This is a genomic window from Streptomyces sp. NPDC022910 (assembly GCF_055561075.1).
In genome coordinates this window covers 170,823-252,159 of sequence record NZ_JBVHHL010000007.1, presented here as the reverse complement: position 1 = coordinate 252,159, position 81,337 = coordinate 170,823, and the positions used below count along the sequence as shown (strand labels likewise).

Annotated in this window: 73 protein-coding genes, 3 pseudogenes and 1 riboswitch; of the genes and pseudogenes, 41 read left to right on the top strand and 35 right to left on the bottom strand. The window is 70.9% G+C overall.

Annotated features, from left to right (window positions below):
- Nucleotides 1-7 precede the first annotated feature (7 nt).
- Nucleotides 8-1,921 carry a SpoIIE family protein phosphatase gene (locus tag ACZ3TS_RS10140; RefSeq protein WP_467615699.1) on the bottom strand — a complete coding sequence of 638 codons (1,914 nt, stop codon included), beginning with the start codon at nt 1,919-1,921 and terminating at the stop codon, nt 8-10.
- A gap of 1,258 nt (nt 1,922-3,179) precedes the next feature.
- Nucleotides 3,180-3,483, bottom strand: a pseudogene (locus ACZ3TS_RS10135) (FAD-dependent monooxygenase); the annotation flags it as partial.
- Nucleotides 3,484-3,732: 249 nt separating this feature from the next.
- Here ACZ3TS_RS10135 and ACZ3TS_RS10130 point away from each other — a divergent pair.
- From ACZ3TS_RS10130 to ACZ3TS_RS10100, 7 genes are all read left to right on the top strand, one after another.
- Nucleotides 3,733-4,890, top strand: a complete 1,158-nt coding sequence (locus ACZ3TS_RS10130) for a SchA/CurD-like domain-containing protein (protein ID WP_467615697.1) — start codon at nt 3,733-3,735, stop codon at nt 4,888-4,890.
- A 67-nt stretch (nt 4,891-4,957) separates the two neighbouring features.
- Nucleotides 4,958-5,425, top strand: coding sequence for a cupin domain-containing protein (locus ACZ3TS_RS10125; protein ID WP_467615694.1), 468 nt, complete (start codon nt 4,958-4,960; stop codon nt 5,423-5,425).
- The gene (locus ACZ3TS_RS10120) at nt 5,422-6,690 is read left to right on the top strand and encodes a beta-ketoacyl-[acyl-carrier-protein] synthase family protein (protein WP_467615691.1); all 1,269 of its coding nucleotides are present in this window, start codon (nt 5,422-5,424) and stop codon (nt 6,688-6,690) included. The genes ACZ3TS_RS10125 and ACZ3TS_RS10120 overlap by 4 nt, the downstream gene beginning before the upstream one ends.
- Nucleotides 6,687-7,931 (top strand): ketosynthase chain-length factor, encoded by a 1,245-nt coding sequence (locus tag ACZ3TS_RS10115; RefSeq protein ID WP_467615689.1) that lies wholly within the window; start codon nt 6,687-6,689, stop codon nt 7,929-7,931. The genes ACZ3TS_RS10120 and ACZ3TS_RS10115 overlap by 4 nt, the downstream gene beginning before the upstream one ends.
- 89 nt (nt 7,932-8,020) lie before the next feature.
- Complete coding sequence (locus tag ACZ3TS_RS10110; protein WP_467615686.1) at nt 8,021-8,278, top strand: acyl carrier protein; 258 nt, start codon at nt 8,021-8,023, stop codon at nt 8,276-8,278.
- 1 nt (nt 8,279) lies between these two features.
- Nucleotides 8,280-8,759 (top strand): SRPBCC family protein, encoded by a 480-nt coding sequence (locus tag ACZ3TS_RS10105; RefSeq protein ID WP_467615684.1) that lies wholly within the window; start codon nt 8,280-8,282, stop codon nt 8,757-8,759.
- 20 nt (nt 8,760-8,779) lie between these two features.
- Entirely contained in the window at nt 8,780-9,112 is a 333-nt protein-coding gene (locus ACZ3TS_RS10100; protein WP_467615682.1) for a TcmI family type II polyketide cyclase, read from the top strand.
- Between the two features lie 98 nt (nt 9,113-9,210).
- On the opposite strand, the gene ACZ3TS_RS10095 is transcribed toward ACZ3TS_RS10100, so the two are convergent.
- The 3 genes from ACZ3TS_RS10095 to ACZ3TS_RS10085 all read right to left on the bottom strand — a co-directional run bounded on the left by ACZ3TS_RS10095 (nt 9,211) and on the right by ACZ3TS_RS10085 (nt 12,384).
- Complete coding sequence (locus tag ACZ3TS_RS10095; protein ID WP_467615679.1) at nt 9,211-10,263, bottom strand: methyltransferase; 1,053 nt, start codon at nt 10,261-10,263, stop codon at nt 9,211-9,213.
- A 43-nt stretch (nt 10,264-10,306) separates the two neighbouring features.
- On the bottom strand, nt 10,307-11,368 hold the full coding sequence (locus tag ACZ3TS_RS10090; RefSeq protein WP_467615677.1) for a right-handed parallel beta-helix repeat-containing protein: 1,062 nt from the start codon (nt 11,366-11,368) through the stop codon (nt 10,307-10,309).
- Nucleotides 11,369-11,475: 107 nt separating this feature from the next.
- Nucleotides 11,476-12,384 (bottom strand): aminoglycoside phosphotransferase family protein, encoded by a 909-nt coding sequence (locus ACZ3TS_RS10085; RefSeq protein WP_467615675.1) that lies wholly within the window; start codon nt 12,382-12,384, stop codon nt 11,476-11,478.
- 28 nt (nt 12,385-12,412) lie between these two features.
- On the opposite strand from ACZ3TS_RS10085, the gene ACZ3TS_RS10080 reads away from it, so the two are divergent.
- The 4 genes from ACZ3TS_RS10080 (at nt 12,413) to ACZ3TS_RS10065 (ending at nt 17,884) form a co-directional block, all read left to right on the top strand.
- Nucleotides 12,413-13,060: a rhomboid-like protein gene (locus tag ACZ3TS_RS10080; protein ID WP_467615673.1), complete on the top strand. Its 648-nt coding sequence runs from the start codon at nt 12,413-12,415 to the stop codon at nt 13,058-13,060.
- Nucleotides 13,061-13,070: 10 nt separating this feature from the next.
- A complete protein-coding gene (locus tag ACZ3TS_RS10075; protein WP_467615671.1) occupies nt 13,071-14,477 on the top strand; it encodes an NAD(P)/FAD-dependent oxidoreductase in 1,407 nt (468 codons plus the stop codon).
- A gap of 185 nt (nt 14,478-14,662) precedes the next feature.
- Complete coding sequence (locus ACZ3TS_RS10070) at nt 14,663-17,311, top strand: glycosyl hydrolase (protein WP_467615669.1); 2,649 nt, start codon at nt 14,663-14,665, stop codon at nt 17,309-17,311.
- A 96-nt stretch (nt 17,312-17,407) separates the two neighbouring features.
- Complete coding sequence (locus ACZ3TS_RS10065; protein WP_467615666.1) at nt 17,408-17,884, top strand: GNAT family N-acetyltransferase; 477 nt, start codon at nt 17,408-17,410, stop codon at nt 17,882-17,884.
- Nucleotides 17,885-17,940: 56 nt separating this feature from the next.
- Here ACZ3TS_RS10065 and ACZ3TS_RS10060 read toward each other — a convergent pair whose 3' ends face one another.
- Nucleotides 17,941-18,615: a pentapeptide repeat-containing protein gene (locus ACZ3TS_RS10060; protein WP_467615664.1), complete on the bottom strand. Its 675-nt coding sequence runs from the start codon at nt 18,613-18,615 to the stop codon at nt 17,941-17,943.
- A gap of 166 nt (nt 18,616-18,781) precedes the next feature.
- Between ACZ3TS_RS10060 and ACZ3TS_RS10055 the strand changes: the two genes are divergently transcribed.
- A complete protein-coding gene (locus ACZ3TS_RS10055; protein ID WP_467615661.1) occupies nt 18,782-19,942 on the top strand; it encodes an NAD(P)-binding protein in 1,161 nt (386 codons plus the stop codon).
- A 53-nt stretch (nt 19,943-19,995) separates the two neighbouring features.
- A complete protein-coding gene (locus tag ACZ3TS_RS10050; RefSeq protein WP_467615658.1) occupies nt 19,996-20,970 on the top strand; it encodes a zinc-binding dehydrogenase in 975 nt (324 codons plus the stop codon).
- 80 nt (nt 20,971-21,050) lie between these two features.
- Here the strand turns inward: ACZ3TS_RS10050 and ACZ3TS_RS10045 are convergent, their stop codons facing one another.
- Nucleotides 21,051-21,551: a hypothetical protein gene (locus ACZ3TS_RS10045; protein ID WP_467615655.1), complete on the bottom strand. Its 501-nt coding sequence runs from the start codon at nt 21,549-21,551 to the stop codon at nt 21,051-21,053.
- 7 nt (nt 21,552-21,558) lie between these two features.
- On the opposite strand from ACZ3TS_RS10045, the gene ACZ3TS_RS10040 reads away from it, so the two are divergent.
- Nucleotides 21,559-23,016: a M1 family metallopeptidase gene (locus ACZ3TS_RS10040; RefSeq protein ID WP_467615736.1), complete on the top strand. Its 1,458-nt coding sequence runs from the start codon at nt 21,559-21,561 to the stop codon at nt 23,014-23,016.
- Between the two features lie 25 nt (nt 23,017-23,041).
- On the opposite strand, the pseudogene ACZ3TS_RS10035 reads toward ACZ3TS_RS10040, so the two are convergent.
- Nucleotides 23,042-23,551 (bottom strand): annotated as a pseudogene (locus ACZ3TS_RS10035) (GNAT family N-acetyltransferase); the annotation flags it as partial.
- Between the two features lie 134 nt (nt 23,552-23,685).
- Nucleotides 23,686-24,261, bottom strand: a complete 576-nt coding sequence (locus tag ACZ3TS_RS10030) for a TerD family protein (RefSeq protein ID WP_467615653.1) — start codon at nt 24,259-24,261, stop codon at nt 23,686-23,688.
- A 207-nt stretch (nt 24,262-24,468) separates the two neighbouring features.
- Between ACZ3TS_RS10030 and arfB the strand changes: the two genes are divergently transcribed.
- Nucleotides 24,469-24,900 carry an alternative ribosome rescue aminoacyl-tRNA hydrolase ArfB gene (arfB, locus tag ACZ3TS_RS10025; protein WP_467615650.1) on the top strand — a complete coding sequence of 144 codons (432 nt, stop codon included), beginning with the start codon at nt 24,469-24,471 and terminating at the stop codon, nt 24,898-24,900.
- 137 nt (nt 24,901-25,037) lie between these two features.
- Here arfB and ACZ3TS_RS10020 read toward each other — a convergent pair whose 3' ends face one another.
- The gene (locus ACZ3TS_RS10020; RefSeq protein WP_467615647.1) at nt 25,038-25,613 is read right to left on the bottom strand and encodes a flavin reductase family protein; all 576 of its coding nucleotides are present in this window, start codon (nt 25,611-25,613) and stop codon (nt 25,038-25,040) included.
- Between the two features lie 469 nt (nt 25,614-26,082).
- Between ACZ3TS_RS10020 and cdgB the strand changes: the two genes are divergently transcribed.
- Entirely contained in the window at nt 26,083-27,756 is a 1,674-nt protein-coding gene (gene cdgB / locus ACZ3TS_RS10015) for a diguanylate cyclase CdgB (protein WP_467615644.1), read from the top strand.
- A 118-nt stretch (nt 27,757-27,874) separates the two neighbouring features.
- On the top strand, nt 27,875-28,834 hold the full coding sequence (locus ACZ3TS_RS10010; RefSeq protein ID WP_467615642.1) for a CBM35 domain-containing protein: 960 nt from the start codon (nt 27,875-27,877) through the stop codon (nt 28,832-28,834).
- A 16-nt stretch (nt 28,835-28,850) separates the two neighbouring features.
- Here ACZ3TS_RS10010 and ACZ3TS_RS10005 read toward each other — a convergent pair whose 3' ends face one another.
- The 3 genes from ACZ3TS_RS10005 to ACZ3TS_RS09995 form a co-directional block, all read right to left on the bottom strand.
- Nucleotides 28,851-29,780 carry a 1-phosphofructokinase family hexose kinase gene (locus ACZ3TS_RS10005; RefSeq protein ID WP_467615640.1) on the bottom strand — a complete coding sequence of 310 codons (930 nt, stop codon included), beginning with the start codon at nt 29,778-29,780 and terminating at the stop codon, nt 28,851-28,853.
- Nucleotides 29,781-29,938: 158 nt separating this feature from the next.
- A complete protein-coding gene (nagA, locus tag ACZ3TS_RS10000; protein WP_467615638.1) occupies nt 29,939-31,081 on the bottom strand; it encodes an N-acetylglucosamine-6-phosphate deacetylase in 1,143 nt (380 codons plus the stop codon).
- Entirely contained in the window at nt 31,081-32,025 is a 945-nt protein-coding gene (locus ACZ3TS_RS09995; protein WP_467615636.1) for an ROK family protein, read from the bottom strand. Before ACZ3TS_RS09995 ends, nagA begins: the two co-directional genes overlap by 1 nt.
- Before the next feature lie 104 nt (nt 32,026-32,129).
- Here ACZ3TS_RS09995 and ACZ3TS_RS09990 point away from each other — a divergent pair, with 104 nt between their 5' ends.
- The 3 genes from ACZ3TS_RS09990 to otsB all read left to right on the top strand — a co-directional run bounded on the left by ACZ3TS_RS09990 (nt 32,130) and on the right by otsB (nt 34,638).
- Nucleotides 32,130-33,416: an ABC transporter substrate-binding protein gene (locus ACZ3TS_RS09990; protein ID WP_467615734.1), complete on the top strand. Its 1,287-nt coding sequence runs from the start codon at nt 32,130-32,132 to the stop codon at nt 33,414-33,416.
- Between the two features lie 71 nt (nt 33,417-33,487).
- Nucleotides 33,488-33,715 carry a DUF3263 domain-containing protein gene (locus ACZ3TS_RS09985; RefSeq protein ID WP_467615633.1) on the top strand — a complete coding sequence of 76 codons (228 nt, stop codon included), beginning with the start codon at nt 33,488-33,490 and terminating at the stop codon, nt 33,713-33,715.
- A gap of 77 nt (nt 33,716-33,792) precedes the next feature.
- Nucleotides 33,793-34,638, top strand: a complete 846-nt coding sequence (otsB, locus tag ACZ3TS_RS09980; protein WP_467615630.1) for a trehalose-phosphatase — start codon at nt 33,793-33,795, stop codon at nt 34,636-34,638.
- Between the two features lie 94 nt (nt 34,639-34,732).
- Here the strand turns inward: otsB and ACZ3TS_RS09975 are convergent, their stop codons facing one another.
- Both ACZ3TS_RS09975 and ACZ3TS_RS09970 read right to left on the bottom strand, forming a co-directional pair.
- Nucleotides 34,733-36,163, bottom strand: a complete 1,431-nt coding sequence (locus tag ACZ3TS_RS09975) for an alpha,alpha-trehalose-phosphate synthase (UDP-forming) (protein WP_467615628.1) — start codon at nt 36,161-36,163, stop codon at nt 34,733-34,735.
- Between the two features lie 69 nt (nt 36,164-36,232).
- Complete coding sequence (locus ACZ3TS_RS09970; RefSeq protein ID WP_467615625.1) at nt 36,233-37,177, bottom strand: glucosyl-3-phosphoglycerate synthase; 945 nt, start codon at nt 37,175-37,177, stop codon at nt 36,233-36,235.
- Nucleotides 37,178-37,381: 204 nt separating this feature from the next.
- A riboswitch (SAM riboswitch) is annotated at nt 37,382-37,539 on the top strand.
- 18 nt (nt 37,540-37,557) lie between these two features.
- Here ACZ3TS_RS09970 and thrC point away from each other — a divergent pair.
- From thrC to groL, 4 genes are all read left to right on the top strand, one after another.
- The gene (gene thrC, locus ACZ3TS_RS09965; RefSeq protein ID WP_467615622.1) at nt 37,558-38,838 is read left to right on the top strand and encodes a threonine synthase; all 1,281 of its coding nucleotides are present in this window, start codon (nt 37,558-37,560) and stop codon (nt 38,836-38,838) included.
- Between the two features lie 44 nt (nt 38,839-38,882).
- Nucleotides 38,883-39,158: a MoaD/ThiS family protein gene (locus ACZ3TS_RS09960; RefSeq protein WP_467615619.1), complete on the top strand. Its 276-nt coding sequence runs from the start codon at nt 38,883-38,885 to the stop codon at nt 39,156-39,158.
- A 449-nt stretch (nt 39,159-39,607) separates the two neighbouring features.
- Nucleotides 39,608-39,811 carry a cold-shock protein gene (locus ACZ3TS_RS09955; RefSeq protein ID WP_009339379.1) on the top strand — a complete coding sequence of 68 codons (204 nt, stop codon included), beginning with the start codon at nt 39,608-39,610 and terminating at the stop codon, nt 39,809-39,811.
- Nucleotides 39,812-40,252: 441 nt separating this feature from the next.
- On the top strand, nt 40,253-41,875 hold the full coding sequence (groL, locus tag ACZ3TS_RS09950) for a chaperonin GroEL (RefSeq protein ID WP_467615616.1): 1,623 nt from the start codon (nt 40,253-40,255) through the stop codon (nt 41,873-41,875).
- A gap of 107 nt (nt 41,876-41,982) precedes the next feature.
- Here the strand turns inward: groL and ACZ3TS_RS09945 are convergent, their stop codons facing one another.
- Entirely contained in the window at nt 41,983-44,469 is a 2,487-nt protein-coding gene (locus tag ACZ3TS_RS09945) for a phospholipase D-like domain-containing protein (protein WP_467615614.1), read from the bottom strand.
- Between the two features lie 97 nt (nt 44,470-44,566).
- On the opposite strand from ACZ3TS_RS09945, the pseudogene ACZ3TS_RS09940 reads away from it, so the two are divergent.
- Nucleotides 44,567-45,076, top strand: a pseudogene (locus ACZ3TS_RS09940) (MFS transporter); the annotation flags it as partial.
- A gap of 281 nt (nt 45,077-45,357) precedes the next feature.
- On the opposite strand, the gene murQ reads toward ACZ3TS_RS09940, so the two are convergent.
- The gene (murQ, locus tag ACZ3TS_RS09935; RefSeq protein ID WP_467615611.1) at nt 45,358-46,293 is read right to left on the bottom strand and encodes an N-acetylmuramic acid 6-phosphate etherase; all 936 of its coding nucleotides are present in this window, start codon (nt 46,291-46,293) and stop codon (nt 45,358-45,360) included.
- A 52-nt stretch (nt 46,294-46,345) separates the two neighbouring features.
- Nucleotides 46,346-47,284, bottom strand: a complete 939-nt coding sequence (locus tag ACZ3TS_RS09930; RefSeq protein WP_467615608.1) for a MurR/RpiR family transcriptional regulator — start codon at nt 47,282-47,284, stop codon at nt 46,346-46,348.
- 56 nt (nt 47,285-47,340) lie between these two features.
- On the opposite strand from ACZ3TS_RS09930, the gene ACZ3TS_RS09925 reads away from it, so the two are divergent.
- Nucleotides 47,341-47,724, top strand: coding sequence for a hypothetical protein (locus tag ACZ3TS_RS09925; protein WP_467615607.1), 384 nt, complete (start codon nt 47,341-47,343; stop codon nt 47,722-47,724).
- Nucleotides 47,721-48,041, top strand: coding sequence for a DUF4031 domain-containing protein (locus ACZ3TS_RS09920; protein WP_467615605.1), 321 nt, complete (start codon nt 47,721-47,723; stop codon nt 48,039-48,041). Before ACZ3TS_RS09925 ends, ACZ3TS_RS09920 begins: the two co-directional genes overlap by 4 nt.
- Here ACZ3TS_RS09920 and ACZ3TS_RS09915 read toward each other — a convergent pair.
- Both ACZ3TS_RS09915 and ACZ3TS_RS09910 read right to left on the bottom strand, forming a co-directional pair.
- Complete coding sequence (locus ACZ3TS_RS09915; RefSeq protein WP_467615602.1) at nt 47,989-49,056, bottom strand: GNAT family N-acetyltransferase; 1,068 nt, start codon at nt 49,054-49,056, stop codon at nt 47,989-47,991. The genes ACZ3TS_RS09920 and ACZ3TS_RS09915 overlap by 53 nt on opposite strands.
- A gap of 28 nt (nt 49,057-49,084) precedes the next feature.
- Nucleotides 49,085-49,726, bottom strand: a complete 642-nt coding sequence (locus ACZ3TS_RS09910) for an HD domain-containing protein (RefSeq protein ID WP_467615600.1) — start codon at nt 49,724-49,726, stop codon at nt 49,085-49,087.
- A 133-nt stretch (nt 49,727-49,859) separates the two neighbouring features.
- On the opposite strand from ACZ3TS_RS09910, the gene ACZ3TS_RS09905 reads away from it, so the two are divergent.
- Together ACZ3TS_RS09905 and ACZ3TS_RS09900 are read left to right on the top strand one after the other, a co-directional pair.
- Complete coding sequence (locus ACZ3TS_RS09905) at nt 49,860-50,555, top strand: copper homeostasis protein CutC (RefSeq protein ID WP_467615597.1); 696 nt, start codon at nt 49,860-49,862, stop codon at nt 50,553-50,555.
- Between the two features lie 166 nt (nt 50,556-50,721).
- The gene (locus tag ACZ3TS_RS09900; protein ID WP_467615594.1) at nt 50,722-50,925 is read left to right on the top strand and encodes a hypothetical protein; all 204 of its coding nucleotides are present in this window, start codon (nt 50,722-50,724) and stop codon (nt 50,923-50,925) included.
- Here the strand turns inward: ACZ3TS_RS09900 and ACZ3TS_RS09895 are convergent.
- Nucleotides 50,913-52,877 (bottom strand): HelD family protein, encoded by a 1,965-nt coding sequence (locus tag ACZ3TS_RS09895; RefSeq protein ID WP_467615731.1) that lies wholly within the window; start codon nt 52,875-52,877, stop codon nt 50,913-50,915. The genes ACZ3TS_RS09900 and ACZ3TS_RS09895 overlap by 13 nt on opposite strands.
- A 405-nt stretch (nt 52,878-53,282) precedes the next feature.
- Here ACZ3TS_RS09895 and ACZ3TS_RS09890 point away from each other — a divergent pair, with 405 nt between their 5' ends.
- A complete protein-coding gene (locus tag ACZ3TS_RS09890; protein WP_467615592.1) occupies nt 53,283-53,474 on the top strand; it encodes a hypothetical protein in 192 nt (63 codons plus the stop codon).
- 149 nt (nt 53,475-53,623) lie between these two features.
- On the opposite strand, the gene ACZ3TS_RS09885 is transcribed toward ACZ3TS_RS09890, so the two are convergent.
- Nucleotides 53,624-55,267, bottom strand: a complete 1,644-nt coding sequence (locus ACZ3TS_RS09885) for a DNA repair helicase XPB (RefSeq protein WP_467615589.1) — start codon at nt 55,265-55,267, stop codon at nt 53,624-53,626.
- A 239-nt stretch (nt 55,268-55,506) separates the two neighbouring features.
- On the opposite strand from ACZ3TS_RS09885, the gene ACZ3TS_RS09880 reads away from it, so the two are divergent.
- The gene (locus ACZ3TS_RS09880; RefSeq protein ID WP_467615586.1) at nt 55,507-55,929 is read left to right on the top strand and encodes a hypothetical protein; all 423 of its coding nucleotides are present in this window, start codon (nt 55,507-55,509) and stop codon (nt 55,927-55,929) included.
- A gap of 55 nt (nt 55,930-55,984) precedes the next feature.
- Here ACZ3TS_RS09880 and ACZ3TS_RS09875 read toward each other — a convergent pair whose 3' ends face one another.
- A complete protein-coding gene (locus tag ACZ3TS_RS09875) occupies nt 55,985-58,570 on the bottom strand; it encodes a helicase-associated domain-containing protein (protein WP_467615584.1) in 2,586 nt (861 codons plus the stop codon).
- A gap of 192 nt (nt 58,571-58,762) precedes the next feature.
- Here ACZ3TS_RS09875 and ACZ3TS_RS09870 point away from each other — a divergent pair, with 192 nt between their 5' ends.
- Nucleotides 58,763-59,764, top strand: a complete 1,002-nt coding sequence (locus ACZ3TS_RS09870; RefSeq protein WP_467615582.1) for a hypothetical protein — start codon at nt 58,763-58,765, stop codon at nt 59,762-59,764.
- Nucleotides 59,765-59,838: 74 nt separating this feature from the next.
- Nucleotides 59,839-60,456, top strand: coding sequence for an HAD family hydrolase (locus tag ACZ3TS_RS09865; protein WP_467615579.1), 618 nt, complete (start codon nt 59,839-59,841; stop codon nt 60,454-60,456).
- A 19-nt stretch (nt 60,457-60,475) separates the two neighbouring features.
- Here the strand turns inward: ACZ3TS_RS09865 and ACZ3TS_RS09860 are convergent, their stop codons facing one another.
- A complete protein-coding gene (locus ACZ3TS_RS09860) occupies nt 60,476-60,727 on the bottom strand; it encodes a hypothetical protein (RefSeq protein WP_467615576.1) in 252 nt (83 codons plus the stop codon).
- A 175-nt stretch (nt 60,728-60,902) separates the two neighbouring features.
- On the opposite strand from ACZ3TS_RS09860, the gene ACZ3TS_RS09855 reads away from it, so the two are divergent.
- Complete coding sequence (locus tag ACZ3TS_RS09855; protein WP_467615573.1) at nt 60,903-61,286, top strand: cold-shock protein; 384 nt, start codon at nt 60,903-60,905, stop codon at nt 61,284-61,286.
- Nucleotides 61,287-61,292: 6 nt separating this feature from the next.
- Here the strand turns inward: ACZ3TS_RS09855 and ACZ3TS_RS09850 are convergent, their stop codons facing one another.
- From ACZ3TS_RS09850 to ACZ3TS_RS09835, 4 genes are all read right to left on the bottom strand, one after another.
- Nucleotides 61,293-62,147: a 1,4-dihydroxy-6-naphthoate synthase gene (locus ACZ3TS_RS09850; protein WP_467615570.1), complete on the bottom strand. Its 855-nt coding sequence runs from the start codon at nt 62,145-62,147 to the stop codon at nt 61,293-61,295.
- Entirely contained in the window at nt 62,131-62,883 is a 753-nt protein-coding gene (locus tag ACZ3TS_RS09845) for a futalosine hydrolase (protein WP_467615568.1), read from the bottom strand. Before ACZ3TS_RS09845 ends, ACZ3TS_RS09850 begins: the two co-directional genes overlap by 17 nt.
- A complete protein-coding gene (locus ACZ3TS_RS09840; RefSeq protein WP_467615565.1) occupies nt 62,853-63,314 on the bottom strand; it encodes a DUF2771 domain-containing protein in 462 nt (153 codons plus the stop codon). The genes ACZ3TS_RS09845 and ACZ3TS_RS09840 overlap by 31 nt, the downstream gene beginning before the upstream one ends.
- Before the next feature lie 93 nt (nt 63,315-63,407).
- Nucleotides 63,408-64,835, bottom strand: coding sequence for an MFS transporter (locus ACZ3TS_RS09835; RefSeq protein WP_467615562.1), 1,428 nt, complete (start codon nt 64,833-64,835; stop codon nt 63,408-63,410).
- 407 nt (nt 64,836-65,242) lie between these two features.
- Here ACZ3TS_RS09835 and ACZ3TS_RS09830 point away from each other — a divergent pair, with 407 nt between their 5' ends.
- The 3 genes from ACZ3TS_RS09830 (at nt 65,243) to ACZ3TS_RS09820 (ending at nt 70,616) form a co-directional block, all read left to right on the top strand.
- On the top strand, nt 65,243-66,169 hold the full coding sequence (locus ACZ3TS_RS09830) for a DUF3027 domain-containing protein (RefSeq protein WP_467615559.1): 927 nt from the start codon (nt 65,243-65,245) through the stop codon (nt 66,167-66,169).
- A 140-nt stretch (nt 66,170-66,309) separates the two neighbouring features.
- Entirely contained in the window at nt 66,310-69,459 is a 3,150-nt protein-coding gene (locus ACZ3TS_RS09825; RefSeq protein ID WP_467615557.1) for a sacsin N-terminal ATP-binding-like domain-containing protein, read from the top strand.
- A 230-nt stretch (nt 69,460-69,689) separates the two neighbouring features.
- The gene (locus ACZ3TS_RS09820; RefSeq protein WP_467615554.1) at nt 69,690-70,616 is read left to right on the top strand and encodes a hypothetical protein; all 927 of its coding nucleotides are present in this window, start codon (nt 69,690-69,692) and stop codon (nt 70,614-70,616) included.
- 42 nt (nt 70,617-70,658) lie between these two features.
- Here ACZ3TS_RS09820 and ACZ3TS_RS09815 read toward each other — a convergent pair whose 3' ends face one another.
- Complete coding sequence (locus tag ACZ3TS_RS09815) at nt 70,659-73,052, bottom strand: HAD-IC family P-type ATPase (protein ID WP_467615551.1); 2,394 nt, start codon at nt 73,050-73,052, stop codon at nt 70,659-70,661.
- A 141-nt stretch (nt 73,053-73,193) separates the two neighbouring features.
- A complete protein-coding gene (locus tag ACZ3TS_RS09810) occupies nt 73,194-73,445 on the bottom strand; it encodes a DUF2530 domain-containing protein (RefSeq protein WP_467615547.1) in 252 nt (83 codons plus the stop codon).
- 253 nt (nt 73,446-73,698) lie between these two features.
- On the opposite strand from ACZ3TS_RS09810, the gene ACZ3TS_RS09805 reads away from it, so the two are divergent.
- Entirely contained in the window at nt 73,699-75,150 is a 1,452-nt protein-coding gene (locus ACZ3TS_RS09805; protein WP_467615545.1) for an NCS2 family permease, read from the top strand.
- Between the two features lie 38 nt (nt 75,151-75,188).
- Here the strand turns inward: ACZ3TS_RS09805 and ACZ3TS_RS09800 are convergent, their stop codons facing one another.
- The gene (locus ACZ3TS_RS09800; RefSeq protein ID WP_467615542.1) at nt 75,189-75,371 is read right to left on the bottom strand and encodes a ribbon-helix-helix protein, CopG family; all 183 of its coding nucleotides are present in this window, start codon (nt 75,369-75,371) and stop codon (nt 75,189-75,191) included.
- Nucleotides 75,372-75,562: 191 nt separating this feature from the next.
- Here ACZ3TS_RS09800 and ACZ3TS_RS09795 point away from each other — a divergent pair, with 191 nt between their 5' ends.
- Nucleotides 75,563-76,000 (top strand): MarR family winged helix-turn-helix transcriptional regulator, encoded by a 438-nt coding sequence (locus tag ACZ3TS_RS09795; protein ID WP_467615539.1) that lies wholly within the window; start codon nt 75,563-75,565, stop codon nt 75,998-76,000.
- 214 nt (nt 76,001-76,214) lie between these two features.
- The gene (locus ACZ3TS_RS09790; RefSeq protein WP_467615728.1) at nt 76,215-77,492 is read left to right on the top strand and encodes an MFS transporter; all 1,278 of its coding nucleotides are present in this window, start codon (nt 76,215-76,217) and stop codon (nt 77,490-77,492) included.
- 42 nt (nt 77,493-77,534) lie between these two features.
- Here ACZ3TS_RS09790 and ACZ3TS_RS09785 read toward each other — a convergent pair whose 3' ends face one another.
- Complete coding sequence (locus tag ACZ3TS_RS09785; protein WP_467615537.1) at nt 77,535-78,041, bottom strand: GNAT family N-acetyltransferase; 507 nt, start codon at nt 78,039-78,041, stop codon at nt 77,535-77,537.
- Nucleotides 78,042-78,092: 51 nt separating this feature from the next.
- Here ACZ3TS_RS09785 and thpR point away from each other — a divergent pair, with 51 nt between their 5' ends.
- The gene (gene thpR / locus ACZ3TS_RS09780) at nt 78,093-78,665 is read left to right on the top strand and encodes an RNA 2',3'-cyclic phosphodiesterase (protein ID WP_467615534.1); all 573 of its coding nucleotides are present in this window, start codon (nt 78,093-78,095) and stop codon (nt 78,663-78,665) included.
- A 144-nt stretch (nt 78,666-78,809) separates the two neighbouring features.
- Here the strand turns inward: thpR and ACZ3TS_RS09775 are convergent, their stop codons facing one another.
- The 3 genes from ACZ3TS_RS09775 to ACZ3TS_RS09765 form a co-directional block, all read right to left on the bottom strand.
- Nucleotides 78,810-79,802: an aldo/keto reductase gene (locus ACZ3TS_RS09775; RefSeq protein WP_467615531.1), complete on the bottom strand. Its 993-nt coding sequence runs from the start codon at nt 79,800-79,802 to the stop codon at nt 78,810-78,812.
- A gap of 30 nt (nt 79,803-79,832) precedes the next feature.
- Entirely contained in the window at nt 79,833-80,453 is a 621-nt protein-coding gene (locus tag ACZ3TS_RS09770) for a Uma2 family endonuclease (protein WP_467615528.1), read from the bottom strand.
- Nucleotides 80,454-80,551: 98 nt separating this feature from the next.
- Nucleotides 80,552-81,223: a GDSL-type esterase/lipase family protein gene (locus ACZ3TS_RS09765; protein ID WP_467615525.1), complete on the bottom strand. Its 672-nt coding sequence runs from the start codon at nt 81,221-81,223 to the stop codon at nt 80,552-80,554.
- Nucleotides 81,224-81,337 lie beyond the last annotated feature (114 nt).

The window sequence follows — 81,337 nt, the reverse complement described above, 5'->3', positions numbered from 1 at the left end:
CGTCGGCCTACTCGGTGACCTTCAATCGATCACTCGGGAAGGTACGCCCATCGCGCGCCTCCCGAGCCCCGATCCACAGGTCTTGAGCATTGCTCCTGGCGCCGGTGACCCGTCCGTCGTCTGGGTCGATGTGCAGCATGGTGCAGCTGGCGAATCGTGCCGCGTCCATCGTGACGAGCAGGTCGTTGGTGCGCGTCAGCACGGTTGCGGGATCCGGTTCGTGGGCGGCGATCGTGCGCATGGAGGCGCGTACCTGTCCCATGGCTGCGGCGGCGTCCACGTCGTGCCCCTGAACGTCGCCGATCTCCAGGGCGACCGCGCTGTCGGGCAGCACGAAGGCGTCGTACCAGTCTCCGCCGATATCCAGTCCGTCCCGGCTGGGTCGGTAGCGGGCGGCGACCTCCAGGCCGGCGAGGTGGTCGGGCAGCGTGGGGAGCATGGTCTGCTGCAGTGCGGTGGCCAGCTCGACGCGTGCCTGCTGCGACCTGATGCGCCTCAGTGCCTGGCCTGCCAGGTCGGCCAGGGTGCCCATGAGGGTCCGCTTGTCCAAGGACGGCCGGTATCCGCTGCCGTAGGTCACCAGCCATCCCCCGAGTGGCTGATTGCCGGCCTCGCTGAGGGGCATGATGGAGGAGGCGTAGTCGGAGCCGAGTCGGCCGAGCCGCGGATATTGGGCCGCGTGTGGCCAGCGGCGGATGTAATCCTCCCGGTCGGGGATGAAGTGCGGCTTGCCGGTGCGGATCGCTTCGGGCAGCGGGCTCGGATGGTCCAGCGACATGCCGTGTATGTCGTCGACCTCCCACATGGCTATCCCGGCATCGGTGGAGACGCGCAGGCGGCCTTCATCGACGAGCGCGAGCAGGGCGCCGCTGGCGCCGAAGGTTGCGGCGAGCCGGGTCAGGACGACCTGCTGCAGTTCCTGCTCCGTGGCTGCGGTGATCAAGGCGGAGGAGAACTCGGCGATGTCTTTCGCGCGCTGTCGCTCGGCAGCCAGCGCGGCCTGCGCCTTCTCCTTGCGCTTCGCCTGCTTGGTGTCGTCGCGGACCATTCCGAAGATCCGCTCGGGGCCGCCATAGCCCAACTGGATCCGACCGGTCTGAACGGCCAGCTGGTGCCAGCCGTCGTGCCGGGTGAGGTATCGCAACCTCACCCAGGAGGACTGGGCGGAGGTCGAGCGCAGGAGCTGCTGCAAGGCCTCCTGGTCGTCAGGGTGCACTGCCGAGATCACTGTGGAAAGGTACGTGGTGGGATCCGGGAAGGTCGCGGCTAGGGCGGGCGCGCCACCGAGCCACTCGAGCTGGTTCCCCTGGGATGAATACAGCCACAGGCCGAGGTCGGCTGCCGTGATGGCCGTCCGGAACGGGATCATCAGGCTCGCCAGGTCGTTCCGCGCATCCAGTGCGTGCACCCAGACCAACTGCTCGTCACCGGCGGGATCCTTCACTTGCCGCGCCTCGATCAAGCAGGCAACGGGTGCTCCACCTCGCCCGGGGAACTCCAGCACCCGCATCGCGACCGTCGTCGTCCTGGCGGCGTGGACCACGAGACTCTCGGCCGACATCCGCTGGCTTGCGGGCCACAGATCACCGAAGTCACGTCCCAGCCACTCCTCGGCCGGCCTGCCCAGCACCGTGGCCATCGCAGCGTTGAGACCGCTGATGACACCGTCCAGCGTCAAAAGAGCCGTCGGGGCAGCCCCTCGAAGGAGTTCGTCCGAGGCGTCCATCTGTGACTCCCTGGCGAATACCAGAACAACCTCTTCAGGCATCTTCGCGCATTTTGCCATGATATGTCGATAAAGTGGCGTGTCTGACCGGCTGCGTTGAGTGACGATGGCAGGAGGCCGCTGGAAACGGGAGACGGCGGCCCGCGAAGAGGTCTCGACGGAGGTCGGCTGCGGTACAGCAGCGGAGTACAGCAACCCCAGCAACCGTCCCAGCCCGGCAGCATCCCCGTAAGGCCGTAGCGCAACCGGAATGATCCTCAGCGACCGATCTCTGTAGAGCTACGGATCAGATGTTCCCCGTGCCACAACCGTGCCAGATCGGGCGGGGAGTCACGGGGAACTGCGGCGGCTGGCGGGAAGCGTGCCCAGCTTCCGCCGAAGACGCCGACCCGCAGGTCAGCCCCCAACCCGCCCCACCTCGCTCCTAAAGTGGTGGGTTCGCGACCTGGTTGCCGACGTTCGTGATCAGTGTTGAAGTGCCGCTTTGGCGGCCACGATGATCAGACCGAGCACGAGATTGACAGCGCCGGCGGACACCACGGTCGGTCGAGAGGCGCCAGCCCGTAGGACCGCTGCACAGGCCCACAGGACTTGCTGGCCCACAGCGACGCCGAGCGCCAGCCACGCACCGCCCCTGAGACTCAGGCTCAGCAGCGGGCTGATCGCGACAGCGACGGCTGGCAGAATCGCCGCCTGCGCGATCGGCCATTCCCTCGCGCAGACATGCCGGATCTCTCGCCACGTCACAGGCCCGTGCCGCGGGCGGTCGCGAGATCGCCTCGGGGGAGTCGTCGACGACGGTGCGCCGCCCGAGTGACGTGAGGGCGCAGGCCATGGTGGCGAGCATCGGGGTGCCGGCCGCGCCCGCCGAGCTGCGCACCCCGAGGTAGGCGAGCGTTCGGAGCTGGACGAGTTCGGTGATGCCGCGGGCATCGCGCTGCCACCATCGGGTCGCCCCGGTCAGGTTGTGGAGGGCACCGTCCTCAAGCAGTTGCACACAGGGCGTGAAGTCCTCCAGCAAGCGGCGCAGCCGTTCGGCGGCAGGTCGAAGGAGAGGCGGAGGGTGCGGCGGCCGCTCATCATGATCACCCTGCGCTTCCCTGGTTCACCAGACACTTCAGGATGTCTCGGCCGGAGCGCCCGCAGCCGGCGTGCCGACCGTGCGGAAGCAGGCATGGCGTGGGGGCGGCGGACAGCAGCACAGCGGCGCCTCCTTCCTGCCCGTAGCGGTCTTCGCACGTCCCCCGCTGCTTCTCGGTGTAGATCCTGATCAAATATTTGTGCGAATTGAGTGTTCGGAAGGACCCCGGCCCCTCGCGGTGTCCAACTGCCGACGCTGACGCGTGAGCTGGGCACGTCCACCTCGCAGCTGCAATGGGTGGTGGACGCCTACAATTCCCGGCCACGCTCTCCCTGCTCACCGGCGTCTTCACCAGCCGCAAGGAGCGGGCGCTGTCCATCGGCCTGTGGGGCGCGACGGCCGGTGTGGCCACTCGGGGTCCTGTGCGAAGTTCTCCATCCGGTGGAAGTACCTGAGGTCGCCGCCGAGTTCCCGAGCGCGGTGCAGCAAGGACGGGTTCGAGGTCGTTCTGGCTGCACAGGCACCAGGAGGTGGGGTTGAACCTCGCGAGCCCGCCGTCCGGATCGATGTGTCGGAACAGCCATGTGCCCACGTCGTCGGCGAGTGACGGCGTCTGCAGAATGCCGTGGTTGTCCGCCAGGAGCGACGCCGCCGTCTTGACGTCCCTTTCCGGTCCTCGTCGTGGGCAGCTCTCTGGTGGGCCGTCGGCTGCTTCGCGCATCGGTGCCTCCCGGGGCAGAGGTGTGTATGTGGGGCGCGCTGCAGTTTCCATGCCCTCCGCGAGCGGGCCCGCTCGCCCAGTCACCCACGTGGTTCATACGAGTCGCGCACTCCCTGCGACCGGCACACGATCGAGGAACGCTGACGTCGCGTCACCCGCGGCCCGACGTTGACCTCTGCCCCCCGCGAAGGAGAAGTGTGCAGGATGACCACAACGTCTGAACGTCTTTCAGAACCGCTGACGCGACAGGTGTCGAAACGGGTCGCCCAGTCCGTCTTCGACGGCTCCAGGCTCCGCGTCGTGCTGCTCGTGGACGTCTACGAGGGAGCGCAGCAGCAGTTCCTGGAGGCGTACGAACAGCTGTGCAGCCAGGTCGCGTCCGTTCCCGGACATGTCAGTGACCAGCTCTGCCAGTCGATCGAGAATCCGTCCCAGTGGCTGATCACCAGTGAGTGGGAGAGCGCCCCGCCCTTCCTCGACTGGGTGAACAGCGAGGAGCACGTGCAGATGGTGCGACCGCTGCACAGCTGTGTCCGCGACACCCGGTCGCTGCGCTTCCACATCGTGCGCGAGACCGGGGAGGCGGCGCAGCCCGGCTCCGCCGCGCGCCGGCTCCAGGCGGCTCCCCGGATCGGTGACGGCAAGATCCGCCACGCGCTCACCTTCACCGTCAGGCCCGGCAGCGAGCCGGCCGTCGCCAAGATCCTCGCCGGCTACGCCTCGCCCGAGCCGCGCGTCGACGGCGCCACTCGGCTGTGCCGCACCTCGCTGTTCATGCGCGGCAACCGGGTCGTACGGGCGATCGAGGTGGAGGGCGATCTGCTCGCGGCGCTGCGCCATGTCGCCCGGCAGCCCGAGGTGCGGGCCGTCGAGGAGGCCATCAACCCGTATCTGGAGCAGGAGCGGGACCTCAACGACCCCGAGGCCGCCCGGGTCTTCTTCACTCGTGCGGCGCTCCCGGCCGTGCACCATGTGACGGCTGATCAGGAGTGCTCGGAGGCGGAGCGGCAGGCGTTGTACTACCCGGCCCGCCAGGGCCGGGGAATGCAGCTGGCCCGGCTGCTCGCCGAGCAGGACGAGGCGGCGACCGACGATCCGCGCAACCCGGTCTGCGGCAGCACCATCTTCCAGCGCGACGACTTCGTGGTGCGCTTGATCGACGTGCGTGGTGGCCTCGCCGCCGACCCCCTCCTGACCCTCGCTCTCCCGGACCTCGGACGGGCGGCCGAGCTGACCACCCTCCTCGACGGCGCCGCCGGCGGTGCGGACGGCTCCGCGCCGAAGAGCGGCGACCTCGCGCACCTCCTCGCGCTCGCCCGCATGGACCTCATCACCGACCGCCGGTCCTCGCCCGACGCCTGACCGGCACCCGTGGGCCGCGGCGGCCACTTCCCCATGTCGACGCAGCAACACCATCGGAGGAAACGACGTGATCAAACCCCGTCCCAGAATCGTGGATCTCAGCGAGATCGACCCCAACCGCAGACGCGGCGGCGATCTGCGCGCCATGCTCACCCCGGCCACGGTCGGCTCCACCAGCGGCTTCATGGGCGTGGCCATCGTGCAGCCCGGCGACCGCATCGGCGAGCACTACCACCCGTACTCCGAGGAGTTCGTGTACGTCGTCTGCGGGAAGCTGGAGGTCGACCTGGACGGCGCCCCCCACCCGCTGCGACCTGAGCAGGCGCTCATGATCCCCGCCTATATGCGGCACCGCTTCCGCAACGTCGGTGACGACGAGGCCCGCATCGTCTTCCATCTGGCCCCGCTGGCCCCGCGCCCGCAGCTCGGCCACGTGGACACGGAGGAGACCGACGCCCTCGCGGTCGCGGGCGCCGCGGAAGGAGCCGAGGTGGGCGGTGCCCGGTCGGCCGACCGAGGTCAGGTCCGTTCATGACCCGGCGCGTGGCGGTCACCGGCATAGGCATCGTGGCACCGGGCGGCATCGGTGTGCCGGCGTTCTGGGATCTGCTCGCCAACGGCCGTACCGCGACGCGGGGCATCACCTTCTTCGACCCCACCGGCCTCCGCTCGCGGATCGCCGCCGAGTGCGACTTCGACCCGGCGGCCCACGGGCTGGACGCGGAGCAGATAGAACGTGCCGACCGGTACATCCAGTTCGCCCTCGTCGCAGGCCAGGAGGCGGTACGGGACGCCGGCCTCGACCTCGCCCGGGAGAACCCCTGGCGGGTCGGGGTCTCCCTGGGGACCGCGGTCGGCGGAACCACCCGTCTGGAGCACGACTACGTCCTGGTCAGCCATCGCGGGCAGCGCTGGGACGTGGACCACCGGGAGGCGGAGCCCCAGCTGCACCGGGCGTTCTCGCCGAGCACGCTCGCGTCGGCGGTGGCGGAACGATTCGGCGCGTGCGGGCCCGTGCAGACCGTCTCCACGGGCTGCACCTCCGGGCTCGACGCGGTCGGATACGCCTTCCACACCGTCGAGGAGGGCAGGGCCGACGTCTGCATCGCCGGTGCCTCGGACTCCCCGATCTCACCGATCACCATGGCCTGCTTCGACGCGATCAAGGCCACGTCCCCGAACAACGACGACCCCGCGCACGCCTCCCGTCCCTTCGACAACAACCGTGACGGGTTCGTCATGGGCGAGGGCGGCGCGGTGCTCGTCCTGGAGGAGCTCGAACACGCCCGGGCCCGTGGTGCGCGCGTGTACTGCGAGCTCAGCGGCTATGCCACGTTCGGCAACGCCTACCACATGACCGGTCTGACCAGCGAGGGCCTGGAGATGGCCCGGGCGATCGAGGAGGCGCTCGACCACTCCCGCCTCGACGGTTCGGCGATCGACTACGTCAACGCGCACGGCTCGGGCACCCGGCAGAACGACCGGCACGAGACCGCCGCGGTGAAACGGGCCCTGGGCCACCACGCGTACGACACGCCCATGAGCTCCATCAAGTCCATGGTGGGGCACTCCCTCGGGGCGATCGGCGCGATCGAGGTCGTGGCCTGCGTACTGGCCCTGGACCGCCAGGTCGTACCGCCGACCGCGAACTACGAGACACCGGACCCCGAGTGCGACCTGGACTACGTGCCACGTGTCGCCCGCGAGCGGAGGCTGAACAGCGTCCTCTCCGTCGGCAGTGGGTTCGGCGGCTTCCAGTCCGCGGTGATCCTGACCCGGCAGAGGGAGAGGACCCGATGAGCGCAGCCCACGTTCGGCGCGCCGCCGTCACCGGAATTGGCGTCGTCGCGCCCAACGGAACGACCACCGACACCTTCTGGAAGTCGACCAGGGAGGGCATGAGCGTCCTTGACCGGATCACCCGCGAAGGCTGCGAGCACCTGCCTCTGCGGGTGGCCGGCGAGGTTCGCGCCTTCGAGCCGTCGTCGGCGATCGAGGAGCGCTTCCTCGTGCAGACCGACCGGTTCTCGCACTTCGCGATGGCCGCGGCCGATTTCGCGCTGGAGGACGCCCGGATCGGCCGGGACGGCGCCGTCGACTCGCCGTTCTCCCTGGGAGTGGTCACCGCTGCCGGATCCGGCGGCGGTGAGTTCGGCCAGCGGGAGCTGCAGCAGTTGTGGGGAAAGGGAAGCCGATTCGTCGGTCCGTACCAGTCCATCGCCTGGTTCTACGCGGCGAGCACCGGCCAGATCTCCATCCGCCGCGGGTTCAAGGGCCCCTGCTCGGTCGTCGCCGCCGACGAGGCCGGTGGTCTGGACGCCCTCGCGCACGCGGCCCGGGCCGTGGAACGTGGCACCGATGTGATGGTGGCGGGTTCGACGGAGGCGCCGCTGGCCCCCTACTCCATGGTCTGCCAGCTCGGCTACGAGGAGCTCAGCACCGCCGACGAGCCGGCGCGGGCCTACCGTCCGTTCACCGTCGGCGCCTGCGGATTCGTGCCCGCCGAGGGCGGCGCCATGCTCGTCGTGGAGGAGGAGACCTCGGCCCGTGAGCGGGGCGCGCGAGTGCGGGCCCGCCTCGTGGGACACGCGGCGACCTTCACCGGTGCCTCCCGCTGGGAGCTGTCGCGGGAGGGACTCGTCCAGGCGATCCGCGGTGCCCTGGACGACGCGGGCTGTGCCCCCGAGGAGATCGACGTCGTCTTCGCCGACGCCCTCGGCGTACCCGAGGCGGACCGTGCCGAGGCGCTGGCGATCGCCGACGCCCTGGGCGCGCACGGCAGGCGCGTGCCCGTCACGGCGCCAAAGACGGGCATAGGCCGCGGCTACTGCGCGGCGCCCGTGCTGGATACCGCGGCGGCCGTGCTCGCGATGGAGCACGGCCTGATCCCACCCACCCCCAACGTCTTCGACATCTCCCATGACCTCGACCTGGTGACCGTCCGTGCCCGCTCCGCGGAGCTGCGCACGGCGCTGGTCCTCAGCCGGGGACTCATGGGGTCGAACTCGGCGCTCGTGCTGCGGCACGGCGCCGCCGAGTGAGCCGGACCGGCTGTGGCGCCCCGTAGGCGAACGACCGAAAAAGCGACGCCTCGTAACGAGGCCGCCCTGGAGCAAAGGAGAGAGACCGTATGAGTGACCGAATCACCCTGGAAGAACTGGCCGAACTGATGAGGAAGGCCGCCGGGGTCACTGTCGCCCCGCAGGAACTCCAGCAGCGCTACGACTCCGCCTTCGACACCCTCGGCATCGACTCGCTCGGCCTGCTCGGCATCGTGGGCGAACTGGAGAACCGGCACGGCACGCAGATGCCGCCCGACGCGGAGCGCTGCAAGACGCCCCGTCAGTTCCTCGACCTCGTCAACAGCACTCTCATGGCAGGAGCCTGACATGGCCGGACACACAGAGAACGCCGTCACCATCGCCGCCCCGGTCGACCTGGTCTGGGACATGACCAACGACCTGGAGAACTGGCCGCAGCTGTTCAGCGAGTACGCGTCCTGCGAGGTGCTCTCCCGCGAGGGGAACCGGACGACCTTCCGGTTGACCATGCACCCCGACGAGAAGGGCACGGTGTGGAGCTGGGTCTCGGAGCGCGAGACGGACCGTGACACGCTCAGCGTCAAGGCCCGCCGCGTCGAGCCGGGACCCTTTGCGTACATGAACATCCGGTGGCAGTACGAGGAGGTGCCCGAGGGCACCCGGATGGTGTGGACGCAGGACTTCGAGATGAAGCCGGAGGCACCGGTCGACGACGCCTGGATGACCGACAACATCAACCGGAACTCCAAGGTGCAGATGGCCCTGATCCGCGACAAGATCGAGAAGGTCGCCGCCGAACATCGGCCCGCCCCGGCCCTTACCGACTGAACCGGACGGAGAACAGGCTCATGCACCAAGCCCTGATCGTCGCCCGCATGGCCCCGGGATCGGCCCCCGACATCGCCAAGGTGTTCGAGGAGTCCGACCGGGGGGAGCTGCCGCACCTCGTCGGGGTCACCCGGCGCAGCCTCTTCCAGTTCGGCGACGTATACATGCATCTCGTCGAGTCCGAGCGGGAGCCCGGCCCCGCCATCGCCAAGGTGGCCGAGCACCCCGCCTTCCGGGACATCAGCGACCGGTTGTCGGCGTATGTCAGTGCGTACGACCCCGCGACCTGGCGCTCCCCGAAGGACGCGATGGCGCAGCGCTTCTACCTCTGGGAGCGGAGCGCCGCAGTCTGAACCGTCCGTACGGCCACCGGTCGCCGGGCCTGCGTCAGCCGCGGACCCGGCGACCGGTGGTGTCGGGGGAGCGGCGTCGCCGGACCGGCCGCAGTAGTTCATGCGGGGACGGTGCAGTCGAATGCGTGAAGGTAGGGGTTGACCGGGCGGATCGTGTCGATGACGAGGCCCGCGCCGGTCAGCCGGTCGACCATGCTCTTGGTCGTGTGCTTGGCCCCGCCGACGTTGAGCAGCAGCAAGAGGTCCATGGCGGTGCTGAACCTCATCGAGGGGGTGTCGTCGACGAGGTTCTCGATCACCACGACCCTCGCCTTGGGCCCGCCCGCCTCGATGACGTTGCGCAGGGTCCGGGCGGTGCTGTCGTCGTCCCACTCCAGGATGTTCTTGATGATGTACACATCCGCCTGGACCGGGATGGCCTCGCGGCAGTCGCCGGGCACGATGCGGACCCGGTCCGCGAGCGAACCTCCCGCGCGCAGCCGCTGGTCGGCGTTCTCCACCACGCGGGGCAGATCGAGCAGGGTGCCCCGCATCGACGGGTACTTCTCCAGCAGGCTGGCCACGACGTGCCCCTGGCCGCCCCCGATGTCCGCAACCGACGAACTCCCCGACAGGTCGAGCAGCTCGGCGACGTCCCGTGCGGACTGCTTGCTGGAGGTGGTCATGGCCCGGTTGAAGACGTCGGCCGACTCCGGGGCGTCCTCGTTGAGGTAGACGAAGAACTCCTTGCCGTACAGCTCCTGTACGACGTTCCGTCCGGTGCGCACCGCCTCGTCCAGGCGCGGCCACGCCTGCCAGGTCCACGGCTCGGTGCACCACAGCGAGATGTAGCGCAGGCTGTTCGGGTCGTCCTCGCGCAGCAGCCGGGACATGTCGGTGTGCGCGAACGTCCCGTCCTCCTGCTCGGTGAAGACGCCGTAGCAGGACAGGGCTCGCAGCAGCCGTCGCAGCGGCTGGGGCTCGGTCCGCACGGCGGCCGCGAGGTCCTCCACGCGCATCGGTCCGTCACCCAGCGCGTCGGCGACGCCCAGCCGGGCCGCCGCGCGGAGGGCGGCGGCACATGCGGCCCCGAAGACGAGTTCCCTCAGCCGCATGGACGGCGGTGGGGCAGGGGGTGCGGTCGTCGGTGGGTCAGTGGTAGCGGTCGTCATGTGCTGCCTTTCCTCTCTGGTCCGCGGTCGGTGGCCGGCCGGGTCAGCACAGTCCCGCGGGCTTGGAGGCCCGGCAGGAGTTGCCCTGGAAGGTGTTGCCCTTGCCGGTGTCCGCGTTGACGAGGTCCGCCGGGGCGTTGCCCCGCAGGATGTTGCCGGTGACCTGGTTCCTTTCGTTCGGGACGCCCAGCCAGCTCTTGAAGAGCACGATGCCTCCCGAGAAGGGGGATGTGCCGACGTTGTCGCTGATCGCGTTGCGCGCCATCAGGATGTTCTCGGTGCCGCCCGTCAGGACGATCCCGGCGCCCTGGACGACGGGCACCCGGGCGGTCTTCGGGCACAACTTGTTGTTCTTGTGGATGTAGTTGTCGTTCAGGCTCAGGGCCCCCGCCCGCGGTTTGTTCTCGTCACCGATGACGAACACCGCCGCGCAGTTCGCGGTCATGTCGTTGGTCGCGACGGTCAGGTTTCTGAGGCGCTTGATGGTGACACCGGTCCGGTTGCCCTGCAGACGGTTCCGTCCGATCAACGCCCCCTGGGCGTCCGTGGCCCCTGCCTCGGTCGTGAACGTGTTGGCCAGGTACAGTCCCGCGTTCCCGTTGTCCCGGGCGGTGTTGTCGAGGAACGTGCCGCGGGTGGATCGTTCCTGCGCGATGCCCCACTGCCCGTTCTTCTCGGCCGTCACCTGTTGAACGGTCAGCCGGTTGGTCCACGACGACCACAGTCCGTTCTTGGCGAAGCCGGACAGGGTCAGTGCGGCGATGGTGGTGTCCTCGACAGGATGGCCGTCCTTGCCCTCCACGCAGATCCCGCTGCCCGCCTTTGCACAGGCGTTCGAGGATGGCGCGCCCGGTGCGATGACGGTGCTCGGACCCATGCCGCGCAGGGTCAGCCCGGACGTGGTCACACGGACGCTCTCATGGTAGGTGCCAGGAGAGAGGAGAATCGTGTCTCCTGGCTTCGCGGCATCCACCGCCTCCTGGATCGAGTCCCCTGAGGGCACCACGCGGGTCATCGGGCCGGCGGCCGTCGCGGCCGAGCAACTGAGCCCCGTCCCTAGGAGGGCTGTGGTGCACAGGAGGTAGGCGATATGGCGTTTCGTCATATTCTGTACGGTATGACCGGACGAGCCTCCGCAAGCCGGATCGGCCATTCGGCGGCGTGTCCGCAGGGGGCGCGGCGCGTGGCGGGTGCCGCCTCGTCTGCGCGCGGTCAGTTGCGCAGGATGCGTCCGATCTCCAGGCTGTCCGGTGGCAGGGGGCGGCCGTCCTTGAGGGCCCAGAGGGAGTCCTGCAGGACGCGGCCCAGGGTCCAGGCCCGTGCGCGGTTTCGGTCCAGGCCGAGGACCTCGGTCATGGCGTCGAAGCGCCAGACGGTCTCGTCCAGCTCGAAGCGGTTGCGCAGGGCGGGGAAGAGCTCGAAGCCGGGATCGCCCGCCAGCGGCTTCGGGTCGATGGCGAGCCAGGGCTCACGGTCGGCGGCCAGGACGTTGTCGTAGTGCAGGTCCCAGTGCAGGAGGCGGTCGCCGGGCTCGGCGGCCACCTCCCGCACGGCGGCCGCGCAGTCCGCGATCAGCCGGCGGTGGCCGGGTTCGGGAATGCGCTCCAGCGCCCGCGGGACCTGCTCCAGCATGGCCTGCGTGAGGTCGCCCAGCCACCGCAGCCCGTCCGGCGCCCGTACGGACGTCAGCCGGGCCAGCAGCCGGGCGATGACCCGGACGGCCTCGCGGGAGTCGGGGACGTACGCCAGCATGCGAGCCGCGTCGAGGCGTTCCAGCAGCAGGCTGCCCGTGGCGGTGTCGTACTCCAGCAGCCGTACGGCCCCGTCGCCGTCCCACACGCGCAGGGCGAGCGGTTCGCCCGAGCTCTCCTCGTCCAGGAACTGGAGCTTGAGCACGGCCGGCGTGCCTCCCCCAAAGGGGGTACCCCCAGCCCGCACCACCGGCAGGACCAGCGCACACAGGCCGAACATCGAGGGCCCGTCGATCCGCAGCCGCCACCGACGGAGGAGCTCCTCCGTCCGCCGGGGCAGGTCCTCGACGAACGCCAGTCCCGCCTCACCGTTGAATCTCACCTGCGAGGCGACCAGCTCGCCAGGCACGTCGATCACGTCCCTGACCATACTTGCGTATGTGAAGACCGTCATAGGCATGAGACGTGGGCTCCGGGCCGCGGCGGCGTACGTCCGCAGCGCCCCGGGGACCTACCTCTGGCTGCTGGTCCTGTTCGTCACGACCGTCGCCCTGCACCACATGTCGCCGCAGTTCGAGGAGGACTTCCTGCGGCAGCGGTCCACCAACATCAACGAGCTGTCGTCCGACCCCGTGCGTGTCCTGATCACCAGCGCGATGTGGATCGACGGCGGGCGCTGGCTGCCGTACGCCGGGCTCTACACGGTCTTCCACGCACAGGCGGAACGCTGGCTCGGCACCGCGCGCTGGCTGATCGTGTGCGTCGCGGCGCACGTGCTGGCCACCCTGGCCAGCGAGGGCGCCCTGCTGCAGGCGATACGGAACGGGGTGGCCCCGCAGTCGGCCGCCAACACGCTGGACATCGGTGTGAGTTACGCACTGGCCGGGGTGATCGCCGTGCTCACGTACCGGATCGCGGTGCCCTGGCGGCACGCGTATCTGGTGGTCGTCCTGCTCGTGTACGCCATACCTCTCGGCGCCTCGCCCACCTTCACCGATTTCGGGCATTTCATCGCGGTACTGATCGGTCTCGCGTGCTGTCCGCTGGCCCGGGTCGGCGGAAAACCATGGAATCCGAAGGAGACACTGGCCGCCCTCAGGAGTTAACGTCCGGCGCATGAGCAGCGCAGTGAGCAGCGCCGTCAACGGTGGCGTCTCCTTCTGGTACGCCGACGACGGCCTCCCCGCCCAGCGGGAGCCCCTGGACGGGGACGGGTCCGCCGACGTCGTGATCGTCGGCGGCGGCTACACCGGTCTGTGGACCGCGTACTACCTGAAGAAGGCGGCGCCCTTCCTGCGCATCACCGTGCTGGAGCAGAAGTTCTGCGGCTACGGCGCCTCCGGGCGCAACGGAGGCTGGCTCTACAACGGTGTCGCGGGCCGTGACCGGTACGCGAAGTTGCACGGCCACGAGGCCGCCGTACGTCTGCAGAAGGCGATGAACGAGACGGTCGCCGAGGTCGTACGGATCACCCAGGAGGAGGACATCGACGCGGACGTGCACGTCGGCGGTGTCCTGGAGGTGGCCTACACTCCCGCGCAGCTGGCCCGGCTGAAGGCGTTCCATGAGCACGAGCTGTCGTACGGCGAGAAGGACCGCGAGCTGTACAGCGCCGGCGAGACCGCCGAGCGGATCCGGGTCGCGGACGCGGTCGGCTCGACCTGGACGCCGCACGGGGCGCGGCTGCACCCGGTGAAGCTGGTCAAGGGTCTGGCGGCGGCCGTCGAGGCGCTCGGGGTCACGATCCACGAGCGGACGCCGGTCACGGAGATCCGTCCCAAGCACGCGGTGACGCCGTACGGCACGGTCCGGGCGCCCTACATCCTGCGCTGCACGGAGGGCTTCACGGCATCGCTGAAGGGCCAGAAGCGCACCTGGCTGCCCATGAACTCCTCCGTGATCGCGACCGAGCCGCTCACCGACGAGCAGTGGGCGGGGATCGGCTGGGAGGGTCGCGAGACGCTGGGCGACATGGCGCACGCGTACATGTACGCGCAGCGCACCGCCGACGGCCGGATCGCGCTCGGCGGCCGCGGTGTCCCCTACCGCTTCGGTTCCCGTACGGACAACGACGGCCGCACGCAGCCCGCCACCATCGAGGCGCTGTACGACATCCTGATCCGCTTCTTCCCGTCGCTGACCGGCGTGAAGGTGGCCCACGCCTGGTCGGGCGTGCTGGGGGTGCCGCGTGACTGGTGCGCCACGGTGACCCTGGACCGGTCGACGGGCCTCGGCTGGGCGGGCGGTTACGTCGGCTCGGGCGTCGCCACCACGAACCTGGCCGCACGCACGCTCCGCGACCTGGTCCAGCAGGACTCGGGCCAGGCGGGCGCGACCGGGCTGACCTCCCTGCCCTGGGTGAACCACCGGGTGCGCAAGTGGGAGCCGGAGCCGCTGCGGTGGCTGGGTGTGCACGGCATGTACGCCACATACCGCACGGCGGACCTGCGCGAACTGACCAGGCACAGCGCCGAGTCGTCGAAGCTGGCCCAGTTCGCGGACCGGGTGGCGGGGTGGCACTGAAGGGCCCGGCCGTACAAGGGAGTTGTGACAACGAGCCCCTCCCGTCGCCAAGGCGGTTGTTCGTCGACCGGATTTTGCCGCCTCATTGCCATCTGTAGTCCAACACTCAACTGCTTCCTCCCTAAAGCTGTTTGGCAGCTTGTGTCATGCACGTCACGGCTTCCTCAGGGGAGGGCACGTTTTTCATGGCAGGAGAGGGTTTTCGTAAGAGACGGGCATGGGCGGCGGTGTTCGCCGTGTCCGCCGTGCTGGGACTGACGGTGACCCAGGCCCAGGCGGCGCCCGGTACGAGTACAGATCCCTTCGGTGTGCGCGCACTTCGTGAACAGGGCCTTCTGCACCAGCAGAAGGCCCTGTCCGCTTTCGCGGAGACGGAGGACCCGGGCGACGGAGGCGACGAGGACGAGTCGGAGAACATCGCCGAGCAGGCGGACCAGTATGCGGAGGCCCGGACTTCGCCCGGCATCGTGGCGCCGGGAGCGTACGGGGCCGCCTACCACACACTCTCCGATCTGCGGCACACGGGCGGCAGCTGGAGCGACCGGACCCGGCTGCCGTACGACTCGGACGACCCGCGCTACCGGGACGTCAGCTCCAACTCCAGTGGCGGTTCCGGCAAGGTCACCGGACGGGTGACCGGGCTGGCGGCCGACAACCACGGATTTGTGTACGCGGGATCCGCCAACGGTGGCGTCTTCCGGTCCCGCACCGGGGGCGGGCACTGGACGAACATCTCGGACGACCTGCCGGCACTGTCCACGGGTGATCTGCAGCTCGATCCGCGCGGTCGGCTCTGGTACGCGACCGGTGAGGCCAACACCAGCGCGACGTCCTTCCTGGGCACGGGCGTGTACGTGCTCGACGACCCGCGCAAGGGCAGCTTCAGTCCGCGCGACCGGGTCGGCGGCGACGAGCTGGAGTCCACCTCGATCAACGCGCTGCGGTTCGCGGGCGACAAGGTGTGGGCGGCGACCACGGAGGGCGTGTGGAGCCACTCCACGAAGACCCTCACGGGCGCCTGGAAGCTCGAGTTCGCACCCAATCCCGACTATCTGCCGGGCGGTTCGAAGGCGAGCGACCCGTCGGCCGCGTACAAGAACATCACCAGTGACGTCGCCATCGACCCGAAGGACCCGAGCAAGGTCGTGCTCGCGGTCGGCTGGCGCGGCGGCGACACGTACAACGGCTTCTACGCCAAGGGCGCCCGCGGCTGGGAGCGGCTGACCGGGCTCGGTGACCTGCCGAGCGACAGCGACAACGTGGGTAACGTGACCTTCGCGCGCAGCGCGGACGGCTCGCGGTACTACGCCATCGACCAGTCGCCGGCGATGACCAATTCCAACCCGGACAGCGGACTCGCGGGCATCTTCGTCTCCAAGTCCGGTTCCCCGGAGGGGCCGTGGACGAAGATCGCCGACTACACGCAGCTGCGCGACTCCGGTTCGGCGCTCACCGGTGACGGATACCAGCCTGGCATCCAGGCCTGGTACAACCAGTTCCTCACCGTCGATCCGAAGAACCCCGACCATGTGTACGCGGGTCTGGAGGAGGTCTTCGAGACCAAGGACGGCGGCAAGAGCTGGACGGTCCCCGGGCCGTACTGGAACTTCGGCTTCTCCTGCTGGTCGATCGACCCCGCCGAGCAGAGCGGCGACTGCCCGGCCACCACGCACGCCGACCAGCACTCGGTGGCGATCGGCAGCAACGGTGGCAAGCCCTACGTCGTCGTCGGCGACGACGGTGGCGTCTTCCGGCGGCCGGTGGACGGCTCCGCCAACGCCGAGGGCCATGCGACGGACTGGACGTCCCTGAACGACGGCACGATGGACGCGCTCCAGTACTACTCCGTCGGCGTAGGCATCGACCAGGCGGCACGCGGGGTCTCGATCTCCGGCGGGCTCCAGGACAACGGGCAGTCGATCCTGCGCCCCGGGGACCGGGTGATGGGCTCCAACTTCGGCGGTGACGGCGGCGACACGATCGTCGACCCCGCGAACGGGTGCAACGTCGCGGCCGAGTACGTGTACCTGGCGGTGTCGGTCACGCAGAACTGCGCGGTCAACGACGGCAGTTGGATCGACGATCCGGCCAAGGCGACCACGTACTCCGTGGCCCCGGCCGACAACGCGACCGGCGAGGCCCGCTTCATCGCGCCGCTGAACGCCGACATCAAGGATGCGAACACCTGGGTCGCGGGCGGTCGGCACGTGTGGATCAACACCAAGGGGTGGGCGATCCGCAGCGGCAGCGAGTGGTTCGGGGCGTACGACCTCGGTGAGGGTCACACCGCCACCGCCGTCGCCTCCTCCGGCGGCAAGGTGTACGCCGCCTGGTGCGGCCCCTGCAACAACCAGGGCTTCACCCGGGGCATCGCGGTGGGCAACGCGGACGGCACCGGCTGGCACCAGCTGGACCTGCCGGTCGACGGGACGGTCCCCAACCGCTATCTCGCCGGTCTGGCGATCGACCCGGCGGACTCCAGCCATGTGCTGCTCGCCGTCAACGGATTCTCACGGAAGTGGACGGAGGGTCCGGGCGCGGGTGTCGGCCACCTGTTTGAGACCCGGGACGGCGGAGCGACCTGGAAGGACATCTCCGGGAACCTCCCGGACGTGCCGGCCAACTCCGTCGTGCTGCTGAAGAACGGGACCGTGGCGCTCGGCACGGACCTGGGTGTCCTGGTCCGCCCCGCGAGGTCGTCCAGCTGGAAGGTGGCGGGCGACAACCTTCCGACGACGGCGGTCCTCCAGCTCCGCACCGGCCCCGACGGCCGGCTGTACGCGGCGACGCACGGGCGCGGCATCTGGGCGATCGACCCACGTCTGCTGCGCTGACGGGCAGTGATCGGCCCACGACGGCCGCGCTGACCAGCGGCAGAGGAGAGGGGCGGGGCCTGTCGGGCCCCGCCCCGTCTGTGTGAGACTGCGACGGTGATACGCACCGCGACCCCCGCCGACATCCCCGTCATCCACACCCTCGTCCGTGAACTGGCCGAGTACGAGAAGGTGCCCGACGAGGCGCGGGCGACACCGGAACAGCTGCACGCGGCGCTGTTCGGCGCGCGCCCGGCGGCGTTCGCGCATGTCGCGCAGGGGGACGGGGGCGAGGTCGTCGGCTTCGCGCTGTGGTTCCTCAACTTCTCCACCTGGCGGGGCGTGCACGGCATCTACCTGGAGGACCTCTACGTCCGCCCGCAGGCCCGTGGCGCCGGCCATGGCAAGGCCCTCCTGAGGGAGCTGGCCCGGATCTGTGTGGAGCGCGGCTATGAGCGCCTGGAGTGGTCGGTCCTGAACTGGAACCGGCCGTCGATCGACTTCTACGAGGCCCTGGGCGCCCGCCCGCAGGACGAGTGGACGGTGTACCGGCTGACGGACGGGGCGCTGGCGGAGCTGGGGCGACGGGCGTAGGCGCGCCGGGGCCCGGAACGGGCCCCGCCCGAGGCGTCACCCGGTCGTCCCCCGTCTCAGTCGTCCCCCGCCACCCGTAGACCCATCTCCGCCGCCAGCACGGGGGCCAGGTCCAGCAGCTGGGCGTGGCTGATCACCGCGCCGGACAGGCGGTCCACCCCGCGGGTGATGTCCAGCTCGGCCGCGCGGCGCAGGTCCACGTCCACCAGCGTCGCCGCCGTCAGGTCGGCCTGCTTCAGAACGCAGTCCACGAACTCGACCCGCTCCAGCCGGGCGCCCCCGAAGTCCGGCTCGACCAGGACACAGCCTTCGAAGACGACGTCCTTGAGCCGGGCCTTGCGCAGGTTCAGACAGTCGATCTTGCCGCCGCGGACCAGCACCCGCTCCAGCACCGCGCCGTGCAACTGCACCCCACCGAGCCGGGCGTCCACCAGCTCCACGTCGCGCAGGCTCGCCTCGGCGAGGTCCGTGCCCACGCCCCTTATGCCCGTGAGCACGCAGTCCAGCACGCGCGCGTGGTGCAGCTGGGTCTCGTCCAGCGCACAGCCGGTCAGCGCGCAGTCCATGAAGCGGGCGCCCCCGCCGTCCTGCCCGGCGAAGTCCGCCTCCCGGAACTCCAGCCCGTCGTAGTCCCCGTCCGGCACCAACGCGCCGTCCGCGAAAGCCGCCAGCTCCGGCAGCCGCACCTGGGGCCGCCGCGCCGACTTCACCACCCGATTGCTCCGCACCATGCCCCCATGCTGCACCCGGCCACTGACAACAGCCCCGACCTGCGCCTTCTCCTGCGATGTCACATTCCGGGTGCCCTCCGCCGTCTTCATGACGACGCGACTCGCACGTGGCTCTCGCGATCTGGCCCGCGCGACGTGGTTTTCGACAGGAGGGAGAACCCCACCCATGCACCGCATCACCGTCGTCGGCGGCGGATTCGCCGGGCTCACCGCCGCGATCACCGCCGCCGAGGCCGGCGCCAAGGTCACCGTGTACGAGGCCCACCACACGCTCGGTGGGCGCGCGCGGACCGCCGAGGGCCCCTACCGGACCAACGAGGGCCCGCACGCCCTCTACAGCGGCGGCCCCCACTGGACCTGGCTCGGGCAGCGCGACCTGATCGGCCCGCTCGCCCCGGTGCCGCCTCTCGAAGCGGCCCGCCTGCGCCTTCACCACAAGGGTGTTCTGCGCCGCACCCCGCCCTTCGCGATGCTCAAGCTGCTGCGTCGTACGTCCCACCGGGCGCCCGTCGACGTCGACTTCATGACCTGGGCGACCGCGGAGGCGGGTGAGGAGGGCGCCCGCGCCGCCGCGAATCACTCCGCCACAGCCCTGTTCCACCACGACCCCGGTTCCCTGTCCGCCGCCTTCGTCCAGGAACGCCTCCGCCGCGCGGCCAAGCTCCCGCCCGAGGCGCACCACCCGAAGGGCGGCTGGGCGAGCGTCATCGACCGGATGGCCGCCCGTGCCTGGAACCTGGGCGTGCGCATGGAGACCCTGTCCCGTGTCGACACACTGCCCACCGCCACCCCCGTCATCGTCGCCACCTCCCTCGACGCCGCCCGCCGCCTCCTCAAGGACGACACCCTGGTCTGGGACAGCGGCCGCACGGTCCTGATCGACCTGGCCGTGCGCACCCGCCGCGGCGACGCCTGGGCCGTTTCCGACCTCGACGCGCCCGGCTGGATCGAGCGCTTCACCGCCCGGGACCGCTCCCTCGCGCCCGCCGGGCAGCAGTTGATCCAGGGCCAGTTCCCGATCGCCCCGCACGAGTCCCGGGCCGAGGGTGTCGCCCGTGCCGAACACCTCCTCGACCTCGCCTACGACGGCTGGCGCGGACGGGTCGTGTGGCGGCGCGAGGCGGTGGCGCAGGGGCGTACGGGCGCCGTGGACCTGCCGGGCACGAGCTGGCGGGACCGCCCGGCCGTCGATCGCGGCTACGGCGTCTACCTCGTGGGCGACCAGGTCGCGGCACCCGGCGTGCTCTCGGAGGTCTCCTTCAACAGCGCCCTCGCCGCGGTGTCCCTGGCCCTCGGTCGGAGGACCCTTGACCTCAAGCACGCTTGAGGCCGAAGAGTGGGCCTTCCCGCAGCAGCGCAGCAGCGACGAGGAGCCCGCCCATGTACGCGATCCGCCTGTACACCTTCGGTCCGGCCGAGAACCTCACCTACGAGAAGGTCGAAGACCCCGAGCCGGGGCCCGGCCAGGTCCGCATCGCCGTCGCCGCGGCCGGTGTGCACCTCCTGGACACGGCGCTCAGGGAGGGCGCGACGGGCCCGGCGCCCGGTCCGACGCCCCTGCCCACCATCCCCGGCCGTGAGGTCGCCGGCACCGTCGAGTCCCTCGGCGAGGGGGTCGACGCCGGCCTGCTCGGCAAGCGGGTCGTCGCTCATCTCGGTTTCGCGCCGGGAGGCTACGCCGAACTCGCCGTCACGGACGCCGACCGCGTCCACCAGACCCCCGAGAACCTGGACCACGCGCAGGCCGTCGCCATGATCGGCACGGGCCGCACGGCGATGGGGATCGTGCAGTTCGCCGACCTCGGACCCGGCTCCGTGGTCCTGGTGCCGGCTGCCGCCGGCGGCATCGGCACCCTCCTCGTGCAGTACGCCGGGCACGCGGGTGCCACCGTGATCGGGCTCGCGGGCGGGGCGGAGAAGGTCGCGCGGGTGCGGGAGAACGGCGCCGACGTCGCGATCGACTACACGGATCCGGAGTGGGCCTCGCGCCTCGACGGCCACCGGGGCCACGTCACCGTCGTCTTCGACGGCGTCGGCGGCGAGGTGGCGCGCACGGCGGTGGGGCTGCTCGCGCCCGGCGGCAGGCACATCGTCTTCGGTTGGTCCGCCGAGGGCATCCGGGGCGGAGCGCCGTATCTCGTCGAGGGCGTCTCCGAGCAGGTCCTCGGTCCCGTGATGCTGCGCAAGGCGGGCGGTCCCGACCCGGTACGCACCCTGGAGCTGCGCGCCCTCGCCGAGGCCGCGGCAGGCCACCTCGTACCGGCCGTCCAGCGCTTCCCGCTCGCCGAGGCGGCCGCGGCCCACCGGGCGCTTCAGACGCGGGCAACGGTCGGGAAAGTGGTGCTGGTGCCGTGAGAGCCCGGCACTCCGAGAGCACCCCACGCCGCCACGGGGCCCGCCCTCCGAGTGGACGACGGGAGGGTGGCGATCAGGACCTAGCGCACTCTGGGAAAACGGGCCTGAAGCGTCCAGATCGCCGGGTTCTCGCCGAGGTCCTCATGCAGGTCCGTGAGGTCGGCGATCAGATCGTGCAGGAAGTCACGTGACTCGCGGCGCAGTTCGGCGTGGGAGAAGGTCAGCGGCGGCTCGGCCGGCGGCAGCCACTCCGCCTCGATGTCCACCCAGCCGAAGCGGCGCTCGAAGAGCATGCGGTCGGGGGACTCGGTGAAGTCCAGCTCCGCTTGCTGAGGACGGGCGGCGCGGCTGCCGAGCGGGTCGCGGTCGAGCCGCTCGGCGATGTCGCACAGCGCCCACGCGAAGTCGAGCACCGGCACCCATCCCCAGGCTGTGGACAGCTCCCGGTCCGTCTCGGTGTCGGCGAGATAGACGTCACCGCAGAACAGGTCGTGCCGCAGGGCGTGGACGTCCGCGCGGCGGTAGTCGGTCTGCGGGGGGTCGGGGAAGCGGTTGGAGAGGGCGTAGCCGATGTCGAGCACGGGGGCGATGGTGTCACGCCGCGGCCGTCCCCTCCGTTCCGGGCCGCCCCATAGGATCGCGATCGTGTCCCGATCCGTACGCCTTGTCCCGGCCCTGTTCCTGGCCGTCGCGCTCACCGCGTGCGAGGGCGGTGTGCACGGCGCTCCCGGCGGCCTCGGTCTGCGCGACCCGTACTTCCCGAGGATGGGCAACGGCGGGTACGACGTCACGCACTACGCCCTGACCCTCGCCTACGACCCGGGCCGCCGTCAGCTCACCGGCACGGCGGTGATCACGGCACGCGCGACCGGGGACCTCTCCGCGTTCGCGCTGGACCTGAAGGGGCTGGACGTGGCCTCCGTCACGGTCGAGGGCCACGCCGCCCGCTGGAGCCGTGCCGGGCAGGAGCTGACCGTGCGCCCGGCCGACGACCTCGACCAGGGCGAGACGTTCAGCACGACGGTGCGCTACTCGGGCACGCCGGAGACGATCACCGACGCCGACGGTTCGAAGGAGGGCTGGCTGACCACCGCCGACGGTGCGCTGGCGCTCGGTGAGCCCACGGGGTCGATGGCGTGGTTCCCCGGCAACCATCACCCGTCCGACAAGGCGACGTACGACATCGCGGTGACCGTCCCCCAGGGCACCCAGGCGGTCTCCAACGGAGAGTTGGCGAACGAGAGGACGACGAACGGCCGAACCACCTACGCCTGGCACACCGCCCAGCCGATGCCGAGTTATGTCGCCACGGTCGCGATCGGGCGGTACGACATCACCCGCTCCACCCTGAAGAACGGCCTGCCCGCGTACGTCGCCGTAGACCCGACCCAGGAGCAGGCCGCCGCCAGGGTACTGGCGAAGATCCCGGAGATCATGGAGTGGGAGGAGTACAACTTCGGCCCGTACCCCTTCTCCTCCACCGGTGCGATCGTCGACCGGCCGGACGACTCCGGCTACGCCCTGGAGACGCAGGCCCACCCCGTCTTCCCCGGACCCCCCGACACCGGGACCCTCGTCCACGAGCTCGCCCACCAGTGGTTCGGCAACTCCGTCACACCGAGGAGCTGGCGGGACATGTGGCTCAGCGAGAGCTTCGCGACCTACGCGGAGTGGCTGTGGCAGGAGGACCACGGCGGCGACACGGCCCAGCAGGTCTTCGACGCGCTCTACCGGGGCGACTACCACGACGATCCGGCTGACAACGAGGCGATCTGGGCGTTCCCGCCCGCCAAGCCGCCGAGCGCCGCGCGGATCTCCGACAGCCCCGTCTACGAACGCGGCGCGATGGTCCTCCACAGGATCAGGCAGACCGTCGGCGACGACGCCTTCTACGACGTCATCCAGGGCTGGGCGGCCGGCCGTCGTCATGGGAACGCGGACACCGCCGACTTCACGGCGTATGTCGAGAAGAAGGCGCCGGACAAGGACTTCCGCGCGATCTGGCGGGACTGGCTGTACGGGGACGGGAAGCCGGAGCACGCGTAGCCTCGGCGACGGTGACCTTCTACCGCAGCTCCTTGCGCAGCACGGCGCACGGGCGGCCGTGTCGGCGGTCCGGGCGGTGGTCGATCGTCCCGTAGCCGAGGGCCGTCCAGAAGGCGAGGGCTGCGGGGTTGTTCTCCAGCACCGCGAGACGTACGGCGGTGCGGCCCGTGGCGCGGAAACGGTCCTCCACGAGGGACACCAGCTGTCGGCCGTACCCCTGCCGCTGCATGCCCGCGTCCACCATCAGCAGACCGATCCACGGGTCCGGGTCGGCCGGGTCGGGGTGGTGGGCGAGGGTGATCGCGATTCCCGCGAGGCGTCCGCTGCTGCGGGCGAGCAGGACCTCGGCGTCCGGGTTCGCCAACTCGTCGGCCAGCGCTGCCGCCACCTGCTCCGGGCGGATGTCGTCCGGGTCGGGAAAGTCGCCGCTGAGGGCGTTGAAGTCGCGTTGGGAGGCGTAGAGCGCGGTGACTTCGGTGAGCAGCGGGGCCGGGATGTCGCGGTCGGGGGAGAGAGGGAGGGGCTCGAGGATCACGGAGGTCAACGTATCGCGGACGCGGCGTGCGACCTCGGGACAGTACGGGCCCCGAGACCTGGGGGCAGGCGGGAGCCCCCGGGCTCACGGCGCACCGTGGCCCAGGGACTCCCGCACCGGTGTCCTCGGAGACGTCAGACGTTGACGCCGAAGTCCTGGGCGATGCCGACCAGGCCCGAGGCGTAGCCCTGGCCGACCGCGCGGAACTTCCACTCCGCGCCGTTGCGGTACAGCTCGCCGAAGATCATGGCCGTCTCGGTGGCCGCGTCCTCCGACAGGTCGTAGCGGGCGATCTCCTGGCCGCCGGCCTGGTTGACGATACGGATGTACGCGTTGCGCACCTGGCCGAAGTTCTGCGAGCGGGACTCGGCGTCGTAGATGGAGACCGGGAAGACGACCTTCTCGATGTCGGCCGGGAGTGTGGCGAGGTTGACGTTGATCGCCTCGTCGTCGCCGGCCCCCTCACCCGTCCGGTTGTCACCCGTGTGGACGATCGTGTTGTCCGGGGTCTGCTTGTTGTTGAAGAAGACGAAGTGCTGGTCGGAGTAGACCTTGCCCTGGGTGTTGACCGCGATCGCGGAGGCGTCGAGGTCGAAGTCCGTGCCGGTGGTGGTGCGGACGTCCCAGCCGAGGCCCACGGTGACGGCGGTCAGGCCCGGAGCCTCCTTGGTGAGCGAGACGTTGCCACCCTTGGACAGGCTTACAGCCATTGTTGGGAGTCCCTTCCCTCGGTTCGCGTACGCGGTGCGGTACCTGCGGGCTTCGTATGGGCACGAAGCTACAGCTACCGGTACCAACGCCAAGAGGGGTCCCTGTGGTTCCGGATCTCTTTACTTTCTTTACCCGGAATCTTCGGCGGGGCCGGCACCGGTGATATTCGCGTGACGTGGACCGGACAGTCGCGCGACGATGGAGGCATGTCCGGTCCGTACCTCATCCGTGGCTCCGTCTCGCTCCCCGAGGCCGAGCTCATGTGGCGTTTCTCGAGGTCGTCCGGGCCGGGTGGACAGCACGTCAACACGAGCGACACACAGGTCGAGTTGTGTTTCGACCTCGCGGGGACCGAGGCGCTGCCCCCGGTGTGGAAGGAGCGCGCCCTGGAGCGGCTGGCCGGCCGGCTCGTCGACGGAGTCGTCACCGTGCGCGCCTCCGAGCACCGTTCGCAGTGGCGCAACCGCGAGGCCGCCGCCGTACGCCTCGCCTCCCTGCTCGCCGAGGCGACGGCGCCGCCGCCGAAGCCGCGGAAACCGACCCGCATCCCGCGTGGCATCAACGAACGGCGGCTGCGCCAGAAGAAGCAGCGCTCGGAAACCAAGCGGGGGCGGTCGAGGCGGGACTGGAGTCAGTAAGCGCCGCATTCGAATTCGCGACGGAAAAGCCGTCACCGGGAAAGCGAATTCCCTGCCCGCGAGTTCTCCTGATCCGGTGTCCGGGGATCGCAAGGGGGCTCCGCCCGGATCCCGCGGCCCTCGGCCGACGCGGCCCCTCAGCCCAGATGCCGGTAGCGGCCCCGGAAGTACACGAGCGGTCCTCCCTCCGCGCTCGGTACCCGGGCCTTCAGCACCCGGCCGATGACCAGCGTGTGGTCACCGGCCGCCACACGCTGTTCCGTGCGGCACTCCAGGGTCGCCAGGGCGCCTCCGACCAAGAGGGCGCCGGAGGCCTCTCCGCGGATGTACGGGATGTCCTCGAACAGCAGCCGGTCGCTGATGCGGCCCTTCATCGCGAAGCGGCCCGCGATGTGCCGCTGGCTCTCCGACAGCACGGAGACGGCCCACAGGGGCTGCTCGTCGAGCAGGTCGTCCATACGGGAACCCTCACGCAGGCTGACCAGGACCAGGGGTGGGTCCAGGGAGACCGACATGAAGGCCGTCGCGGTCATGCCGACGTCTTCACCGCTCGGCCCCTGGGGGTCCAGCGCGGGCTCGTGCGAGGTCACCAGAACCACGCCCGCGGCCAGCCGGGACATGGCGGCGCGGAACTCGTCGTTGCTCACCCCCTCAGGATGCCCGGCGGCGGGCGGGGCGGCGGGCACGGACGGGGTAGGGGGAGTCTTCAGCACGCCGGGAACGCTAGTCGGCGCCCCCGGGCTCGCACATCGGCCCCGGGCCCGAACCGCGGCCTAGGACCATCGGCGGACGCCGCGTGAGGGCGCCCGGTGGCGTCGGTGGCCTGTGCACCCCGGACGAGCCGGGCGGGGGCCGGTCCGTAAACTCAACGCGCCCTGGCCCACTCTCAGTTGGCAGGTATGATCACAGAATCTGCACAGGTCCCTTAATTGCGGTCGGTAAACGCGCAGGGAGAACGCGGAAACCCCACTCAATTGCTCATGTTTCGCTGTGACTTGAGTCACAGGTGCCGTATTTTGTTGACCCTGTGTACCTAGTGGGCAGCGCGCTGTGATTCAGTGGCGGGGACGCTGCACGACGCTACGCGAGGAGTACGCCGAGTAGCGCACGGAGGAAAACCGGGAGAACCGTAGTACACCGACGCGTCCCTGGAGTCGCTGCGAGACCTCGAGGGGAGGGCGAATGGAGACCGAGTCGGAGCCGTATGTCCGTCTTGCGACCCTGCGGCAGCTGCACCAGGTCATGGCGAACATGAACACCGCCCGCAGCCTGGCGGACACGCTGCAGACGGTCGCCGACGGCATCGTCACCGGCCTCGGCTACGAGTTGGCGGCCGTCAACCTCGTACGCCCGGACGGCGACCTCGTCGTCGCCGCATTCGCCGGGAACTCCGCCGCCGAGTCGCTGATCACGGGCCGCGTCGGCTCCCGCGCCTCCTGGGATCGCCGGCTGAACATGGGGGAGGCCTGGGGCGACCTGCGGTTCATACCGCACACGGAGGGCTGGATCCTCGACGAGGACGACGTGCCGCAGTGGTACACCGACGGCCCCGAGCCCCGCTTCGAGGACGAGTGGCATCCCTCCGACCGCCTCTTCGCGCCCATGTACACGCCGAGCGTCCAGGGCGCCTGCGGTGAACTCATCGGGGTGATCTCCGTCGACAGGCCGCGCAACGGGCGGCGGCCCGGCGCCTGGGGCCGCGAGGCGCTCCAGATGTACGCCTTCCAGGCGGCCATCGCCATCAGCAACGCCCGCCTGAGAGCGAACATGCAGCGGGCCCTGGTCCGCCTGGAGCGGGAGCAGCAGGCCCTGCGCGCCAGCGAGGAGTCCTTCCGGCAGGCCTTCGAGTACGCCCCCTCCGGCATGGCCATCGCCGAGATGGGCGGCGACCAGCACGGGCGGATCCTGCGCACCAACGACGCGCTGTGCCGCCTGCTGGGCCGGCCCGCCTCCGCCATGCGCCGCTACTCGTTCTCGGACCTCGTCCACCCCGAGGACATCGGCACGCTCCTGCGGACCTCCGCCGAGGGCGGACGGGCCGAACTGAGGCTCGGGCGCCGGGACGGCACGTACGTCTGGGTCTCCCTGCGCAACTCCGTCGTCGCCGACGTCGCCGACGGGCCCCGCTTCCTGCTCACCCATGTCGAGGACATCGAGGAGCGCAAGCGCCGCGAGCTGCAGCTCGCCCACCGGGCCTCGCACGACTCGCTCACGGGCCTGCCCAACTCCGCCGAGCTGCGCTCCCGCCTGTCCGCCCGCCTCTGCCAGCGCCCGCAGTCCCTGCCGCCGGGCGCGGCCGGCTCCCTGGACGCCGTGCACGGCGAGTACGGGACGGACCACCCGGCGGTGTTCGACGGCAACGGGCACACCTTCGACTTCCATGCAGGCCCGGGCCCCTACGACGCCTTCGACCACCATGTGCACACCGTCGCCCCCGACACCCACACCGACGACGGCACCAAGGGGCTCGCGGTGCTCTTCTGCGACCTCGACGGCTTCAAGTCGATCAACGACCGCTTCGGGCACAACGCGGGCGACGCGGTCCTCATCGAGGTCGCCGGGCGGCTCAGCCGCGGAGTGCGCGACGGGGACACGGTCGCCCGGCTCGGCGGTGACGAGTTCGTCGTCCTCGCGGACGGGCTCGGCAAGGCCGACGCCCAGGACCTCGCGGTGCGCCTGCGCAACGAGATCATCCAGCCGATCCGGGTCGACGGCCGTGCCATGCGCGTCGGCGCGAGCTTCGGCATCGGCTGGGCGCACTGTGGCATGACGGCGGACGAAGTGTTGAAATCCGCTGACGAACGGATGTACGTAGAGAAACGTTCTCGTCCCAAACAGCATCGGCGGGCCGGATAAACACCAGGTCAGTGCGTGGGTGATGGGAAGAGCATCCGTTTGGGGGCCGCGGACCGGGTAGGCTCGCCATTCAGCCACGTACGCATCTGGACCCGCACCTGCTGAGGAGTACCAAGGGATGACGCCCGGCAACAACGGCGCGAGCACGCCCGAGGACGAGGACCCGTTCGGCTACCTCTACGCCGACGGCCAGGCCAACGGCGCACAGCCGCCCACGGGTGGTTACGGCTACCCGGGCTCCGTCAACAGAGTGCGTGCGGTCGGCGAGCGCCAGTACGGCCAGCCACAGGCCCCGACGGCCGCCTACGGCCAGGTCCCGCAGCAGCAGGCGTACGGCCAGGCCCAGGCCCCCTACGGCCAGCCCAACGCGCACTACGCCGCGCCCGAGACCGTGCCGGGCGGCGCCCCCACGACGCGTCAGGCGGCGCCGGTGGGCGCGGGCGGCGGCGGACGCGGCCGTGGCCCCAACACCAAGGGCCTGCTGATCGGCGCGATCGCGGTGGTCGCCGCGGTGGTGATCGGCATCGGCGTCGCCATGATCGGCGGTGACTCGGGCGACGGCAAGGACGGCGCCCAGGCGGACGCCAGCGCGTCGACCGGGCAGAGCGCGTCCCCGAGTCAGTCCGCCACCCAGCAGTCGTCGGACGACGCCAAGTTGCCGACCATCGACGCGAAGGCGCTGCGCCTGGAGGGCGGCACCACCACCGCGTCCGACGTCAAGGGCGCCAAGGCCGACGGCGGTGTCTACGTCCAGGGCTTCAACAACGTCGGCGCCGCCGTGACCTGGAGCGTGGACGTCCCCTCGACCGGCAAGTACACGCTGTACACCGGCTACGGCGTACCCGGCGTCGACGCCACGGCCACCCTCACGGTCAACGGCACGGCTCAGACCACTCCCATGTCCCTGAAGAACTGGGCGCAGGCGCCCGAGGGAGACTGGGAGAAGGGCTGGACGAAGACGTACAACTACATCCAGCTCAACAAGGGCACCAACACGGTCCGGATCTCCTGTGAGCAGGGGAACCAGTGCAACGCCTACCTCGACCAGTTGTGGCTGGTGAAGGGCTGGCCCAAGTAGCCGGTCCCCGGGGACCTCACGCCGCTGTGGCCTCCCCCGTCACCGCCACCTGGTCCAGCAGTTCCTCGTAGGCGCGGCGGTCGAACTCGCCCGCCGCCGGGGCCAGTACGGTCGCCGCGGAGAGAGCCACCGCCCGGGCCAGGCGGCCGGGCCACGGCAGGTGTTCCACCAGGCCCGACAGCAGGCCCGCGACGGCGGAGTCGCCCGCGCCCGCCGGGTTGCCCCGGAGCCGGCGCGGCGGAGCAGCCCGCCAGCGGCCCTCCGCGTTCACGGCGAGCAGGCCCTCCGCGCCCAGCGAGGCGACCACGGTGTGCGCACCGCGCCGACGGGCGTCCCGGGTGGCCTGCAACGGCTCGTGGGAGCCGGTGAGTTCGGCCAGTTCGTCGGCGTTCGGCTTGACCACGTCCGGGCGGGCGGCCACCCCGCGGCGCAAAGGCTCACCGCCCGTGTCGAGCAGCACGGGCACGCCCGCAGCACGCGCGGTGCGTACCAGTTGGGCGTATGCCCCCACCGGCACGCCCGGCGGCAGACTGCCGCACAGGGCCACCGCGGCGGCCGAGGGCACCAGGTCCCCGTACGCCTCCAGGAAGGCAGACCATTCGGCGGGGGCTATCACCGGGCCCGGCTCGTTGAGTTGGGTGGTGTCGCCGGTCGTCTCGTCGACGACCGCGATCGTGCGCCGGGTCGCGCCCTCGACCGGGACGAGCGCGTCCACCACGCCGGGCGTGCGGCTGAGCGCGTCCTGGACGGAGCGGCCCGTCGCGCCGCCCGTGAAGCCGGTGGCGGTCACCTCGTGGCCGAGCGTGGCCAGCACCCGGGCGACGTTCAGGCCCTTGCCGCCGGGCCGTTCGGCCACCTCGGTCACCCGGTGCGAGGCGTGCGGCCTCAGCGCCCGTACGCGATAGGTGATGTCGAGAGCGGTGTTCAGCGTGACCGTCAGGATCACCTGGGGACCTCCCTCGGAAGTCGTGACGGCGCGGTGCGTGGGCCCGGGGTTCCAGATTGCGCTTGCCGTCGGCGTGTGCGGAGGCTCGATCATGCCAAATGAGTCGGCGGTCGGCCCAGTCCCCGGGGCCGACCGCCGTACGTCAACAAGTGGACGAATCAGCCCAGTTGCGGATCGACCACCCACTCGCCGCGGCGCATCACGCCCTTGAGGGCGAAGTCGGCGTCCAGCAGCACCAGGTCGGCGTCCTTGCCGGGCTCCAGTGAGCCCACCCGGTCGTAGAGGCCAAGCAGCTTCGCCGGGTTGGCCGAGATGGCCGTGACGACGTCCTCCACGGGCAGCCGGTCGACGGTGACCGCCCGCTGGAACGCGCGGTCGAGGGTGAGCGTCGAGCCGGCGATCGAGCCGCCCTCCACCAGGCGCGCGACACCCTCACTGACCTCGACCTCCAGCGGGCCGAGCATGTACCGTCCGTCGCCGATGCCGGCCGCGTCCATGGCGTCCGTGATGAACGCGACCCGCCCCGCGCCCGCGTGATGGAACGCCAGCTGGAGGGAGGCGGGGTGCAGATGCGTGCCGTCGTCGATCAGTTCGACCGTGATCCGCTCGTCCTCCAGGAGCGCGGCGATGGGGCCGGGTGCGCGATGGCCGAGCGGCGGCATCGCGTTGAAGAGGTGGGTCGCGACCGTGGCGCCCGCCGCGATGGCCTCCACCGTCTGCTCGTACGTCGCGTCCGTGTGCCCGATCGCCGCGATCACGCCGTGCTCGGCGAGCAGCCGCACGGAGTCGATGCCGCCGGGCAGTTCGGTGGCGAGGGTGACCATCTTCGCGTGGCCGCGGGCGGCGTCGATCAGCTTGCGGACCTCCGCGGGATCCGGGTCGCGCAGCAGTTCCTCGGAGTGCGCGCCCTTGCGGCACGGCGAGATGAACGGCCCCTCGAAGTGGATGCCGGCGACGTCGCCCTGCTCGGCGAGCTCCGACAGCAGCCCGGCCTGCTGGGCCAGGACGTCCATGTCGTTCGTGACGGTCGAGGCGACGAGGGTGGTGGTGCCGTGCAGCCGGTGGGTGCGGACGGCCGTCAGGGCCTCCTCGGCCGTGCCCGAGAAGGACGCGCCGCCACCGCCGTGGTTGTGGATGTCGACGAAGCCGGGGACCAGCCAGTGGCCGCGCACGTCGACGATCTCCGCGTTCTCGGGCGCGGTGCCGGCGATCCGCGCGCCCTCCACGACGAGACGGCCGTCGTCCACGGTCCCGGTGGGCAGCACCACCTGGGCACCGGCGAGAACCTTGCTAGTGGCCATCAGGTGGTTACCTCCGAACGGTCAGTGGTTTCGAGGAGATCCCAGGCGAGGAGCCCCGCGCCCAGGCATCCGGCGGTGTCCCCCAGCGCCGCGGGGACGATCGACGGCAGTTTCTGGAAGGCGATCCGCCGCCGGACGGCATCCCGCAGCGGTGTGAACAACGTTTCCCCCGCCTCGGCGAGCCCGCCACCGATGATGAGCGTGCGCGGGTCCAGCAGGGTGAGGGCGGTGACCAGGCCGTCGGCGAGCGCGTCCACGGCCTCCTGCCAGATCCGCACGGCGTTCGGATCACCGGACGCGACGGCCTTCGCACAGTCCGCGGCGTCCGCCTCCGGGTCCCCGGACGCCGCGGCCCACGCCCCGCTCACCGCCGCCGCGGACGCGTACCGCTCCAGACAGCCGCGCTGGCCGCACGGACACGGGGTCCCGCCGGGCCGTACGACGACATGGCCGATCTCGCCCGCGAAGCCGTGCGCGCCGGCCTCCACACGACCGCCGATGCCGATGGCGCCGGCGATGCCGGTGCCGAGGGGCACGAACAGGAAGCGGTCCGCTCCCTTGCCCGCCCCGATGCGGCCCTCGGCGAGCCCGCCGGTGCGCACGTCGTGCCCCAGTGCGACGGGCACGCCGCCGAGACGGCTGCTGAGCAGTTCACGGAGGGGTACGTCACGCCAGCCGAGGTTGGCCGAATAGGCGGCGATGCCGCGGTCGGCGTCCACGATGCCGGGGACGGCGACGCCGACGGCGGCCGCCGGTCCGCCGAAGTGCCGCTCACCGTGCGCGCGCAGCTCGACGGCGAACCCGAGGATCGACTCCACCACGGCATCGGGCCCGCGCTCGCGCCCGGTGGCCCGGCGCGACTGGTGCAGCAGCTCGCCCCCGGCCCCTACCAGGGCGGCCTTCATCCCGGTGCCGCCCACATCGAGGGCGATGACATGTCTCACGGAGACAGTGTGGCGCCTGGACCGCAAGAGGTCTAGTCCACTTACGTGGTGTAGACCTTATGTTGATATTCCACATGGCGAGACAGCAGGGTTGGTCAAGAGCAGTGCAGCGGCGCAGGACGCGTGGAACGACGTGGCGGAAGGGTCTGATCGCGGCGGTGTCCGCACTGGGGATGACGGGGGCGCTGGCGGCCTGCGGAGGTTCGGCCGGCTCCGGGGACGTGACGCTGCGGCTGGTGGCCGCGGACTACGGGGACTCGGCCGCGAACAGCTCCAAGAAGTACTGGGACAAGCTGGTCCAGGACTTCGAGGCGGGACACCCCGGGATCAAGGTCGAGGTCAGCGTCTACTCCTGGAACGACGTCGACCGCAAGGTCAAGGAGATGGTGGCCGCGGGCGACGCGCCCGACTTGGCGCAGATCGGGGCGTACGCGGACTACGCGGCGGCGGGGAAGCTGTACCAGGCCGACGAGGTGCTCTCGATCCCCGTCCAGGCGGACTTCGCCTCTGAGCTGAGCGACGCGGGAAAGGTGAACCGCGTCCAGTACGGCATGCCCTTCGCGGCGTCCACGCGGCTCCTCTTCTACAACAAGACGTTGTTCGCCCGCGCGGGGATCACCCCGCCGACGAGCTGGAGCGAGCTCGCGACGGACGCCCAGGCGCTGAAGGCCAAGGGGGTGAAGTTCCCCTACGCGCTGCCCCTGGGACCGGAGGAGGCGCAGGCGGAGACGATGCAGTGGCTGTTGAGCGGCGGTGACGGCTACCTGGACGGCTTCGGCTCCTACAACCTCGATTCGACCCAGAACGTGGCCACATTCAACTGGCTCAAGGACGAGCTGGTGGACAAGGGGCTGACGGGTCCGGTGGCGCCTGCGGAGCTGGACCGGGCCGACGCCTTCTCCGCCTTCACCCGCGGGGAGGTCGGCATGCTGAACGGCCACCCCTCGCTGATGAAGGCGGCCAGGGCGAAGGGCGTGGCCTTCGGCATGGTGCCGATGCCCGGGATCAACGGCCGGGCGAAGTCGACGATGGGCGTGGCGGACTGGATGACGGCGTTCAAGGAGAACGGCCACAAGGACCAGATCCGCAAGTTCCTCGACTATGTGTACGACGAGAAGAACGTGCTCTCGTTCTCGCGCGAGTACGACCTTTTGCCGGTGACGAACTCGGCGCAGGAGGCGATGTCGGCGTCGTCCCGGGACGCGGACCTGGCGCCCTTCCTCAAGGAGCTGCCGACCTCGGAGCTGTACCCGGTCGGCAAGACGTCCTGGGCGGGCGTCAGCGCGAACATCAAGAAGCAGATAGGCAAGGCCGTCGGCTCCAACGGCAGCCCGGCGGCGATCCTGGGCCAGCTGCAGCGGGCGGCGGTCACGGCGGACAACGCGGCATAGCCTGCGGCGGGCCGGCCGGGACTCGAACGCCGGACGCGCTGAATGTCGGTCCCTGCGGCTACCGTTCCCCCATGGACGAGCTCACCCCCGGCGAAAAGGCCATCCTCGCCCTGGAGGGACGCGGTTTCTCCGGGGCGGGGGCCAAGGAGCGTGCCATACGTGAGCAGCTCGGCCTGGCCCCCGTCCGCTACTACCAGCTGCTCAACGCCCTCCTCGACGACCCGAGAGCACTCGCGCACGCCCCGGTCACCGTCAACCGGCTCCGCCGCATCCGCGAGTCCCGCCGCGCCGAGCGCTGAGCGTGCCGCGTGGCGGGGCACACCGGCCCAGCGCCGAGCCATGGGTGCGCCCACCCCGGCGCGGATAGGGTCGTCCCATGGGCAGCCACACGGACTCCTTGCCGACGCCCGCCACCCCGGCCGGGCGTGACGGTCTCGACGCCATCCTCACGCGGCCCCAGCGGGCCGTCCTCGCGTTCGACTTCGACGGGACGCTCGCCCCGATCGTCCCCGACCCCGACCAGGCCCGCGCCCACCCCGACGCGGTCCCCGCCCTCGCGGCCCTCGCCCCGAAGGTCGCCTCCGTCGCGGTCGTCACCGGCCGCCCCGCCGACGTCGCCGTCCGCCACGGCGGTTTCGCCGGCGTACCCGGACTCGAACGCCTCGTGGTCCTCGGCCATTACGGCGCCGAACGCTGGGACGCCCGCACCGGCACCCTGCACGCCCCCGCCCCGCACCCCGGTGTCACCGTCGTGCGGGCCGAGCTCCCCGGGCTCCTCGACCGGATCGGCCCGTGGGAAGGGACGTGGATCGAGGACAAGGGGCGCTCCGTCGCCGTGCACACCCGCCGCGCCGAAGATCCGCAGGCCGCTTTCGACGCCCTCCGGGAGCCCCTCACCGACCTCGCCACCAGCCACGGCCTGATCGTCGAACCGGGCCGCCTGGTCCTGGAGCTGCGCCCGCCGGGCATGGACAAGGGAGTGGCCCTGCTGGAGTACGTGCGCGAGATCGGTGCAGGAGCGGTCATGTACGCCGGCGACGACCTCGGCGACCTCCCTGCCTTCGCCGCCGTCGACAAGCTCCGCTCGGACGGCGTTCCGGGCCTGCTCCTGTGCAGCGGCAGCGAGGAGGTCACGGAACTGGCCGAACGCGCGGACCTGGTGGTCGACGGCCCTGGAGGAGTGGTGGAATTCCTGAGGTCATTGGCGCAGAGGCTCAGTTGAGGCGTCTCCAAAGGAGCGCGGGGCTGTGTCGATATGCGGCTCCGCCGCATGGGCGCGACCAGCCCCCACCGGCCCCCACCCGACAACAACCCGGTCAAACGCCCAACGCGGCCAACTGATCCAGGAACCACCGGGCCGGAGGAAGCGCCGTGGCCTGAGCAGCAAGCCGCTTCGTGCGTTCCGCGCGCTCCCCCGGCCCCATGGACAGCGCCTCGTGCAGCGCCGCAGCCATGCCCACGATGTCGTACGGGTTCACCGCCACCGCGTCCTCGGCCAGCTCCTCGTATGCCCCGGCCTCCCGGGACAGCACCAGCGCGCAGCCCTCGTCGGAGACCACCGGGACCTCCTTGGCGACCAGGTTCATGCCGTCCCGGATGGGATTCACGAGGGCCACGTCCGCCAGCCGGTACGCGGCCAGCGAGCGCGCGAAGTCGTCCTTCACATGCAGCTCCACGGGGGTCCAGCCCGGCGTCCGGTAGCGGGCGTTGATCTCCGCCGCCACCCGCTGAACCTCCGCCGTGTACTCGCGGTAGACGGCCAGGTCCTGGCGGGACGGGTACGCGAAGGCGACGTGGACGACCCGTTCGCGCCACTCCGGACGCGACTCCAGCAGCTCCCGGTACGCGAGCAGTCCCCGCACGATGTTCTTCGACAACTCGGTGCGGTCCACCCGCACGATCGTCTTCCGGGGCCTGCCGTCGGGTGCCGTGCCGATCTGCTGCCGCAGCGTCGCCATGCGCTCGTTCACGTCCGGCTGGTGCGCCCGCTGCCGCAGGAAGTCGGCGTCCGCGCCCAGCCCGTGCACACCGATACGCGTGCCCGAGGGGATGCCGGGGCCCAGGATCGCGTGACAGCAGTCCGTGAACGCGTCCGCCCAGCGCTGGGTGAGGAAGGCCGCCCGGTCCGCGCCCAGGATCCCGCCGAGCACCTGCGCCGCGATGTCGTCGGGCAGCAGACGGAAGTACTCGGGCGGCGCCCAGGGCGTGTGCGAGAAGTGGCCGATCCGCAGGTCGGGCCGCAGCCCGCGGAGCATCCGGGGGGCCAGGGTGAGGTGGTAGTCCTGGATCAGGACCGCCGCGCCGTCACCCGCCTCCTGGGCGAGCGCCTCGGCGAAGGCGCGGTTGTACGTCTCGTACGCCGCCCACTGACGCCGGAACCCCGTGTCGAAGACCGGCTCCAGGGGTGTCTGGTACAGCATGTGGTGGACGAACCACAGCACCGAGTTCGCGATGCCGTTGTACGCGTCCGTGTACACCTGCGGGTCGATGTCGAGCATCCGTACGCGCTGGCCGCCGGTGTCGGCCGGATCCAGCGCACCACCCGTCCGCCGGACGGCCTCGCGGTCGCCGTCGCCGAGCGCGGAGCAGACCCAGACCGCGTCCGCGTCCGGGCCGATGGCGGAAAGGCCCGAGACCAGTCCGCCACCGCCGCGCCTGGCAGTGAGCTGCCCGGTCTCGTCCAGCGCGTACGAGACCGGGCCGCGGTTGGAGGCGACGAGTACGGAAGCCATATGGGTGGAAGCCATGCCACGAAACTTAGCCCGGGCCTGAAACGCTCAAACGTTCCATTCGGCCGTATGCGGAACCGTATACAACTACGCGGCCTTTCGTTCCACGTACTCTTCGATGTCCGCCATCGGCGGCCTCTCCTCGGTGTCCACCGAGTACGTCCGCGGCTCGAAGCGCCCCTCGACCCGGTCGAACTGAGTGAGGGAGGGGCGGATCAGATGGCCGCGGGCCAGGCGGAGCTGTGCGGTGCGGTAGATCGCGGCGGCCATGCGGCCCAGCGCCTGGCCGTCCTGGTGGCGGTGTTTGCGCACGCCCACGTCGACCTGGGCGAGGGCGTCCAGGCCCACCAGGTGGAGGGCGTCGACCAGCATGCCCAGCTCCACCCCGTACCCCACCGGGAACGGGAGCTGTTCCAGCAGGGAGCGGCGGGCCGCGTACTCGCCGCCGAGCGGCTGTACGAAACCGGCCAGCTGAGGCCAGTGCATGTTGAGCAGCGGGCGCGCCATCAGTTCCGTGACGCGTCCGCCCTGGCCCGCCGTACCGCCGAGCGGACGGTCGTACATCGCCTTCACCAGGTCCACGCCGGGGTCGGTGAGCAGCGGGCCCACGATTCCTGAGACGAAGTCCGACGAGAACTCCCTCAGGTCCGCGTCGATGAAGCAGACGATGTCTCCACTGGTGACGAGCAGGGAGCGCCACAGCACCTCTCCCTTGCCGGGTACGGCCGGGATGCGCGGCAGGATCGCGTCGCGGTGCACCACCTTCGCGCCGGCCGCCGCGGCGACCTCGGAGGTGCGGTCGGTCGAGCCCGAGTCGACGACGACGATCTCGTCGACGAGCGGAACCTGCTGCATGAGGTCGTGCCGGATGGCGGCGACGATGTCGCCGACCGTCTCCTCCTCGTTGAGAGCGGGCAGCACGACGCTGACCGATGAGCCCGAGGTGCGTTTCGCGGCCAGGATCTTGTGGAGCGGGCGATCGGTGACGGACCAGGAGCGGGTGCTCAGCCAGCGCTCGACTTCTTCCAGCACAGTCTGCGGCTCCTCACGTTCGTACGGTGGTCGGCAAAAGGGATCTTCGCGTGGGGTTCTTCCAACGGGTGCCTGTTGTGATCCATCTCGCGGTTCGGACGACTATCTCAACTGTCCTGGCCTTCGGTTACAGTCTTGAACAACGCCGGTGACCATCGCATGTCGGGGGTCGCCGCCGCTCGTACCAGTGAAACAACCACATACAGCTCATCCAGAGGGGCAGAGGGACACGGCCCGATGAAGCCCCGGCAACCCTCCAGTCGGTTTCTCGTAGATCAGTGTTGATCGTCTCCGCGAGGCTCCCGGCTAGGGAAGGTGCCAAATCCGTCTCACGGCGAGATGCGTCGTGAGGAAGATGAGGAGAAAGGGCCTCGCCTGACATGGCTGTGCAGACAGTTGCAAGCTCCACGAACTCCGTGAACCTCGGTCCCGCCGTCGCCCTGTCCTGCCGTGAGTGCGGTCACCGGGTGCCGCTCGGCCCGGTCTTCGCCTGCGAGGAGTGTTTCGGCCCGCTGGAGATCGCGTACGACTTCTCGGGCTACGACACCGAGGAACTGCGGAAGCGTATCGAGGCGGGCCCCGCGAACATCTGGCGCTACGCGCCACTGCTGCCGGTCCCGGCGGACGTCGCCGACAAGCCGAACCTCAACCCGGGCTGGACCAAGCTCGTCAAGGCCGACAACCTGGCGCGCGAGCTGGGCGTGACCGGCGGGTTGTATGTGAAGGACGACTCCGGTAACCCGACGCACTCCTTCAAGGACCGCGTGGTCGCCCAGGCGCTGGAGGCGGCCCGCGTCTTCGGCTTCACCACCCTCTCCTGCTCCTCCACCGGCAACCTCGCGGGCGCGGTCGGCGCCGCCGCGGCCCGCGCCGGCTTCCGCTCCTGCGTCTTCATCCCGCACGACCTCGAGCAGGGCAAGGTCGTCATGGCCGCGATCTACGGCGGCGACCTCGTCGGCATCGAGGGCAACTACGACGACGTGAACCGCTTCTGCTCCGAGCTGATCGGCGACCCGGCCGGCGAGGGCTGGGGCTTCGTCAACGTCAACCTCCGTCCGTACTACGCGGAGGGGTCCAAGACCCTGGCGTACGAGATCGCCGAGCAACTGGGCTGGCGACTGCCCGACCAGATCGTGGTTCCCATCGCCTCCGGCTCGCAGCTGACGAAGATCGACAAGGGTCTGCAGGAGCTGATCAAGCTCGGGCTCGTCGAGGACAGGCCGTACAAGATCTTCGGTGCGCAGGCCGAGGGCTGCTCGCCGGTGTCGGTCGCGTTCAAGGGGGGCCACGACGTGGTGCGGCCGCAGAAGCCGCACACCATCGCCAAGTCGCTGGCGATCGGCAACCCGGCGGACGGCCCCTACGTCCTGGACATCGCCCGCCGCACGGGCGGCGCCGTGGAGGATGTGACGGACGAGCAGATCGTCGACGCCATCAAGCTGCTCGCCCGCACCGAGGGGATCTTCGCCGAGACGGCCGGTGGCGTGACCGTCGGCGTCACGCGCAAGCTCATCGAGAACGGCGTCCTCGACCCGGCCAAGACGACGGTCGTCCTCAACACCGGTGACGGCCTCAAGACGCTGGACGCGGTGGCCGGCACGGGGCTGACCGCGACGATCCGCCCCAACCTGGAGTCCTTCCGCGAGGCCGGGCTCGCATAAGCGCCCGTCCCGCCAGCCGCATCCGACCGGAGGTCACACATCCCATGAGCGTCACCGTCCGCATCCCCACCATCCTGCGCACCTACACGGGTGGCCAGGCCGAGGTGACCGCCGATGGCGCGACCCTCGCCGAGGTCATCGCCGACCTGGAGAAGAACCACGCCGGTATCGCCGCCCGCGTCCTGGACGACCAGGGCAAGCTGCGCCGCTTCGTCAACGTGTACGTCAACGACGACGACGTCCGCTTCGAGCAGGGCCTTCAGACGGCGACGCCGGACGGCGCGGGCGTCTCCATCATCCCGGCGGTGGCGGGCGGCTGACGGTCGCTCAGCCGCGTGACCATTACCCTCGGTAACGCCGGTCACCGAGAGTTCATCGAATTGCCCTCTCCGTGAGAGAAACGGAGGGGGCAATTCTGCATGGTTGAGCACGGTAGAGTTGGGGAACCCGCTCCCGGTCTCCCCGCCGGGTTCCCCGAGTTTCTGCCGCGCGCCCGACAAGAAGTCGCCAAACTGTGCAGGGCTTTTGCGCCATTCATTCCTTTTATGGGGCCCGACTTGCCCTGAATTCGGGTGAATTCTTCGTACATTCCCGACCGGGCGTGCCCGGAATTCTCGTCCGATTGACCTGTTGCAGACGGCAGTTGGACAGATACATTCAGCCGCGGTCGACGCGTTCCGGCGCACGCCCCCAACCGTTGGGGGGTGAGGTCTGACCCGGATCCGCGAAGTGTGGATCTGTGCAAGGGCCAGTAATAGGGGAGTTAGGCATGGCTCAGGGCACCGTCAAGTGGTTCAACGCGGAGAAGGGGTACGGCTTCATCGCGGTCGACGGTGGTGCGGATGTATTCGTCCACTACAGCGCGATCCAGATGGACGGCTACCGCACCCTGGAAGAGGGCCAGCGGGTCGAGTTCGAGATCTCGCAGGGTCAGAAGGGGCCGCAGGCGGACATGGTCCGTCTGGCAGGTTGAGGTTGCGCGCCGACGACTGAACTGTTCGACGTGTCGAGGGGCTCGTATCCCGTTGGGGGTACGAGCCCCTCGGTCTGTCCGGGGCGGGTCGGCGGGCGGTACGCAACGCAGCGTTCACCCGGAGATGGGCCGGAGGTCGCCTGCTCCCGCCCGTCACCCGACCACCACCCCTCAAGGAGCCCGCTTCGCGGGCGCGCCTTGCTCCCGCCCGTCACCCGACCACCACCCCTCAAGGAGCCCGCTTCGCGGGCGCGCCTTGCACTCTCGGGGGGCGAGTGCTAATCATTGGCGTTAGCACTCTGAAGGTGAGAGTGACAAAGAAGGACCGGGTCGGTGAGGCCGCGGACCGGGAGGGGCAAGGAACCTCCGGCCGGGGCCGTCCGTCGCGGGCGCGGGCGCGGTCCGAAGTAATCACCCCCAGTCCTGGAGGGACCACTTCACATGGCCAAGATCATCGCGTTCGACGAGGAGGCGCGGCGTGGCCTCGAGCGCGGCATGAACCAGCTCGCGGACGCCGTCAAGGTGACCCTCGGCCCCAAGGGCCGCAACGTCGTCCTCGAGAAGAAGTGGGGCGCCCCCACGATCACCAACGACGGCGTCTCCATCGCCAAGGAGATCGAGCTCGAGGACCCGTACGAGAAGATCGGCGCCGAGCTGGTCAAGGAAGTCGCCAAGAAGACGGACGACGTCGCCGGTGACGGTACGACCACCGCGACCGTCCTCGCCCAGGCCCTGGTCAAGGAAGGCCTGCGCAACGTAGCCGCCGGTGCCAACCCGATGGCCCTCAAGCGCGGTATCGAGAAGGCCGTCGAGGCCGTCTCCGCCGCCCTGCTGGAGCAGGCGAAGGACGTCGAGACCAAGGAGCAGATCGCCTCCACGGCCTCCATCTCCGCCGCCGACACCCAGATCGGCGAGCTCATCGCCGAGGCCATGGACAAGGTCGGCAAGGAAGGCGTCATCACCGTCGAGGAGTCCCAGACCTTCGGTCTGGAGCTCGAGCTCACCGAGGGTATGCGCTTCGACAAGGGCTACATCTCGGCGTACTTCGCCACCGACATGGAGCGTATGGAGGCCGTCCTCGACGACCCGTACATCCTGATCGCCAACTCCAAGATCTCCTCGGTCAAGGATCTGCTCCCGCTCCTCGAGAAGGTCATGCAGTCGGGCAAGCCGCTGCTGATCATCGCCGAGGACGTCGAGGGCGAGGCCCTGTCGACCCTGGTCGTCAACAAGATCCGCGGCACCTTCAAGTCCGTCGCCGTCAAGGCCCCGGGCTTCGGCGACCGCCGCAAGGCCATGCTCGGCGACATCGCCATCCTCACGGGCGGCGAGGTCATCTCCGAGGAGGTCGGCCTCAAGCTGGAGAACGCGACCCTGGACCTCCTGGGCCGCGCCCGCAAGGTCGTCATCACCAAGGACGAGACCACCATCGTCGACGGTGCCGGCTCCGCCGACCAGGTCGCGGGCCGCGTGAACCAGATCCGCGCCGAGATCGAGAACAGCGACTCCGACTACGACCGCGAGAAGCTGCAGGAGCGCCTGGCGAAGCTGGCCGGCGGTGTCGCGGTCATCAAGGCCGGTGCCGCCACCGAGGTCGAGCTCAAGGAGCGCAAGCACCGCATCGAGGACGCCGTTCGCAACGCGAAGGCGGCCGTCGAGGAGGGCATCGTCGCCGGCGGTGGCGTGGCCCTGATCCAGGCCTCCTCGGTCTTCGAGAAGCTGGAGCTGAACGGCGACGAGGCCACCGGTGCCGCCGCCGTCAAGCTGGCGCTCGAGGCCCCGCTGAAGCAGATCGCCGTCAACGCCGGCCTCGAGGGCGGCGTCGTGGTGGAGAAGGTGCGCAACCTGACCCCGGGCCACGGCCTGAACGCCGCGACCGGCGAGTACGTCGACCTGGTCAAGGAAGGCATCATCGACCCGGCGAAGGTGACCCGTTCCGCCCTGCAGAACGCCGCCTCCATCGCCGCGCTGTTCCTCACCACCGAGGCCGTCATCGCCGACAAGCCGGAGAAGGCCGCCGCGCCCGCCGGTGGCGGCATGCCGGGCGGTGACATGGACTTCTGATCCGGCTGCCTCCCGAGGCTCGAGGATCAGGTTCGTCCTGCACGTACCGAGGGCGGCACCCCTGCTTCCAGGGGTGCCGCCCTCGGGCGTTCACACTGTGCGAGACATCAGGAGTTGCTGAACGCGTCGCGCAGCCGCATCTCGTTGAAGCCGTTGCCGTCGTAGTCGTCCGAGTACGTCAGCGCCAGGCGGCCGTTCGGGGCGATGGTCACGGCCGGGCCGCCCTGGCCTCCGCCGGTCACCACGTTCATCCGGTAGGCGGGGAGCCTGCCGGTCGTCGTGCCGTCCGCGTTGAAGCCGCGGGCCCACACGTCGTCCTTGCCCGCGTACGGGGTCCCGTTGATGTTCACGTCGAAGGCTTCCCTCCACGCGACCACGAAGCTGCCGTCGTCGGCGACCGCGACATCCGCGACGTCCTGGTCTGAGATCGGCCGCTTGCTGTCGACGTACGGGCCGCTCGCGGTGCCGTCCTCGGTGGTCCGCTGCTCCGCCGCCGTGGCGCTGCCGGTCGCCGAGAAGATGCGGTGGTAGATCCGCTGCGGGCGCACGAGCGTGCCGGTGCCGGTGGTGTACTCGTCCGTCCACGCCACGACGAAACGGCCGTCACCCGTCGACGCCACCGCCGGCTTGGTCTGCTGCCCGTCGGTCAGGGAGTTGCCCACCTTGCGGGCCACGGCGAAGCCGCCCGAGGTGTTCAGCTTCGCGACACCGATGTTGACGCCGCCGTTGCCGTCCGCGTCCTCTTCCCAGACGATCACGGTGTTCCCGGCGTCGTCGATCGCCGCGTCGGCGTAGCGGTTCGACCCGGCGGCTCCCGAGTTGATCGTGCTGACCTGGACGTCCTGGTAGCGCAGCGTGCCGGTCGCGGACCAGCTGCTCGCGTACACCTGGTTGAGCGTGGAGCCGTCGGCCGTGCTCTCCCAGGCCACGCTGTAGGAGCCGTCGCCGGCCACCGCGACCGTCGGCCGCAGCTGGTCCCCGTCACCGGAGGCGTGCGGCCGCGGCAGGGTGGACACCGTGCCGTCCGAAGTCACCTTGCGCACGGCGATGTCGGCGTACTTGTTGCCGTCGTCGTCCTTGGCCCAGACGACGATCGCGTCGCCCTGGTCGTCCACGCCGACGTCGGGCTTCTGGTGCGACCAGGTCGCGCCGGTGCCGCTGTTGCTCAGCAGCTTCTCGTCCCACAGGGGCGCGCCGTCCTTGTACATGCGGATGTACACGTCGGTGCCCAGCTCGGTGTCCGAGGAGTCGTGCCGGTCGCCCTGCTCGTACACCACCGCGGTGTAGACGGACGACGTGCCGCCGGAGGCGATGGCGCTGTAGTGCTGGTCGCCGTTGGCCTGCACGTTGACCCGTGAGTAGTGCTGGGACGTCGAGCCGTACTTCGCGGCGTCGATGTCGACCGCGCCCGAGCGCACCTTGTTGAAGTTGGCGACGTAGGCCTGGTAGGTCCCCGGGTCGTCGATGCGCAGCAGCGTCTCGTCGTTCGTCTTCAGCGAACCCGCGGTCCAGTTGTGGGAGCCCGTGTACACGTGCTGGACCTTGGTGCCGTCGGCCTTCGTCCACTCCGTCAGCAGGTACTTGGAGTGGGTGGTGCCGTGGTTGCAGGAGGACCCGGCCGAGGACTTGTAGCGGCAGCCGCCCGGGCGGTTGCCGTAGGCCGCGATGTCGAGGGCGGTCAGGTCGTTGATGCCGTTGTTGCCGCCGCCGTCACTGAGGTCGCGGGCGTTCACGTCGACGCTGCATCCCTGGGACCGCTTCGCCTCCAGGGCGTCGTAGACGGCCGGGCGGGTGGTCCGCTGGTCGAGTTCTGCCGCCGAGATCCTGATCTCCCCGTCGATCGAGCAGTCGACCTGGTCGATGAACGAGGCGAGGATGTCGGCGTTGCCGTAGTGGGAGGCGTCCGAGGCGGTGTCACGCGGGAAGAAGAACGCCTCGACCGCAGAGCCCGGGTCGCCGGTGGTGTAGTTGTACGTCGTGTGCAGGCTGTCGCCGACGTGCCTCACCTGGTCGTTGAAGTGCGCGCGGTACCGGGAGGCAAGGGTCGCGTTGTTGGACACGACGACCGCGTTGTTGATCTCGCCGTCCTGGCCGCCCGCGAGGTTTTGCGAGCTCTGCCAGACGACGTCCTTGCGGCCGTCGGTGAGCGCGTCGAACACGATGTACTTGTCGTGGTCGATCGCGTTCGTGTCGCCCGAGCCGTTGCCCAGGCAGCCTCGTGAGCACCAGGTGAGGGTGGAGTTGCCCGTCAGTGTCAGACTGTCCAGATCGCTGCTCGGCCGGTTCGCCGACTCCGAAATGATGCGCAGCGTGACGCCGCGGCTCTGGGCGGCGGTGAGCTTCGCCCGCAGATCCGAGCTGCTGAACCAGTACATGCCCATGTACAGCGTCGAGTTGGGCGCCGCGAGATCGATCAGGTCGCCGACCGAGGTGTTGATCGAGGAGTCGTAGGTCGTGGGCTTCGGATAGGTGAAGACCGACGTGTAGTTCCCGGAGACGACGGTCTCCGCCTGAGCGGTGGCCGGGGCGAGCAGTGCCGCTCCCAGGGCGAAGGGGACGGCGACGGCCGCCGCCCGAGTTATTCGTCTGCCCATCAGTTCCCTTGCGTTCAAACGGTGTTAAGGCCGAGCACACCCTATACACGCGCGTCCCGAGCTCCTGATCACGCGTGGCTCGGCGGGAGCCGGAGCGGTGTCCGGGGGCGGTAGGGCCCCGGGCGGCGTGCGGGCCGGCCTGGTGTGCCTCCTGCTGGCGATCTCCAAGGGCGCCGACTGGGGCTGGGGCAGCGGCACCACCCTCGGCCTGCTCGTGGTCTCCGTCGTCGTCCTGCTGGTGTGGGGCTTCTTCGAACTGCGCGTGGAGCAGCCGCTGGTGGACCTGCGCACCACCGCCCGCCGTCAGGTGCTGGTCACCAACCTCGCCTCCGTGGCGCTCGGTTTCGGCATGTTCGCGATGTCGCTCGTGATTCCGCAGCTCCTGCAGCTGCCCGCGGCCACCGGCTACGGCCTGGGCAAGTCGCTGCTGACCGCCGGTCTGGTCATGGCGCCGTCCGGTCTGGTGATGATGGCGACCGCCCCGGTGTCCGCCGCGGTCTCGCGCGCCAAGGGCCCGAAGGTGACCCTGATGATCGGCGCGCTGATCGTGGCCGTCAGCTACGGCATCAACGTCCTGCTGATGGACCAGGTCTGGCACTTCGTGCTCGTCCACGCCGGCCGCGTCCACTCGGCAAGGGCACCGGAGCGGGGGGAGGCAGAAGGCGTACGTCGCCAGGAAGCCGACCCCGTACGACGTCAGGAGCCCGCCGCATGGATCGCCGCCGTGAGTCCCAGTCCTCTGTTGCCCGCCAGCCGGGGGAACAGGTCCCAGCGCGACCCGGAGGGCGGTGGCCGTGGCGGCGTATGGGGTACCGGGGCACCCGTCGAGCGTGCTGCGCGCAAGCAGCCCTCGTTCTCCTCCGGAAGGCGGGGGCGTGACGTCCCGTGTCAGCCCGCCGCCTTTTCCAGCGCCGTGCGCAGATGCCCTCCGCTCTCCGTGAGCAGCCGCGCCGCCGACGGCCCGTCCACGCCGCCGAGGATCGTCAGGATCGCGTTCTTGACCTCACCGTCCGTGGCCGCAAGGGCGCGCTCGATCTCCTCGTCCGTCGCGCCCGTCGCCAGTGCCACGATGCGGTGGGAGCGGGCGCGCAGCTTGTCGTTGGAGGCGCGGACGTCGACCATCAGGTTTCCGTACGTCTTGCCCAGGCGGATCATCGTGATCGTCGAGAGCATGTTGAGGACCAGCTTCTGCGCCGTGCCCGCCTTCAGACGTGTCGAGCCGGTCAGCAACTCGGGTCCGACCACGATCTCGATGCCGTGGTCAGCGGCGGCCGCGAGGGCGCTGTCCGTGTTGCAGGACAGGCCGACCGTGAGCGCGCCGCGCGCCCGGGCGTGCTCCACCGCGCCGAGGGCGTACGGTGTGCGGCCCGAGGCCGAGATGCCGACCACCGTGTCACGGTCCGTCAGCCCCAGTGCGTCGAGATCCCGGGCCGCGAGCTCCCAGGAGTCCTCCGCGCCCTCCACCGAGGTCACCATCGCACCGGGGCCCCCCGCGATCAGTCCCACCACCTGTGAGGGGTCCGTGGCGAAGGTCGGCGGGCACTCGGACGCGTCCAGGATGCCGAGCCGCCCCGCGGTGCCCGCGCCCGCGTAGACGAGCCGCCCGCCCCGGGCCATCCGCTCGGCGATGGCGTCGATCGCGGCGGCGATCTGCGGGAGCCGCGCGGCGACCGCGGCCGGCACGGTCGCGTCCTCGCCGTTCATGATCTTCGCGATCTCCAGCGTCGGCAGCTGGTCGATCTCGGCCAGCTCGGGACGGAACGCCTCGGTGGTCAGCGTCTCCAGCTCTGCTCGAAGATCACTGGGGCGGGACGAGGAGGACATGTGGACGGCTCTTTCCGGTGCGGCGCTGCTCTGGCAAGAAGACGGACAGGGGCTAGCGCTTTGTTCCGCCACGCGGCCGGTGGCGGTGTGCCAGGGCCTCGTACGATGCGGACAGCGCGGGTGCCGCGGTCTCGTACGTCCGCTGTGCCACGCCGACGAACAGGCAGTCCACGACGAGTAGTTGGCTGGTACGGGAGGACATCGCGGCCGGCCGCAGCTCGCTCTCGCGCGCTGTGGACGTGGTGAGGATGTGGTCGGCGTACTGCGACACGGGCCCGTCCGGGCGGCCGGTGATCGCGACGGTCGACGCGCCGTGTTCGAAGGCGACGCGCAGCGGTTCGATGACGTCGCCGGTGGAACCGGAGTGCGTGATCGCGATCGCCACGTCCTTGGCGCGCAGTTGCACGGCGTTGGTGACGGCGAGGTGCGGGTCGCTGTGTGCATGGGCTATGAGCCCTATCCGCAGCAGCTTCTGGACGAGGTCCTGGGCGACGAGCCCGGACGCCCCGATGCCGTACACGTCGATGCGCCGGGCGGCGGCCAACGCGGCGACGGCAGCGCCGAGTTGCACCGTGTCGAGCCCGGCCGCGGTGTCGGCGAGGGTCTGCTGCTCGTCGTAGGCGAGCTTGGCCACGACGTCGGCGATGGGGTCGTCGACCGCGATGTCGGCGGTGACGGACGGGGCGCGGCCCGACTGCTGCTGGGCGGCGAGGCCCGCGAGGGCGAGCCGCAGGTCCCGGTAGCCGGGGTAGCCGAGGAGGCGGGCCGTGCGGACGACGGTGGCCTCGCTGGTCCCGGTCAGCTCGGCGAGCCCGGTGACCGTGAGGGCCGCGCATCCGGCCGGGTCACCGGCGACGGCCTCGGCGACCCGCTGCATGGACCGGGTCATGGAGGGTGCGAGGGTCCGCACCTTGGCGGCGAGCGCGGCGGGGGCGGGCGGCGCCGACGGGCCCACCGACCTTCCGAAAATTTCCTTCACATCCTGGGTCACAAAGTGAAAGATATTTTCCATTCGGACGTCCGGTCAAGAGTGCGCACAATGGGTGCATGGACCCCATCAGCCCCCTGGAGCAGGCACTGCACGCTGCTCGCGCCCTCGTGCTGGCCGATCTGATCGCGGGCGAGGTCGCCGAGGCGGACGTCGTCTCGCTCGTCGAGGACTCCGTCGTACAGCGCCGCTGGTGGGTCGAACAGTGGCCGGACGGCGCGACCTACGTGGCAGGACTGGTCGCGCAGGACGTCCAGGACGCCTTGCTGGAGCGGTACGGACGCTGGCCGCTGTGCCCCGTCTGCGGCTCCGGTGACCCGCACGCCCTCGACGTCGAGCCGGAACTCGGGCCCGACCCGCACTGGGTGTGCCCCAAGGCGGGCGTGAAGGTCGCGGCGGTCGGCTCGCTCGGGCGGGCGACGGGCGGGATGCCGTCCTCGTGACGATCTACATCGACCCTCCCGCCTGGCCGGGTCACGGCCGTATGTGGTCCCACCTCATCAGTGACGTCTCGTTCGAGGAACTGCACGCGTTCGCGGAGAAGCTGGACGTACCGCGCCGCGCCTTCGAACGCGACCACTACGACCTCCCCTCCCACCGGTACGCGGAGGCGGTGCGGGCCGGGGCGGTGCAGGTCGGCAGCCGCGAGGTGGTGCGACTGCTGCACGCCTCCGGTCTGCGCAGGCGCAAGGGGCGCGCCCCCGGCCTCAGCCACCCAGCGCGTACGCGTATGTCGCCTCGTCCTCGCCCACCCGGGTGAACCCGGCCCGCGTGACCACGCCCTGCGAGGGGATGTTCGTCCGGTCGACGGTCGCCCAGAGCGTCCTGACGTCGTCCCTGCCCAGCGCCCATGCCGCGAGCGCGCGCAGCGCCTCGGTCGCGTAGCCGTTGCCGCGGGCGCCCGCCACCAGGTCGTAGCCGACCTCGACGCCTCTCTCTTCGTCCGGGGCGCCGTGGAAGCCCATGCTCCCGACCGCCCGGCCGTCCTCGGACCGCACGAGCACGAACACGCCCCACTCCGGCCGGTGCACCCCTGCCTCGTACGCCTTCACGAGCATTCCGGCGGCCTCGCGCGTGCCCTCGAAGGGGCCGCCGTCGATCCACTCGAAGCCGCCGGTGCCGCCCAGGCGCAGATCGGTGGCGGCCGCCGGGGTGACGCCCTGAAGGGTGAGACGATCGGTGGGGATCACCGGGTCGTTGCTCCAGCGCCAATCGGTCACCGGGGCCCGTCCGGGCAGATCGCCGCGGCCCGTGGCCCACAGGAGCGTGCGCCAGTGGTCGGGGCCGGGTCTCACGTGCGGGAAGAGCCGGGTCAGGACGTCCTCACACAGCTCGGCGGGTGGCTCGTACTCGAGTTCGAGGCCCGCGGCGATGTCGTGCGTGTGCAGCAGGACTTCGGCGATGCCCATCGCGGCGAAGCCCTCCCGGTTCGCGCTGCGGAAGGGATAGGGGTGGAAGGCGCGCACCTCGCGGGGGGTGGTGTCGACGGCGGCGGCGAGCAGCACCCCCACCGTCTCGATCACCTGTAGGACGCCCTCGTTGCCGGCGTCGTCCTCGAGCCTGATCTCGAAGGGCACGTACGCGTCCTGGGCGCGCCCCGCCAACTGCCCGGCGTACGCGATGAGATCGCTCGCCATGTGCTCGGCCGTGCGGCGGCAGCTCCATTCCAGCCGCCCCGCCCGGACCTTCCCCCAGTCGCGGTCCACGCCCGCCCGCAACGCCGCCACGGCCCCCGCGACGGCTTCCGTCACCCGTTCCCCACCCATGCTTCGCATGCGGTGGAGGGTAGGGGCGTGCCGATCCTCAGGGCGAGAGCATTTCCAGCTCCGAGTTGATGTTGTACCGGGCCGTCGCCTCCCATCGCGCCTTGCCGTACGGCGTTCTGAACAGCTGTGGCAGGGCCAGGAGCCGGCGGAGGACCGCGGCACGGCCCTCGCGGAAGGCGTCGCCCGGAACAAATCCGTACTCCTCGCGCACGGCGACCGTGTAGGCGGCGTACGCGGAAGGGGGCGAGGCGAGAACCGCGAGGTCCGCGTCGCACAGCACCTGGCCGTTGCGGTCGTCGTCGGCGGGGTCGTGGGCGATCGTGAGGCGGACCAGACGGGCCACCTCGGCCGTCGTGCTGTGCGCTACCCCCGCCTCGGGGAGCGCGCGCTCGGCCAGACGCGCCGAGCGCTCCTCGTTCTCCGAACGCTCCGGCAGATAGACGGCGTCGTGGAACCAGGCCGCGAGACGCACCGCGTCCGGGTCGTCCGCGTACTGCGCGAGGTCGTCGATGTGGTCGAGGACCGCCGCCAGATGCTCGACGGTGTGGTAGCGGCGCTGTGGCTCCTGCCAGCGGGCGAGGAGGTTGTCGGCGTACGGGGCCGGGTCGGGGCCGTCGGCGGACCGGGCTCCTTCCAGGGCGCGGGACCAGCGGCTGCGCAGGGCATCGAGATCGGCCATGCCGTCATTCTCGCGCGGCGCGTCCCGCGGGCCGTACCGGGCGATCTTTTTCGCCCTCGGCACCACGTCGTCGTACCCTTGGATTGGACTAGACCTGTAGCCGCTTCAAGGGAACACCGACGGAAGGGGTCCTATGAGCACGCGTGCAGTCCTGGAGGTGATCGCCCTCGGTGTGGAGGACGCGGTCGCCGCCCAGGCCGGAGGCGCGGATCGCCTCGAGCTGGTCACCGACATGGCCGCCGACGGGCTCACCCCGCCGGTGGAGACCTTCGCCGGGATCCGTGCCGCCGTCGGCATCTCGCTGCGCGTGATGCTCCGTCTGCACAACGGCTTCGCGGCCGGTGACGTCGCGGCGCTCGTCCGCACCGCGCGCGAGCTGCGCGCGGTGGGCGCCGACGAGTTCGTGCTCGGTTTCCTCGGCGAGGACGGCGGGCCCGACCTCGATGCCGTGGAGCGGCTGGTCGCGGAGCTGGACGGCTGCCGCTGGACGTTCCACCGCGCGATCGACCGGGCCGCCGACCGCGACGCCCTGCGCAAGCAGCTCGCCGATCTGCCGGGACTGGACGCCTATCTCACGGCGGGTTCGCCGGACGGCGTGGACGACGGCCTGTCCACCCTGCTCGCCGAGGCGGCCCGGCGCGGCGAGCCCGGTTACACCCAGCGGCTCCTCGTCGGCGGTGGCCTCCGCCTCGATCACGTGCCGCGGTTGCGCGCCGCCGGCGTCGACGCGTTCCACATCGGTGGGGCGGCCCGCGCGAATGGCTGGGCCTCGCCGGTCTCGGTGGAGGCGGTCCGGGAGTGGCGTACGGCCGTCGACGGCAGGCCGTGACGCGGGAGCCGTCCGCATCCGCGGGGCGGGAGCCCGGTCACACCCAGCGGCCCCTCGTCGGCGGCGGCCTTTGCATGTTCAGCCTCCAGTCCGTGCGTCCGATCCAGGTGCCCAGCGGCACGCCGAGCGCGGCGGCGACGGTCGGCCGGCCGGCCCATCATCATGAGTGAGCGGTGACGAAGGCGAGGTGCTGCCCGGCCCGATGCGGACGACATCGAGCCGGGCAAGGTGCTGCACACGGGATCACCTCGCCCCGGCCGTCGGCCGCAACCCCTGCGTACGGCTCCGCCGCGACCACCTCGACGCCGCCCCGGCCTCCTGGGGCGCGCTGCCGAAGTCCCCGCCCGAGCAGCCCCTTCAGCCCAGCTGAGGCGGCAGCGGGGCCGCGTGGGTCACGATCAGGCCCGAGACCGCACGGGTGAGAGCCACGTACAGGCGGCGCAGGCCGGTCCGTTCGTCCGGTTCGCCGTCGACGACCGCCTGCGGTTCGTCGAGGACCACGTAGTCGTACTCAAGGCCCTTGGCGAGCGACGCCGGTACCAGGGTCAGCCGGGTCTCCTGGGTCGTCTCCTCACCGGGCCCCAGGTGGCCGATGCCCGCCTCGGCGAGCGCCTCGGCGAGCACGGGGATCCTGACGTCGGCCGCGATCAGGCCGGTCGAGCCCTCGTTGCGCAGCAACTCGGCGCAGGCGGCCACGACTTCGGTGGCATCCCCCGTCGTACGTACCTGGAAGAAGCCCGGGTTCTCACGCACCGACGCCACCGGCGTGAGGCCCGGCGCGATGTGCGGCAGCAGCCGGGAGGCGTACGTGATCACGTCCGTCGGCACACGGAAACCGGCTGTCAGCTCCTCGATCACCGCCTCCGTCTTCCCGAGGTGGGCGAGCGCCTCCTCCCAACTCCGCGTCGCCCAGGGCGTGGTGCCCTGCGCCAGGTCGCCGAGCACGGTCGCCGAACCGGTCGTGCAGCGCCGGCCGACCGCCCGGTACTGCATCGGGGAGAGGTCCTGCGCCTCGTCGAGCACGACATGCCCGAGCGAGTGGGTGCGCTGGACGAGGTCGGTGGCCTCGTCGATCAGCACCGCGTCCGCGGGCGACCACCTGGCGGACTTCACCGAGCGCACCGGCTTCGACCAGAGGATCTCCTTCCGTTCGTCCTCGTCGAGGATCCCGTCCGCGTGCGCGGCGAGGAAGTCGGCGTCGGTGAGCAGACGCAGGACCAGCTTCGCCGGGTCGACCGGCGGCCAGATCTCCTTGACCGCGGCCTTCACGGCGGGGTTGCGGGCCACGGCGTCCTGCACGCGGTCGTCCGGCGCCTCCCCGGACCGCTCCATCTGGACGAGCACGGCGTGCGCGATGCGCTGCGGCAGGGCGTCGCGGGCGGCGCCGTACCGGATGTCGCGATCGAGCAGCTCCCGGACGATCCCCTCGAGTTCGTACGCGGGCACCCGCCAGCGCCGGGAGCCGCGCACCACCACGACGGGCTCGGTGGGCATCGTCACCTGGGCGCGGACGGCCCTGCGCAGGACTTTCGCCAGGCGTGCGTCGCCCTTGATGACGGCGGCGGCCGCGGTGTCCGTGCCGCGCACCTCGACGTGCGCGACGAGGTCGTCGACCGTCGCCTGTCTGACCTCCAGCTCGCCGAGCGCGGGCAGCACCTGCTCGATGTAGTGCAGGAAGGACTTGTTGGGCCCGATGACGAGGGTGCCGGTGCGGGCGAGCCGCTCGCGGTGGGCGTAGAGGAGGTAGGCGACCCGGTGGAGGCCGACGGCGGTCTTCCCGGTGCCCGGACCACCCTGCACGCAGACGGTTCCCGACAGGCCGGAGCGCACGATCTCGTCCTGCTCGGGCTGGATGGTGGCCACGATGTCGCGCATCGGACCGACGCGCGGGCGCTCGATCTCCTGCTGGAGCAGCTTGCTCGCGGTGGCGGCCTCGGCCGGGTCGGAGAGGTGCTCGTCCTCGTACGCGGTGAGGTCGCCGCCGGTGTAGCCGAAGCGGCGGCGCAGCGCGATGTCCATCGGATCCTTCTTCGAGGCCCGGTAGAACGGCTGTGAGACGGGCGCGCGCCAGTCGATGACCATCGGGTCGCCGTGGGCGTCGTGCACGTGCCGGCGCCCGATGTAGAAGCGTTCCCCCTCGGCCCCCTCGGCCCGGTCGGCGCCGGGGGCATGGAGGTAGTCGAGACGGCCGAAGAACAGCGGGGTGTGGCTGAGGTCGGCGAGGGCCTTGATGCGCTCGTCGATCTGGCGGGCGAGAACCTCGGCGTTGACCCAGTTCGCGGTGACGTCGCTGATGTCGAGGTTCTCCACGTCCTCGCGCATCGCGCGCAGTGCGGCCCGGGACGAGGCGAGGTGCGAGCGCTCGCGGGAGAGGGGATCGGTCCCGGACGGACGGGAGAGGGGTTCGGGGGCGGACGGAACGGACGTGGACACGGAAAGGTGCCTCCGGGGCGTGGCCATGGGCCGGTCGGGACATTCTGCCGTCCGGTTTCCGTCCGGACGACGGCTCTCCGTGAAGGGAGGCGGGCAAGAGAGGGGATTCTAGGTGACGGGCGGATGCGGCGGCCAACGGTTTTTCCGGCCCCTCGGGGTCGCGCGCCTTCCGGCCCTAGGGGACGGCGTCCCTCCGGAGTACGACACGGGCCCGACCGGAGGGGTACGCGGAAGCCGCGCAGGTTACGTCCTTGGTCCGACGCCATTCGGGTCGGGCGGTTCCACCATGGAGTCATGAGCGCAGTAACCTTCACACCCGCCCGGCACGGTCCGCCGTCCGGCGCGACCGCCCTCGACGCCGACCATCACCGCCACCATCGCTTCGGCGACGCCCTGCGCGCCGTCAAGGTGTTCGTGGGCGCCGCGATCGACGTGGTCCTCCTCGGCGAGTACGGCGAAGAGGCGGGCGTCCGCAGCCGCCGATGACGGCCATCCTCCCGGCGCAGCCTCCGCACGCCACCGCCGGGCGGCACCGCCCGGGGGGTACGGGGGGCGTTTCGTCCTCTGACGGACCGTTACCCCTCGTACACCTCATGTGTTTTTGTTTTTATTGGATTCGCCTTCTGCCCTTGATCTCAGTTCTCGGCCAGCAGCTCGTCGGCATCCACGATCCGGTACGCGTAGCCCTGTTCGGCCAGGAAGCGCTGGCGGTGCGCGGCGAAGTCCTGGTCGATGGTGTCGCGGGCGACGACCGAGTAGAAGTGGGCCTGGTGGCCGTCGGCCTTGGGCCGCAGCACCCGTCCCAGCCGCTGTGCCTCCTCCTGCCGTGAGCCGAACGTCCCCGACACCTGGATGGCGACGGTCGCCTCCGGCAGGTCGATGGAGAAGTTCGCGACCTTGGAGACGACGAGCACGCTGATCTCGCCGGCGCGGAAGGCGTCGAAGAGCTTCTCGCGCTGGGCGTTGGAGGTCTCGCCCTTGATCACGGGTGCGTCCAGGTGCTCACCGAGCTCGTCCAGCTGGTCGATGTACTGCCCGATGACGAGGATCTGCTGTCCGGCGAAGCGCCGCACCAGGGCCTCGGCCACCCTCTGCTTGGTGTCGGTGGTCGCACAGAACCGGTACTTCTCCTCGGTCTCGGCGGTGGCGTACGCGAGCCGCTCGGAGTCGGTGAGGTTGACCCGCACCTCCACGCAGTCGGCCGGCGCGATGTAGCCCTGGGCCTCGATCTCCTTCCAGGGCGCGTCGAACCGCTTGGGGCCGATGAGGGAGAACACGTCCGACTCCCGGCCGTCCTCCCGCACCAGGGTCGCCGTCAGCCCGAGCCGCCGCCGCGCCTGGAGGTCCGCGGTGAACTTGAAGACGGGCGCGGGCAGCAGGTGCACCTCGTCGTAGACGATGAGCCCCCAGTCGCGGGAGTCGAACAGTTCCAGGTGCGGGTAGACACCCTTCCGCTTGGTGGTGAGCACCTGGTAGGTGGCGATGGTGACCGGCCGGATCTCCTTCCTCGTACCGGAGTACTCGCCGATCTCGTCCTCGGTGAGCGAGGTCCGCTTCACCAGTTCGTGCTTCCACTGCCGGGCGGAGACGGTGTTGGTCACGAGGATGAGGGTGGTGGCCTTGGCCTGGGCCATGGATCCCGCGCCGACGAGCGTCTTGCCGGCACCGCAGGGCAGGACGACGACACCGCTGCCGCCGTGCCAGAAGTTCTCCACGGCCTGCTTCTGGTAGGGCCGCAGCGCCCATCCGTCCTCGTGCAGTTCGATGGGGTGCGCCTCGCCGTCCACGTAACCGGCGAGGTCCTCGGCGGGCCAGCCCAGCTTGAGCAGCACCTGCTTGATCTGTCCGCGCTCGGAGGGGTGGACGGCGACGGTGTCCTGGTCGATCCTGGCCCCGACCAGCGGAGAGATCCGCTTCGACCGCAGCACCTCCTCCAGGACGGGCCGGTCGGTCGTCGTCAGGACCAGCCCGTGGGCGGGGTGCTTGGTGAGGGTCAGCCGCCCGTACCGGTCCATGGTCTCGGCGATGTCGACGAGCAGCGCGTGCGGCACGGGATACCGGCTGTACTGCACGAGCGCGTCCACGACCTGCTCGGCGTCGTGACCGGCGGCCCGGGCGTTCCACAGCCCGAGCGGGGTCACCCGGTAGGTGTGGATGTGCTCGGGCGCGCGCTCCAGCTCGGCGAACGGCGCGATGGCCCGACGGCAGTCGTCGGCCTGCTCGTGATCGACTTCGAGGAGCAGGGTCTTGTCGGACTGGACGATCAGCGGTCCGTTCACGTACTTACATCCCTTCCGCGCGGGCCGAACATCCAGTGTGCCCTACCGGCCGACGATCACGGCGGGGCGTGCCTCACGGCGGACGGGCCCCGCGAGCAACCACGGGCCCCTATGCGGTCTTGATCGGCGGGAGCGGCGCAGGCGCACGGCCGGTGAGGAGTTCGCGGTGATGTCGGTACGCAGGTGGGGGCCGGCCTCGGAGCCACGGCGGTGCCGCCGGCGAGGCGGGCGCGGGTGTGGTGGTCGGCGTCGATGAACGTCTGTGGGGCGAGGTGCGGCCGGTGATCGAGGCCCGGCTCGTGGCCGAGGCCGAGGGCAGCGGATACGGCGAGACGGTGTCCGGTCTCGGGGCGCGGTGGTTCTGCCGGGCGGAGGTACTGCACCTGAACGAACACGACGGCCTCGTACGGGCGGGCGTGACCACGTTGTGCATGGAGTACGGCGCACGCGGCGGCGCTCTGGTGGGGTGCAGCGGCGCCGAGGTCCCGAAGGTGGTGCGGTTGAAGCGGAACGCGGGCGGCGGCTGTCGCGTCGTGTCGCGGGAGGAGCCGCCGGACGGTGCGGGGAACGCGGAGTGGCAGGAGGACCCATGTCGGCTTCTTCGCCGAATCCGAACTCGACAACGGCATGGCGCCCACCGCTCCGGAGGCCGCCGCCCGTGACCACTTCGGCCTGCCCGCGAACGCTCCGGTCACGGACTGCTGACGGGCCCGCCGGTCACCCCGCGTCGTCCGCCAGCTCCGCCACCCCGGTGATCCGGTGCAAGGGATACGTCCGGACCTCGTCCGCCGTGTGGTCGTAGGCCGTGACGAACCCGCCCTCCACGCGGACGGGGGCGATGACCCGCTGACTGGCGGTGCCCTCGGCGTTGACGTATCCGATCCAGAGCGACTTGCCGGTGAGAACGGCGGCCTGCACGGTGGCGAGGGTCTCGGCGGAGGTTGTGCGGGGCAGGTCGCCGCCCGTGGCGGGGGCTCCCGCGGTCTTGCGCGGTGTCGTGGAGGCCAGGTCGCCGGCGCGGATGGCGCGCAGGGCCGCCGTGAGAAGGATGGCGTCCGGGGTCGGGGGGCCGTCCGGGACGGGCTCCGGCGGGGTGCGCGGCGGGGTGCGGTGGGCGTGGGCGCGGGTGATCAGGACATCGCCCTCCGCGGATTCGGCAGCCGGGGCGAACCCCATCGCGCGCAGGCCCTCGAGGAGGGTCGCCGGGTCGCTCTGGGCGGCCAGGACCGTCGGGGCCAGCCGGCGCAGGCGCAGGGCGGCCGAGCGCTTGTCGGCGAGGATCTCGTTCAGCAGGGCGTCGTCGTCGCAGCGCACATACGCCGAGGCCGCGCCGACGCGCAGGTGCCCGTGCCTGCGGGCCACGTCGTCGATCAGGTACGCCAGCGGCTGTGGAACCGGGGTGCGGGAGTGCGTGGCGAGGAACGCGTGCAGGTCGGACGCCGTACGGCCCGCGTCCAGGGCGCGGCGTACGGAGGCGGGCGTGAAGCGGTAGACGGTCGCGCCGCCCTTGGACTCGACGTCCGCGAGCACGTCGAGCATGTCGGCGAGCGGCCGCTGAAGCGGGCCGGGGGCCACCGCCGTCAGGTCCGCCTGGAGCAGGACGTGGTCCAGGGGGTCGGGCAGCAGCGGGGCGAGCAGACGTGCGGCGCGGGAGGCGGCCGCGGCCTGCTCGGTGGCGGTCAGGGGTGCACGGGCGCCGGCGCGGTGGTGCTGCCGGTGGACGGGGAGCTTGTCACCGGGGCCGGTCGGCGCGGCGGCCGACGCGTGGTCCGGGGGTCCGGCCTCGCCGAGCAGGGCACGGCCGTGTGCGGACAGGGCGCCGCGGCCGGTGACGCCCAGCAGCTCGGCCTCGGAGAGCGTCCACCGGGCGAGGCGGGTGCGCAGGTCGTCGGCCGCGGGCCGGTCGCCGCGCAGGGGGCGTTCCCAGCGGAGGCGGGCCAGGACCGAGTCGGGGGCGGCGGAGGCGCCCTCGGGGAGACCGGCGAGCAGGGTCAGGACGCGGTGGCGGACCTCGGGCGCGGTCGAGCGGTCGAGGCCGGGGCCGAGCGCGGACAGCGCACGGTCCTTCGCGTCCCGGCCGCCGACGAGCCCCGGGGTGCGGGTCGCGCCCAGCCAGGCGGTGGCGAGCCGGATCCAGCGTTCGGCGGCGGGAAGCTCCAGCCACTCGTCGTACGCCGGGGTCGCCGCATACCGCTCGGCGGCCTCGTCGTCCGACGCCAACAGGCCCGTCGTGTAGGAGAGTTCGACCCAGAAGGCGGCCACGGGCTCGGACACGTCCAGCGCCACGGCCGTCCGCTTCAGGTCGCGCACGCTCAGACCGCCCGCGCGCAGTACCGACGGGCCGCCCTCGTCCCAGTCCTTCAGCAGCTCCTCCACGGTCGCGAGTGCGGTGTACGCCTGACCCGCCGCCGTCGCGTCCACCATCTGGGGGCGGTGCGTGGCGGCGGCCTCCACGGCGGGCGGCAGCGGCTCGGTGTGGCGGTGGGCATGGCCGGAACGCAGATGCAGGGCGACCTCTCGGGGCAGCACGACCGTGCCGGGCGCGGTGGGCAGCAGAAGACCGCGGTCGAGGAGCCAGCGCAGCCGCGGCGCGGGGTCCGGGGTGACCTGGCCGTACGGCGGTCCCCACACCAGCCGGGACAGCACGTCCAGGGACTCGGCGGGAGCGGCTTCGAGGAGCGCGGCCATGCGCGCGCGGTCGGTGAACAGCCCGCTGAGGGAGGCCACGGCGGACACGGTGTCGTGGGTGGTCGGCAGCCCGGCGGTGGTCAGGATCTCCTGGATCCGGCCGGGGGACATGCCGGCCGTCGCCTCGGCGGTGGTGGGGCCGAGGCCGGTGGGGGAGGGGTGCTGCGGGGACGGGGCGAGCAGTTCCCGGGCCGTGCGGACGAGGCGGAGGCGGTCGTCGTCGCCCCAGACGAGGGCCTGCTCCCGCAGGGTGGCGAGGGCGCGGGGCAGGGCCTCGGCGACCACCGGGTCGGCCTCCGGGCCGGCGTCCCCGGCCATCAGGCCCAGCAGTTCGGCGTACGACGCCGGATCCCCGGCCACCGCCAGAGCCTCCGCGGTCTGCAGGACGAACCGGTCGAGGCGCTCCAGCGCACGGACGACGCTCGCGCGGGTGGCGGCCCGCGTGGCGAGCTGGGTGAGGTCGGTGGGGACGGGCGTGATGAGGTCCGGGCGGGCGCGGAGGAGGGCGGACAGGGAGGCGTCGTCCCGCGCGCGCAGGGACTCGGCCAGTGAGCGCGGGGCGGCGGGGCCGCCCGCGGCCGGCGTGTCCTTGCGTGAGCGCTCCTCGGGGGTCATCCGGTCAACGGTAGCGGGTGATGTCACGGTGGTGCCGAGGACCGCACCGTTCAGCCCAGGCATGCGCCACGAGCCTCTCCGGCGATCGAGGACGAGGCACTTCAGGCCGACGGGGGGTCCGGGGCGGAGCCCCCGGGGAGGGCACGCCCGGGATACGGTACGTGGCAAAGCGGCGCACCCCGGAGGGGCTTCGTGGGGATCGAGAGCGACCAGCTGGTCTTCGACTATCTGAGCCGGGTCGGCGACGTGGCCCAGCAGCGCCAGCTGCCGTCGGCCACGCGCATGCGGCTCGTGTCCGAGCTGCGCAACGAGATCGACCGCCGCCGGGCGAAGTCGCCGGTCGACAGTCCGGCCGCGGTCCGCCGCATCCTGGCCCGCCTCGGCACGCCCGACGAGGTCGTCTCCGCCGCCTCCGCGGACGCCCCGGGCGGCGCCTCCGGGAGCCGTCCCGCCGCCGTTCCCCTCCAGCGCGCGAACGACTCGGAGGACCGCCCCAAGGGCCTGCGGCGCGTCGTACCCCGACCCCGTCCCGCCGCTCCCGGCCCCGCCGACACCTCCCGGGACGCACCTTCCCCACCCCACCTGGCCGGTGCGCACGAACTGGGCGACAGCGCCACCCAGCCCGACTGGTGGCGCGTCGACGGCGGGTCCGGCGGGTCGGGCGGGGGGTTCGGGCTCGGTGACGCCGTTCCCGGGTTCGTCGGCGGCGTGGAGATCCCCGAGCTGCTGAAACCGCCGCCGGGCGACCGGCCGAAGCCGGAGGCCGACCGCGAGGACCCGGAGCCCGAGCCGGCCGTGGAGGTCGCCCCCGCCGCCGAGGAGACCGCCGCCCCGCGCCGTCGGCTGCCCCGCCTCACCGGTCGCCGCAACCCTCTGCTGCTCCTGGCCGCCGTGCTCCTCGTGGCCGGCGCCGTGCTCGGCAGCTGGCTCGCCCTCGGCCTCGGCTGGCTCATCGCCTGGGCGTCCCGTCGGCTGACCCCCGCCGAGTCCAAGTGGGCGGTCGTGGGCATGCCCGGCCTGGCCGCCGCCGCCGGCATCGTCTGGCTCTGGGGCCGCACGAACGGCCGCTGGGGTGATCCGATAGCGCAGGGCCACATGAACGACGCGGTCGCCCAGACCTGGCCGTGGGTGGTCCGGGGCGCCGCCATCGCCTCGGCCCTGTACCTGACCTGGCGCTCACAGCGATCCAGGTGAGGCGGCGCAGGGCGAGCGGCTCAGCATGCGGAGCGCCGTGTCCCGGGTCACCGCCGACTGGGACAATCGCCCATATGACCTCTCGCGCCCTGACCGTCGGCTTCGACCTAGACATGACCCTGATCGACTCCCGGCCCGGTATCCACGCCTGCTACCAGGCGCTTTCCGCCCGTACGAGCACGTACATCGACGCCGATCTGGCCATCACCCGGCTCGGACCGCCGTTGGAGGACGAACTCGTCAACTGGTTCCCCGCGGACCGGATCGCCGCCACCGCCGACCTCTACCGTGAGATGTACCCCACCATCGCGATCGCCGCGACGCCCGCCATGCCCGGGGCCCGTCAGGCGATCCAGGCCGTGCAGGCGGCCGGCGGTCGCGCGATCGTCGTCACCGCCAAGTACGAGCCCAACGCCAAGCTGCACCTGGAGCACCTCGGCATCGAGCCCGACGCCGTGATCGGCGACCTGTGGGCGGAGCAGAAGGCGGAGGCGCTGGTCGCGCACGGCGCGGCCGTCTACGTCGGCGACCACATCGGGGACGTCCGCGGCGCCCGCGTGGCCGAGGCGTTCTCCGTGGCCGTCACCACCGGCCCGTGCGCCGCCGACGAGCTGCGGGCCGCTGGCGCGGACGTCGTCCTCGCCGACCTCACCGAGTTCCCGGCCTGGCTGACGTCGCACGAGCCCCGCTGACGGCAGGGGGCCCGAGCCGCTAGGACCGGGCCCCGCGCGCCCGCCTGCGGCCCTGCGCGATCGACTGGAGCAGGCCCGCCCCGGCCAGCAGGAAGCCCACGCCCATGAGCATGCTCAGGCCGAACATGTACGTCGGGAAAGGCTTCGTCCCGAGCAGCAGCGGGGCCACGGTGACCAAAGTGGACACCGCTCCGACGAAGAACACGATGGCACCGGCACGGATCAGCCGGTCGCCGGCCGCGGCGGAATTCGCTTGGGTTTTGTCACGCACCGGACCAGGGTAGTTCCCAGCGCAAGGAACAACTCGGCGACGTCTTGTCACAGGCCCCCGGACCATTAGCCTTGGTACCGGCGGGTCCGTGCGGCCCGCTGTAGTGCTATCCGGAGCAGTTTCCCGAAACACTTTGCAGACGCAGTTTCCGACGAGTACGAGGACGAGGACAGACGTGCCTACCGGCAAGGTCAAGTGGTTCAACAGCGAGAAGGGCTTCGGCTTTCTCTCCCGCGACGACGGCGGCGACGTCTTCGTCCATTCCTCGGTTCTCCCCGCCGGAGTCGATGCCCTGAAGCCGGGCCAGCGCGTGGAGTTCGGAGTCGTCGCAGGTCAGCGCGGTGACCAGGCACTGTCGGTCACCCTTTTGGATCCGACCCCGTCGGTCGCCGCCGCGCAGCGCAAGAAGCCGGACGAACTGGCGTCCATCGTCCAGGACCTGACGACCCTCCTGGAGAACATCACCCCGATGCTGGAGAAGGGCCGCTATCCCGACAAGGCCTCGGGCAAGCAGATCGCGGGCCTGCTGCGCGCGGTCGCCGACCAGCTGGACGTCTGACGCCGGTCAGGGGAAGACGAGCGCGTCCGGGCCGAGGGGCGGTACAAGTCCCTCGGCCGCCGCACGGGTGAGCAGCCCGCGGACCGCGGCGTAGCCGTCCTCGCCCAGGTCGGCCGTGAACTCGTTGACGTACAGCCCGATGTGCTGGTCCGCCACCGCCGGGTCCATCTCCTGCGCATGCTCCATGACGTACGGGCGCGACACCTCGGGGTCGTCCCAGGCCGTGCGTACGGACATGCGGGCCGACTCGGCGAGCAGCTTCAGCGTGTCCGTGCCCAGCGAGCGCTTGGCGATGATCGCGCCCAGCGGAATGGGCAGGCCGGTGGTGTCCTCCCAGTGCTCGCCCATGTCGGCGAGCTTGTGCAGCCCGTAGTTCTGGTACGTGAACCGCGCCTCGTGGATGACGAGCCCCGCGTCGACCTTCCCGTCCCGCACGGCCGGCATGATCTCGTGGAACGGCATGACGACGATCTCGCCGACCCCTCCGGGCACGGTGTCCGCGGCCCAGAGACGGAAGAGCAGGTACGCCGTCGACTTCTCGCTCGGCACGGCGACCGTCCGGCCCGTCAGGTCGGTCCCCGGCTTTCGGGTCAGTACCAGCGGGCCGCAGCCCCGGCCCAGCGCGCCGCCGCACGGCAGCAGCGCGTACTCGTCGAGGACGTACGGCAGAACGGCGTACGACACCTTCAGTACGTCGAACTCGCCTCGCTCGGCCATGCCGTTGGTGATGTCGATGTCGGCGAAGGTGACGTCGAGGGCGGGTGCGCCCGGGACCCGGCCGTGGGCCCAGGCGTCGAAGACGAAGGTGTCGTTCGGGCAGGGGGAGTAGGCGATCCGGAGGGGCTCACGGGATACGGTCATGCTGATTCCATCTCTCCAATACGGGCGCGAGCTTCCCGAAGCCCTCGGTGAGGGCCGTGAGGGCGTCGCCGATGCGCCAGGCGGCGCGGTCGCGCGGGCCGACGGGATTGGAGACGGCGCGGATCTCCAGGACGGGCGTGCCGTGTGCGGCGGCCGCCTCGGCGACGCCGAACCCCTCCATCGCTTCGGCTAGCGCCCGTGGATACCGGGCGCGCAGCTCCGTGGCGCGTGCGGCGCTACCCGTCACGGTCGACACGGTGAGTACGCCTCCGGTGAGCGCGCCGGTGGCGACGGCGAGGTCTCGTACGAGTGGTTCCGGGGGCCGGTGGCCGACGGTGCCGAAGCCGAGCTCGGTGACGGGCAGGAATCCGTCCGGGGTCTGGGCGCCGAGGTCGGCGGCGATGATGTCGTCGGCGACGACGAGCGAGCCGACGGGAGCGTCGGGCGCGAAACCGCCCGCGATGCCGGCGGAGACGACGAGGTCGTAAGGGGTGCCTCCCAGCGCCGCGGCGGTGAGAGCGGAGGCGGTGGAGGAGGCGGCGAGGGCAGGTCCGACGCCGGCCGCGACGAGGTCGAGGGCGCCCGTGCGGTGCAGGGTCACCCCGGGGAGCGGGATCTCGACGGCCGGGGATGCGAACGCCCCGGCCACCGCGTCCCGTTCCACAGGGACCGCGGTGGCCACCAGCACACGTACGCAGGACGTGATCAGGAAGCCTTCTCGAGCTTGAAGGACCAAAGGCCCGTCACCTTGGTGTCGCCCTCCTTGACGGAGACGAGCGTGGAGTTTCCGCTCGCCCCGTACTGCGCGTTGAAGAACACGCTGCCCGGGATCGTGCGGTACGTCTTCTTGCTGGACTCGGTCAGCGGCTGACCGTTCATCAGGATCGTCCAGCCCTTGTCCGCGATGCTCGGGTCCACGCCGAAGCGGACCGTGTCATCGGGGTCGACCTTGATCGACTTGATGTCCTTCGACTTGAGGCACTTCGCCAGCTCCGTGGCCGGGACCTCGTTGCCGTCGTTGTAGCAGTCGGTCTGGGAGCTCACCGAATTCGTGCCGACCGTGATGGTCGCCAGCGGCGTCGGCTTGTTGCAGGCGGACAGCAGGAGAAGTCCGGCGGAAACGGCGCCGAAGGCGGCTACGGCGCGACGGGAACGCAGTGCGGTCATGGCCGAAGGCTATCGGGCACGGCCGACCCGCTCCCCACGTGGGGTGTGCGACGTGCCGCCCACTCGTGCGATCAGGTGCCGGGCACCCTGCGGTCAGGCCACCCGCGGCCGCGCCGTGCCCCCGTGACGGGCCGCGGCGAGCAGCCCTCGCACGGTCGTCAGCCAGCCCGCCGCGACGATCGCGGCGCCGACCGCGAGGCCCAGCACCCCGTTCAGCGGCAGCGCGATGCCGACCGCCCCGCCCAGTACCCAGGCCATCTGCAGCAACGTCTCGGAGCGGGCGAACGCGGACGTGCGGACCAGCTCCGGCACGTCCCGCTGGATCAGGGCGTCCAGTGACAGCTTGGCCAGCGCCTGCGCGAACCCGGCGAACGCCGCCAGACACGCCACGAGGAAAGCGCCGAAGAAGACCGCCGCGGTGATCGCCACGCCCAGCACGATCGCCACGACCGTCACGATGATCACTTCCGGAGCGCGGGATTTCAGCCAGGCGCCGACGGCCGTGCCCAGCGCGTTCCCCGCGCCCGCCGCGACGCCCACGATGCCCAGGGACACCGCCGCACTCTCACCGGCGAGCGGGTGCTCGCGCAGCAGGAAGGCGAGGAAGAAGATCAGGAAGCCGGACAGGCAGCGCAGGGAGGCGTTGGCCCCCAGGGCATGGGTGACGGCGGGGCCGACCGTGCGCAGCCCGGGGCGGCGCAGGGCCGAGGTGCGGTGCGGCCCGTGCAGGTGCTCGGCGTCCGCGGCCAGCAGCGCGATGTCCTCGCCCTTGGCGGAGTCGACCTTCGGCGGCAGCGAGAACGACAGGAACGTACCCGCGACGAAGATCACGAAGGCGCCGTACAGCGGCCAGCTCGGGCCGATGGCGTGCAGTCCGGCCCCGACGGGCGCGGCCACACCCGTCGCCAGGAGGCCGCTGAGGGTGACCCGGGAGTTGGCCTTCACCAGGGAGAAGCGGGGCGGCAGGAGCCGAGGCACCACGGCGCTGCGGACGACGCCGTACGCCTTGGACGCGACGAGGACCCCGAGCGCGGCCGGGTACAGCTCCAGGCCGCCGCCCGCCACCGCCCCCGAGATGATCAGCGCGAGCAGAGCACGGGTGAGCATCGAGCCCGCCATCGCGGCCCGGCGGCCGTGCGGGAGCCGGTCGAGGAGGGGGCCGATCACGGGCGCGAGAACCGTGAACGGTGCCATGGTGATGGCGAGATAGAGGGCGACGCGTCCGCGGGCCTCGTCGGTCGGCACGGAGAAGAAGACGGTGGAGGCGAGGGCGACGGTGATCATGACGTCGCCGGCGCCGTTCACGGCGTGCAGCTCGATCAGTTTGCCGAGGCCGGACTCGCCGGCACCGTGCGCGTGGGTGGCCTTGCGGATGCCTCGGGCGGCGCCGGTGACGGGCAGGTGCAGGGCATGGCCGACCGCGCGGACGGACCCGCCGAACCGGCCCGAACCGCCACCCCGGCTGCGCCCCCCGGTCCCGCCGACCCCGGCGGTTCCATGAGACGACCTTGCGGCTGCCACCCCGTCATAGTGCCCCGAGAAGGGCGGGGGTAGTGCGGTTACCGCGCGTACGGGACCGAGTGGTGTCGTACGGGGGCGGTTGGCGCGGGGTACGGAACCGGCCAACCGCGTCGACGTGGCCCCGAGCGGTCGCGGCGCCGCACCGGCCCGGCGCGCGGAGGACCGGGCTCCGGGAAAGCCCAGCGACTCGGTGTGGGCCCAGAGGCCGGGAGAAGGTAGCGTGCGTAGCGCGTCGCGGCGATTGTTCTCGGCCGCGCGCCTCTCATCCATCCCGCAGAATGGATGGTGTAGGTGCGCCCGAGCGCGATCGGGCGCGGACGTCGACGCGGCCCGCTGGTCCGCTCCGTCCGCACCCCCAGCCGAGAAAGGGCGCACCCGTGAGACGGCGTAGGAGAGAAGCGATACCTGTGAGCGCAGCGACAACGCGAAGCCGCACCCCCGACCGCCTGTGCGCCGAGGCCGTCGACCTCGCCCGCGCCGCCGCAGAGGAGGCCGCCGCGCCCGGGGTCGTCGGCGAGCACGTCGGGATGGTGTCCGAGGGCGACCGCGTTGTCACGCACTTCTTCGAATGCAAAGAGCTCGGGTACCGGGGCTGGCGCTGGGCGGTGACGGTCGCGCGGGCATCGCGCGCCAAGGTGGTCACGCTCGACGAGACGGTGCTGCTGCCCGGCTCCGACGCGCTGCTCGCACCGGAATGGGTGCCGTGGAGCGAGCGGCTGCGCCCCGGGGACCTCGGCCCCGGTGACCTGCTGCCGACGGAAGCCGACGACCTGCGCCTGGAGCCCGGATACTCGGGCGAGGACGAGCCGCCGCCGAGCTCCGCCGTCTCCGGGGAGATGGCGGAGCTCGTCGAGGCCGAGGACGCGGAGGTGACCGCGGGCGCTCCGGCGAACCTGCCGACCGCGCCGTCGCGTGGCTCGATCGCGGCGGTGGCGGAGGAACTGGGCATGTGTCGCGCCCGGGTCCTGTCCCGCTACGGACTGCACACGGCGGCGGACCGCTGGGAGGACGCGTTCGGCCCGAGGACGCCGATGGCCCAGGCGGCGCCCGCGACCTGTACGACCTGCGCCTTCCTGGTGCCGATCGGTGGCTCGCTGGGGCAGGCCTTCGGGGTGTGCGCCAACGAGTTCTCCCCGGCGGACGGCCGCGTGGTCTCCCTGTCGTACGGCTGCGGCGCCCACTCGGAAGCGGCGGTCATGCCGAAGACACCGCGGCCGGCTCCGCCGGTGGTCGACGAGACGAAGGTGGAGCCGTTCCCGCTGCGGCCGTCTCCGGACTCGGGCTCGGTACCGGCGGTGCCGGACGAGTCGTCGGCGGAACTGGGGCACTCGTAGCCAGGACGGGGCACTCGTGACCGGAGGCTGCACCCGTCAAGCCCGGGACGGCCACCCCGGCAGGCGGCGCCTTCCGCGGATCACGGCGGCGTCGACGCACGGTACCTTCGTCCCGCATGCGCTGAGAGGGAGAGTGAACCGTGAGCAAGTTCGTGCAGCCGGCAGCCGAGGGCGCGGACCCGTTCGGCACCGCCCGCCTGCGGCGCGGGGTGCTGGACGCCTGGGCCACCAGCCCGGCCCGGTTCCGCGAGGACGCCAACGCCGAGGAGGACCTGGCACTCGGCGGCTACCGCGACCGCCTGGTCGTCGAGCTTGCGCAGAACGCCGCCGACGCGGCGGCCCGGGCTGAGGTCCCCGGCCGGCTCCGGCTCACCCTCCGCGACGGTGTGCTCGTCGCGGCCAACACCGGCGCGCCCCTCGACGCGGTCGGCGTCGAGTCGCTGTCCACGCTGCGGGCCTCCGCCAAGCGTGACTCCCCCGAATCCGCCGTCGGCCGCTTCGGTGTCGGCTTCGCGGCCGTCCTCGCCGTCAGCGACGAGCCCGCCGTCGTCGGCCGGCACGGCGGCGTGCGCTGGTCCCTGGCCGAGGCCCGCGAACTGGCCACCGAGACCGCCCGGCACAGCCCCGGCCTCGGCGACGAGATCCGCCGCCGCGACGGGCACGTGCCGCTGCTGCGGCTGCCGTTCGCCGCCGAGGGCACCGCTCCCGACCCGTACGACACCGTCGTCATCCTCCCGTTGCGCGACGCGGCCGCCGCCGACCTCGCCGAACGGCTCCTCCAGGCCGTCGACGACGCCCTCCTCCTCGCCCTGCCCGGTCTCGAAGAGGTCGTGGTCGAGAGCGAGGGCGCGCCCCCCCGTACGCTCCGCCGCCGCACCGACGGCACCGACACGGTCGTCGAGGACTCCCGCGACGGCACCACCCGCTGGCGCACTGTCTCCCAGCACGGCACGCTCACCCCGGAGCTCCTCGCCGACCGACCGGTCGAGGAGCGGCTGCGCCCCCACTGGTCCGTCACCTGGGCCGTCCCCGTGAACGCCGACGGCACCCCGGCCCGGCCCCGCACCGCACCGGTCCTGCACGCCCCCACCCCCAGCGACGAGGCGCTCGGTGTGCCCGCCCTGCTCATCGCCTCGTTCCCGCTGGACACCACGCGCCGTCACACCGCCCCGGGCCCGCTGACCGACTTCCTGGTGGAGCGCGCCGCCGACGCCTGCGCGGAACTCCTCGCCGCCTGGCGCCCGGTGACGCCCGGCATCATCGACCTCGTCCCCGGACCGCTCGGCAAGGGAGAGCTGGACGGCGCGCTGCGCCAGGCCGTCCTCGACCGGCTGCCGCGCACCGCCTTCCTGCCGCCCGCCAACGACGCGGGCGACGACTCCGAGCTGCCTCAGGCGCTGCGCCCACGGGACGCCGAGATCGTGGAGGGCGCCGGAGCCGAGACGGTACAGGTGCTCGCCGAGGTGCTGCCCAGCCTGCTGCCCGCTGGTCTGGAACGCCGTGTGGAGCTGCGGACGCTGGGAGTCGCCCGGGTGCCGCTGACGGAGGCGATCGACCGGATCGCGGGGCTCGAGAAGGAGCCCGACTGGTGGTGGCGGCTGTACGACAGCCTGGCCGGGGTCGACCCGGACCGGCTGTCCGGGCTGCCGGTGCCGCTGGCCGGGGGCACCTCCCAGGCGTTCGGCACTGGGGGAGGGCGTACGACCATCGGGCCCCGGCAGGTCCTGCTGCCCACTGTGGAAGGCCCGCCGGTGGCCCCCGAGGCCCTCGCCCGGCTTGGTCTGAAGGTCGCGCACCCGGACGCCGCCCATCCCCTTCTGGAGAAGCTGGGCTCCCTTCCGGCGAGCCCGCGCGCCGTGCTCACCACCCCACAGGTGCGGGCCGCCGTCGCCGCCTCCCTCGACGACGAGGGACCCGGCTGGGACCAGGAGGGCCTGGACGCCGAGGAGTTGGCCGACGTCGTGCTCGCCCTCGTCCGGGACGCCGGGCTCGAACCGGGCGAGGAGCCCTGGCTCGGCGCGCTCGCCCTGCCCGACGAGGACGGCGAACCCGCACCCGCCGGGGAACTGGTCCTGCCCGGCAGCTACTTCGCGCGTGTCATGCGTGAGGGTGAACTCGCTTTTGTGGACTCCGGGTTGGCCGAGCGCTGGGGCGAACAGCCGCTGGCCGCCTGTGGGGTGCTCGCCAACTTCACCCTTGTCCGCGCCACCGATGTCGTGCTCGATCCGGACGAACTGGAGCCCCACGAGTCGGACTTCGCCGAGCCCGACGACGTCGGGCTCCTCGACGCCGTCGACGTCTGGTGCGAGGACGTCCTGGACCGGCTGCCCGACACTCCCGTACCGCCGGTGGCGACCGAGGTCGTCGCCGTGCGCGACCTCGACCTCGTGGACGACGACCGCTGGCCGCAGGCCCTCGCGCTGCTCTCGCAGCCCCCGCTGCGGGACGCGCTCACCCAGCCCGTGCGCATCCTGCTGCCGGACGGCACCCACGAGATCGTCCGTCCGTACTCGGCCTGGTGGCTGCGCGGTCATCCCGTGCTCGACGGGCGGCGCCCCGCCGGTCTGCGTGCCGCGGGCAGCGATCCGCTGTTGCACGGTCTGTACGACGAGGCCGACGCGACCGGCTTCGACGACGAGCAGGTGCTGCGCGCCCTCGGCGTACGGACGTCCGTGGCCGCCCTGCTGGAGGAGCCCGGCGGTGCCGCCGAGCTGCTCGACCGGCTCGCCGACCCCCAGCGGCACGTCACGGCCGCCCAGCTCCACGCCCTGTACGGAGCCCTGGCCGAACTGGACCCGCAGCAGGTGACCCTGCCGGACGAGCTGCGCGCGGTCGTCGACGGCCGGGTGACCGTCGTGGACGCCGCGGACGCGGTGGTCGTCGACTCGCCCGATCTGCTGCCCTTCACCGAGGGCGTCCCGCTGCTGCCCGTACGTCCGACGCGGGCCGCCGACCTCGCCGAGCTGTTCCAGGTGCGGCGGCTGAGCGAGTCGGTGACGGGTGAGGTCACCTCCGAGGGCGTCGAGCACGACGTGCCCGAGTCCGTACGGGCCCTGCTCGGACCGTCCACTCCGGCGTCGTACGTCGAGCACGAGGAACTCGTCGTCGACGGTGTGGAGATCGACTGGCGCCTCACCTCGGACGGCGTGCTGCACGCCGCCACGCTGGAGGGGGTCGCCGCGGGTCTCGCCTGGGCGGCGAGCCAGTGGCCGCGCCGTTTCGAGGTCGCCGCGCTGCTGGAGGACCCGTCCCGTACCGAGGAGTTGGCCCGGGATCGCTGGTTCGACTGAGGCTCACCCCCGTCCAGGGCCCAGGCGCCCACTGTCCCCGCGTCCCGTCCCGCTGGGCGGGGAACGGATCTTCGGGGGCGGCCCCGGTAATGCGGCGACGAAAAAGTTCCAGACCCGTACAACCATGTGTTTCGGCCATGGATCTGATCACGCGAGTCAAGAGACTCACCAGACACTCGGGCCCCACGTGCAGCCAACCCGTGGGCCCCTTTCTCCACTTGAGGAACGCAATGCGCATACGTGCCACCGTGGCCGCCGTCTCCGGCGCCCTGGCTCTCTCCGCCTTCGCCGTGCCGGCCGCGCAGGCCGCCGACTCCGCCCCGTCCCACCGCGAAGGCGTCGCGAAGGTCTGGCAGGCCGCTCACACCACCTCCGGCAAGGCCGCGTTCAGCGCCGCCACCGAGACCGATGACGCGCCGTACGCCCTGAACGCCACCTTCTCCAACTTCAAGATCGGCACGTCGTACTCGGTCGGCACCACCAACCACGTCGCGATCCCGGTCTCGTACACCCTGACGCACGGCGCGGACGTCGACATCACCTCGTCCGACTTCGAGACCGACCCGTACCTCTACAAGGGCACCTACGACGACCCGAGCAACATGCTCTTCGGCGACGCCGCGGCCACCTGCACCGCCACCTCGTCGACCACCGCCACCTGCAAGGGCAAAATCGACGTCTACCCGGCCTACGGCGACCTCGCCAACGCCGACGCGGGTACCTGGAGCGCCGGCGCCGAGGCCATCGACTGGAACGGCCAGGACCCGTCCAGCGCCGACTTCGACGTCACCAAGGTCGGGTACGCCGACCAGGGCGGCCTCGCCACCACCAAGATCAAGCGCTACGCCAAGCTGACGGTCAACGCCGGACCGGAGCCGGTCGCCAAGGGCAAGACGCTGACCGCCACCGGCAAGCTGACCCGCGCCGACTGGGAGACCAACACCTACAAGGGCTACGCCAAGCAGCCGGTCAAGCTCCAGTTCAAGAAGGCGGGCACGAGCACGTACACCACCATCAAGACGGTGTACTCGGACTCGTACGGCAACCTGAAGACGACCACCACCGCGAACTACGACGGCTACTGGCGCTTCAGCTTCGCGGGCTCCCCGACGACCGGGGCGGCGAACGCCGCGGCTGACTACGTCGACGTCAAGTAAGCCACACGGCACCAGGTGACGCGGTGCCCGCCAGGTACCGCGTCAGGCCGGAAAGCGGCGGTCGACCCACTTCCACAGGAACTCCAGGGCGACCGCCGCCACCGCGGCGATACCCACCGCGATCCACGGGATCGTGACCCCGACCAGTTTCAGTGCGAAGAACCGCTGCAGCGAGGGCACGATCAGCACGAACACGAAAGCCACGCCCATCGCGGCCACCAGGGCGATGCGCCACCACGTGTAGGGCCGGGCGATGATCGCCAGCACCCACATGGAGATCAGGAACAGTGTGAGGGTCGCCGCGCTGGTCTCCGCGTCCAGCGAGCCCGGCCCCGTGTAGTGGTGACGGGCGATCAGGTAGGTGGCGAAGGTCGCGATCGCCGCCACCGTCCCGCCCGGGATCGAGTACCGCATGACCCGCCGTACGAAGTGCGGTCTGGCCCGCTCCTTGTTGGGGGCCAGCGCCAGGAAGAAGGCCGGGACGCCGATCGTCAGGGTCGACAGCAGCGTCAGGTGCCGGGGCAGGAACGGGTACTCCACCTGCCAGCACACCACCAGCACCGCCAGCAGGACCGAGTACACCGTCTTCACCAGGAAGAGCGTGGCGACCCGCGTGATGTTCCCGATCACGCGCCGGCCCTCGCCGACCACGGACGGCAGCGTCGCGAAGCTGTTGTCGAGCAGCACGATCTGGGCCACGGCCCGGGTCGCCTCCGAGCCCGAGCCCATCGAGACGCCGATGTCCGCGTCCTTGAGCGCGAGGACGTCGTTCACACCGTCGCCCGTCATCGCCACGGTGTGCCCGCGCCACTGCAGCGCGCCCACCATGTCCCGCTTCTGCTGTGGGGTGACCCGCCCGAAGACGGTGCCCTTGTCCAGCGACTTCGCCATCTCGGCCTGGTTCGAGGGGAGGCGGCGGGCGTCCATGACCTTGCCGGCGATGCCGAGCTTTCCGGCCACCGCGCCCACCGACACCGCGTTGTCGCCGGAGATCACCTTGGCGTGCACGTTCTGGTCGGCGAAGTAGCGCAGGGTGTCGGCGGCGTCGGGGCGCAGCCGCTGTTCCAGGACGACCAGGGCGGTGGGTCGGGCGCCGGCCTTGATCCCGGGATCGTCCAGGTCCCCGGACGCGCGGGCCAGCAGCAGCACCCGCAGCCCCTGCTCGTTGAGCCGCTCGGTCTCGGCCAGGGCCGGGTCGTCGGGGTCCAGCAGGACGTCCGGGGCGCCGAGGAGCCAGGTGCTGGACTCGCCGTTGCCCTCGCTGAAGGACGCGCCGCTGTACTTGCGCGCGGAGGAAAAGGGCAGCGCCTCGACACAGCGCCAGTCCTCGCTGTCCGGGTAGGCGTCGATGATCGCCTGGAGGGAGGCGTTCGGGCGCGGGTCCGACTCGCCGAGGGCGCCGAGGACCTTGCGTATGTACGTCTCGTCGGTGCCCTGGAGCGGCCTCAGTTCGGTGACATCCATGCCGCCTTCGGTGAGCGTGCCCGTCTTGTCCAGGCAGACGGTGTCGACGCGGGCGAGGCCCTCGATCGCGGGCAGCTCCTGGACCAAGACCTGCTTGCGTCCCAGCCGTATGACCCCGATGGCGAAGGCGACGGAGGTCAGCAGGACGAGCCCCTCGGGGACCATGGGCACGATGCCGCCGACCGTGCGGGCCAGGGAGTCCTTGAACCCGGACTGCTTGACCACCAGCTGGCTGATGACCAGGCCGATCGCGGTCGGGAACATCATCCAGGTCACGTACTTGAGGATGGTGGAGATACCGCTGCGCAGCTCGGAGTGGACGAGCGTGAAGCGGCTCGCCTCCTCGGCGAGCTGGGCGGCGTACGCCTCGCGCCCCACCTTGGTCGCCTTGAAGGCGCCGCCCCCGGCGACGACGAAACTGCCGGACATGACCGGGTTCCCGGGCCGTTTGACGACGGGGTCCGCCTCACCGGTCAGCAGCGATTCGTCGATCTCCAGTCCGTCGGTCTCCGCGCAGATGCCGTCGACCACGATCTTGTCGCCGGGCCCGATCTCGATGACGTCGTCCAGCACGATCTCGGAGGTGCCCACCTGGGCTGCCACCCCGTCCCGGCGCACCGTGGGCCTCGCCTCGCCGATCACCGCGAGCGAGTCCAGGGTCTTCTTGGCGCGCCACTCCTGGATGATGCCGATGCCGGTGTTGGCGATGATCACGTATCCGAAGAGGCTGTCCTGGAACGGCGCCACGAACAGCATGATCACCCAGAGCACACCGATGATCGCGTTGAAGCGGGTGAAGACGTTGGCGCGGACGATCTCGCCCAGTGAGCGGCTGCTGCGGACGGGAACGTCGTTGACCTGACCGCGGGCGACCCGCTCGGCCACCTCGACGGCGGACAGCCCCCGCGTCCGCCCCGGTACGGGGACGGGGTGCACGGGATCGAGTTCGGCGCCCGCGTCGATGTTCGTCATGCATTCGACGGTACGTGCGGATTTACGGCTTCACCCGCCGAGCGTCCCAAAGTTCCGACCTGGGGAGGACACCTCTCGTGCGGTGGTTGTACGGGACTTCCCCCACTCTCGGCTTCGCTCGAACGGGGGACCCCAACGGGGCTACTGCCGGGCGGCCGCCCGTTTGATGGCCGCGTCCCGCCTGCGGACGTACCAGATGCCGATGCAGCCGAGGCCCCCGCCGGCCAGGCATGTCCACAGCCACCAGGTGTGCCCGTTGTCCGCGAACCAGCCGTAGAACGGGAGCTGGACCAGGAAGAGGACGAACCAGAGGATCGTGCCGCCGGTGATGGTGGCGACCACGGGGCCCTCAAGGGGCTCCGGCGCCTCGTGCCTGGGGGTCCACTTCGCCATGCGCACAGCTTACGAGGGGCCTTCCGGGGCCCCGATGCGGACCCCGGGAGGTCCGCGGAGCCTTTGTACACCAAGGGTCTACGCGCGGAGATAGCGATCTAAGCCTCATATGTTCATACTGAAACAGTTCGAGTCTGGCCGCTTATGCTCGTATGAAACACCAACGGAAACGTGGGGGAGATCCGGTGGTGATCGGGCGACGGCGAGACTCGATCACTTTTGTTCAAGATCCCCCGCACCATTGAGGTCCCGCATGCCCACCTCGGCCCCCGCCAAGGTCCCCGCCCCGCAGCAGCCTGGCACCCGACTCCCGTCCGGAGCCTTCGACCGCTACTTCAAGATCTCCGAGCGGGGCAGCACGCTGTCGCGAGAGATCCGCGGTGGTTTCGCCACCTTCTTCGCCATGGCGTACATCATCGTGCTGAACCCGATCATCCTCGGCAGCGCGAAGGACATGTACGGGCACCAGCTGGACCACGGTCAGCTCGTCACCGCGACCGCCGTGACCGCTGCCTTCACCACGCTGCTCATGGGTGTCATCGGCAACGTCCCGATCGCACTGGCGGCCGGTCTCGGCGTGAACACGGTCGTCGCGCTCCAGCTCGCCCCTCGTATGTCGTGGCCGGACGCGATGGGCATGGTCGTCCTCGCCGGGTTCGTCGTCATGCTGCTGGTCGCCACCGGTCTGCGCGAGCGCGTGATGAACGCCGTGCCGCTGGGGCTGCGCAAGGGCATTTCGATCGGCATCGGCCTGTTCATCATGCTGATCGGTCTCGTCGACTCCGGCTTCATCACCCGCATCCCGGACGTCGCGCAGACGACGGTCCCGCTTCAGCTCGGCGCCGACGGGCACCTGAACGGCTGGCCGGTCCTGGTCTTCGTCCTGGGCACGCTGCTCACCTTCGCGCTGATCGTCCGCAAGGTTCCCGGCGCGATCCTGATCTCGATCGTCACGATGACGGTCCTCGCGCTGGTCCTCAACGCCGTCGCCAAGATCCCGTCCTGGGGCCTGACCGTCCCGAAGTGGCCCGGCAACCCGGTCGCCAGTCCCGACTTCGGTCTGATCGGCAAGGTCAGCCTGTTCGGCGGCTTCGGCAAGGTCGGGGTGCTGACCGGAATCCTCTTCGTCTTCACGGTCCTGCTGTCGTGCTTCTTCGACGCGATGGGCACGATCATGGGCATCGGTGACGAGGCCGAGCTCACCGACACCGAGGGCAACATGCCCGGCATCAACAAGGTGCTCTTCGTCGACGGCATCGCGGTCGCGGCCGGCGGCGCCAGCTCCTCCTCGGCCACCACCTGTTTCGTGGAGTCCACGGCGGGCGTCGGTGAGGGTGCGCGCACCGGGTTCGCGAACGTCGTCACCGGCGCCCTGTTCGCGGTGGCCCTCTTCCTCACCCCGGTCGCCACGATGGTCCCGTCCCAGGCGGCCACCCCGGCTCTGGTCGCGGTCGGCTTCCTGATCCTGTCCAACTCCGTCAGGGAGATCGACTGGGCGGACCACACGATCGCCATCCCGGCCTTCGTGACGATGATGATGATGCCGTTCACCTACTCGATCACGAACGGTATCGGCATGGGTTTCATCACCTTCGTGGTCCTGCGCCTGGCCGCGGGGCGCGGCCGTGAGGTCCCGGCTCCGATGTACGTGGTGGCGGCGGTGTTCGCCTTCTACTACCTGATGCCGGCGCTGGGCCTGACCTGATCCGCCGGGGGCCGCCGACCGCGGGACGACTCCGCCGGTCAGGTGACCCCATAGAATCTTTCCGTCTCCTCGACGGCGGTCTGGAACCGCTCGTCGAAGTCATCCCGAATGAGCGTCCGGACGACGTAGTCCTGGACGCTCATTCCTCTTTTGGCGGCATGGTGCCGGAGCCGATCGAGCAGCTCCCGGTCTATCCGCACGCTGAGCACGCTGGTCCCCATGGGTACGAGGGTTGCCGGACCCGGGTGGAGGGTGCGTCACGTTCCGACGCCGTATCACTCATATGGGTGATACGCGCAGCTCAGCCGTTTCGCAGGAGCTCCTCGGAGCAAGGGCTTGCAGTGGTCGGCGTCACGCGCAGGGCGACGCGCCCGGGTGGTCCTTAGGGAAAGTAATGAGTTACCCTAAAAACATGGCTGACCTGAACCATGGCGACGACGCTGCCGCCGTGAACGCTCTCCGCTCCGCTGTGATGCGCCTGTCGCGCCGACTCAAGCACCAGCGGGTCGACGAGTCGCTGAGCCCGACCGAGATGTCGGTGCTCGGCACCCTGGCCCGCTGCGGCTCCGCCACACCGGGCGAGCTCGCCCGCAAGGAGCACGTCCAGCCTCCCTCGATGACCCGCATCGTGGCGCTGCTGGAGAGCAAGGGGCTGGTCAAGCTGGAGGCGCACCCCGAGGACCGGCGCCAGAAGGTGGTCACACAGACCGAGCGGGCCGAGGCGATGCTCGAGGAGAGCCGTCGCAAGCGGAACGCGTTCCTGGCCGGGCTGGTCGAGGGTCTGGACGAGGACGAGTGGGCGAAACTCCGCGCCGCCGCCCCGGTCCTCGAGAAGCTCGCGCATCTGTGACAGGCGCGGCCCCCACCTGCCTACGTACGACACCGTCATCGCAAGGAGGCGAACCCCTTTGAGTACGGGAACCGGAGCAGCTTCCGCCCCCGCACCAGCCACCCACGACTCACCGTCCGCCCACGAGACCTACGGGACCGACCAGATCCACCAGCCCCCCACGGCTCCCGGGAGCCCCGACCCCGTCGAAGGGGCCGAGCCCCGGAAATCCTCGATGTTCAGCTCGCTGCGCGTCCGCAACTACCGGCTCTTCTTCCTAGGCCAGGTCGTCTCCAACACCGGCACGTGGATGCAGCGGATCGCCCAGGACTGGCTGGTGCTGAGCCTGACCGGCTCCTCCACCGCCGTCGGTGTCACCACGGCGCTGCAGTTCCTGCCGATGCTGCTCTTCGGCCTGTACGGCGGTGTCCTCGTCGACCGCCTCCCCAAGCGCCCGACCCTGCTGGTCACGCAGTCGGCGATGGGTGCCGCGGGCCTCGTGCTCGCCTTCCTGACCCTCTCCGGCCACGTCCAGGTCTGGCACGTCTATCTCGCGGCCTTCGCCGTGGGACTCGCCACGGTCCTCGACAACCCGGCCCGGCAGTCCTTCGTCTCCGAGATGGTCGGCCCCCGGCAGCTGCAGAACGCGGTCAGTCTGAACTCCGCGAACTTCCAGTCCGCCCGTCTGGTCGGCCCCGCGGTGGCGGGAGTCCTGATCACCGGCGTCGGCACCGGCTGGGCCTTCCTGCTCAACGGTCTGTCCTTCCTCGCCCCCATCGCCGGGCTGCTGCTGATGCGCGCCCGTGAGCTGCACGTCGTGGAGCGCGCCCCGCGCGGCAAGGGCCAGCTCCGTGAGGGTCTGAGCTATGTCGCCGGGCACCCGGATCTGGTCTGGCCGATCGTCCTGGTCGGGTTCATCGGCACGTTCGGCTTCAACTTCCCGGTCTGGCTGTCGGCCTACGCGGACGACGTCTTCCACGCCGGCGCCGGCGCCTACAGCCTCTTCAACACCCTGATGGCGCTCGGCTCGGTGACCGGCGCGCTGCTCGCGGCCCGCCGGGGCACGGCCCGGCTGCGGGTGCTGATCGCGGCGGCGGCCGCCTTCGGCGTGCTGGAGATCGTGGCGGCCGGAGCTCCCTCCCTGTGGCTGTTCTCGCTGCTGATGATCCCGATAGGGATCTTCGGCCTGACGGTGAACGTCACCGCGAACACGGCCGTCCAGATGGGTACGGACCCGGCGATGCGCGGCCGCGTCATGGCCCTGTTCATGATGGTCTTCATGGGCGGTACGCCTCTGGGGGCGCCCGTGGTCGGCTGGATCACGGACGCGTACGGCGCCCGGGTCGGCTTCGCCCTCGGCGGTCTCGTCTCGGCCGCGGCCGCCGTGACCATCGGCCTGATCCTGGCTCGGGCCGGCGGTCTGCGCCTGACCGTGGGCTGGCACCGCGGGCATCCGCGGGTCCGGTTCGTACCGCGTCGGCAGCAGGAGCAGCCAGCGACGGCGACGGCGTGACCGGCCGAGGGGGCGCCCTCCTCGGGGCGCCCTCTCCCCGCGTCACACGCGCCGCGTCAGCACCTGTCCCGGCCACTGGTCGTCCCCGACCGTGAAGGCCTCCGTCCTGGTGAAGCCGTTGCGCTCGTAGTAGGCGACGAGCTTGCCGTCGTCGCCCGCGTAGCAGTCGACCCGCAGCAGGGAGACGCCCGCGCGCCGGGACTCCTCGGCGGCGTGGGCGAGCAGCGCGCCGCCGACACCGCGGCCCGCGAAGCGGTGGTCGGCGGCGAGCAGATGGACGTAGCGCTCGGGCTCGGCCACGCGCGGGACGTAGTCGCCGGGTCCGTCGGTGAGGGTGAGCGTGCCCGCTGGGACGCCATCGATCTCCGCGATCCAGGGGTCGCCGGTGGTCACGTACTTGTGTACGGTCTCCACGCCCCTGGGCAGCTGGGACCAGGGCCGGGTGCCCCACTGCCGGGTGCGGCCCTGCGAGACGAGCCACTCGACCGCGCCGTCGAGAAGACCGAGGACCACGGGGATGTCGTCGATGGTGCCTTTCCGTATCCGCATGTCCTCATCATGGCGGTGGCCGAGTGATCCGTTCCCTGGAAGGGTGAGGTCATGAGACTCTTCGCCGCGGTCCTGCCGCCCGCGGAAGCGCTCCGTGAACTCGCCTCCGCCGTGCATACATTGGAGGGGCTGGCGGGTGCGGGGAGGCTGCGCTGGACGGGACGGCCGGGCTGGCACTTCACGCTCGCCTTCTACGGCGAGGTGGCCGAGGACGTCGTACCAGACCTGTCCGAACGGCTGGCACGGGTGGCCCGGCGCACCCAGCCGTTTCCCCTCTCCCTGCGCGGCGGCGGACACTTCGGCGGCCGGGCGCTGTGGGTGGGCGCGTCCGGGGACCTGGAGGCGTTGCGGCTGCTCTCCGACCGGGCCGAGTCGGCGGCCCGGAAGGCGGGCGTGGAGATGGGCGAGCACCGCCGCTACCGCCCGCATGTGACGCTGGCCCGCAGCAGCCGGGCCCCCGCGGACTTCCGGCCGTACGTCGCGGCGCTGGACGCGTTCGGAGGGCTCGAGTGGACGGTCGGCGAGCTGTGCCTGGTCCGTAGCAGGCTGCCGAAGTCCGGGGTGCCGGGGGAGCAGCCGCGGTACGAGACGGTGGAGCGGTGGGGGCTCGGCGCGGGCGACTGACGAGGCCGGTTAGTCTCAATAGGTGGACCCGAAGACCCGTAACCGGATCATGGCCGGTGTGCTCGTGCTGATGTTCGCGGTGGTGGCGCTGGCGGCGGCGGTGGGTAAGTAACCCGCCACCGCGAGCGCCTGTCCGCGGCTCGACTACCAGGCGAACGCCTCCGGTGAGGGCCCCGTCCCCGGGAAGATCTCCTCGAGGCCGGCCAGGACCTCCTCCGAGAGCTCCAGCTCGACCGCCCGCAGCGCCGACTCCAGCTGTTCGGCGGTGCGCGGGCCGACGATCGGTCCGGTGACGCCGGGCCGGGTCAGCAACCAGGCGAGGGCGGCCTCGCCGGGCTCGATCCCGTGCTTGTCGAGCAGGTCCTCGTAGGCCTGGATCTGCGCCCGGACAGAGGTGTTGGCGAGGGCGTCGGCGGAGCGGCCGGAGGCGCGGCGACCGCCCTCGACCTCCTTCTTGATGACGCCGCCCAGCAGCCCGCCGTGCAGCGGCGACCAGGGGATGACCCCGAGCCCGTAGTCCTGCGCGGCCGGGATGACCTCCATCTCGGCGCGGCGCTCGGCGAGGTTGTAGAGGCACTGCTCGCTGACGAGGCCGATCGTGCCGTGCCGGCCGGCGGCGATCTCGTTGGCCTGGGCGATCTTGTACCCGGGGAAGTTGCTGGAGCCGACGTAGAGGATCTTCCCCTGCTGCACCAGGACGTCGATGGCCTGCCAGATCTCCTCGAAGGGAGTGTTCCGGTCGATGTGGTGGAACTGGTACAGGTCGATGTAGTCGGTCTGCAGCCTCTTGAGGCTGGCGTCGACCGCCCGACGGATGTTGAGGGCGGAGAGCCTGTCGTGGTTGGGCCAGGCGTCCCCGTCCGGGGCCATGTTGCCGTACACCTTGGTGGCGAGTACGACCTTGTCGCGCCGGTCCCCGCCCTTGGCGAACCAGTTGCCGATGATCCTCTCGGTGCGGCCCTTGTTCTCGCCCCAGCCGTACACGTTGGCGGTGTCGAGGAAGTTGATGCCCGCGTCCAGCGCCGCGTCCATGATCGCGTGGCTGTCCGCCTCCTCGGTCTGCGGGCCGAAGTTCATGGTCCCGAGGACGATCCGGCTGACCTTGAGTCCTGTGCGTCCGAGCTGCGTGTACTTCATGACTGCCTAGCCAACGGCGTGGAGTGCGCTCTAGGCAAGGGGGAGTTGTGCGGGGGCCGCGGTCAGTCGCTGGGGAACTCGTGGGTGTGGAGGGTGAGGTTGACGGGGGTCTTGGTGAGGTCGACGTCGCCGCCATAGGTGATGGAGGTATCGATCACGTAGTCGCCGTCCTTGGGCTGGGTGAAAACACGGCACTTGCCTACATAGGGCGGCGATGAGGTAGATGGGGACTTCGGCGAGGGCATACGTGGTCTTCTTGGGGCCGTAGTCCTTCATGGCCGTGTCCTTGGAGATGACATCGGCGATGAACTCGATGTCCTGGTGGCGCCAGCGGCCCTCGGAGTCCTTCTCGGCGCCCTCGCGCAGCTTCGCCACATCCGGGGCGTAACCGTTCAGGCGACCTGGGAAGTCGATGCGAACGTCCGACAAGACGTTCACATCCATGCCGAACTTGTCCTCGATGGCTCGGACGATCCGGCGAATGGTCTGCCAATGAATGTCCCGTTGCGGCGACATGTAGACGGTCCCCTCGACGATCTCGACCTTGTATCCCTCGGGGACGGGCATCTTCTCGAGCCACTCGAACATGACGTCCAGAGTCAGCTCGCCGCTCTCGTCGGCCATCTCGATCCTGTCTGCAAGGACGGTCATCGTGGCGCTCCTCCCCGGCTGTCGCATGAACGAGCACAGCCGCGCAATACAACGATACGCACGGTGACGGGGGGAACGCCGGAATCAGGTCCGCTTGATCAGGCCACGTACGGCGCCCCGACCCCCCACCCCTGATACATCGCCTCCGCGAAGGCCGCCGCGATCTTGTGCTCGCCGCTCGCGTTCGGGTGCGTGCCGTCATAGGTGTCGAGATGGATGTCGTACGACGGCGGCGAGGCCAGCAGGAGCGATGAGCGGGGCTCGTCCAGGTCCGCCACCGTCTTCGCCAGGAGTTCGTTGAAGCGTGCGACCTGGGCCGCGAACGGGCCGTCCGACTCGGCCCGGACGTTCGGGATCACCGGCAGCAGGACCATGTGGATGCGCGGGTTCGTCCTCCGGGCCTTTGTCACGAACGCCCGCGCGTTGTCGGCCGTCTGTTCCGCGTTCGTGTAGAAGCCCAGGTCGATCAGGCCCAGTGAGACCAGCAGCACATCCGCGCGCGACTCCCGCACGGCCTCCTCGATCAGCGGGGCCATGTGCAGCCAGCCTTCGCCCCAGCCCGCCAGATGGGCGCGCGGGAAGTCCGGGTCGGCGTACTCGTACGACGTCGGCGCGTCCGTCGCCTTGTCGTACAGCGTCTCGCGCGGTCCGACGATCCGGAACGGTCCGCCGTAGGTCTCGCGCAGGTGCTGCCACAGCCGGTAGCGCCACGTGTGTTCGCCCGCGCTGCCGATCGTCATGGAGTCGCCTACGGGCATGAACCTGAGCATCCGCTCATCATGGACGATCACCCTGGGACGCAGGAGGGACGTATGGGGCGGGGCGGTGTGAGGATCGACACGCCCACCCGGCACCGGGCGGGCGGATCACCCGCCGGTCAACCA

Coding starts and splice junctions, on each gene's coding strand:
- ACZ3TS_RS10030 (WP_467615653.1), bottom strand. CDS start 24,261: ATGGCTGTAAGCCTGTCCAAGGGTGGCAACGTCTCGCTCACCAAGGAG.
- ACZ3TS_RS09785 (WP_467615537.1), bottom strand. CDS start 78,041: ATGCGGATACGGAAAGGCACCATCGACGACATCCCCGTGGTCCTCGGT.
- ACZ3TS_RS10040 (WP_467615736.1), top strand. CDS start 21,559: ATGGTGTCACGCCGCGGCCGTCCCCTCCGTTCCGGGCCGCCCCATAGG.
- ACZ3TS_RS10080 (WP_467615673.1), top strand. CDS start 12,413: ATGAGACGTGGGCTCCGGGCCGCGGCGGCGTACGTCCGCAGCGCCCCG.
- ACZ3TS_RS09895 (WP_467615731.1), bottom strand. CDS start 52,877: ATGCGCGAGGACGTGGAGAACCTCGACATCAGCGACGTCACCGCGAAC.
- ACZ3TS_RS10070 (WP_467615669.1), top strand. CDS start 14,663: ATGGCAGGAGAGGGTTTTCGTAAGAGACGGGCATGGGCGGCGGTGTTC.
- ACZ3TS_RS10095 (WP_467615679.1), bottom strand. CDS start 10,263: ATGACGACCGCTACCACTGACCCACCGACGACCGCACCCCCTGCCCCA.
- ACZ3TS_RS09905 (WP_467615597.1), top strand. CDS start 49,860: ATGAGCACGCGTGCAGTCCTGGAGGTGATCGCCCTCGGTGTGGAGGAC.
- ACZ3TS_RS09955 (WP_009339379.1), top strand. CDS start 39,608: ATGGCTCAGGGCACCGTCAAGTGGTTCAACGCGGAGAAGGGGTACGGC.
- otsB (WP_467615630.1), top strand. CDS start 33,793: ATGGGCAGCCACACGGACTCCTTGCCGACGCCCGCCACCCCGGCCGGG.
- ACZ3TS_RS09925 (WP_467615607.1), top strand. CDS start 47,341: ATGGACCCCATCAGCCCCCTGGAGCAGGCACTGCACGCTGCTCGCGCC.
- ACZ3TS_RS09790 (WP_467615728.1), top strand. CDS start 76,215: ATGTTCAGCTCGCTGCGCGTCCGCAACTACCGGCTCTTCTTCCTAGGC.
- ACZ3TS_RS10115 (WP_467615689.1), top strand. CDS start 6,687: ATGAGCGCAGCCCACGTTCGGCGCGCCGCCGTCACCGGAATTGGCGTC.
- ACZ3TS_RS09820 (WP_467615554.1), top strand. CDS start 69,690: ATGCGCATACGTGCCACCGTGGCCGCCGTCTCCGGCGCCCTGGCTCTC.
- arfB (WP_467615650.1), top strand. CDS start 24,469: ATGTCCGGTCCGTACCTCATCCGTGGCTCCGTCTCGCTCCCCGAGGCC.
- ACZ3TS_RS10050 (WP_467615658.1), top strand. CDS start 19,996: ATGTACGCGATCCGCCTGTACACCTTCGGTCCGGCCGAGAACCTCACC.
- ACZ3TS_RS10100 (WP_467615682.1), top strand. CDS start 8,780: ATGCACCAAGCCCTGATCGTCGCCCGCATGGCCCCGGGATCGGCCCCC.
- ACZ3TS_RS09945 (WP_467615614.1), bottom strand. CDS start 44,469: ATGGGCAGACGAATAACTCGGGCGGCGGCCGTCGCCGTCCCCTTCGCC.
- groL (WP_467615616.1), top strand. CDS start 40,253: ATGGCCAAGATCATCGCGTTCGACGAGGAGGCGCGGCGTGGCCTCGAG.
- nagA (WP_467615638.1), bottom strand. CDS start 31,081: ATGGCCACTAGCAAGGTTCTCGCCGGTGCCCAGGTGGTGCTGCCCACC.
- ACZ3TS_RS09850 (WP_467615570.1), bottom strand. CDS start 62,147: ATGACCGTATCCCGTGAGCCCCTCCGGATCGCCTACTCCCCCTGCCCG.
- ACZ3TS_RS09840 (WP_467615565.1), bottom strand. CDS start 63,314: ATGACCGCACTGCGTTCCCGTCGCGCCGTAGCCGCCTTCGGCGCCGTT.
- ACZ3TS_RS10055 (WP_467615661.1), top strand. CDS start 18,782: ATGCACCGCATCACCGTCGTCGGCGGCGGATTCGCCGGGCTCACCGCC.
- ACZ3TS_RS09865 (WP_467615579.1), top strand. CDS start 59,839: ATGACCTCTCGCGCCCTGACCGTCGGCTTCGACCTAGACATGACCCTG.
- ACZ3TS_RS09795 (WP_467615539.1), top strand. CDS start 75,563: ATGGCTGACCTGAACCATGGCGACGACGCTGCCGCCGTGAACGCTCTC.
- cdgB (WP_467615644.1), top strand. CDS start 26,083: ATGGAGACCGAGTCGGAGCCGTATGTCCGTCTTGCGACCCTGCGGCAG.
- ACZ3TS_RS10075 (WP_467615671.1), top strand. CDS start 13,071: ATGAGCAGCGCAGTGAGCAGCGCCGTCAACGGTGGCGTCTCCTTCTGG.
- ACZ3TS_RS10110 (WP_467615686.1), top strand. CDS start 8,021: ATGAGTGACCGAATCACCCTGGAAGAACTGGCCGAACTGATGAGGAAG.
- ACZ3TS_RS10105 (WP_467615684.1), top strand. CDS start 8,280: ATGGCCGGACACACAGAGAACGCCGTCACCATCGCCGCCCCGGTCGAC.
- ACZ3TS_RS09910 (WP_467615600.1), bottom strand. CDS start 49,726: ATGGCCGATCTCGATGCCCTGCGCAGCCGCTGGTCCCGCGCCCTGGAA.
- ACZ3TS_RS09765 (WP_467615525.1), bottom strand. CDS start 81,223: ATGCTCAGGTTCATGCCCGTAGGCGACTCCATGACGATCGGCAGCGCG.
- ACZ3TS_RS09775 (WP_467615531.1), bottom strand. CDS start 79,802: ATGAAGTACACGCAGCTCGGACGCACAGGACTCAAGGTCAGCCGGATC.
- ACZ3TS_RS09805 (WP_467615545.1), top strand. CDS start 73,699: ATGCCCACCTCGGCCCCCGCCAAGGTCCCCGCCCCGCAGCAGCCTGGC.
- ACZ3TS_RS10120 (WP_467615691.1), top strand. CDS start 5,422: ATGACCCGGCGCGTGGCGGTCACCGGCATAGGCATCGTGGCACCGGGC.
- ACZ3TS_RS10130 (WP_467615697.1), top strand. CDS start 3,733: ATGACCACAACGTCTGAACGTCTTTCAGAACCGCTGACGCGACAGGTG.
- ACZ3TS_RS09915 (WP_467615602.1), bottom strand. CDS start 49,056: ATGCGAAGCATGGGTGGGGAACGGGTGACGGAAGCCGTCGCGGGGGCC.
- ACZ3TS_RS09815 (WP_467615551.1), bottom strand. CDS start 73,052: ATGACGAACATCGACGCGGGCGCCGAACTCGATCCCGTGCACCCCGTC.
- ACZ3TS_RS09890 (WP_467615592.1), top strand. CDS start 53,283: ATGAGCGCAGTAACCTTCACACCCGCCCGGCACGGTCCGCCGTCCGGC.
- ACZ3TS_RS10085 (WP_467615675.1), bottom strand. CDS start 12,384: ATGGTCAGGGACGTGATCGACGTGCCTGGCGAGCTGGTCGCCTCGCAG.
- ACZ3TS_RS10010 (WP_467615642.1), top strand. CDS start 27,875: ATGACGCCCGGCAACAACGGCGCGAGCACGCCCGAGGACGAGGACCCG.
- thrC (WP_467615622.1), top strand. CDS start 37,558: ATGGCTGTGCAGACAGTTGCAAGCTCCACGAACTCCGTGAACCTCGGT.
- ACZ3TS_RS09960 (WP_467615619.1), top strand. CDS start 38,883: ATGAGCGTCACCGTCCGCATCCCCACCATCCTGCGCACCTACACGGGT.
- ACZ3TS_RS09800 (WP_467615542.1), bottom strand. CDS start 75,371: ATGGGGACCAGCGTGCTCAGCGTGCGGATAGACCGGGAGCTGCTCGAT.
- murQ (WP_467615611.1), bottom strand. CDS start 46,293: ATGTCCTCCTCGTCCCGCCCCAGTGATCTTCGAGCAGAGCTGGAGACG.
- ACZ3TS_RS09810 (WP_467615547.1), bottom strand. CDS start 73,445: ATGGCGAAGTGGACCCCCAGGCACGAGGCGCCGGAGCCCCTTGAGGGC.
- ACZ3TS_RS10060 (WP_467615664.1), bottom strand. CDS start 18,615: ATGGTGCGGAGCAATCGGGTGGTGAAGTCGGCGCGGCGGCCCCAGGTG.
- ACZ3TS_RS09975 (WP_467615628.1), bottom strand. CDS start 36,163: ATGGCTTCCACCCATATGGCTTCCGTACTCGTCGCCTCCAACCGCGGC.
- ACZ3TS_RS09770 (WP_467615528.1), bottom strand. CDS start 80,453: ATGACCGTCCTTGCAGACAGGATCGAGATGGCCGACGAGAGCGGCGAG.
- ACZ3TS_RS10090 (WP_467615677.1), bottom strand. CDS start 11,368: ATGACGAAACGCCATATCGCCTACCTCCTGTGCACCACAGCCCTCCTA.
- ACZ3TS_RS09875 (WP_467615584.1), bottom strand. CDS start 58,570: ATGACCCCCGAGGAGCGCTCACGCAAGGACACGCCGGCCGCGGGCGGC.
- thpR (WP_467615534.1), top strand. CDS start 78,093: ATGAGACTCTTCGCCGCGGTCCTGCCGCCCGCGGAAGCGCTCCGTGAA.
- ACZ3TS_RS09985 (WP_467615633.1), top strand. CDS start 33,488: ATGGACGAGCTCACCCCCGGCGAAAAGGCCATCCTCGCCCTGGAGGGA.